This is a genomic window from Nostoc sp. (genome assembly GCF_036917975.1).
GTDB lineage: Bacteria > Cyanobacteriota > Cyanobacteriia > Cyanobacteriales > Nostocaceae > Nostoc.
On record NZ_JBALEJ010000022.1, the window covers coordinates 1 to 115,343 of the forward strand.

Genomic DNA, 115,343 nt, shown 5'->3' on the forward strand with positions numbered 1-115,343 from the left:
TCGAAAAAATTGATAAATTCTTCCTATTCTAATTGCCAAATCTCAAATTAAAATAACCCAATATCATACCACAAAATATTTATGCAAGAGTTCTATTGAGAAGTATTGCAACAGATATAACTCCCAAACGTTCCATTCTGCATCTAGAAGCTCAATATAGACGATATCGGGTGCTTATTACAGAATTATTTAGCGATGAACTACGAATTTATTAAAGTAAAGGTACAGGAGAGGCTTTTTTGTCATGAATTCATTTATTCAGCCAATCAATTTGCAGATATCATCTGATTATTTAAATCAAGGTGAACAGGCTATTCGTCAAGAATTAGCCCTACAGTTATATGCACAAAATATTTTTACTTTTGCTCAAGCGCGTCACTTAGCTAACTTATCTGTCTGGGAATTTCAGCAGATTTTGGGGCAATATAAAATTGAACGTCATTATAATGAAGCAGATTTAGCCCAGGATATTGAAACCATTAATTCAGGTTTTTAGAAATTAGACATCTCCGAAAATGAATGTAGAGACGTAGCAGTGCTACGTCTCTACAAGGATTCTGGATAACGCATATTTAATTTCTGGATATGTCTATTGTGACAGTTGTTTGTAATGCTACACCCTTGATAAATTTTGCAGCTATTAATCGTCTAGATATCTTGAAAGCTACATTTGGTCAAATTGTTATCCCTCAAGCTGTCTGTGATGAAACAACTGTTAAAGGATTTCCGGCCTCGGAATTTGTGTTGCAAGCAATTGCTGCAAACTGGTTGCAAGTTCGCCAAGTTTCAACCATAACATCCAACATACCGCCAGAATTAGATGACGGTGAACGTGAAGCAATTGCTCTTGCACTAGAAACTGGTGAACTGCAAATTTTGTTAGATGAACGTGAAGCACGTCAAGTAGCTCAAAGTTTAGGATTGCAAGTAATTGGGACTCTAAGTATTCTCTTATTGGCAAAAAATAGAGGAATAATTACGCAAGTAAAACCAGTATTAGATGCCATGATTAATTATGCTCAGTATTGGGGAAGTCGTCCTCTTTATGAACAGGTATTACGACAAACGAGAGAATTATTTGAATAAGCAAAATATGTGAGTTGTTCCAGTAGAAAATAACTACTCAGACATCTGCCAAATTTAATAGATATAGGTTGGGTTTTGCTGTCGCTCAATTCAATCTACGTAAACTATAAATTAATGATTATCTTTGTAAATCTTTTAAAATATTCATAACGTATTGATAAGCAGCATTATTATTTTGCGAGTAATAAAGTTTGGCTGCTTGCTGTAAATTTTCAATGGCTTTTTGTTTGTCCTTTTTCTCAGAGTAAAAAAGACCCCGATTGCGATAAGCAAGAGCATACTGAGGATTAATAGCAAAAGCATAACCATCTTTTGGCTTTGTCACCAGACGCGAAATTGCACCCCTACGAAAATCCATGTCTGATGTTCCTTGGGGATAACCTGCGACAGAAATATTTGTACCTAATGCTACTTGGTCAGAATTGCCCTTTTCGGCGACACGGTAATTTTCGTTACTCGTAAACTGAAACACCGCCAAATCAACGCCAGAAAATCGCTTTACTTCACTGTTATTAAATGTATATTTTTTACCATCTGGTGTCTGTACTGTATAGTTACCTTTGAGTTGGACTACGTGCCAGCAAGTCACAACATTATAAACATTACCTTGATGCTCAATAATTACCCTAGAGCCAGTATTTGCACCATCAATGCGGACTGTAATTTGTTTAGCAATTTCACCAACTTCTGAGGGTGTCAACGCTCTGGCTACTGGCTGCACAATCACAATTGCTGTACCCAATAATACTGCCGAAAGTCCACCTGCAAACCTCATGATTTACTCTCAATATCATTTTGCAAAATTTCTTTCCTAATGGGTACAGCCATACTAGAACGTGTAATTAATTCTTGCAAATGTTGTTCAGGCTGGGAACCATCTTGATAAACTTCCGGTGTATCCCAAATTGGGTCTTTGTGCAAACTATTTATACCCACAACTTCACCATGTATATTTAGCAATGGCGCTCCACTCATTCCTTTACGGACATCGTTGGTATACCCAATTTGGTAGCCTTGCTCTAAAGCCTTATCTAGCAATAAAGATACTTTACCAGAGGTAAACACAAACTGATTATTGAAGATTTTTTCTGCTTGGCTAGACAGCTTTTGATTAGTCACATTAGATGTAAATCCACCCACAAACACCTCATCTCCAAGCTGCAAGTTACACGCATCTTTGACATTAGCAACTGTATAAACTATATCAGGGCTATGAAATTGCAACACAGCCAAATCATCCTGCTGTAATTCTGGCATCTGCAAAACAGAAGCTTGATAAATATGTCCATCTGCTGTTTGAACTTGATAGGGAGGTTTAGCTGCTCTCAGAACGTGAGCATTAGTGATTATTGTATAAATTTGCCCTTCTTGCCGCAGTAGAGTACCTGAACCTATTAACTCTTTTGCGGATATTTTGACGGTGATTTTCTTCGCTAATTGTTGCAATTGCTCTAGCGAAAGGGAAGTTGATGTCCGAGAGAGTCTGGTAATCTCACCAGAAATGCTTTGCTGTCTTGGCAATGCTAACGAAATACCACCAAGACAAATCAATAAGCAAACTGTATACCCTAGTCTGCTTCTTAACCATTGCCAATTCATCTTATATAAACTCCCCAAAAAAACTGCAAACTAGAAACGAGATTCTACTGGTTCAGTTTTGGGATTGTTAACACTAGAAGCCGATTGACCACACTCCTGACCGTCTACCAGTTGCTTAACATCAAGATACAAATCACCTTGCTCTTTAGTAAAAACTTGACATCCACTCAAATCCACAGGCTTACCTTCAACACCACGACGGAAATCAAGTATCTGTTTAAGAATCGCACCTGTATCACTTCCTGGTCTGAGGGTGACTAATATATTTTCTGATGTACAAGGTGTGCCCTTGCGATTGGTAATGCACAAAACTGAATAATTGTTAAAATTATTTCGGCTGGTGATGAAAACTGAGCCATTATCGTAATAGCGTTGGAACCTAGCACTAACAATCTTACAACGCTGTGCAGGTGGGAACTTTTTAAAATCTTGAACTACCCAACGGATAAATGTCTCATTTCCCCGTGAGGTGCGTACCTTGGTAACTGGTACATTGCCTTCGCGTGTGCAGAAGAACTTGTTTCCCTCACCATAACTCGGCTGGTTACTTGTGGTGGCAACTGCCAAAGCTAAAGCTGAAATCACAGAACCTGTTGCTACTCTTGGTAATATGTGAGTAAATAACCTCAGTTGCATATATTAAGTATTAACTACTAAAAATACTTGACACTAATAGAGGAAGTTACAACGTAAAGTTGCGGATTTTCGGAATTATGCTCAAACTATATCAGTAAAAATTAAGCTTTTTGATAAAAAATTATCAAGATGACTTATTTGCTGGCGATCGCTCGCAACCTAGTACGATGTAGCGTAAATACACATACCATTTTGAAAAATCGGACTACCAGATTTTAAAATTACGAATTACGCTTTTCCTGCAACCATTCTAAAACCCGATTCCATGCCCACCAAGGATCGGAATCTTTTACTTGACGCTGGCACTCTTTACTGCTCAAATAGCCAACATGGCCGCCGTACTGGGTGAGCAATAAGTCTATTGCGGGATTGCGATCGCAAGCTTCTTGTAATTCCGGTATGATCGCTGGGTCGAAAAGTGGGTCATCAGCAGCATATAAAATCAAAGTTGGTTTTGAGATTTGCGGCAATATTTGTAAAGCACTACTCGCTTGGTAATATGCTTCCACAGAAGAAAAACCTAGTCGGTTAATTACCAATTCATTATCAAAACCCCAAATGCTGTTCGCCCGTTCAATCGCTCCGGGGTCAAGGCTTCCAGGATGGGCATCGTGTATCTTCCATGCCAGTTTTTTTAAATTCTGGGCAATCCCTGCTTCCAAATATCTGCCAAAGGGCTTTGTAACTAGATAAGATAGCGATCGCTGTGAATCCAAACTCGGACAAATCACCATACCACCGCCAATATCTCTATCTTCTAATCCTAAATCTTCATACTCCCTAATTACCTCACCAGCCACCTTCACCGCCCATAGTGCCAATTGCCCTCCTAAAGAAAACCCTGTAAACCAAAATTTCCCCGGACATCCCATTGCCTTTGCGGCAGCAGCAATGCGAACAAAATCTTCCCCCTCATACAAACCATCAGAGGTGAGAGTCGGCGATAACTCGGCTGTTTTGCCGTGGGCACGCCAATCAAATAACACCATCGCGTATCCTTGAGCGTAGGCTTTACGTCCTAGCACTCTCAAAAACCATTCTGTCTCTAACTCTCCAGTGATGCCATAAGTACCGATAATCGTGCTATGAGCATTTTCTGGAATAGCAACCAAGCCAAAAATTGGCACACCTTGGCCGCCAATAAAGATTTTCTCGTGATAAGACGGTTCTGGGTCTTTAGTAGTACTTTGCCAGTTACGTTTTCCCCACAAAGCGGTGTATACAGTCATCATCACACCGTTTTGTAAAAACCAAGACGGATTGTAGAGGGGAGTATAACACATCATAGACTATAAGATTTCGTGTAATTGAGTCTTGATTTCACAGTCATTTAATCTTAATATTTATGTAAGATTTAAAAACTTTTTCATCATTGATTCAAAAATCTTTGTATCTATCAAAGGTTGTTAATTATCCTTAATAAGTAGTAATAATTTTTTAAGAATGCCGAGGATTCTTGTCATAGACGATGACCCAGCGATTTCAGAACTAGTTGCCGTCAACTTAGAAATGGCTGGCTACGATGTTAGTCAAGCTGAAGACGGCATCAAAGGTCAAGCGCTGGCTCTCCAGCTACAACCAGACTTGATCATGCTCGATTTAATGTTGCCCAGGGTAGATGGGTTTACCGTTTGCCAACGGCTGCGCCGCGACGATCGCACCTCTGAGATTCCCGTGTTAATGTTGACGGCTTTGAGCCAAACTCAGGACAAGGTGGAAGGCTTTAATGCTGGCGCAGATGACTACCTCACCAAACCTTTTGAAGTTGAAGAACTGCTGGCGCGGGTGCGGGCACTTTTGCGGCGGACTGACCGCATTCCCCAAGCCGCAAAGCATAGTGAGATTCTCAACTATGGCTCATTAACCCTCGTTCCCGAAAGATTTGAGGCAATATGGTTCAATGAGACGGTGAAATTGACTCACTTGGAATTTGAGTTACTTCACTGCTTACTGCAACGCCACGGTCAAACAGTTTCTCCCAGCGAAATCCTCAGAGAAGTTTGGGGCTACGATCCTGATGATGACATAGAAACGATTCGAGTCCATATTCGGCATTTAAGAACTAAGCTAGAACCAGATCCTCGTCATCCCCGCTATATTAAGACAGTTTATGGTGCTGGATACTGTCTTGAGTTACCCAGTATACCTCCATTAAATGAAGGGGCTTCAGTAACAGTGGTGGAGTGAAAGGGAGTATCAACCATTAGTGTCAAACAATTTTGGATTTTGGATTTGCGATTTTGGATTAACGAACTTTGGGGGTTTAAGTCCCCAGCAATACAGGCAGCCCGTTTTGGGTCGGGGTCTAAATCCCCGTCCCAAAACGTAATTGCGAATTGCGAGTTGTTTTAACCTCGCCCACAAGGGGCGGGGCATGAACCAAAAATTCTTTTAATCCAAAATCTAAAATCTAAAATCTAAAATCGCTAGTCAATAGGGCGCTCATGTTGCCCACCCCACAATATTGGATAATTTATTTCTTGGAGTTCCCTATGGAACCTTTAACGACTGAAGCGATCGCATTTTGCCCCAACTGTATTCTATATCTTCTGAATTCTGACTCCTGACTCCTGAATTCTACGTTTCTATTTCAGATTTATTCAAACCTGTTAACCTAGCTACCTGTTCAATTGTCATCCCAGACTCAAGTAAGTTGCGTGCAGTTTGTAATAACTGTGATTCTGCCTTGTCTGCCCTTTGGCGTTCTTTTTCTGCCCTTTGGCGTTCTTTTTCTTCCGGAGTTGGCAGTAATTCCCCTAACGACATTGCCCAGCGTAACCAAGTAGCATTAATACCTTTATAATTTCCCTGCCAAAGCTGCAATGCTAACCCTAAAGATTGACTCACCAACTGGTTTTGAGCATTTGCGGTGATGGGTTGATAAACTCCTTTTTCATTAGAGAAACCAGCTAAATCATCAGGATTAAAAGGGTCATACCAGAAATATTCTGGTACACGCATTTGATTTTGATAAATCAGCTTTTTTAAGTTTTTGTCTGCTTGGGCTGTACTGTCAGAAAGTAACTCAATAACTACATCTGGGGCTTTTCCCTCTTCCCACACTACCCAACTGCGTCGTTCTCCTTTGGGGACTTCCAACACAGCAAAAAATTCTGGGCCTTTAAAGTCTTTGTTTCGCACCTGGGCCAGACTGTAGTAAACGAACATATTACCGCCAATAAACCCATCCTCTCGTTCTTCCAACCAAGGTATCAGGGCATCTATGAGCAAGTCCATTTGGGCTTTATGTCGTGGGCTTTCCATCGGGATACCGTCATCATAGGGCAATTCTGCTTGGCTGGGTGGGAGTTGAATCTCTGGTGCAGCTAGGATAGTTTCTGACATAGCTTTTCACCTGTTGGCTGGGCGTTGCGGATATTTTTATATTAAGCGATCGCCAAATTAATCCCTCAGATTCTCATGCAATAATCTAGATGTAGAGACGTTGCAATGCAACGTCTCTACTAATAGACATCTCCGAAAAAGAATGTAGAGACGTAGCACTGCTACGTCTCTACAAAGGTTCTGGGTGACGCATATTGAATTTCTGGAGATGTCTAATGATTGAAAACTGCGATATCCTATTTGATTTGCAAACCAGTAAATGTTGTTGGTCAATTTATGATGGGTTAAACCCCTAGCCCTTTTAAGGTGATTCGTAAAATCTCTGTTCTTCTCTCTGCGTTGCGCCAGTTGCTTCAAGTCGGGGAACCCGCCTAACGCACTGGCAACTCTATTGCCTCTGCGGTTTAAAAGTAATTTATTTAACCACAGAGACGCAGAGAACACAGAGTTAAGAGATTAAAGAGATTAAAGAGGAATTTTTTGAGCAAAATATTTTTACTCACCTTGAAAGGGCTAGTCCTAGTCAATTAGAGGGAGAATTGTCTCTCTTCCCGATAATTCAAATCTGTGGCTAAAGCCCCGGTCTTCAGACCGGGGTAAGCTTACGCCATCTTCTATAATTAATAGAACCTGCACACCTAATTTTAGGCATGAGACTGTGACCGAACCAGGAAGTTATAAAGATACTGTAAACCTACCCAAGACTAACTTTGATATGCGGGCAAATGCCATCAAGCGTGAGCCTGAAATCCAAAAATTTTGGGAAGAAAATAAAATTTACGATCGCCTCTTTGAAAATAACCCCGGCGAATTATTTATACTGCACGATGGGCCTCCCTACGCTAATGGCTCACTCCATATTGGTCATGCCTTAAATAAAATTCTCAAAGATATTATTAATCGCTACCAACTACTAAAAGGTCGTAAAGTTCGCTACGTTCCTGGCTGGGATTGTCACGGATTGCCAATTGAGTTGAAAGTTTTGCAGAACATGAAGTCAGCAGAACGGCAAAATTTAACGTCTTTACAACTGCGGCAGAAAGCGAAAGAATTTGCCCTAGCTACGGTAGACGACCAACGCCAAAATTTTAAACGCTACGGTATTTGGGGTGATTGGGATAACCCTTATCTAACTCTGAAGCCGGAATATGAAGCGGCTCAAATTGGCGTATTTGGTCAGATGTTCTTAAAAGGCTACATCTATCGCGGTTTGAAGCCGGTTCACTGGAGTCCTAGTTCTAAAACCGCTTTGGCGGAAGCTGAGTTGGAATATCCAGAAGGTCACGTTTCCCGCAGTATCTATGCAGCTTTCCCAATCACAAGTTTGGCGGAAACTGTAAAACCACTGTTGGCAGAATATCAGTCAGATTTGGGTGTGGCTATCTGGACAACTACACCTTGGACGATTCCGGCGAATTTGGCTGTGGCGGTGAATGCGGATTTGAATTATGCAGTGGTGGAAGTTTCCCGCCCAGAGGTGGAGGCGCAGAGTAATTTCAAATACCTAATTGTTGCTGCTGACTTAGTACAACGTTTATCTTCAACCTTGGGAGTTGAGTTAACTCTAAAAGCCACGTTCAAGGGGAATGATTTAGAACATACTACTTACCGTCATCCGCTATTTGACCGGGAAAGTCCGATTGTTGTGGGTGGTGATTATATCACAACTGAATCGGGTACTGGGTTGGTACATACTGCACCTGGTCACGGTCAAGAAGACTATATTGTTGGTCAGCGCTACGGTTTGCCCATCCTTGCACCAGTGGATGACAATGGCAATTTTACCGAAGAAGCGGGACAATTTGCGGGGTTAAATGTGCTGGGTGATGGAAATCAGGCGGTAATTGATGCCTTAACGGCTGCTGGTTCTTTGTTGAAGGAAGAAGCATATCCCCACAAGTACCCTTATGATTGGCGGACGAAAAAACCAACGATTTTCCGCGCCACTGAACAATGGTTTGCTTCGGTGGAAGGATTTAGAGAAGAAGCACTAAAGGCGATCGCTACGGTAAAATGGATTCCAGCCCAAGGTGAAAATCGCATCACGCCAATGGTGGCAGAACGTTCCGATTGGTGTATCTCTCGTCAACGGGCTTGGGGTGTACCGATTCCCGTTTTCTACGACGAAGCCACTGGGGAAGTATTGCTGAACGAAGAAATTATCAATCACGTTCAAGGAATCATCGCCCAAAAAGGTTCTGATGCTTGGTGGGAATTATCAGTTGAGGAATTATTACCAGAATCTTATCGTCAAAATGGTAAGTCGTACCGCAGAGGTACAGACACAATGGATGTATGGTTTGATTCTGGCTCATCTTGGGCTGCTGTCGTCCAACAGCGTCCAGAGTTACGCTACCCTGCTGATATATATTTGGAAGGTTCCGACCAACATCGTGGTTGGTTTCAATCAAGTTTGCTCACCAGTGTAGCGGTAAATGACATTGCGCCTTACAAAACTGTACTAACTCACGGCTTCGCTTTGGACGAACAAGGGCGAAAGATGAGTAAGTCAGAAGGTAATGTGGTTGACCCCAATACAATCATTGAAGGCGGGAAAAATCAAAAAGTAGAACCAGCCTACGGTGCAGATGTCTTGCGATTATGGGTATCATCGGTAGACTACTCCGGCGATGTCCGCATTGGGAAAAACATCATCAAACAGATGAATGATGTTAGAGGCAAAATTCGCAATACAGCGCGGTTTTTGTTGGGTAGCTTAGATGATTTTGACCCGGAAAAAGATGCAGTCCCCTTTGAGGAATTGCCAGAACTTGACCGTTATATGCTGCACCGCATCACCGAAGTATTTGAGGAAGTAACAGAAGCTTTTGAGAGTTTCCAATTCTTCCGCTTCTTCCAAACAGTGCAGAATTTCTGCGTCGTGGATTTATCCAACTTCTATTTAGATGTTGCCAAAGATAGACTCTACATCAGCGCCCCGAATGCTTTCCGCCGTCGCAGTTGTCAAACGGTGCTGAAGATAGCCTTAGATAATTTAGCTAGAGCGATCGCACCAGTATTATCCCACACTGCCGAAGATATCTGGCAATATCTCCCTTACAAAACACCTTACAAATCAGTGTTTGAAGCCGGTTGGGTACAGGTTGAGGAAAAATGGCGTAATCCTGAGTTAGCGGAATTTTGGACAGAGTTACGGAAAATTCGCGATCAGGTCAACAAAAATCTAGAAAAATATCGATTGCAAAAAACAATCGGATCTTCTTTAGAAGCAAAAGTTGTGGTGCATGTCTTTGATGAGAGATTGCGTCAACGTTTACAAGCTTTCAATCCTAATACTTACGGTTCAGTTGAAAAAAGTAATGGTGTAGATGAGTTACGTTATCTATTTTTAGCTTCTCAAATAGAAGTGCCATCTGAACCCATTTTTGAGGAAGGAGATGATGCTGGCATATATATTCAGGTTTACAAAGCAGATGGTGAAAAGTGCGATCGCTGTTGGAACTACTCTACTCATGTGGGAGAATCAGCAGAACATCCCTTAATTTGCGAACGATGCGTTGCCGCCTTAGCCGGAGAATTCTAGTAAATATACGTTAATTGCCGAACTTCTCCCTATTTTTAACTAAATTTCCAGTCTTTCCCTCTCCCAATCGGAGAGGGAAATTTTTACGTAGTAATATCATGTCCGGTTAAACACTTGTCATTGCGTTCGCTCTTAGCGTTCCCGCAGGGTACGAAGTGAAGCAATCGCAGAGTCCTTGTGATTGATTCACTACTCAATACCCCAGGGAAACGCATCTAATTTATTTTGACAAAATGTAACTTATATTGAATTTTTCTTACCGACTTACTTAATTTCTAATTTCATAAGTCGGAAATCGTGTAGCTCATCAATGATTAAGTAGGCTACAGTTTTTGCAACAACTCTTGAGTTAACTGAAAGAATGCTTTTGAACCTGCTGATTGGGGAGCATTTAAAACAGCTGGCATAAAACTATCAACAGCCTTAGCAACATTGACATCAACTGGTATTTGTACTTTACAAATTTTTTCTACACCAAAATCTTCAACAACGCGGTGCATTACCTGTTTGTAGTATCTACCAGTGAGCAGGTTAGCGCTGGACATACTAAATACAATTCCCAGCATTTTTATACCTATTTTTGTTTCATGTCCATGACTGTCTTTTAATTGGGCAATTCGTCTTTCTAGCAGTTGAATACCCACTACAGATAATGGTTCTGGTTTAGCAGGAAGTATGTAGAAATCACTGGCAGCTAAAGCGCTACGAGTCAATAGATTATAGCCGGGGGCACAATCGAGCAGGATAAAATCATATTCTTGACGTACTGGTTTTAAAATGTTATTAATTAAGACCCTTTCAAAGCGATTCCAAATTGTTTCAAAATCTTGTTCACCCAAAGCAGTTGCTTGCTTATGCAGCATTTCTGAAACCACAAATTCATCATATAAATCAATATCTCCTGGTAACAAATCCAGTCCGGGAAGATTACAAACCTGGGATTGAATGATATCCTGAATTGTGAGTTTTGCTTGTGGGTCTGGATTGATAACTTCGTCTATCAGATACCTAAATGTCTTGCTTTGTTTACGGCGCTTGGCAAAATCTAAAGGCGACATCAAACTGAGTGTGGCGCTAATTTGGCTATCTAAATCAAGGACAAGCACCCGCTTGCCATGATTTTTAGCTAAACAGGTAGCTAAATTGACGGTGAGAGTGGTTTTACCAACGCCACCTTTCATATTTGCAGTAGCAATTACATATCCCATTGATTGAGTCCTCTATTGACGCATTCCCATCTAGGTAGCGTATACCTCTGTTGAATAATTAAAACTTCCACTAAATTTAATATTTTCCGGGACTCAAAAGAGTGGTTGCAGTAAACTTTCTTTGATTGAAGCAATCAGATTATACCAGTGAGTGCCTTACTGGTGCTTAAGAGGCTGTTTGAAAAGCCCTGGCGAATAGAATTCGCGGCTACACAGACGAAACCCACCTCCGTGGGTTAAAGACATTGATTTTGTGTTAGTCCGTGGAGGCGGACAATGCCAGTGTAATAGCGAATTATATTCGCCCAAAACTTTTCAAACATCCTCTAGGATGCTGTAGGTTTTTTAAACCCTCCAGAGGCGCACAGTCAACGCCGAGGGATGCAGAGTTTTGCCGAAGAGAATCCACTATCAATACCGTTCGGTTAAGGTTTTTTGATGAAAATTATAAATCTTAAAGACGCGATAAATCGGCGTCTCTACAAGAGATTGATTATTGTAGAGACGGCGATTCATCGCGTCTCTTGTCTTAACCGAACAGTATTGAATCCACTATGAATTAGACATCTCCGAAAAAGAACGTAGAGACGTAGCACTGCTACGTCTCTACAAGGGTTCTGGGTAGACGCATATTTAATTTCTGGAGATGTCTATTGATGAAATGCTTTATCTAGTGTAGGTTGACGGTAGCTGAATAGTTGTTGCGAATAAGCTTTGTAAGCGATGTTGTTGAGCGCCAATTTGGTAGAGTAAATCGCCTTTGCCCAAGAGATAAGCTGCTGTTGTTTGTTTTCCTCCCAAGACTATAGTTGAGTCTGCTTCACTAGCAGTACGTAGAGCAACTCTTCCTGGAAGATTGGCGCGGATAATTGGGGTGACAACACTGGCTTCTGGACGTTGAGTAGCAATTATGAGATGAATTCCCGCAGCTCGCGCCATCGCCCCCAAACGTTTAATACTTAGTTCTAATGCTTTGCGGATTTCTTTTTCTGCCATAAAGTCGGCATATTCATCAAAAATGCAGACAATGCGAGGTAAAATCTTAGGAGAGCGGAGATTGTAAGTAGTTAAATCAGCACATCCAGCCTTTTCAAACTGCTGGTAACGAGATTCCATCTCTGTAACTAATTCTTCCATAAGTGCGATCGCGCGATCGCTATCTTTGACGACTGGCGAATACAACCAGGGCATTTTCTCAAACTCTGGAAAGGTAACTCGCTTGGGATCTACCAGGGCGATTTTGAGATGTTGCGGGGAATGGCGATATAGTAAACTGAGGAGGAGCGATCGTAGAAACTCACTCTTACCACTACCAGTTGTACCACCAACTAAAAAGTGACAAGTATTCGGATCAGACAAATCAGCCTCTACTAGTTTCCCCTCAATACTCACTCCAATCGCAATTTTGACAGGTACTGTGGGAGGTAAGAATTGGGGTAAAATATACTCTTCAAAGCTAGCAACTTGTCTATCTGGACGGGGCAAATCAATACTGACATACCCAGCTTGTGGAGCAATCAAAGGCGGATTTCCTAACCCCATCTGTACTTGCAAATCAGCCGATAATTTCAAAAGAGCGTTAATTTTCACACCAAGATGGGGTTTAAGTTTTACTCGGATAAAAGCTGGCCCAACAGCAGCACCGTGATAATCTACATTAATACCAAAAGATTGCAAAGTAGTCACCAATTCTTCACCAATAGCATCAGCATTAATAGATTCTCCTTGACTTTTTGTACCGCCATTATTCGAGGAACTAGATAGCTGATTTACAACAGGCGAAGGAAAAAAAGTTTGACACTTTTGCTGCTGGGGGCAAATTTCGCACAGATGAGGCTGGGTTGTAGACGGTGGTGGATTGGAATCAGGCGGTTCCCAAGTCAGCCATTGCTGCATCTGATGTAATTTATAAGGAATCAACTGATGCACTGTATTTTCTAGCTGTTCCCAAGAATATTGATACTCTTTAAACTCTGGCAAAACACAGTAAACTGCTGAATCAACAGCTACTTTTTTCTTTTGCCAAAGCATATAACTATAAAGAGAAACCTGAGCCAATTGTGCTGATGGGTCTACAGGCTGATAGGTTTTAAACTCAATTACACACAGACGCTTAAGCTCAAAGTTATAGACTAAGCAATCAAATTCTCCTCCTACTCTTTGTTGTGTGCCATCAGGTAATTGAAAATAATGCTCAAGTTTCCGTTCTTCTGCAACAAAAGTATTGCCAATAACTGCTTCGGGACTACAATAACGTCGATTTATTACAAGTAATTCTGCAAAGCGTCGGATTAATCCTTGCAATCCTTGCCAAACTTTGTACAGAGGTTGTGCTGTACTAGCATCTTTTTCAACAGATTTTTCTAGATAAGCAGAAAATTTAATTTCATAAAAAAGCTGTTGCAGATGAGAAGAAACTTCATTGATATCTAATTCGTACGTAGCTGTTTTAAATATTTCTTGAAATCTTGGCTCAATTACAGCTAAATTTATAAAACTATCAGCTAATTGATGAAAAATATTACCGATTCCAACTTGATTTTCTGCTGGGGTAAATAAAGTATTTCCGCCAAATAGCTGATGTAAATAAAACAACCGGGGACACTCAAAAGCGACTCTAACCTTAGTAGCAGTTAAAGATGAGTTTACAGATTTTTCTGTTGATTGCTGTGAAGCATTAGGTATCATATTAAAAATATTACTTACGGAATTAGGGGTATAAATTTCTAATAAGCGGCGATGAACAGCAGCCAAATACACTGTATCCATTGCTGCATATTGTAGCTGCTTGTCACTAAGAGGACGCTTTCCCCAGTCACTTCTTCCTTCTTCTATATCTACATTGGAAAAGTGGCAGATTTCTGTTGCTAAAGTTTTGAGTTTTAAATTGGATGTTTGTAATGTTTTTTTGCTAATTTTTCTGGCTAACTTGAGGGTACAGGTAATATTTTGTGCAGAATTACTACCCAAGTACTTTAAATCAAAGCTTGCATTGTGAAATATTTTTTCAATTTGGGAACTGCTCATGATTTGGTTAACAAATAGTGCAACCAAATCAGGTTTATCCAACACATCGATAATATAAGCAAACTCTCCTGTAGAATCTGTGGGTTCTGCCAATACCTGAATTAATGATAGTCTTGGATAATAAGTATTACAATCAGCTACTTCTGTATCTAGCCACAGCACTTTAGCCAAAGCGAATTTTGCAATTTGGGTCTGGATTTCAGCAGATTCTTTCAGGTAGTGCATTAGCTAAACGTCTATCAACAGTTATCTATTAGTGACCAAAGAAATTAATTGGTCTTGTAATTTGGCTTTTGGGTCAATAATTTTTACTTTCTTTTCCTGACACAATAAATCAATTAAGTGTTGAGTATCAGTTTGTTTTACAGAAGGAAATTGACTACCAGCCTCCTTAATTAAAGTTGGCACTCCCATAAAGCCTTGGGTTTTGACTAGATTTAATAAAAACTCTTTTACTGGTCTTAAATCTTGTTTAGCATTTCCATTTTCGTTATTTTTATCAGCCTCTTGTTTAGCAACAATTCCTAAATCTTGCAATAAAGTACATTTGTGCAAAATTTCAGACTCACGGATTAAAGATTGTAGTTTCTGTAAAGTAATAGTTTTACCTGCAACTACTAATTCTTGAGATAGAGCAGAATTCATTAAACTTTGGTATGTCGCCAAATAGTGAACTGAGGAAAGATTTGGTTTGATGTGAATATGCTTAGTACCCGTGAAAATCTGACTGTACATTTGATTACCAGCGAGTTTTGCAGTTCCTACACCTCCAATCCGAATCAAGTATAAAGATTGACAAAGATTTTGCTGAATTACTTTTTGACAGGCATTCATAATATTAAAAAAGCTTGTCATATTTGAATCTTCAGTCCAGACTACACCTATCGGTTCTCGTTTACCAGGCTGTTGATAGCTCAAAGAGTAACTTGCATACTTTCCACTTAATAGTTTGAGCTTAATTCCCTGTATTTGTAAGGCGACTAGAGTTTCTTGTAACATCCGAATTAGGTCAGTGGATGATATCAGAGAAATTTTGCTGTTTTTTTCCTGATTTTTTTTATATTCTCTCTGCCATAACAATTGAAATTCTGCTTGAATTCTCTCATTATCCTCTGTAAGCTGCGTTGAATTAATAATTATCGGAGGTTTTGTACCATCACTTTTTTTTGCTATTGTCACAGTAATTTTGTTTGGATCAACTGTTGGTAACTTTAATGATGAAGTATCAGTTGCCAAATTCGGAGAACCAGCTTTTTTGCTGTTTATTAATGAAATTTTATATTTTTGATACTCATTACGACCTAAAAGCAACGCATTTCTAGGCATAGTTTTACCACCAGGGTAAGATTGCTCTAATACTTGCCGATTCAATGGAAAAATTGGGGAATTAATCTGAGAATCAGCTTGTTGATGTATTGGTTTTAACTGATAATTCCAGAGCGCTTCTGCTTGTTCTAAAGTAATATATTTTAACTGAATTACTCGATAAATTCCAGCTTTATCAGACTGTTGAATCTTATCACTATGACGTTTCCAGGTATTAGTTACAACACTGATAATCACTAAAAAATTTTTTAGACCTTCACCATGAATAGTTGTATTAACATCAAACAAAGGTTGTATATCTAAGAAGCCATCTACTAATTTAGGCAGAGTTTCTAAATTTTCAAAACATAAAATAATTGGTTGAGTGTCAGTAGCAATTTTACCAAAATTTGCCAAAATATTCTTCGCTTTATCTTCTGTATCAATGCAACTAGTTACTTTTAATGCTTGCATTGATTCTTCATTTAAATCATCTCCACGTAACCATTCACAAGCTGAATCATATAATTCTGGATTTATGAGATCGTGCAATACTCCGAAAAAGATATCAGGATTATAGATGCTTGTTTGTTTGTAAGTATTCTTTAGGTGTTTGATAAACTTTTGTCGATCGCTTTGCAATAGCTGCCAAATACCATCATTAAAAATTCGCTTTTTCAGGTTGCTTTTGGTGAAAGCAGATAAACTTTTGAGCCACAGAATTAATTGTGACTCTTGCTCACCTTCTGGAACTTGGATTAAGCTATCAACAGTAGATCGTAAAATATGACGCCAAGTATTACTACTTTCAACCCAATTGCAGAGGATATAGGCAAAAAATGCTTTGGGGTTGAGAGTGCGCTGTAGCCGACCTAATAAATAACTTTTGCCAGAACCAGAATCACCCACAAGTAAAATGGTACGGCTGCGATGGTCTGTAGCTACTAAGTCAAGTAACTCTTCAATCTCAATTATTGCTTCTTGATGAATTGACTCAACTGTGAGTGTAGCGTCTTGCTTCTCACTCCAAAAATTCATGGGTTTCAAATTTATGAGATCAAAAGGATTGACCTCGCGTTTAATAATTTCGTCAATCGATACCATACTCTAACTTTAATGAAGTTCAAACCTATTTTGGACTAAATTTTATCTGGAAATTTAAGTATTAAGGCTGACAAAAAACAGCACACCACCAATGTTTTGGATAATCCCAGCAGCAATCTGTTCTGGAATGTAAGGTGTAGGATCTACCAAAGAACTCAACTCTATATTGTCGTTTTTTTGCAAACGATATAAAGCCTGATCTAATTCATCTCGTGACAATGGCGGTTGTAACTTTTGCCGTATATGGAAAATTGGTAAATAATTCTCTGTACCCAATTCTTTGTCTAATTTCTCAATAATTTGTAAAATTTCTTCATCACTGATTTCTTGATCGGTGATATTGACGGTAGGTAGTGAAGTAGAAACTTGCTCTGGCTTTACTCGCAGAGTTTTCCGTAAAAAACGCAGGTAATTACCTAGCAACTCCAAGCTGATGACGGGGTTAGTGCCTTTGTTAGGACTATAATCATCCCGTAAATACTCGATTCCTCGTTCAGTCAGCCAAACCTCAGCTTTTGCCCTTTTAATGCTCTTTTCGGCTTCAATCAAACCCCTTTGGCTCAACCCTTCTAATATCGCATCTCGTTCAGCAGCTTTTGGTGAGGTGATTTTGCTGGGGGCGATTTTGCCAGAAGCTTTACTAATCTTCTCCAGTACCTTCAGTTCTTTGTCTGCGATGGGTACTTCACCTGGATCTTTCAGCAGGGCTTGACCAGGCGGTAAAATTTTAACTGCGATAATCTCGCGGCTATAGTCTACCAGTTCGCGATCGCCCAATGCTTTGCAAATTTTATTTTTCTCAGTTTTAAAAACATCGAAGGCACTAAGACTAAGACCTGCTCGATAATCGGTAAATCCCAATAACTTTAAGAGGAACTTTAACTCATTCGTTTCCATACGGTTAGACTTGCCTGTATATTACTTAGCAGTACTCTAGCCCAAAAAATCACACATTTTCTTCATCGTAACTATAATTAGTGCCAATGAGTACGGCACACGGATATGTAGCGATCGCAATTGTCCAAATTTTTGCGTCCTTCTAGATAAAATCTTCGGCGCAACCTGAAATCTTCAGCAGTTCTATAACCACGCCCTTTGATCCTTATCTTTGTGCTTGCCAATTTGCCAAAATAGAGCTGTAGGCTAGAATAACCACGCTTTAAGATAGCTTGATTGCCTACATTCACGAGCAAGGGTCGGCCGGTTAATAAGTTAAGAGGAAGGGAGTATGGACAACAACAACTGGTTACAACAGCTAATGATGGTCGGTCTTGGCACAACGTCTATAGTCGCAGAAAAACTACGGCAAGTCAGCGATGATTTAGTTAAAGACGGTAAGCTCAATCCTGAGCAAGCCAAGGCGGTAATAGATGATATTGCCCAGCAGTTAAAGTCGGAACAGGGAAACTGGGATGTCCAAATGCAACGGCAAATGCGAAATATGATGCAGGATTTGGGGGTGGCTCGTCAGTCGGAAGTGGACGAACTCAGGGGTAGAATTGACCGTTTAGAGCGTCAATTGCGCGATTTAGAAAATAAGCTTTGGCGTTAAAATGCCCTTTCTGATTTAAACTAATTGTGTCCTGTTGGTAATGTTTTGCCAGGATACTTAAGTAAGGAGAACTGATTTTGAAACCAATTTTCCTCAGCGTGGCGTTCATGCTGGTGTGTGTTGTGCTTTTGGTTGTGGGACAAGTAGGCAGTAAACAGAGTACTGCCATTGCTGCTGAGTTAACCCAAACGCCGCCAGTATCCACAGCTGTAACTGAAAACAATATCTTAATTGCGAGTAATACTATGTCTGATGCTAATGTCGTAACTACCCCTTCTGGATTAAAGTATGTCGATTTAAAAGAGGGGACTGGGGCGACTCCTAAACCTGGACAAACAGTTGAAGTTCACTATGTCGGTACTCTAGAAGATGGTACTCAGTTTGATAGTTCACGCGATCGCGGCCAACCCTTCAGCTTTAAAATTGGCGTTGGACAGGTAATCAAAGGTTGGGACGAAGGAGTTAGCACAATTAAAGTCGGCGGTCGTCGTAAGTTAATCATCCCATCTGAGTTAGGCTATGGCGCTCGTGGTGCTGGTGGCGTGATTCCACCCAATGCAACTCTAATTTTTGATGTGGAATTGCTGGGAGTTAAATAGGGACTAGGGACTGGGGATTGGGTACTGGGGACAAGGAGGAATTATTAAAATAAGTTTCTATTCTCTCTGTTCTCAATGCCCAGTGTCCTATCAAATAAATCAAGTATTTCAGAGTATAGAAAATAGCTATTTGGTAAAAATACATCATTAATGAGTAAATCAGGCTCATTCATTGCTCAAATAATTATTTGGTATAGCTAAATTTTTAAATTTTGAAACTTTGTAAACTGTGGATTAAACAAAAGTTTCGCTGTCCCTGTAGGCCCGTTGCGGTGTTTAGCTATAATAACTTCTGCAATGCCGCGATCGGGAGTATCGGGAGAGTAGTATTCATCGCGGTACAACATGATTACTAAATCGGCATCTTGTTCGATCGAACCTGATTCTCTCAAATCAGATAACATAGGACGCTTGTTAGTACGCGCTTCCACCCCGCGACTCAACTGAGATAAGGCAATAACTGGTACAGATAATTCACGGGCTAAACCTTTGAGTTGACGCGTAATTTTTGATAATTCTTGTACGCGATTATCACCTGCTCCTTCCATCAATTGCAAGTAATCTATTACAATTAATCCTAATTCAGTTCCAATTTCAGCTTGTAGTCTTCTTGACTGACTACGCATTTGTGTGACTGTAATATTCGGCGTGTCGTCAATATAAATTGGCATCTCCGAAAGGATACCAATAGCACGGCTTAAAGGTTCCCACTGTGTTTGACTGAGGCGGCCAGTTCGCAAATAACTACTTTCAATTTGCGCTTCGCTAGCTAATAGACGTTGCGTCAGTTGCTCTTTGGACATTTCCAAGCTGAAAAAAGCAACTGGTAATTTATAAGAAGCGGCGATATTATGAGCAAGGTTTAAGCAAAATGCGGTTTTCCCCATTGATGGTCTGCCAGCGATAATAATCAAATCTGAACGCTGAAAGCCGCTAGTCATAGCATCTAAATCGTAAAATCCGCAGGGAATTCCAGGTAAGGCGATGCCTTGATTTCTATCTTCAATATCCTGAAAATTATTAATTAGAGTATCAGAAATGTGAACTAAACCCGATTGGGGACGCTCTTGAGTAACGCTGAAGACTTTCTGTTCTGCCTGATCTAAAACCTGTGGTAATTCGGTTTCTGTCTCGTAACCAAGATGTACAATTTCATTGCCAGCTTTAATTAACTGTCGCCGCAGGTATTTTTCCATCACCAACCCTGCTAAGGCGTCGATGTTAACGGCTGACACTGTGCGGTCTACCAGAGTTGCTAATTTATTTCTGCCACCAATGCGGGCTAGCATTTCATTGTCGGTTAGCCAACTTGTAACTGAGAGTAAGTCTGTGGGTTTACCTTGGGTGTGGAGCCTCACAGCTGCTTGATAAATATCTTTGTGAGCGCTAATGTAAAAAGCTTCGGGAAGAAGGCGATCGCTAACTCGACTAATCGCTTCTGGATCTAGCAAAATACCCCCCAAAATCGCTTCTTCCGCTTCTATATTTTGTGGTGGCAGGCGTAGTTTACCGCCGTAGGCATCGCTACCATCGCCTTGAAAACTCCGTTCTTCAGCCATAAACGATTTTAGTTTTGATATTTTGCTAGAGACGCGATTAATCGCGTCTGTACAGGAGTTAGGAGTTATTATCCACTTTTACTTCCCTTGCTCCCTCATCGCTCTCCTGAGTTAGCTAGCCACAACTTGAATATTGACTTGCGCCGCTACTTCAGAATGCAGTTTAATTTCGGCTTGATAAGTACCAAGGTGATTAATATCGGGGATAGTAATACCACGCCGATCGATTTCTTGACCGGTAGCTGCCTTAATTGCATCTACAACATCTTGGGTGGTGATAGTACCGAAAATTGCTTCGTTTTCACCAACTGGCTTGGCAATTGTCAAGCTGCCAATTTTTTCTAAAGATTCTTTTTGCTCAAGAGCTTGCTGTCTGAGTTCTAATTGCCGTTGACGCTCTTGCTCACGACGGCGTTCTACTTGCTTGAGAATACCAGGAGTGGCATTGGTTGCCAATTTCTGAGGAATCAGATAGTTACGAGCGTAGCCAGGAGCTACTTCTACTAAGTCGCCAGATTTGCCCAGCTTGCTGATATCCTGATTTAAAACTAACTGCACACGTTTCGCCATCGTTTTTCGTTTTTCCTGTAAAATCTGATTAATTTGGGTTTGGGCAGCATAGCTCACAATCTCAGTGCTGTATTCCAAGCTTTTTGGCCTAATACCCTAAAGCTTACAGATCGTAGCGAAAGAAAGGGTGCGATCGCAACTATTCGCCCTAGAAAGTTGGAGGATTAGGGACTGGGGACTGGGGTTAATCAGTGCTGAGTTATGTTAGCGGTAGCGGGGCGTTTAGCCCGTGCTGAGTGCTGAGTAAGGGATGAGGGAGATGAGGGAGTGAGGGAGATGAGGGGACAAGGAGGTAAACAAAACTCCTAACTCTTAACTTCTTAACTCCTAACTCCTAACTCTTAACTCCTAACTCCTAACTCCTAACTCCTAACTCCTAACTCCTAACTCCTAACTCCTAACTCAGCACTCAGCACTCAGCACTCAGCACTCAGCACTCCTAACGCCCAATGACTAATAGTTATTTTTCATTTCCCGTATACGTGCAAAGGTTTCCACTCCATCGCCACTCTTAACGGTTGATTGTAATGATGGCTGATCCCAACGTAAAAAGGGATTGGTTCGCTTCTCGACTCCCAGCAGTGAGGGTATGGTGGCTTCTCCTCGACTACGGTAAGCCTTGACTTCATTGAAGCGTCTTTGTAAGTCGGCGTTGTCGCCATCCACAGTTAGGGCAAATTGCAGATTGTTTAAGGTGTATTCGTGGGCACACCAGATGTGTGTATCATCGGGTAGAGAACGCAGTTTGCTTAAAGAGTCCACCATTTGGGTCGGTGTTCCTTCAAACAAGCGACCACAACCACCAGAAAATAAGGTATCGCCGCAAAATAAATCACCTGTATCACCAGCTTTTTCGGGGGGAAAGTAGTAAGCGATATGAGCGCGGGTATGTCCGGGGACGAAGATAACTTCAGCCTTGCGGTCTGCAAACTGGACGCGATCGCTTTGTTGCAAAAACACCTGCTGTCCGGGAATTCTCCCACGATCTTCGGCTCCTCCGTAAACTATCAGTTGGGGAAATTCTTCTATTAATTGCTTATTACCACCCACATGATCGTTATGATGGTGGGTGTTAAAAATTGCTACCAACTCAGCTTTTAATTCTGCCAGTTTCTTTAATACTGGTTGAGATTCTGCTGGATCGACAACAGCAGCAATATTTTGTTTGCGATCGTGTAGCAAGAATATGTAGTTGTCTGAGAGTGCTTCCAGACGGATTACCTGCATTACCTCTGCCTCCCTCACAACATATATTAGTATCCAGTAACAATTTTAAGACTCATCGAGTAACAAGCCTACTTGCACAAGCTACATCAAGTATTTATACTTTATTCAGTATAACCGAAATCTCTGATCCCCCATAATAATCTCTTGCTTATAATTATACAGTAAATACACTTAAAATCAACAAACAAAATTTGATTTTATCAGTGAATTTTCTCTGGTAATAACCGCAAAGACAAAGTTACATTTATTCTATTATTTTTTTAATGATACCAACAAAATTAATTTTATTTTTTAAATGGAATGGGGATTAAAAAATGCATTTTTTAGATAAAATATTCCTTAAAAAGATATTCTTTAAAGTTTTAAGTCTCAGTCGAATAGAAAGTTATAAATATCCATATATTTTTGAGAAAACTAAATCAAACTTTGGCAAGTTATTAGGAGATAGTTCGCCAGTTAAACCATACGATCTGGTTTTTGTAATTAATGATGCTAAAGGCTGGATACTCGAAGGTATATGCCAGGAAATTGCTACATATTTTCCCGGCGATTACTTTTTTTCGTATTCACTGACCGATCTCCCTCAAGCTAAAGCATACTTTTTTGCTCACTACTCTTTTCTACCCATAGCTTTGAAGCAAAATCCAATCCTTTGGCAAAGCAACTTACTCGTTTGGTATACCCATCCGAAAGATATTAGCAGAAGTAGTGAAGAACTTGTTTATACACTCAATCAAGCTACGAAAGTTATATGTACTTGTTCCCAATTTGTAGAATTACTTAATAGTCAAGGATTAAACAGGCAAAAAACGACTTTTATTTTAGGTGGTGCAGATCCGAAGATTTTTCAACCCCATCAACGATCAAATGGTAGTGTTGGCTTTTGTACAGCATACTATCCGAGAAAATCTCCAGATATGATATTCAATATTATCAAATCAATGGCCCATAGAAAGTTTATTCATCTGGGGAGAAATTGGGATAAATACGAAAGATTTGAAGAACTACTTGCTTTACCAAACCTATCTTACATTGAAGCTATCTATTCGGATTACCCCAAGTACTATGCTCAGATAGATGTTTTTGTTTCACCGGCAAAATTAGAAGGTGGCCCAATACCTTTAATTGAAGCGATGATGTGTAATATTGTACCAGTAGCTAGTAGAACAGGGTTTGCTCCTGATATTATCACTCACGGCAAGAATGGCTTTATATTTGATATTGATAGCCCCTATGAAGTAGTTTGTGAATTAATCGAGCAAGCATTTAATATTCAAGCTGATATCAGTAAAACTGTTGATAATTTAACTTGGGAAAATTTTTCTTTACAAGTACAAAAACTTTTAGATTAACTAGATTAACTTTTTATGTGAGCAATTTTATGAATTCAACAAGAGGATTTATTACGATTTTAACCGGACTTTACTCTTTTCAAGATTGTATTCATTTTTTAGCGGCTATTAGGAGATTTCATCAAGAGCCAATAATTATTTTAATTGACCAAGTTCCGGTAGTTCTGTATCCGTTATTAAAGGCTTTCAAAAATGTAATTTTAAAGCCGGCCCCTACAAATGAAAATACTGTTTTAGCATCTAGGCAAGCCAAACTAGCTTTATATGCAGCCTCGGAGTTTGATAAAACGATTTACCTCGATTCAGATATTTGCTTACTTTCTGATATCAACGATGTATTTAAGTATTTAAATGAATATGATTTTCTGTTAACTGAAGATGTGCAACCTTCTATTCTAAAAGCTACAAATTTACTGCGTGGAAATCAAGAAGAACTTTTACCAAATGTTTTGCAAATTCTGCAATCTGTAGGTTTACCATTACAAGCAGATAGTGTCCAGTATAATGGCGGTTTTATGGCTTTTCGTAAAACAGAAGTAACCAAGATATTCTTTGAAGAATTTCAACGTTATTTTGAGATTGTCAAAAACAATCAAGATAAATTGCTTCTAAAAGATCAAGGGGCTTTTGCATCTGCGATCGCATCTGTACAACCTCATAAAAAAATACTACCACCCACCTATAATTATCTTAGTAAGTGGGAAGAGGATTATGATATTCAAGATAAAATTAAAGTTCTTCACTGTACCTATCCTTATCGACCCCAATATGCTAAAGATATTACTCGTTCCTTATATACAAGGACTTTTGACAGATTCGCTCAAGTTTTTTTACCAAATCAAGTTACAAATCCTTGGCGTAAGAAATAATGCATTCATAAGTAGGAAAATTAGCATTTATGAAAAAGCGATTAAAGGTATCGTTGCTTGTTTGGAATTTATCTACTAATGATGGTTTCATTCGTGCCTCGTTGTTAAAAGCAGCGTTGACTCAGTTGGGATACGAAGTAAAAATTTTGGGCTTCTTATTTGGTAATGAGTTGTACGGAGCGATTCCCTTAGAAGCTGAAGTATACGCTGTAGAAGGTATTAATTATCCAAATTTTCTTAAATCTGTAGGTAAAATTTTAAAACATATTGATGGAGATATTATTTATGCAATTAAACCTCAACCAGCTAGTTTTGGAGTAGCACTACTAAAGAAACTATACACTCGCCGACCAGTAATTTTAGACATCGATGATTGGGAACTTAGCTGGTATGGAGGCGATGAATGGAAATATCGTCCCACACTCAAACAACTAGCGAAAGACTTCCTTAAAAAGGACGGTGTTTTGAGATTACCTAATCATCCTTTGTACTTGAAATGGATGGAAGGCTTAGTCAATCAAGCTAATGTAGTGACAGTACATACTGAATTTTTGCACCAACGTTTTGGCGGTATATTTGTTCCCAATGGCAAGGATACCTCTTTATTTGACCCCACTCAATATGATGCTGAGTCTAGTAGAAGTCGTTATGGTTTATCTGAATATCGTATTTTAATGTTTCCTGGTGCGCCAAGACCCTACAAAGGTCTAGAAGATGTTCTCATGGCACTGGATAAAATTAATCAACCAGACTTAAGACTAGTGATTGTAGGTGGTAGTCCCTATGATGATTACGATCAACAACTCCAACAAAAGTGGGGACGCTGGATTATCAAATTACCAAAGTATCCAGCTGATGTTATGCCTGATTTAGTAGCAGCGGCTCATATTGTAGTTGTTCCCCAACGAAATACTCCAGAAACTCGCGCTCAATTTCCCCTGAAGTTGACAGATGGAATGGCAATGGCTAAACCTGTATTATCAACGCGTGTTGGAGATATTCCCAAAATTTTAGGTGATACTGGTTATTTAGTCGAACCGGCTTCTCCTGAACAACTTGCTGAACAAATTAAATTAATTTTTCAGAATTTAGAGTCAGCAAACCAGCAAGGTATCAAGGCAAGAGAAAGGTGTGTAGAACACTATAGCATAGAAGCGATGGCTTCCACCCTCAAGTTAGTAATTTCTCAGTTGTGAATCTTGATTAGGGATTAGGAACCCAACCAAATCTTAATCATATTTTTTTCTAGTACCCAGTACCCAGTACCCAGTCCCGTATTTATTTGATCATTAGCTTTATTTGGCAAGTAATTTTGTGAATAATATTAATAAGTAAAAGTGTCATAAAAATATCCAATGTCTACCAGGAAACTACTATTAAGATTCGCTAAACCATATCCAGGGTTGATTTTACTAACAATATTGTTAGGATTTTCTGGAGCTTTATTTAATGGGATCAGCACAGCTTTAATTGTGCCAGTGGTTTTAAAAATTGTGGGGCAACAAATAGATTTAAGTACGGCTCCCCCCATCTTAAAAAAGATTATGTCTCCCTTTGATAATACTCCAGAGCCTTACCAAGTAGGAGTAATGGCTGGAGCGATTATTTTCACAATTATTTTAAAGAACTTAGCTACTTATGGCAGTTCCTTAGCATCAAGCTCTTTAAGCCGAAAGCTGACATCAGATATGCGCGAAAATGGCTTAAGGCTATTATTAGATGTTGATATAGATTATTATGCCAAGACAAAGGTTGGTGATTTAATCAACCGTCTTGGTGGAGAAGTTGGCCGGGCTGCTGGTGCTATCAGTAGTACGGTCAAGCTAGTTATTGTGGGAATCACAATTTTAGTTTTTGTTGGTTTATTGCTGTCAATATCTTGGCAGTTGACAATTATTGCGACACTTTTGCTATCGTTAGTGACGTTAATAAATCAATATGCGATTTCTCGGTCTAAAACTTTTGGGAAGCAGCTGAGTGAGATGTCTAGAGCATACTCAATCTCTATACTAGAAACCCTCAATGGAATTCGACTGGTAAAGGCAACGGGAAATGAAGAAAAAGAATATCAACGGATTAAAAAATTAATTCGCGATCGCGAATCAGCAGATTTCCAATCTCAGGTCAATTCGGAAGCGATTACACCCCTGAGTGAGGTGATGGGTATTACAGCTATACTGCTGATTGTACTTTTGAGTAAAACCTTCTTTGCTAACCAAGTTTCTTCTCTTTCTACCGTACTTCTGACATATTTATTAGTGCTGCTGCGAGTACTACCATTGATTTCTCAGTTAAATACGATTCGCAGCAACTTTGCCAGTAGTGCCGCTAGTGTGGATGCTGCCAATGAGTTTTTAAGCCTGCACGATAAGCCGTTCATGGGCAAAGGGAAGCTTCCCTATACAAAATTAAAAGAGGGAGTATCTTTTAATTCTCTTTGCTTTGCCTACCCTGGTCATGAGAAGTTGGTACTCAAAGATGTGAGTTTATATTTACCGCATGGCACGACCTTAGCATTAGTAGGTGGTTCGGGTGCTGGTAAATCGACTTTGGCCGACCTTTTGCCCAGATTCTACGATCCGATCGCTGGCAGTATTAGCATTGACGGCATCGATTTGCGGGAATTCGATCTTGTATCCCTGCGAAAGCGGATGGGAATTGTTAGTCAAGATACCTTTCTTTTTAATGACTCGGTGCGAAATAACATCGCTTATGGGCGAGCAGAGGCTAGTGATGATGAAGTTCTGACGGCAGCCAAGCGGGCAAATGCTTATGAGTTTATTAGCAAATTGCCTCAGGAATTTGAAACCTTAATTGGCGATCGCGGCGTCATGTTATCTGGTGGACAAAGGCAAAGATTAGCGATCGCCCGCGCCCTCCTGCAAAATCCCGAAATTCTGATTTTAGATGAAGCTACCAGCGCTTTAGATACGGTTTCCGAACGCTTAGTACAGGCTGCACTCGACGATCTAAGTCGCGATCGCACCACCCTAGTAATTGCTCACCGCCTTTCCACAGTCCAAAAAGCTCATCAAATAGCCGTATTAGATCAAGGACAGGTAGTAGAAATCGGAACCCATGAAGAACTTTTACAAAAGGGTGGCTACTACTCACGTTTGTACTCAATGCAATTTGCAGAACGTCCTGAAACTGCTGCCAAACACAATCAAAGCTTGCTCCGGATCTCTCACGAAATTCGGACGCAGATGAACTCGATGATTGGATTCCTACGTTTATTACTTGATGATTTAGTAGACGATTCCCAGGAACGGCACGAATTAATTGAAGACTCTTATAAATCAGCCTTGAGAATTCTCAATACCATTGATGTTTTTGAGGATGTTATTAACTTGCAAATCCGGGGGCAAATGTTCTCAATCTCTGACCAAAATCAAAATGTTATCAGTAAACATTATCAAGTTTTTAATCAAATGTCCGTTGAGTTTCGGACTTATCTTAACCTCATCCTTAGTTCTCTCCGCTCTCTAGCTGATAATTTGACATACACCACAGAAGAACAAAATGAATTAATTACTGAAAGTTATGAATCTGCTATATATCTGCTCGATGGTTTAGGAAAGTTTGAGGATAATATTAATGTTTAAAACTCTGAAAAATCCTAATTTTAAAAAACACTATATTTTTTTCATCAGTGAAGAGTTACCGCAGCCAGAGGCTCATCTAGTACAGTCTACAAATGCAGCTAACGCCGCCGCCAACTTGGGATACTCAACAGTTTTGGTGTACCCAGATAAAGGATCAAAAGCAATTAATCTAGTTAATCTAGTTAATCTAGTTCGTCCTTTTCAACCGAGACAAACACCCACAGAACTTATTAAGTATTACAATCTCCATGACAAATTAAAAGTTGCTCCCTTACCGATGCCTTGGCCCATTGACCATTTTCGGAGCAAATTTACTGACTCTAACACCATTGCCAGCAAGTATTATTTACCGTTTCACATACTTCCAACTACTAAACTTGTCCATAGTCGCAACTGGAATTTTGTCAAAGCTGCCATTAAAAATGGCGTTCCTGCAATTTACGAACATCACCACCACGAAGACAAGCCATTTGAGCCAGAAATTGTTGCAAATCCGCTATTACAAATTGCTGTCACCGTTGTAGACACCATCCGCGAAAGTATGATTAAAAATGGGATGCCACCAGAAAAAGTGATTAAGCTACACAATGGTTTTAATCGCTTATTTATGGAGAGACAACCAGAAAAAGCAGCAGAATGGCGTCAAAAACTCTTGCAAAACGACAGCCAAAAGTTGGTAGTTTATGCGGGAGCGCTACAGCAATTTAAAGGGATTGATGTACTAATTGATGTAGCTCAAGAAATGCCTAACGTGCAATTTGCCTGTGCAGGTGGTAAGCCAACAGAAGTTGAATATTATCAGCAATTGGTAAAAGAAAAGCAGGTTAATAATATTAAATTTTTGGGATATATTTTGCATCATGAGTTAGCATCTTTGCTACAAGCAGCCGATGTTTTAGCTCATCCCCATTGTTCGGGAAAAGCGGCAAGTTTTACATCTCCTTTAAAGCTGTTTGACTACTTCGCTTCTGGAACTCCCATTGTCTCGACGGAGATTCCATCATTAGTTGAGTTTCAAGATACCCAAGCGATCGCTGCTTGGTGTGAACCAGATAACCCCAGCAAATTTACCGAAAATCTGAAGCGGGTTTTAGAAACTCATCCTAGAAAAATAGAGGGTTATCCAGACAGTATCGAGTTTGTCAAGCAGTTTTCTTGGGAAAATCGAGCGGCAAAAATCCTTAGTTATGTTGATAAATCTCTACTTCCTCCAATTCTTGCATAAGTAAGAATGAGGGAGGTTAAGTAAAATAACTAATGACAAATGACTAATGACAAATAACTAATGACAAATGACAAATGACAAATGACTAATGACTAATGACTAATGACTAATAACTAAAATGACTATTACAACTGTCGGAATGATTAGCAGCTATCGAGGTTTAGAAACTAGAGCCGATTGGCTATGGCAACAAACCCCGCATCAATTTGGAACTTGGGGCAATATACAAATGCAAGCACTAGCAGCAAAACCAGATTTTCTGCTAATGTATCAATTTGATTTTCCCCAAGCATTGCCACAAAAATCTTGGTTAGATAGTTTTCGCAAACGCCAGCAAAAACCAGTAGTTAATATTGATTCTTTACTGCGCGGCTTGAATAAAGAGCGGATTATTTATTTACTACGAGAACCGCCTTTAGATGAAATTGTAGAAATAACTAATTATAATTATCAGCAATCACAGAAGTATTGCGGCTACATTTCTGGCCCCGATGATTTTGCTCCCACCCCAGACTATATGCCTGCTATTTGGTATCACTCAAATTCATTTCAAGATTTGAATGAAATGCCACCTCCCCAAAAGGTTGCTCCATGTAGTTGGATTACTTCAGGAATTAGCCGCACTGCTAAACATCGTGAGCGTTTAGATTTTTTGCAGTCACTACAATCTAGTGGTATTAAGTTTGATTTGTATGGGCGTAACTTACCAGGATGGGCGAATAAATCGGGAGAGCTAGGTAACAAATGGTATGGCATGGCACCATACTATTACAATCTGGCAATTGAAAACTATGCTGATAATAATTGGTATGTAAGTGAGAAACTTTGGGATAGTTTGCTTGCTTGGTGTTTGCCAATTTATTATGGCGGACCGGCAGCTAATAAATTATTGCCACCGGGTAGTTTTTTAAGATTGCCCAGTTTAGATGAAAAAGGCATTGCTTACATCAAAGAAGTGACAGCTACACCTGATGCTTGGTATGCTGCCAAAGATGCGATCGCAGAAGCACGTCAAATTATCTTACATAAACTAAACCTGCTTAACTGGTTGTCAAACTTTGTCGATCAACACTCATAAATTATGAATGGTATTTGTACCCTTGGCAATGATTATGTTTTCGATCAGCTGGTAGCTTTGCTCAACAGTATTGATGTTATTTTGGGGACGGAAACTCCCGTTTGTATCTATCCTTTCGACGATCGGACACAGCAAATTGCTGATGAAATAGCTAAACGCCCTAATGTATTTCTTTACGATAATCAAGAATCAATCAACCGTTGGGATCAATTTATGCTCTCAGCAGCACCAGAACGATTGAATCGGAGTAAATCACGGTTGTATGGCGCTCATCGTCGTTTTTGTGCCTTTGATGGGCCATTCGATAAGTTTATTTATTTGGATGCAGACACCTTGGTGATGAACTCACTAGCAACAGTGTTTGAAAAGCTAGATACTTATGATTTTGTTGTCTACGATTTCCAATTTAAAGACGTTAGCAAAATATATAATGTTAATTCTCCAAAATTACTAGAAACTTTTGAGCAAAAACGCATCGATTCCGAAATATTTTGCTCAGGTTTCTATGGCGCAAAACGCGGAATATTTAACTCACAACAAAGAGATTTACTAATATCCTATTTAAAAAATGGAGAGGCAGAAATTTTGTATGGTGGTGCTGGTGAACAACCACTGCTCAACTACATGGTAATGAGGTCTAATCTTGCTATTTATAATTTTGCTCGCCAACTACCAGATCATGAAAAGACGGGATGTTCTGCCACATCTAAGCACTTTGAAGAACGAGAACACCTTCTTTATGACAAAGGTAATCGACTAACCTACCTTCATTACATTGGTATTCCTCCTAATATTAATCAAGCAGTGTGCGCTGGAGAAAATATTGATTTTCCCTATCGAGATTTATTTCTCTATTATCGTTACCTGCATGAGCCAGAGAAGCGTCCAGTATTTATAAATCCTCCTAGAAGTTATAATGACGCTCCAGTAACAAATTTACTTACAAGAGCTTTGCGAAAACTTAAGTTAATTAACCAAGGATAATTTATGAGTAGGGGCATTTATATAGTTGCCAATGATCGGGTTATCGATAATGCTATTGCTTTACTTAATAGCATTCGTTACTATGACCAAGAAGTTACCGTTTATCTCATACCTTTTAATGACAATTATCACAAGGTAGCAGAACAGCTTGCTACCTTACACAACGTCCAAGTTTTTCCAGATTTAGAACTTATTGATACATTTACCAAACGCATCGGAGAAATTTTTGATCGCGATTTCCTCGCCTTACCCAACAAAATGCGTAAATTGGTAGCGTGGTTTGGGCCATTAGATGAATTTATTTATATTGATACGGATATTGTCGTTTTTGAAAAAATCGCCGACAATTTAGACAAACTTTCAGAAGTCGATTTCTTCTGTTGTGATTACCATCATGCCAATGACAAGCTGCGAAATATCTTTTCCCCATTTGTGAAAGAGCAGCAAATTTTTTCCGATGCCCAACTTCAAGATGTTTTCAATAGCGGTTTTTGGGCTTCGAGAAAAGGAATTATTACTGAACAACAGATGGATGAAACTTTGCGCGAGTGTGCAACGCATCGCGAATATTTCGATTTTTCTGAAGGAGTTACAGACCAACCAATTTTAAATTATCTTGTTCTCAAATTAATTGCCAAGCGTGGAAATCTCGTCAAAATTCCTGGGGGAGGCCCTGGTAGTTGGGCTGGTTCGCAAAATTTCCAACAGCGAGAATATGCCCTTTATGACCGAGGACAGAGACTAAAATATCTCCACTGGGCTGGTACACGGATGAAAACTGGAAGTCCTTATTGGCAATTATGGGAACACTATCGCTATCTCCATGAGGGTAAATTCGCTTTTATCCCCAAACTGACTCGCCGTTTATTTCCCTTTGTTGTTGCCCGCACTTAATATTTAGGAGTCTCCCAATGATTGATGGCATTTACATCCTAGCGAATGATGTTGTTTATGATCAATTAATTGCCTTGCTCAATAGTATAGAAGCTAATGCTGGTAGAAAAATTCCTGTTTGTGTAATTCCATATAATGAGCAGTTAGACAAGGTAAAGGCAGAGATTGCATCTAGAGATAATGTCACCTTATTTGAAGACTCTGATTCCATAGCTTACTGGGATAACTTTGCAACCCAGGTCTGGCAAAATTATCCTAGAGCGCAAAAAACTTGGCGAAAATGGGGCTTTCCAGAACTCTATGAGTTACCAATGCACCGGAAATTTTGTGCTGTGGATGGTCCCTTTGATAGATTTATTTATTTTGATGCAGATACCTTGTTAATGGGGCCGGTAGATTATGTATATGAAAAATTAGATAATTACGATTGGGTAGTCAATGATTTTCAGTATAAGTCTGATTTGAAATTTATTTTTGATGGTTCACCAGAGCTTATGCAGCAAGTTTTTAAATCAGATAATTTGCAATCTAAAGTATTTTGTGCTGGTTGGTTTGCCACTAAGAAAAATATTTTTTCTCCAACTGTCATAGCCGAATTAATTGAAAAGTTAACAGCGGGTGAAGCTGATGTCATGGCTTTTTTAGCGCCTGATCAATCTTTATTTAACTACATGGTATTGAGAAGTGGAATTTCTTATTATAACTTTGCTTTTTATGACTGCGAACAGGCAACTGGTAATCACTGGAGTTCTCAATTTGATGTGGTAGATAATATCCTCTACGACCAAGGACGGCGGCTGACTTATATACACTATATGAGTGTATCTTCTTCAGCTTTTGTGCGGCTTTGTGGAGGGGAAGATGTAGATATTCCTTACCGCGATGTTTTCTTATATTATCGCTATTTAAAATCACCTGATAAACGTCCTCAAAGTTTTATCCGCCCAACCCAGATAACGCTTTTTCAAAAGTCTACTAGTAGTTTTATTCAGCAAAGGGTGAACAATATTAAATTAAAGTATCGTAACTTCAAGGATAGAATTAATGGTTACTAGTAACGTAGCAAAAATATGCCAATTACTCCATTAGATGTTGCTGAACTTGGGAAACTAATTCATTTGTCCAGTGGTTGGCAAGGTCTGCATTGGCAGCTTCAACCATAACTCTGATTACTGGTTCTGTGCCAGAGGCGCGAACTAAAATCCTACCAGAATCACCCATCGCAGCTTCGGCAAGGGCGATCGCTTTTTGTATGGGTTGGCAATCTTTCCATCCTAAACGGCGATCGCGGTCTCCTACTGGTACATTCCGCAATAATTGTGGATAGGTTTGAAAGCTTTGATCTACTAATTCTGCTAAAGAAACACCCGCTTTTTTTACCAATGCTGCTATATGTAGGGCTGTTAACAAGCCATCGCCAGTAATACTGTAATGATGGCAAAGAATATGACCTGATTGTTCGCCACCTAACATTCCTCCAGTCCGCAACATTTCTGCTTGTATGTACTGATCGCCGACTGCGGTGCGAATTAAGTTTCCGCCTTGTTGTTTCCATGCCTTCTCAAAACCTAAGTTGGCCATGACAGTGGACACAATGAGGTTATCTGGCAATTGTTGCTGTTGTTGTAAATGGCTTCCCCACAAGTAGAGAATATGATCGCCATTGACTTGTCTGCCACTATTGTCTACAGCTAAAACGCGATCGGCATCGCCATCAAAGGCAAAGCCTAAGTCGGCGTTGTGTTCAATAACCGCCGCTTGCAGAATATCTAGGTGAGTAGAACCGCAGTTAACATTAATGCGATCGCCATCTGCTTTGTTATGTAGGCAAATCACCTCTGCCCCCATTTCTATAAATACTGTTGGTGCTATACCAACAGCTGCTCCCCAGGCTAAATCCAAAACAATCTTCATTCCTTGAAGATTGTCAGCATCATTTAAGGGTTTTTGCAACGCCTTACCATAATGGCTGACTAACTCCACACGTGAGTAATGCCGTCCGTAATTACTCACACTAGTAGTAGGTGAAATATTGCCATGCAGTCGTGCTTCAATTTCTGCTTGCAATACATGAGATAACTTTGCACCATTCGCAGCAAAAATTTTAATGCCGTTATCCTCTGGTGGGTTGTGGCTGGCAGAAATCATTACTCCGCCGACAGCATCGCAGATGCTGGTGAGATAGGCAACACAAGGAGTAGGACATAACCCCAAATACCAAACCTCTAATCCTGCTGCTGTTAGCCCTGCACTTAAGGACATGGCTAGCATATCACTGGAGTTTCTGGAGTCCTGTCCCATAATGACAGGCCCTACTTGATTCGCATGGCTACGCAAAACAATACCCGCCCAAAATCCGATTTGCAGTGCTAAGGGCGCACTCAGGAATTCTCCCATTCGTCCGCGAATCCCATCTGTGCCAAACAAAGGAGTTGTTGGTAAAGGGATTAAATTCAGTGCAAAACTACTATCAATACCTTTACCCAATCCATTAGCATCAGAAGCAGAATCTCCAGTAATACCAGAAGTTCGAGTTATAGGTGAAACCATAAGTTTAAACACTTCACACAGTCACACTTTCAATTCTGCCATTTCCTTATTCTGTACAGTTTAGAGCTTTTCTTCCTGCCATTCGATTCTGTACTTTATTGCTCTATAAAAATGCATTATGGCTTTGCTAAATTTAAAGACAATTTTCTCTAGAATAGAGCGTTTAGGATGTGCAATTCTTTTGTGTTCTTCAAAATACGTCAACATTTCATCCATGTTTGACTGTCCCTTTTGAATTTTAATCAGTTCGGTTTTGTTATTAAAAAAGGAAATACCTGACATCTCGCTCCATCTAACTGGCAGCCCTGCTTTATAGGCAGCTAGACCTATGGCATTACCTTCGCCTTCATAAACTCCATTTCGCTCAAAATATTTGGCAAGGATTGACCATGTTTCTAAAAAATCAACTTCTTTTCCTGTTGACTTAGTGACAGAAAACAAATATTCATGGACGAACGTAACATTTTCACATTCTGGATCTAAATTTAAAAATTGTGCAGCTTTTTTAATTACTTCAATTTCTCTCAAAAAATTCTTGTCAGTTTTTGTTAAAGCTTTGGCAAATTTTTTCGGCATTTCCATACAAGCCCTAGCACTTATCCCTGGCTCTAAAAGCCATTCCATATCTTCTGGCACTGGTGCTAAGATTCGCATATCTGAATCAATGAATATACATGAATTAAATAGAGATAATGCCTTAGCAATGGCAAATTTTTTGTCGTGGTAACACTTAACACCCTGCTGCTGATGCTGAAATGCTAAAACTTGAGGATATTTGCTAAACTCTTGAGGCTGATCGGTGAGAATTATAAAAGCAGTATTAGGTGAATAGAGTTCTAGGTCTTTTGCTAATAAACCAGCTAGTGCCCGATACACTTTGCCTAATGCTAAAGTACAAAAGCAGAATTGTTGTTGACTCATATTTGGACGATTTTATAGTAAAGCCTTGAAAAGGTGAAAGAATTCAATTAAACCGCTTAGTTTTCCTACTCCCCACTCCCTACTCCCTTTCAAAAAAAAGGAGAAGTAAGGGGTAAAGGTAAATTCAAACCCTTTTTATTCGGGAGCATCCCAAATGTGCAAGTTATATCAAATTCAGGTTACAAATTGTCATTGCGAGCGCAACGTAGTGGAGTGAAGCAATCCCATATCTTGCGATTGCTTAACTACGCTGTCGCTTCATTCGCAATGACAAACATGTTTTTGCAAAATTGGGATGCTCCCTTTTTATTCTTGACCGGAGTCTGATTTGAAAAAAACCTCATAAGGCAAGAAAAACCTCCAGAGGAAACCAGGGGGAAGTACGGCACTCGATTCAGCATCTATAGGTAAATATTGAGAACGGTAAATTTCAATAGCCTGCTTTTTCTTAGATTGCACTTGATGAATTGCAACTCGATGAGCGCCTAGCAATTCATCAAACTTTAGGCTGCTAAATAATAAAGACTTCCAAAGCAACCAGATAGCATATTGCCACAGTTCTACTGTCACTTCTGCTTTAGCAATAGCAGCTTTAACCAATTGATAAGTAATTTCATGATCTGGGCTGCGATCCTGTTTGTGAGTAACGTACACCTCTTGTGGTTGAAAACTACCTAATAATTGGGCCATTTCTTCAATGGTTCGCTGTTGTTCGGTTTCTGTCATTTTGGATAATGCGCCATCACATTTATCAAGAAAGTGAATATCTGTTGATTCCACTCCTAAAATTTTCAAAGCTGCTAGCGCTTCTTCTCTACGAATTTGAACAATTTCTGAACGTGAAATCTTGGTATGACCTCGGTGAGAACCTCCTCCATCTGTAACAAAAACAACTTTAATTGGTATCCCTTGTTCTCGCTTGAGTGCAATCATACCCCCACAACCTAGTGCTTCATCATCTTGGTGAGGAGAAAATACAATTACCGATTTCTGGTTAATATTTAGTTGTTGACTCCCTTGATACAGGAGCCAATAGAACTGTAGTTTAATCAGTAGTTCTCGAAATTTATAATTCAACAACCACCACTTGTTACGCAGACCTAACTTTAAGCGGTGAAGAAGATATCTTATTTTCATAGCATCAGATATGATTGTCAAATATGAACTGTTCCGGTATATAATCGTTTTGATTTGGGGTCATACTTGAAACTGCTGTAATTCTTGTGCAATATAGATTTTGGCAGTTTTTGACCCCTGTTTCTTCAAGCTTTCTAAGAAATTCGGGGTTTAGAGACAGCAGAATTATGCAGCTTCCTCCGATTTAAATCAAACACTATATTCACATATACAATGCGGAAACTGACTACTGTAATAGTACTTATTTTTAGCTAATTACTAAATTTATACAATCTCTAAAATATGTTAATATGCGAATAATTGCATCTCTACAAAGCCTTAAGGAATGCTTACACAAAAGTATAAATGCTCACCATAGCTGGTGAGCATTTGGGTCTATTCGTATATTACTGAAGTATCCTAAACTCTCAAGACAGTTCAGTTAATAATAACTTAAACATATTGTTATCAATCTAAGAAAAAGAATCTAAATCTAAAGATTGCATACCTTCACGTTCTATAAAGGTCATCATACTTCCTAACTGCAACCAAACTAATAAACAAGTAAAGAGACTAATTGGTAGACCGACTCCTAAAGCTAAAGAGGAGGGAAAGCCAAATATCTCTAAGCCTGAAGAGAGAAATAGGCAAGTACCGCCAGTTATGCCGATAAATGGTACAAGTAGTTGTTTCAGTGAGGAACGCGGTTTAGTATTTTCTGTACGCTGGCTTGGCCATTTCTGCACAATTAATTTTAAAGTGCCAGATAATGCTAAACCAGATGTTAATGCTGTCAGAAAACCAACCAGTAAGAGAAAATAAGGCGGTTGCTCAGGGAAATAGTACATGAAAACTCCTAATTTATATTAAAGATTTTTTAGTTTTTATTTGTTGACTGGTTTTCAGAAAAAGATCCAAGTAATGTCGCTTTTGGGAGGATAGCAGCGGCACCTTCTCTGGATAACTCTGTTAAAATACCGATCGCTACATTGAATAAACGATCTGGTTTTAAGTCATCTTTAACCAGGTTCCACAGGCGTTGGACATCTTCGGTGTGGAGGCGGTCATCTTCGGTGAGAGCAAGAACCAGCTGACGCCGGAGAAACTTGCCTTCTTCCGACATTAAATATTGGAACCCCATTTGGGCTGTGGGCAATACATCAAAGTTGTTATCTGTACGTGCGATCGCAATTAAATTCTCTAATCGCTGCCACTGAAATTTACCATCTTTGAACAATACATTCAATAACCGCCGCCGTAATTCTGGTGATTCGCCTGTCAGCAACCGCCGCGCTATGTAGGGATAACCCACTTCCACTATTTTGAAATCTGGGTTGAGGCTCAGGGCAATACCTTCTTGAGTTACCAGGGAACGAATAATCAAAGCAAACTTCGCCGGGACTCGGAAAGGATATTCGTACATCAGTTCCGAAAATTCATCGGTAATAGTTTTGAAGTTAAAATCCTTGACATTTTTACCAATAGCGTTTCCTAGCACCGCTTCTAATGCTGGCACTATCGGACAAATATTCGTGTCTGGAGTCAGAAACCCTAATTTTACAAAGTCTTCGGCTAAGTCGGTGTAGTCTTTATTCACCAAATGCACTAGCGCATCCACCAGTGTTTCTTTGGTGTCTTCTTCCAACTGATCCATCATACCGAAGTCAATGTAAGCCATACGACCATCAGGCACGGCAAGCAAATTGCCAGGATGAGGGTCAGCATGGAAGAAGCCATATTCTAAAAGCTGTTGCAATCCTGATGTAACGCCAATTTGGATAATTGCCTCTGGGTCTAACCCTATTTCGCGGATGTGTTGAGTATCCGTCAGCTTAAAGCCATCAATCCATTCCAGGGTTAAAACATGAGTACTGGTGTAACGCCAGTAAATGCCTGGAACTTTTACTTGCAGGTCGTTGCGAAAGTTACTGGCAAATTTCTCGGCGTTGCGGCCTTCATTAATATAGTCAATTTCTTCAAATAACTTTATGCCAAACTCGTCCACAATTAAAGTCAGGTCATGGCCGAGATTTAAAGGCAACCAAGGAGCTAGCCAGCTTGCCGCCCAACGCATCAGATATAGGTCGCGTGTGATTACTGGGTGTAAGTTGGGGCGTTGCACCTTTACGGCGACTTCTTCGCCGCTAACTAGACGACCCCGGTATACTTGACCCAAGCTAGCAGCCGCCACTGGATTAGGTGAGAGTTCGCTAAAGCTTTCGTGAATGGGGCGGTCTAGTTCAGTTTCAATTATCTGGTAAGCGATCGCATTATCGAAAGGTGGTAACTGATCTTGTAACTTGATCAGTTCTTCTAAGAAATCTTTGCGTATGAGGTCTGGTCTGGTAGAGAGGGCTTGACCAACTTTAATAAAAGTCGGGCCGAGGTTGGTGAGCAGTTCTCGCAATTGGATAGCTCGTTTACCCTTGTTCTGCTCAACTCGATCTTGCCATTCGTCCCACTTCAGATTGAATATAAATCCTGCAAAAGAGGAGATAATTCTCAGCAGTCGCCCCCAGGCTAACCAGGGACGGTAACTATAGTAGCGAGCGATCGCATCTGGATTATAGAGTTTTAGCTGAGTAGGTTGATACTGACCCACGCCTTTTTTTGCCTCTTCAACTGAAAAATTTACAATGATTGTTTTTTTCTTGACTCACAAGTTAGTTGCAAGTTCAGGATAGCGGTAGTTTTTTATCTAAAACAACTAGAACTCTACCTTTTGGGATAGTGTTCGAGGCAATTTTACTATCTATATACTGCCTAGATTTGTTTATCTTTTTCTTAATTATACTTTATAAAACTACAACTAATTATCCAGCCTCTAGACGATTTTATCTTTTCTTAACTATCCTTTATATAAATATAGATATTTGCTTATGTATGCAAATTGAAGGAAGAGATGAGAACTCAGTAACCGCTTACAACATTAAGATCCCCGACTTCTCACAGAAGTCGGGGATCTTGGTATTATGTTTATTTATACCCTGCGATTTAAGTGGAAAATACAATATTCAGTGTGTCCACAAGAAAAATTACAACGTTAAGTAAAAATTTAGTAATTGGTAGTGGTTTCGCCCCAATTACCAATTACCAATTAGCTACTTTTAATTATCATGTAGTGCTATTTAGATTTGGCCTCCAAGTTTTCTAAACGGCTTCTTAATTCCTGGTTTTGTTGTTTGAGTTGGTCGAAATCTTCACGCAATTGACGCAGGGTTTTTTCTGAACCAATATTCTTTTGCACCTTGGAAATTTCTTCTTCAGCAGAACGACGTACACGCCCATCGGCTGTTTGTTCAGCTAGCGATCGCAAAATACCCACTGCTTTGGGTGTTTCCATTTGTCCTAATGCTGCGGCTACGGCTATTTGGGTTAAAAAGAAGGTTTCTTTGGCTAGTTCTGTTAATTTTTCTAAAATACGTTCCAAATTAGCCGGACTTTGACCTATAGAAATCTTGCCCAAAGCGCGAATTGTCGCTAAACGTAGGGGTTGTGGTACACCGAGTTTGGTGTATTCGATGAGTAGATTTAAAGCTGCTTCTGAGGTTTTGAATTCAGCTAAACCGGCGATCGCCCCACTCCGCACAACTTCATTCCAACCTGCTTTTTCTTCTAAAACTGATTTCAGCAGCTTTAATACCTTGTCTTCCTTGGGTTTGTCTTCCAAGTTTGCCGATGCGATCGCCCCAATTACACGAGAAGCAGCAGCTTCCACATAATAGCTAGGATCGCCCTTTTGCAAGATTCCTCTCAAAAGTTTATAGCTTTCAGCAGTTTTGATTTGATTAAGTGCTTCCACTACAGATCGTCGCACGTAAGCATTTTTATCTTTTAACCCAGCGACTAAGGCATCAAAAGCTTGATCTAAATTGATTTTGGCTAGTTGCTTCGCCACTTCCACACGCACACCCCACAATGGGTCATTTTTGAGCGACTTAGACAGTGCAATGATTGCTTCCAAGCCGCCTTTTTTCGCCAAAGCTGTTGCTGCATAAATACGTGAAATTGGGTCAGGATCAAATTCTAACTGTGCTTTTAACTCCGCGATTGGATATTCTAAAGCTACTGTTTTTAGGTAATTATTTCCAACATCAAAGCTGATAAATTGGGGCTTATTTTCTAGGGGAAAATAGAAGCTTTGTTCGCGTTCATTCACGCGCACTGTGAAAGTAGTGAGTGCTGAAAATGAAGTGCTGGCTTTGGCAGATGAATCTTGCTGTACATAGCCAAAACCAATAGGTATTTTTAAATCAAACAAATCCTTACTGCCATTTTTACCGTCAGCAGCTTGGGTTTGAGTTACTGTTATTTTTGCCAAATTGGCATCCCCATCCCAAGAGTAAGCTACTTTAAAATCGGGATGACCACCACGATAAACGTATTGGTCAAAGAGGAACGAAAGATTACGTCCGGTAGCTTTTTCAATCGCTCTGAGTAAGTCTATTGTCTCTACGGTTTTGTGGGCATTATCTTGGACAAATGTTTGAATTGCCTGCCAAAATAATTCATCTCCCAATTGGCCCCGAATCATGTGATAAACACAAGACCCTTTTTCATAGATGTGGCGATCGTAAAGTTCAATAGCTTCTCGATAAACGTGCGTTACCATTGGCCGGCGATAACGGCTGCTATCTTCACTTAAGTAACGACGAGCTTCCAATAAACGATAGTAAGCGGCTTCTGGGAGACTATATTCCTGTTCTGTCCACATTACTTCAGAATAAGAAGCCATCCCTTCTTTAATCCAAGCATGAGACCAATGCTTAATCACCACCAAATCACCAAACCATTGGTGGGCGAGTTCGTGGACGACTAAAGCTTCGGTGTTGCGGTTATCTAAGGCGGCGCGTTCATCCAGCAAACATCTATCTGTTAACAGGGTTGTGGAGGTGTTTTCCATGCCGCCAAAGATGAAGTCATCGACGCAAACTTGGGCGTATTTCGGGAAAGGGTAGGGATAACCATACTTTTGACTCAAAAATTCGATCATCCGGGGAGTTTTTTCCATGCTGCGTTTAGCATCTTCCTCCCGTCCCTTTTCTACATAGTAGGTCACTGGTTTACCCTTCCACTCATCCCGAATTTCAGCAAAATCACCTACTGCTAAAGTCATCAAGTAGGTAGGATGAACTTGTTGCTGTGACCAATGATAGATTTTGTAATCACCATCTTCTGTGGTGTCAATTAATTCGCCGTTGGAAATCGCCACGAGAGGGTTGGGAACGCGGACACGAATTTCCGAAGTAGACAGTTGTCCTGGATAGTCAAAACAGGGAAACCAAAAGCGAGAGTCTTCGTCTTCTCCCTGAGTCCAAACTTGAGTAGGCTTGTTTGGGTAGTGCTTGTCTGGTTGGATAAAGTAAATACCGCGTTGCGGTTTTGCTACGGAGTAAGCGATCGCAATCAGCAAGCGTTTACCAACCTGGGTCGCCTCAGAAAGTTGAATAGAAAGCTGTTCCCCGTCATAGTCAAAATTTTGTGGCACTTCGTCCACCTGCACAGACTCGATATTCAGGTTGACGGCATCCAAAGTTAAACGATCAATGCCATTACGGATTGGTAAGAGGCGAATGCTACAGCTGCCCTGATAGCTTTGCTTAGGAATATTCAAACTGAGATCGAGAAATATATGCTCTACCTGTCCGGGGCGATCGGGGTTGTAGTGTGGTCTTGCTCCCGGTAACTCAAAAGGTTTGTGTCCGTTATTATCTGTATCAAAATAAGACTTCGACATTGATCCTTACTGACCTTGTAATCCTGAAAAGTCTGGCTTGGTTGGATGTTGTTAAGCTAAATAGCGGTGTCTATATTTCCCAAATCAATAGGGCATTATGGAGGTGAGAATTCACCTTGGGGATTGGGGGATTGAAATGAATCTCACCCGAACTTCCGAAGATCGGCTAGCGATCCTGGGAATTTTTCCATATCCCTACCGCATTTATTTTTCCTGATATTCTGCACTTTTTTGTCATTGAGTCAAGAGTCTCTTGCACCTCGATAAATTCTCATTAAGTACAAATACTCCTAATTATTCTTATAACTTAGGATAGCTTGCTGCTACTAATCAGGCTATTTTGTTTGAGAGGAACGGCATCTCATTTGCGGATTTGCTCATCATCTCTTGGAATTATTTTTGAGAGTAATTCTTAGACTGCTAACTTATAGGACTACTAATTTTATCAGTAAATACCGATCAATGTGCGGAAAATATTAATAAATCCGAAAACTCTACAATGACACTTGTATAAATCTCGGTGACAATCTGAGCAAAAGAGGATAATAAAATGCCTGAAAGTAAATCAAAATTTCTCATTCCTGCTGTTGGTGCTGCTGTAGTTGTAGTAGGAAGTATATTAGCTTATACGTATTTTAAAGGCGGCCCATCGGGAGGTAGTTCAGATGCTCTAGGTAGTGCTAAGGTAGTACCTTCAACAGCATTGATAGCAACTTATATTACTACTGACCCTGAAGCTTGGGCCAAATTACAGCAGTTTGGCACTCCAGAAGCACAAAAATTAGTGGCGAAAGGTCTGGAAGATTTCAATAAGAAAATGTTCAGTGATAGTAACGTTTCTTATGAAAAAGACATCAAGCCTTGGGCTGGTGGTGTGATGATTGCTGTACTGCCACCAAATCCTGTAAAACCGGCACAGTTAAATGTGCCCTCTGGGGCACCTAATGTACCAGCAAATTTACAGCAGGAAGCAAATATCCTGATAGTGGTGGGAATCAAGGACAAACTCAGCGCGTTGAATTTTGCTAACAAATTGAAGTCACAAAAAGGGGTGAAATTACAAGAATCTGACTATCAAGGTGAAAAAATTGTCGAAACTACCCAAAATGGCAAGCCGACGTATAGCGTAGTTTTAAATAATAGTCAGCTGGTATTAGCCCCCGAAAAGCAAGCTATAGAAAAAGCAATTGATACCTTTAAAGGACAGTCTTCTTTCGCGAGTAAAGAAGGTGCTAGCAGCATTCTTAAAGGAGTGGATGTCAAAAACAGCCTTGCCCAAATTTATGTACCAGACTATGCTGGGATGGTACAGCAATTAGTAGCTGCAAATCCGCAGGCAAAGCAATTACCCCCACAAACCTTGACGCAACTAAAGCAGATAAAATCTGTGGTAGCAGGTATTGGTGTTGATGATGCGGGAGTGCGGGTAAAAGCGATCGCTAATTTAGACCCGCAATTAAATAAATTTCAGTATCAATCAAGTCCTGGGAATATAATCGGGCAATTTCCGACTAATACCTTTGCTCTGATTAGCGGTAATGGCATCAGCCGTAGCTGGGAAACGCTAGTAGAACAGTCAAAAGATTATCCAGAAATGAAGCAAGCTCTGGAACAAGCGCGAGGACAACTGAAACTCGTGAATATTGACCTGGATAAGGATATTTTTGGCTGGATGAATGGGGAATTCGCTCTTGGTGCGATTCCGTCAAATCAAGGGGTGTTAGCGAGTGTTGGTTTTGGCGGTGCTTTAGTATTTGATACTAGCGATCGCAAAACTGCCGAAGCCACCTTGACAAAATTGGATACTCTTGCCAAAACTCAACAAATCAACGTCGCCAATAGAAATATCGGTGGTAAAGACGTAACTGAATGGCAAATCCCCCGACAAGGAGCTTTATTGGCACATGGTTGGCTAGATCAAAATACTGTATTTGTAGCTCTTGGTGGGCCAATTGCTGACGCAGTTAGCGATCGTAAAAATCCATCCCTTGATACTAGCGACACCTTCAAGGCCGTTACTGGTTCTTTGCAAAAGCCCAACGGCGGCTATTTCTACCTGGATATGGATAAAACTAAAACTGTGCCCCTGATCAATAGTTTTGTATCATCTAGCGCCGATACCGTCACCATCCTGAGTTCTATTCGTGGCCTTGGTTTTACCGCCAATAGCCCCGATAAATCTACCAGTCAATTAGAGATGTTGTTAGCTCTCAAGCCTACGGCAAAATAGGGTATTGGGCAATTCAATTTTGGATTTTAAATTTTAGATTTTGGATTAAATTTCAATCTAAAATCCAAAATCTAAAATCTAAAATTCTTGCTCCCCCAGTCCCCAATCCCCAGAATGTTTTTCAATTTGCATCTAGACTGGCCTCCAGCAACTATGTCATAAGTAGAAAAGGCTCTTAAATGCAAACTGATTTATGACTGCTGCTGTAAACACTAATCCTGGTTTAGCTTCCCGCTTGGTAAATGGCATACTGGCAATCCAGCCTTTAGCTAACCTAGCCAAGCATCAAGCTAGACAAATGATGATTAAACGTGCCGAAAGAATTGGTGTGCCTTGGACGCAAGAAGTCAAAACACTACAGGCGCTTGATTGGAAGAACGATCTCGCTCAAGTAGAAAATCCTCAGCTTTCCTACCCCGATTACTACGTCACCTCATTTCATGCCTACGAAACCGGAAATCTCAGTTGGCAAGCCGCTTTTGAGGTAGAACCTGCTGCTTACGCTGTCCACGCGAAGATTTGGCAGGATGCTGAAGAAGCCCAAGGCGATCCTATGCTGCGCCAGAGTTACCACAATATCCTGAAAAATCAGATTCCCAATGAGCCGCAAGATATCTTAGATGTCGGGTGTAGTGTTGGCTTGAGTAGTTTTGCCTTACAAGCAGTTTATCCTCATGCCAAAATTACAGGCTTGGATTTATCTCCTTACTTCTTAGCCGTTGCCAATTACCGCGCTGGGCAACGTCAAGCTAAAATTAACTGGCTTCACGCCCAAGCGGAATCTACTGGGCTACCTGATGCCTCTTTTGATTTAGTTTCCATTTTCCTGATGTGCCACGAATTACCCCAATCGCCAACCCGACAAATTTTAGCTGAAATGCGGCGCTTGCTGCGTCCAGGTGGCTACTTGGCAATCATGGATATGAATCCCAAATCTGAAGTTTACAAGAAAATGCCAGCCTACATTTTGACTTTGCTCAAAAGTACTGAACCGTATTTAGATGAATATTTCGCTTTGGATATTGAGCAGGCTATTGTTGAGGCGGGTTTCCAAACTCCCACTATCACCAACAACACCCACCGTCACCGTACAGTGATTGCTCAGGTGAGTGGTTGATTTATCTCTAGTGTTGTGGGCAGTAATACCACCCTTGCTGCTGCTAGGCTACTACTACTATCGGGTGCCATTTGCCCCACCTCTGTTAAAGTTACTGATGTTCTTTATCATCGGGGCAATATCTGGGATCTTAGCCCTTAGCCTCGAATGGGTTTTTGAAACTGTAGCGAACTATTTTGGAGACTGGCAACAGCTCAAACGTTGGCTTCCTGGTATAGCCTTGCGGCAGCTTGTGGAAGTAGGCACAATTGAAGAAGGCTGCAAGTTAGCTGCGGTTGTTATCCCAACCTACTATCTGCAACGCAAATATCGATTACTTCACTCGACGGTTTTCCTCTTCACCATCGCCGTTGCCCTTGGATTTACTGCCGAAGAGAACTGGATTTACCTTTTCCACGATACCGCATCAATTCTTGACCGGACTATTGGCACGCCAGTCCATGCCATGTTCTCTGCTCCTTGGGGATATGCTTTAGGAATTTATATTTCCTCTAATACTCGGTTAAATCGAGACAAGAAGTTTATTTTTAGGGCTTGGCTAAATTCTGTAATCTGCCATGCCCTAGTTAATGTCTTATCTAGTGCTTGGCGTTACTCACTACCCCTACATTTCCTGAGTTATGGTTTATTTCCGTTTCTGTTGTGGATGTTTTGGCGACTAGAACAATTACTGCGAAAAGCGCAAGGTAAACCTGTAATTACCCTGATTTCAGACCGTATACCTCAGCGCCGTTACTGGCAGAGAAGTTTAGTCTTGTTTGCTCTCGTGCTTGGTGGAAATGCTATTTTTGGTCTGTTTCTCTTAGCCAGGACTGTTAGCCCTTTGAGTCCGTCAAAGCTTTTTGACAGTGATATTTTGTGGTTTATAGTTAGTCGCTTTTTACTAAATCTCTTTTTTGGAGTTTTAGCTTGGGGCATTTATCGCTATTTGCGACATTCCGCCCGCCGTCGGTATTTTTAAAATATGATTTAAGAAAATGCTAGGGGGTTTCTATGCAAACAACTCCAGTGCGTTGGACGACTGCTGACCTAGAGCTATTTGCTAGCGATCGCAAAAATCGCTATGAGATTATTGATGGAGAGCTATTTGTGACTAAATCACCTAGCTGGGATCATCAATCTAGTTGTGGCAATATTGTTACAGTTCTTAACAATTGGTCAGATGAAACTGGTTTAGGTAAAGCTGCGATCGCACCTGGAATTATTTTCTCAGATTCGGACAATGTGATCCCTGATGTGGTATGGGCAAGTCATGAACGGTTAAAAAACTTGCTAGATGAAGCTGGACACCTTACGGGCGCACCAGAGTTAGTTGTAGAAGTTCTCTCACCTGGCGAAAAAAACGAGAAACGTGACAGGGAAACAAAGCTAAAGCTGTACTCGGTGCAAGGGGTTCAAGAATATTGGATTTGCGATTCTATACAGAAGAAAGTTGAGGTTTATCGACGTGAACAGGCTGCATTAAAGTTAGCAGCTACTTTATTTAGTCAAGATGAATTGACAAGTCCTTTATTACCTGGTTTTAACTGCTTAGTTAGTAAACTTTTTTAGCTGGGCATTTGGAGTGCGGGAGTTGGGAAAATGATTAATAACCAATGCCCAATGCCCAATGCCCAATGCCCAATGCCTGATTTTCAATTAGCTAAACTCTTGCTAGTGTTGGCTGATTCACGGCTGGGCTGACTGACTCTGATTCTGACTCAGTGCAGTAGATTTCGCAGGAGTTATTAGGGCTTTCAATCAGTTTTACTTTGTAAAGTTTAGCTCCCAATTCTTCAATCGGCGATCGCAGTAAATTACTAATGTAAAGTGCGATATTCTCAGCAGTGGGCACAACTTCGGCAAAGTAAGGAATGTCTTTGTTTAAAAAAGTGTGATCGAATGGCTCTATCACATAATCTTCCACCACTTGATTCAGGGCACCTAAATCAATAATCATGCCGGTACGTGGGTCAATTTTCCCTTTGACAGTGACTTCTAGATGATAGTTGTGCCCGTGGCCGTGGGGACGAGCGCACTTACCATAAACAAGCGTGTTTTCTTCGTTACTGAGATTAGGATGAGCTAGCCGATGGGCGGCGCTAAAGTGAGTACTGATGGTGAGGTAGGCTTCCATTGCGTTTCCCATATAATCTGCCCAAAGTTCAGGATGTTCAAATAACTGCACACGGACTAAAGGCAAGTGTGGTGCTAGTCGTTGCCAGATAATCCGTGCAATATTCTCAGTGGTGGGCAGAGTTTGTTGAAATTCTGCCCACGCATCGTTGAGATAAGAGAAGTCCAATTGATTGGTAACTTCCTGTTTAATTACGTGTTTCACATCAGACAAGTTCAGCACCATGCCATATTCATCCAATTCCCCAGCTAGGGAGATGAACAAGACATAGTTATGTCCGTGTCCCGGAAATCTAGAGCCAGCACCAAATTTCTCAATATTCTCGGCTTCACTCAGTTCTGGCAACCAATAGCGATGACTTGCTGAAAACTGGGCGCGGCGATTAACAATACATGGCATGAGTACACTATGAGCAGAATTTAAAATTTCTTAACCTTTTTCTGTTTCCAGCATAAACTAATTTCTTAGTCATTAGTCATTGGTCATTCGTCATTAGGAACGTGGATTAAATAAGATCCAAAACTTCATCCTGTCTCTAGCTTCCCTCTACTTTATAAGGAGAGGGATTGAGGGTGAGGTAAGTTAGGGACATAAATTGTATGTTATTTAATTCTTATTCCTTAGTCATCCAGCGAAATTGCCCCATGCCCAATGCCCCATGCCCAATGCCCCATAATTATGTAACAGACGCTTGTGCTTCACAGTGTAATCCCGTAGCTATGCGGAATAGTTCTTGACCTGTGTGTAAATAACGCTCATCGTAATTCAAAGGAAAGTAACCTAATTCATCGAGTCCATCTGCTACTTGATTGAGGCTGTAGTAAAGATGAGCCGCCGTTCTTGCTAAACTAGGCGGATTCGGCAGGGAGCGAAAAGTAATTTGTGCCTGCTTGAGGTCATCTCGACAGGCTTGTAAGTATTCCTGAAATTCATCTAACAACTCATCATCAAAGGGATCAGCCGCTAATTGATCCATTTGTTCTTCTAACGAATAGAGAATGTTACAAAGTAAGCGATTTACTGGTTGGTAAACTTGGCGCAGCCATACTTCAACTTGCTCATCAACATCCCGTCCAGTTTTTCGTCTTGTCTGGTAATGTTTTTGCGCTGATGCTGTACGCTGTTGGCGATCGCTATTTAATTTTTGAGGGTCATCTTGCAGTTCTTGGTCATAAATGCGGCGGTTTTGGTTATCGCCTAAGACCTCATAAGCTGCATTGATGCGGATAATTTCCTCGCGATCGGCTGTATCCTGATTACTGTCAGGATGAAATAACTTAACCAAGCGGCGATAAGCTTGCTTAATCTCCGCTTGGCTTGCACTTGGACTAACTTTGAGAGTTTCGTAATGGTTAGAAACGTGCTTAGAATTGACCATTAATTCAATGTAGCGTTAACTAACGCTAGCGGCTAACCTTGTATCCAGGTCTTGGAACAACGGTGTACTTAAATACCTCTCACCAAAACTGGGCTGAATCATCACAATTAAACGCCCTTTGTTTTCTTGACGTTGGCCAACGCGAATTGCTGCACATAAAGCGGCTCCACTGGAAATGCCAGATAGTAGCCCTTCTTCTTTTGCCAAACGCCGACTGTAGGCGATCGCTTCTTCATCGCTGACGGTAATCACTTCATCAATCAATTTTATCTTTAACACTTGAGGAATAAACCCAGCGCCAATCCCCTGAATTTTGTGGGGGCCAGGTCGTCCCCCAGATAAAACTGGGCTATTGGCTGGTTCAACTGCGATCGCTTTAGAACTAGGCTTGCGTGCTTTAATCACTTCTGCGACACCACTGATCGTACCACCTGTGCCCACTCCCGCCACGATTATATCTACCTGTCCATCAGTATCTTCCCAGATTTCCTCTGCGGTAGTTTCCCGATGCACTTTTGCATTGGCTGGATTGCGGAACTGCTGCAACATATAAGTATTTGGCGTAGTATTAACCATTTGCTCCGCCCTCTGAATTGCTCCACTCATGCCCTCCATTCCTGGCGTTAGTTCTAGTTCTGCTCCATAAGCCCGCAACATTGCTCGTCGTTCCGCACTCATCGTTTCTGGCATTGTCAAAATTAATCGATAACCCTTAGCTGCTGCTGCCATTGCTAGGGCAATTCCTGTGTTTCCAGAGGTGGGTTCTACCAATATTGTCTTCCCAGGAGTAATTAGTCCGTCTTCCTCTGCGGCGTTAATCATACTCACCCCAATCCGGTCTTTGACTGATGCTGAGGGGTTCATACTTTCCAACTTCACCACAATTTCCGCAACACATCCTTCTGTTTGGGGAATGCGGTTCAACTGCACTAGAGGTGTACGACCAACCAGTTCTGTAATGTTACGAGCTATTCTCATAATTTAGTCCTTAGTTATTAGTTATTAAGTAAGTGGGTATTAATAATGAAAGGTTTGTAATCAGCGACTACAGCCCATTTTCAGGGGAAAAGTCGCTTACTACGAGCTAATTTAATTATATTTACATCGTGTAACATAGTTTGATTTATTCCTACCCACTTACTTTGTTATTAGTCATTAGTAATTAGTCATTAACAAATGACCAATGACTAAATGTAGTACATGATATCCAACTGCCGCCGCGAATCTCGTTTTTCACAAAGATCCTGGAGTGTATATTTTTGCAACACTGAATTTGCCGCTTGACTTGCTTCTTGCCAAATTTCTTCTATAACCGAACTGTCTAGCGTTTTGGGATTAATATTTTCTTGACCAGTACCCGCCTCCAAACCTTCTAAACATTCTAAAATCTCAAAAACAATGATTTTCCGTGGTTCTCGAGTTAACAGATAGCCACCTTTTGATCCGCGCTGACTCTTGACTATACCGCCACGCCTCAAGGTTGCTAGTAGCTGTTCTAGATAGCGATCGGGTATGTTTTGTTGTGCTGCAATTTGTCGAATTTGCAGAGGTTCGCCGCTTTCGTAATGAGCGGCCATTTCTAATAAGGCGAGAATTGCGTATTCCGATTTACAGGATAGTTCCACAAGCAGCAATAAGTTAAGGGTTAGGAATTAAGAGTTAGGAGTTATTCATTTAGATTTTAGATTTTTCCTTCAATCTAAAATCCAAAATCTCAAATTGCTAAAGTTAGGATATTACACAATATGTAACTTTATACACCCAAGTTCTATTAGAAAAGCTCACTCCGAAAAAGTGAAATCAGCGTTTATAAACCAATACAGTTCAGAATGAGCAACAAAACACTTGTAGAGACGGCGATTTATCGCGTCTCGAAAACCCAAAATTGTTGCCAGTAGCCCTTAACCCAAGCGTATTGGTTCATAAACCACGTCTACACAGGTAAAACCCTCCTGTAGCCCAAGGTGGACAAGATGCCATTGGTGTCAATTTAACTTGAAAGCAAGCCTAGAACCAGCTTTTAGATATTGTCTCGTTCCCAGTCTCCGACTGGGAATGCCGTCCTAGAGGCTCCGCCTCCCTTGCTGGCGGCAGAGATGCATTGAACTGCATTTCTAGCCAGAGGCTGTAAACTAGATTTGAAAAGGGTTTCAGCTTAAGTTGACACCAATGGCAAGATGCCCACTCCACAAGATTGGATAATTTAGTTGTTGGAAGTCCCTAATGCTCTGATCTATTCATAATAAAACCCGCCATAACTCCTAACTTTTTCTAGTATACTCCGGTTAACTACTGGGGATTATCCATTGCTGCACTGAAAATAAAAAGCCCCACCTCATGGCGGGGACAAGTAGAGTTAAAAATTGCTAGTGGATAGTCAACACTTTAGAAGGAGAAAGTTGTTCTGAGTGTACCGATAATTGCATCGTCGTTATTGCTGTTTTGACCAGGAGAAGTCAACCAGATTACACCAGGAGTAATGGAGATATTATCCGACACACGATACTTGTAGAAGCCTTCAAAGTGGTAGGGTATATCATTATTACCACCAAAACCTGGTCGGTTAAAGGAATAGGGTTCTGCACCAGCGAAGATACCTAAAACGTTACCTTTTTTACCAAAATCAGGTAAGGCTACTCCAAGACCATAGCTCCAAGCGTTATAATCATCATTTTGACCGAAGCCAGTGACCTGGTGGTAAGAGACGAAGCCACTAACTGATAGCTTGTTACTGGGTCTAAAGGCAGCCTCGACACCGTAGGAATTGCTAGAACCTGCATCTATTAAAGTGTTAGCTTGATTAGTACCTACTACTGGTCCAATTCCGTTTCCGTTTACCGTAGTTGAGTTGAACAACGAACCACCACCAGCATTATACCCGTGGACGTAAGTAGCAGCTAAAGCCACGCGATCGCCAACACTAAAGTTCAACTGTCCTAAAGCAGCATAACTCCCGTTCGTCAGACCTTGATCTTGACCGTTTACAAGACCAGGATTATTAGCATTCGATGCCAAGTAACCCGCAGTGATTGAGCTATTTCCCAGAATGCCGCCACCTTTACCAAGGGGTACATTCAGCGCTATACCTGCACCGCCACCAATCCGATAGATGGGACTTTCAGAAGCAAATGTAGATAAAGCACCGTTACCGCCGTCAGTGTTGTCAAAAAAGTAAGGGTTGTTGACAGCAGCATACTGGCTATGCTGTCCACCACTAGCTGCAATGTAGACGTTGGCTGGGCCAATGGGAACTTCATAAGTCAAGCGGTCTATACTGACACTGTTGTTACCATTGCCATTACCAACTTGAAATGTTTGTGTGCCTTCAGCACCAACACCAACGTTATTACCAGCTAATGCAAAAGCTTGTGCATTACCGGCTGCTAGACGGGTATGTAAAACGTCTCTACCCGTAAAGCTGGTTTGCAAGTCTAAACGTACCCGATCTTGGAAGACAGCATTGTTATTGTTACCATTCGTACCACCAAAGGCATCAGTAACGCCAAAAATGGCTTCACCGACTAATTTTGTAGTAGTGGAGAACTGATGAGCTTCCAATTCAGCAGTCCGCGCTTCTAGGGAATCTACGCGACCACGTAGGGTTGCCAATTCTGCGGAAAACTCTTCTTGTAACCGCTGCAAGGTAGCTAAGTCTTGCTTAGTCACCAAGTCAGCTGTAGCTGTAGCAATTAATTCGTTAACCCGATCCAAACAGGCATTTAAACCAGCGGCAAATTCATAACGGGTTAAAGCACGATTACCGCGATAAGTAGCATTTGGATAACCTGCAATACAACCATAGCGCTCAACCAACGACTGTAATGCTTGGAATGCCCAGTCGGTAGGTTGTACGTCAGAAAATTGCGAAACTGATGTTACTTGAGACTGAGAGTTATTTTGGTTGCCTTCGTTACTGTAGCGATTAACTTGATCTATCGTTGTTTGAGCCAATACTTCTGGCTGTTGAGCAACTTCAGATACACCTAGTTGTTTAGCTGGTGATACTTTAGTGGTTGTGCTTGGAGCCGCCATTGCTGTTGTCGAAACTAACAATGTTGCTCCCAAGACTGCTGGGCTAACCACTAAGGATTTCCACAAAAGATTAGACATCTTTACTTTACTCCTCACACCTTGTTTGATAATTGGTTTCGTTGCACCTAATTCTCAAAAATGCAACATCTCATTGAAACCTGTGGATGAGGCATAGTTGCCACTACTACAATTTTAGTTTTTGCAAAGCTAATAAACGATTAACTTGGGGTTAAAAACTTATCTGATTAACTTATGCAAAAACATATGTTCATATCATAACATTATAAAACATCTGATCTAGATGGCAAGATTAGAGCGATCGCCTTAATAACTGTCACACCTACCGATCTAAATATCTAAGCAGGGAGTAGTATTTAGGTCACTCGCTCCCTAATGCTGATTACGCAATGTAAATTTAATTGGCTCGTAATAAGCGGCTCCAGCCATGAGAATAAGGTTAGAGCCGCTTACTACGAGCCTTTAATTATTCACGCTTACCAACTTAGTCTGTGTTGCTGTAACTTCTAGTCGCTTGGTGCAACATATCAAAAGAAATCACTTAGTACAGCTTTGCGTAAAATCGTAGCGTTTTTAAACGCAGAGGGACACAAAGAGGTTAGCGCAGAGTGACACAGAGGTTTGCCAAATTTCTTCGCTACAAATTAATGAAATGCCGTACTTAGTTGATTTGGGAAATCGCCCGCGCTACATCAAAGTCTGGCTGCGTCAACCCACCTGCATCATGTGTTGTGAGTATAATCTTCACTTTGTTGTAAGAAATCTCTATGTCTGGATGATGTCCGGCTGACTCAGCTGGCTCTACTAGTTTATTGACAAACTCAATTGCTTCAATAAAATCTTTGAATGTGCGGGTAATCTGCAATTTGGAGTCTTCAACAGTCCAATCTGCCAGAACCTTAGCCTGTTTTTGAATTTCCGCTTCGGTGAGTAGTTGTGCCATATCAAAAAATTCCTAATTAATTTGTTACATTTTGCATTTAACTCATCCCCCGGCTTGAAGCTGGGGGGAAATCGAAGTCATTAGTTATTAGTCATTAGTCATTGGTGCTAATGACTAATAACTAATGACTAAATCGGCGGGCGGCTATCCCGGACACCCTTCTTTTTGGGATGGGAATCCCGCCGATTTTTGTTGAGAAAGGCAAACTTCTTTTATTTTCCATACAAAAAATATAGGAGGATAGATTAGGACATAATATGTGTGTGCATATTTAAATCAGACTTGGTAGATAGACGCTATTACTCAAATCCGATCAGTCCCCAAAGTTTGATGTAAGATATTCGTCTTTAAAAAAACTTAAATGTGTTGGCTTTACCAGCACTCTAAGAGAGGCTGTGCCAACGATAAAGCTTAATGACTACCACAGCCATCTCCATCTAAGTTTTCAAAAGCAACTAGTAAAAGTCACCCATAAAAAAACTATCCGCCCTGATTTAGATCGGATGGTCTAACTCAGAGCGGTCTAGCGGGTCTTCAGGTTGCAACCAGACTGCCGGAAGGAACTCCGAGCTTGCCTAGCTACTTGAGCTAACTTAGTATCTCAAAGATAACTAAGGCTAACTTTTAGAGAACAGCCCCGGCACACAGCCGGCTAACTGCAACCTGATGACCCATGCATTTACTACTTTCTATCATGGGCATCACCTCCTTATTGCCTAAGCGGTCTTAGTTTTCAAAGGGCAGAGTATTTACTCTGGGTTTATAACCTTCACCTAACATAACACATAAATTTAGAGATATTAACCATATACAAAAAAAATCTCCCACCTTTTGGTGAGAGATAATTAGAGAATGGCGAATATTGACACTTTCTTGGTTTATTACAAGGAGATTATTTCATCTGGGTGATGTCAATTTTTATCCACCACAATCCTAATTCAGGACATAGCCGGATTTTAATTCTTAGAGAGCATTACCGCGAGGTAGAACTTCCTCAGGGAATACAAATTGTTCGTGGGGTTGATCTTGAGGAGCCATCCAAGCGCGGATACCCTCATTCAGCAAAATGTTTTTGGTATAGAAGGTTTCAAACTCAGGGTCTTCCGCCGCCCGTAATTCTTGGGAGACGAAATCATAAGCCCGCAGGTTGAGTGCTAAACCGACAATGCCAACGGCACTCATCCACAAACCGGTGACTGGCACGAACAACATAAAGAAGTGCAACCAGCGCTTGTTTGAGAAAGCAATACCGAAAATCTGTGACCAGAAACGGTTTGCCGTCACCATTGAGTAGGTTTCTTCCGACTGGGTGGGATTGAAGGCGCGGAAGGTGTTAGCACCATCGCCGTCTTCAAACAAGGTGTTCTCTACTGTTGCACCATGAATGGCGCACAATAGCGCACCACCCAATACACCCGCAACACCCATCATGTGGAAGGGGTTGAGTGTCCAGTTATGGAAGCCTTGCAGGAATAGTAGGAACCGGAAGATAGCAGCCACGCCAAAGCTGGGAGCAAAGAACCAGCTTGATTGTCCCAAGGGGTAGATCAGAAATACGCTGACGAATACCGCGATGGGAGCAGAGAAGGCGAGGGCGTTGTAAGGACGGATACCTACTAGGCGCGCAATTTCAAATTGCCGCAACATGAAGCCAATCAAACCAAAGGCTCCGTGTAGGGCAACGAATGGCCACAAACCACCCAATTGAAACCAACGGGTGAGGTTGCCTTGGGCTTCTGGCCCCCACAACAGCAGTAGGGAATGTCCCATGCTGTCGGCGGGGGTGGATACTGCCACTGTCAGGAAGTTCGCACCTTCTAGGTAGGAGGAGGCTAATCCGTGGGTGTACCAAGAGGTGACGAAGGTGGTGCCGGTCAGCCAACCGCCTAGTGCTAGGAAGGCGCAGGGGAATAATAATATCCCTGACCAACCTACGAATACGAAGCGATCGCGCTTGAGCCAGTCGTCGAGAACGTCAAACCACCCTCTACTGGGGGCGCGTCCAACTGCGATGGTCATTAGAGCAAATCTCCAAATGTTTATAAGTACAGGTTGTATCTGTATTATAGATGGCTATATAAAAGCCTTCTATAAGCAGAAAGTTAACCGGGTTGTTAACCAAGTTTACAATTTTTTACACACCTTTAATCATATTAGGTGTAAATCGCTAATTTTTCTAGAGGTTTTGTAATAAAAATTAATTTTTGATTCAGATGAAGTGGGAGTTAGGAGTTAGGAGGTGGGAGTTAGGAGTTAGGAGAAGAGTTTTCCCCCTACCCCCCGCACCCTGCCCCTCTGCCTCTTCTCCATGCCCAATTCCCAATCCCCAGTCCCCAGTCCCCAACCCCCATTTCCCTAGAATCACTCAGCTGACGCTAAAATGAGTCCACAGTTAAATTTGATTATTGCTAAATGTTTACCATCGATTTAAGCATCAGAAACACTGCTTTCCCTATTTCAGTACAACGTAAGTCAGCAGAGGATGCTGAGGCTGTCTATCAGCTAATTTTGGCAGCAATCCGTTCTGGGAACCCTGACATTGTAGAACTCAAGTGCGAGGGCAAGACAGAGAAAAAAATTGCTGTCCGCGCTAGTGAAATTTCTGGGGTGCAGATTGTTCAGAAAGATGGTACAACCCCTGGTGGTGGCAGACCACCTGGCTTTTTCGCTGTAGCTGCTGAGTAACTAAGGTTGACAAATGTCTCAAGTTGGCATTGAAGTCAAGGATTTAAATTTCAGTTGGCCTAATGGAGAGAAAGTGATCAAATCTTGCTCTTTAGAAGTACCCAAGGGTGAGTTTTGGATGCTCTTGGGTACAAATGGCAGCGGAAAATCAACGTTACTGAGACTGCTGGCGGGGTTATTAGCTCCTGAATCTGGCGAAATTCGGGTTTTGCACCCCGTTGGTTTTGTCTTCCAAAATCCGGATCATCAACTGGTGATGCCAACGGTTGGTGCTGATGTGGCTTTTGGATTGGTGGAAGAAAAGTTGCCACCTGCTGCTACCAGAGCCAGGGTTGAGGAGGCGCTGGGAGCGGTGAATTTGCTTACCCTGCAACGACGCCCTATCTATGCACTCTCTGGGGGACAGAAACAGCGAGTCGCGATCGCCGGTGCGATCGCCCGTCGCTGTGAAGTTCTATTATTAGATGAACCCACTGCCTTACTAGATCCAGATAGCCAGTTAGATTTAGTTGCTGGTGTCCGCCGCCTTGTCAAAAGTCGAGGTATTACAGCCCTCTGGGTGACACATCGATTAGACGAGTTAAATTACTGTGACGGCGCTTTTTTGCTAGAAAAAGGCTCTCTGGTAGATAGGGGTGAACCCCAACGCCTCAAACAACGTCTAATGGAGGTAGACAGCGAAGCTTCCTAATTGAGTGCTGAGTAATGAGTGCTGAGTTAGGAGTTAGGAGTGATGAGTAATGAGTAATGAGTGCTGTTAGCGGTAGCGGGGCGTTTAGGCCGTGTTGAGTAAATAAGTAAAATTCATTGCACTGGCTCAACCCTAGCTATTCCTTAACTGCACTCTTGAATACTACTAAAAAAGAACTTTAACGCGCCTTTGTTTAAAAGGCGCGTTTTAAGTTGGTGCGTCTATCTTAGGCTTGAGTTTTGTGAGGCTGCCGTATTTTTTATTCTATGTAGCATAGTGTTACACACAATTGATCAATTATTATAAAACTTATGAATGAATTTTGTTAACTCTAGAAAATTGTGATTAAAAACCATGCCCCGTTCCTTACTCCAAGCCGTTTTGTTAGTGGACGGCTACAATATCATAGGTGCTTGGCCTTGCCTTAAAAAAACGCGTGATAGCGTTGGATTAGAGGCCGCACGGGGCGAACTTGTGGAAGCGATGACTGGTTATAGTGCGTTTCAAGGTTACACAACTCAGATAGTTTTTGATGCCCAATATCAAAATTGCTCTAGTAATAAAGAAATAATTACTGAGCTTTTATCTGTTTATTACACTGATTTTGGGCAAACAGCAGATACTTATATTGAAAAATCCTGTGCTTCTTTTCGGCAGCAAATAGCTCAATCTTTAATTTCTCGTGTGATTGTTGCTACATCAGATCGGGCACAACAGTTAATGATCCAAGGGTATGGGGCTGAATGGTTGTCTGCACAACAACTTTGCGGGGAAGTGGAAGCCACTGTTTGCCGGATGCGACAAAAGTATCATACGCGCAAACAATCTAAGAGTAGGTTTTTAGCTAATGCAATTGATGCGAAGGCGCGGCAACGTCTGGCTGAATTACGAATGGGATTGTAGTATTTAACACTCTCTGCTTAAGTTCCTGAATGGGTTTTGGCTGCAAAATTTCTATAAATTAAGCATCTAAAAAAAATATTATCGAAAGTACTTGCCAAATTCTATTTTTAGTCCTAAGATTATAAATCGTGAGTGATCCTCAGTAGCTCAGTGGTAGAGCGATCGACTGTTAATCGATTGGTCGCTGGTTCGAATCCAGCCTGGGGAGTTTAGAGATTTTGGATTTTGGATTTTAGATTATCGATCAGAGATTTATGGTCGCTTAACTCGGGTGTGACGTTTCTGAATCATGGGTATTTTGGTGCTTGTCCTAAACAAGTGTGGGAATTTTAAGAAAGACTGCGATCGCATCAAGGGTTTGTTCTGCACTTGTAGCAGTGAACATTGACCTATTTGCCAAATAAATATTTTTCTCAGATACTTGTTGTGCTTGAGCGAGGCGATGAGTATTTTCGGGAATTATGGAAGAGTTTAGCAGATAGCGATGTCTACGACGGGCTACGCCTACGCTCTCTCCTGTGCCGGATAATCCACGGGGAAACTCCCACGCAGCAAGACAAAGGCGTTGTCCGCAAACTAACGCGAAAATAAATTTTGACTCCAGAAGGCAATGCTTTTCAAGTGCCTTTAGTGCAAAAATATATAGAACAGTTGCTAGAAGAAGAATAAGCCAACTAATGCATCGACTTACAAAAATTAAATAGAGACGTAGCACTGCTACGTCTCTACATTTGTTATTAAAATCGCTTTTTCAATTCAACTTAAGTGTGAAATATCACAGTCAGTAGAGGTAGGAACGCCAACAGAAAGCCATGCCAGGATTGCAATTGAGCTTCTGGGGTTGGTTCTGGTGGTGCTAATAAAGCTTCTACTCTTTGTTCTAAGCGATCTGCACCAGAGGAACCTAATGCAGCACAGCAAATTTCTGATAAAACTGGGCTGCTACTAACTACTAATAAAAGTGATTCCGCTAGCACCAGAGGATCTACCTGCAATGCTGCATAACCGTCGGCACGAAGTTCGCGCAAAGCTAAAAGTTCTTCCCACAAAGGCTCTGTATTCGGCAACCATGCAGTGCAGGAACGCACCCAACCCAGCCAAAAAAACCAGAATGTATCCCTGTAATGGTGATGCCCTTGCTCATGGGCTAAGACACTTTCTAAATGAGCAGGTGAGAGAGTTTGCACTAATCCTTGGCTAACTACTAGTTCTGGTTGCCAAAAACCGATTTGACCTGCAAACAACGCGCCCGTTTGCAGCAGTCTGGCTCGTCTATCGCCAACATTCACTAGGGGACAGTTACGGGCAGATTCTACTGACTGCCAACCCTTGAAGGCAAGTTTAATGCATGAAATGGCAAAAAATGCCAAATAAATTAATGCTAGTAAATAGCTAATTGAGCCTGTATACATTCCGCCCATTTGTCCTTGAGGCCCCATGAACAGCACAGCGATCGCAGTCATGAAAATTAGCAAGGGCGGGAAGAGGAATAGAAACAGCGATCGCTGCCACCGCAAATTCCAATTGCCTTGGGGTTGATTCCAAACGGATCTTAACCACCAGCCGACTGCCAAAGCATTCAAAATCATCATCAGATGCATCATTGTTCCTCCCTGGCTTGGCGTGCAGATTGAATGCGTTTGGCGATCGCTGCTATTTGCTCACTAGCTGCTTCATCTAAACTATCAGCAAAGGCAGCAATAACATCGGGATTCCCTACCGCTAAAAATCGCTGTAACTGCTCGTGAGCTTTGATGACATCTGATTGCTGCTTACTCAGCATTGGCCGCCAATAGAATGCGCGCTCTTTCTTGTCGCAGGCTAACCAACCTTTATCAGTGAGGCGACGTAAAACGGTGGTGACAGAAGTATAGGCTAATTCGCGGTTGGGATCGGCGAGGATGCGATCGTGTACATCCTTGACTGTGGCTGAACCAAGTTCCCAAATGATATTTAAAATTTCCGCTTCCAACGGGCCTAAAGATAGTTGTTTAGGGCGGTAGTCGGGTAAAGGTGCCATAGCAATTTCGATGGGGAGTGGGGAGTGGGGAGTGGGGAATTGGGAATGAGTGAATATTCGTCCCTTTGGGTTGTAACCTTAAAGCTGTAAATTTTTCCCCTTTTAGAAGGTCTGTTCTAGTTTTAGATTACAAGATAGTGCAGCAGTCTGAAAGTCTAAAACCATATCAATGGACTTTTTGAATATTTATTAGGTATTAGGGACTCTTAAGATTTAGTTAAAACCCCAGCCCTTAGTAAGCAGTTTTCTTCCCCACTCCCATTTATGTATTGAATAACATACATTTTGTATTTTGATGGTAAAAAATGCTCCATAACTAATTGAAATTATAGTTAATGACCCCAACTAGGTAGAATATTATTTGCGGCAGTAGTATTAAAACAGGTGTATCCAGCCCGTGAAGTTATTCGTATACCACACTCCTGAATTGACTCCAACGGATAAAGCGCCAGAATGTGCGATCGCAGTTGATGTCTTGCGAGCCACTAGCACAATTGCGACAGTTTTGGCATCTGGAGGTGAAGCGGTACAAGTATTCAGCGATTTAGATCAGTTAATTGAAGTTAGCGAAAAATGGCCCCCTGAAAAACGTCTGCGGGCTGGAGAACGCGGCGGCGCAAAAGTTGCTGGCTTTGAGTTGGGTAACTCTCCCCTCGACTGCACACCAGAATTGGTAGAAGGGCGGCGTTTGTTTATCAGTACCACAAATGGCACTCGTGCCTTACAACGGGTACAAGATTCGCCAAATGTCTTAGCAGCAGCCTTGATTAACCGGGCGGCGGTGGTGCAATTTCTCCAAGATTTGCAACCAGAAACAGTGTGGATTGTCGGTTCTGGTTGGGAAGGTAGTTTTTCCTTAGAGGATACAGTTTGTGCAGGTGCGATCGCTCATAGTATTTTGCAACAAACCAAGTTGTCACCAGAAGAACTCGCTGGAAATGATGAAGTAATTAGTGCGATCGCTCTTTACTCTCAATGGCAAGATAACTTATTAGGATTACTTCACCTAGCTAGTCACGGTCAAAGATTGTTACGCCTTGACTGTCTAGATGATTTAAAATATTGTTCCCAAACTGATATTTTGGATGTTTTGCCCATACAACGAGAGACAGGAGTATTAAAAAGGGGATAGGGACTGGGGACTAGGGACTAGGGACTAGGGACTGGGGATTAAGGAAGAGTTTTCCCAATCCCCAATCCCCAGTCCCCAGTACCCAATACCCAATCTTGAAGCATTTGTCGGAGTCTTTGCCGCCAATGAGGGGGATAAGTCCCTAGAAGTGCGGAAATTTTTCCACAAGCAAGGACGGAATAAGCAGGGCGACGGGCTGGTGTGGGATATTCGGCGGTTGTAATGGGAACAATGCTTTCAACTTTCAAAGGGAAGCCTAGCTGTTGGGCTTCTTCAAAAATGGCAACGGCAAAATCATACCAGCTAGCAACACCGCTATTAGTGTAGTGATAAGTGCCGCTAATTTCTGGAGTTAACTGGGGAATTATCTGGGCGATAACTGCGGCTATATCTTGCGCCCAGGTAGGGCTACCAATTTGATCGGCTACAACACGGAGTTCTTGACGTTCTGCACCTAGTCGCAGCATGGTTTTGACAAAGTTACTTTTGCCAAAGTTTCCATAAACCCAAGCAGTACGGAGTATAAGGTGATGGGCACAAGTTTCCCGAATAGCTTCTTCTCCAGCGAGTTTGGTTTTACCGTAGACACTCAAAGGATTAGTCGCATCAGTTTCCTGATAAGGGCTACAGCCATTACCATCAAAAACGTAATCGGTCGAAATATGAATTAGAAAAGCTCCTAATTTTTGGCTTTCTTGGGCAAGAATTAGGGGTGCAATAGCATTAATAGCGGTAGCAAGTTCGGTTTCGCTTTCAGCTTTGTCTACAGCAGTGTAAGCAGCGGCGTTAATGATGATTTGCGGCTGCTTTGATCTGATAACTTTGCGGAGAGTATCGGGTTGGGCAAGGTCTACTGTTGGGCGTGCTACTGAGATAACATTGCTATGGGATGTGAGGATCTGTTGCAGTTCCTTACCCACTTGACCATTGCTACCAATCAGCAGAATTGATTTACTCATAGTCATTAGTTATTAGTCATTAGTCCAAGAGAAGCTACGCCCACTCTTTAACGTGGTTTGAATTATTCCGATGAAAGACAAAGTTTTTCCCTTCACCATAAAAGTAAGCTTAGGGTATTACAAGAGGAGGGGTCTGTAACAAAATCCAATGACCAATGACCAATGACTACTTAATCAAATATTTCAGCAGTTTTAAGAGGTTTGCCGGCTTGGTCTTTGGCTGATAAAATGGGTGATGCAGTGAGGGGCCAATCTATCGCTAAATCTGGATCGTTCCATAAGATTGTGCGATCGCTTTGGGGCGCGTAATAATCTGTAGTTTTGTAGAGAACTTCGGCTATTTCTGAAAGCACGAGGAAGCCGTGAGCAAAGCCTAGTGGTATCCACAGGAGGCGTTTGTTCTCAGCACTGAGTTCATAACCCACCCATTTACCGAAGGTAGGAGAGCTTTTTCTAATGTCAACGGCTACATCGAAAATAGTCCCGACAACAGCACGAATGAGTTTACCTTGGGGTTGTTGGATTTGGTAGTGCAGCCCACGCAGAACGTTTTGTTTAGAATAAGAGTGGTTATCTTGCACAAAGTTCGTAATAATACCTGTTTTTCGAGCAAAACTTTGGTGGTTGTAGGCTTCAAAAAAGAAACCGCGATCGTCTGCAAATACTTGGGGTTCAATTTGTAGAACTTCAGAAATTTTGGTATGTAAAATGCTCATTAATATTATTTATAGGATGTGCCGCAGTGTTCTGATTGTTAAATGAATTTAGCATCTATATTTTACAGGCACTCTGCTCAACCTTTGACTATGGCTTGTCCTCTTTTTAAGGAGTAAATTACGTTAGTTCAATTTGACAGTCATCGCCAATTAGAAATCGCAAAGCTTTGGGGCGACGGGCTGCAAGAGTCAATTGCGCCCGTTGTCCAATGACACTATCAATAATACGCTGATGGATTCCGGCAATTTTAGCGCCTTCTAAAATCACACTGTGTTCTAAATCAGTATCAATAAGTGTGACATTGTTTGCAATACTACTATAAGGGCCAATAAAGCAGTTTTCTAAATGACAATTGCTACCAATTACTACTGGCCCCCGAATTGTGCAGTTAATTACTTTAGATTTTGCACCAATTTGGACTCGTCCAGTAATCTGACTTTGGGGATCAACTTCGCCGACAACTGATGCCGTTAAATAGGTGTCGAGAATTAGTCGATTAGCTTCTAATAAGTCATCTTTCTTACCAGTATCTAACCACCAACCTTGGAGATTATGGGCTACAACTTGCTTTTTCTGATTAATTAGGTATTGAATAGCATCAGTAATTTCTAGTTCGCCTCTGGTGGAAGGTTGGATATTTGCGATCGCATCATAGATAAGGTGAGAAAAGAAATAAACTCCTACCAATGCCAAGTTTGAAGGAGGAACTTTGGGTTTCTCAATTAATTGTAATACCCGTCCTGTTTCATCCACCTGAGCCACACCAAAGGCGCTAGGGTTGACAACCGAACGCAAGAGAATCAGAGCATCTGGCTGTTGTTGACTAAATTGTTGCAGAAAGTAACGTAACTCACCTAGTTGAATGAGGTTATCGCCCAAGTACATAACAAAGGGAGAATCACCTAAAAATGGACGGGCGATTTGAACGGCGTGAGCAAGTCCAAGTGGCTGGTCTTGTACTATATAGGTGATCTTTGCTCCAAAGTATTCTCCATTTCCAGTTTTCCCTTGGACTTCTGCGCCGGTTTCTGGACTGATGATGATGCCAATATCAGTAATACCAGCAGCTACCATTTCTTCAATTCCATACCATAAAACAGGTTTATTAGCAACTGGTACAAGTTGTTTGGCTCCGCTGTAGGTGAGGGGACGTAGACGTGTACCTTTACCGCCAGAGAGAATTAGTGCTTTCATAAAGATTTCGGATTAATTCACAGTCATTAGTCAAGATAATCTGAAACTTGGACAAAATCCCAAATCTTGGTATCCAATTCTGGTGTTAGTGTATCTTTTATAAGTAACGGGATAAAACTTCGGCAGTTGCTTTTCCTGTTTTTTCCCAACTGAATTGTTGAGAGTGAGTGATACCTTGGCTAGAAAGGCACGATCGCAATTCTGAATCAGTTGCGATCGCCTGCATCGCCTCTGTAATTTCTGCTTTGTTGTAGGGATTGATCAGAATCGCCGCATCGCCAGCAACTTCTGGTAGGGAAGAGAGATTGGAGGTAATGACGGGAGTACCACAAGCCATTGCTTCCAGAACAGGTAAACCAAAACCTTCCCAGAGACTGGGGAAAACTAGTGCGATCGCTTGATTGATGATTTTTGGTAATTCGCTGTAAGGAATGTAGTCTAAGAACTTCACCTGATGAGTTATACCTAGTTTCTCAACTTGCGCTTTTAAAACTGGGGTATAACGGCGATCGCTTGGCCCTGCTAACCAAAGTTCGTAATCTTTGCAGTTAGGTAGTGTGGCAAAGGCCGTAATTAAGCGTTCAAGATTTTTGTGGGGATTATGCCGTCCTAAATAAAGGAAATAATTTTGCGTTGGTAAATCCAAAAAATGAAACTTTTCGCTGTTGTATGCTAGTGGAATCACAGTTATTTTGTCTTCACTAACTTCCAAAAATTTCCTTAAATCTTCAGCAGTTGCCATTGAATCACAAATAACGTGCTTTGATTGTCTTATTACAGCACGAATATAATAGCTGCAATAAAGCCGCTGCGTTACAGAAAACCATTGTGGAAATCTTAAAGGAATTAAATCATGAACAGTAACGACATAAGAACAGTAAGAAAATAGAGGAGCCTCTGGGATAGGAGAAAAGAGTAATGTAGACTTCATCTGCCGATACAGATTTGGCAATTTAAATTGCGTCCATAACAGACGCTTTAAATGCCCTTTAATACCAAAATCTGTTGTTATAGCTGGCGGCGACTGATGACATTTAATACCAGGAATTTCAATTGGACTTAATACGTCAATATCTAAGTTTTTTAGCTCTTTTAGTAAATTAAGACTATAACTTAACCAACCTGTAGGTTGAGTAGGAGCAAAGGATAAATTTGCTAGAATAGGCATAATAAAACGATAGTATTATTAATTAGATAAAGATGCTTTGACAGAAGATTTTTTTAAGGTAAATAACAAAATCAGAATTTTTAGACTGTTACGATTATTTGTAGTTACAAATTCGCCAAAGAATTTATAAAAAAGATATATACGTAATAAAGTTTGTTCCCACCAAGGACGATGCTTTTGATAATAATAAATCTGGCTACGTCTATATTCTATACTCATTATATTGGCAGCCTTTTGAATGGAATATCCTTTCAAATGAATCAAAGAGACATAAGGCGTGTAGATAATTTTATATCCTTGACACTGCGCTCTTTGACATAAATCTGATTCTTCAAAATACATGAAAAAGTTTTCATCAAATCCACTTAACTTATGAAATAAACTTGAGCGTATAAAAAAAGCCGCCCCGACAACAATATCTACTTCTTGAATTTGCTGGAATTTTTGCTCAATCAAACTTTTCTTAGTGATATTTTGATAATCTCGATGCATCTGAAGAGCTTTATATTCACCTTTAATTCCTAATGCTGGCGAAACAGAAATTTGTAAACTACCATCAGAATTCAGTAATTTCGGCCCAATAATTCCTACTTGTTGGTCTGCTTCCATCAACTCAATTAAATGTGGTAGAATATTACTATTAAGTACGGTATCAGTATTTAATAAAAGTAAGAATTCTCCACTAGCAAGTTTTGCACCTGCATTATTCCCAGTTCCAAAGCCGCTATTTTTAGCTTGTTTAATTAGACTAACTTCGGGAAATTGTTCTGCAATTAATTCAACACTACCATCACTAGAGGCATTATCTACAACGATAATTTCATAGTTAGGTATATCAATAAATTTTTCTATGGAATTTAAGCAATCTGCTAAAATTTCTGCTCCATTATAGTTAACTAGAATAATCGACACAGAAATAGGTTGCTGCTGGTTCATTTGTTTTGGATATTGCTTTTAGGCGCTTTAAATATGGACAACGCCTTGAGGAGATAATTTTGAACTCGTCGAATATCAAATAAAATTTTAAAAATCAAAATTCGTAGTGCTATGCCTTCAGAACGATATCCTGTTTTTATACTTTGGTAACAAAGCTTAAGAATAGATAAACCAAAATCTAATCGCTGATCGTCAAAGGGATTATACCAGCTTGAATCTAATTGTTGGTAAAATCTAGTCTGAAATGCTTTACTCAAGCTACTATGAATAAAATAGCTTTTACCTCTAATTCGATATTTTTTCCTGAACCACAACATCAGTTCAGGGTAAAAATTACCAGCATTTTGCATTGCTCCCACTACATTAGAAGTATGCAGCCTATATCCGACTAAAGGTTGCCGAATATGTACAATTTTACCTTTTTGAATTGCAACCAATGCGACCCACCAATCATGATGCCAACCAATATCATTTTGTTGCGGAAAAGGTAAAATATAGGGAAATAGAGATGTACAAAATAACAACGAGCATCCCGTCACGACATTGCGAAGTAGCAACAACTCCACTGTAGCTTTCTCAGGGTTTCTTCCTTCAAAATTCCAAGTCGAAGGATGGATAATTTGGTCGTGACTGTTGATAAGTTCTAGATCAGAATGAACTAAAAGTGCCTTTTCTGAGCGAAGTTTTGCTATCAGTACTTCTAGTTTTTCCGCTTGCCAAATATCATCTTGATCGGCGAAACTAACTGCTGTTATTGTAAAGTCATTATCACAATATTGCAAGCCTCGTTCAAAATTATAATAATGTTTAATATTATGGTTGTGAAAACAACAAATAAATCGTGAATCATTCCTAACAAGTTCTTGGATTGCAGTTTGATATTCAGGCTCAGAGCAGTCATCAACAATATAACAAACCCAGTTTTGCCAAGTCTGATTCTGAATTGACTTTATCTGTTTCTGCAAATATTCAGGCTGAGGATTATAGGTTGCTAAAACAATACCAATTTTTTCTTCTTTTTGCATTTTAATCTAATTTATGAATTTTACTTTGCATATAAATCTAATAATATACTTGTAAATTTTTTAGCCACTGCCAAGTTTCTTGAATACCAGTTTCTATCTGAACAGTAGGTTGCCATTGAAGAATATTTTTCGCCTTTGTAATATCAAGAACATTTGTAGGAATATCAACTTTTCTTCCCTGTATATACTCGACTTTAAAATCGTCTTGAATCACCTGACGAATTTTTTCAAGTAACTCATTGAGAGATATTCCTTGTCCGCTACCAATGTTAAATAATCTTTCAGTTAAATTAGGATTTTGAACATAATAAAGAGCTTGAACAACATCTAAGATATATAAATAATCTCTAACTATTTCTCCATTTCCCCAAATTTGAATTGGGAGACGCTGAAGTATGCGATTAAGAAATACAGTTACTGCACCAAGCTTACCTGTAGGATTTTGCCTGGGGCCATAGGGGTTAGCAATACGTAGAATACTATAGTCAAGACCATATAAATAGTTATATAAATAGAGATATTTTTCAATAGTTATTTTAGTAATCCCATAAGAGCAAATCGGCTCAGTAGGATGTGTTTCTAAAATAGGAAGCTGTTGCGGTAATCCATATACTGTACCGCCAGAGGAAGGGAAGATAATTTTTTGTACGGAGGAGTGAACACAATTTTCTAAAAATTTGAGTGTATTAATTACATTTAAATTGACATCTCCAATTGGATTATCATTTGATGTACTAGGAATAGTGTAACTAACCAATTGGTAAACAATATCAACATTTTTCAAAGCTATTTTTAACAAATCTTGATCCCCGAAATCACCATAAATATACTCCACTTCATCCAAAGGTTTTAGATAAGGGTTAAGTGAATGATTATAAACTCGTACTGACTGGTTTTTTGCAACTAATAAGTTAGTCAGATGTGAACCAATAAAACCATTTCCTCCAATAATTAGAGTACGCATAAATTAATTTAAAAGTTTACTATGTGGTTCAATAAAACTTAATTTTTTTGGCTGCGTATAAACACATTTTTAACAGCAATAAACCTTCTTGAAAGTGTTTAATATTAGATTGTCCATAAGTTCTAGGGTAATAACGGACAGGAATATCAGAAATATGGAGATTCAGTTTAGATGCTCCAAACAATAAGTCAAAGTCTCCGAAAGGATCGAAATCGCCAAAATATTTGCGATTGTCAGCAATTTTTTGATAGTTAATTTTAGATATAGCTTTTGTTCCGCATAAGGAATCCTTGATCCGGTTATCAATCAGATAAGAAAGTAAAAACGCAAAAAACCGATTTGCCGAAAGATTTAATAATGGCATAGCCTCCTTGGAACAAGGATAGATCAAACGACACCCATTAGCAAATTCGCATCGATTTGAGGCTAGGGCTTCAAAAAAATGTGGTAGGTCTTCTGGCCGTACAGTCAGATCAGAATCTAGAATTATTAAGATATCCCCAGTAGCGATCGCAAATCCTTCTCTAACAGCATTCCCTTTTCCTCTTTTTGTTTGTTGAAGGATTTTAATATCAATTTTTTCGCCATACTTAGCTTGTACTTTTTGAATTTCATCCCAAGTATTATCCTGAGAGTGACCTTCAATAAAGATAATTTCTGTATGTTCACCCATTTGAGGAAGGCGAGTAACACAGCTTTCTATATTTCCTGCTTCATTACGTGCTGGAATGATGACAGAACAAGTTTTGAGTTGATTTTGATATTTAATTCTGGACTCATAAGGACTTAATCGAGCCACAATAAAGTTCACTAAACCGAGTTGGTTAAATCCAGGCGAGGGACTAATAAAACGATTCAAAAATGGTGCTATTATCGGAAAATTTTTAGGTAAAAGTACCTTAGAACCATGCTGAATTACCTCAAAACCGGATAATTCTAATAAGTTACTTGTATCCTCATAACTTAACCAGTTAAGAGGAACAGTTGGCATTTTTTGCTTTAGAAAAAGGGCAAGTTGGAGAATAGGATTCCACACAGGGTTATGAAAGCTAATAATTAAGCGTGTTGAATCCGTACAAACTGAGCGAATTTGGTTAAAAGCTTTTTGAATATCCTCAAAATAGCTAATAGTATCTGACAAGATTACATAGTCAAAAGTTTCCTCTATTTCTATTTCCTCTATATCAGCTGTTTTGAAGTATAGATGAGGAAACATCTCTTGGGCAGACTGACACACTTCAGGGGCAATCTCAATACCTACCCCATAATTGGGTTTAACTGCGTTTAACAATGAACCCGTACCTGCACCAATCTCTAAAACTCGTTGTCCTTCTGGGACTAAAAATCGATATAGAGACTCGATATTATCATAGTAGTAACGATTTTTTCTGTGCCAATATTCAAGATTGTAATTGCTTTTTTGAAATGATTTTTTGACTAAACTTTTGTGAGAAATTGAAGATAAAAAGTTCATTGATAGTCAATTGTTAATTTTTTTGATTGATTCGGATTAGCGTTGAGCATAAATTTGGAGAGAGCCTCCAATTTCTTTAATCACTGGAATATTTCCGAGAAAATGACTAAATTTTTGAAAGAATGGAATCCAACTGTCAGGAATACCCGGATGTAGAAAATCAAAAGGTTTGACCCATATTTGACTAAAACCATTGCGTTTGAGAATAGAATAAATTTGCCCTCGAAAAAACGCTGTTTCATCAGGCGAATTTTGCAAGGCACGCCCAATGAATTTAATATTTTTCTCTATGGCAATTTGAGGATTGAGCATATTGGGTTCGGTAAAAAAGAAAGACCCTCCAGGCTTCAGCACTCGCAGTATTTCTGGGAGTGCAGTTATTAAATCAAAATGATGGAGAACAGCATTTCCTATAATCGCATCAAATGTCCCATCAGGAAAGTCGAGCTTGTTAATATCCCCCACTACGACTTTAGCCTTGGGAAAGTCAACTAAGCGTTGGTTAGCGATCGCCACTTGATTAGGCGAAATCTCAACCCCAACGATGGTAGCACCAGAGGTAGCCAAACGTTTTGTAAACTCAGCATTACCAGCACCAGGCTCAAGTACAAGTTTACCAGGGCTTAAACCACTGTACCGGATAGCTAGGTTGGCTCGTTCGTCTAGACGAAGCTGTCCCGCTTTCGTAATTGATCCCCACCAAACACTGCCCAAATCTGTCGCTAAAGCATTAAAATGTTCTCTTTCGCGATCGCTCCGACTATTCACGCTCATAATTTAGTCTTTCCTAACCATTGTGAAAACCATATAAGCCCACCTATGAGGGGGGGTTATTTTACTAAACAAACTAATCATCTGTGTGAGGAAACCACAAATTAGCTGATTCTCAGCCAGCTTTGGTAAACCGAAATTATGATGTAGTATAAACCGAAAGAAGTTCCAAGGTTCGACAAATTTAGGTGCAAGGTCAGAAGTTTCTAAATTGTCTATTTGTTTAATTAACCTGGCAATGCGCTTGGGAGTGGACTTTATCACATATTTTTCAGCTTTAACCAACTTGCCAAAAACACAAACGACAAAATTTAGACCGTTTGATTCAATAACAACAACCTGTCCCCCTACCTTGGTGAGCCTATTCATCTCCCGAATCAGTTTAACTTGCTCAGATGGATTAATATGATGAATTACATCTCGACAAAAAACCAAATCAAAAGATTCATCAGGAAGCTGAACATGAGTTGCATCATCTACCATAAAATGAGCATCAAGAAAATTTTTTTTAGCTAGTTTAATTTCCTCATAATTAATATCAATACCAGTAAAGGCAAAAGTTTTACCAATAGCTTTCAGGTTAAATAAATTACTACCAGTGCCGCATCCCAGTTCTAAAACTTTAGAACCCGGTACAATGGGCAGATAGTTCAACAGTTCTCGTTCTGCCTTGGAAATAAATGGGTTTTCAGTTTGCCATCTAAACCGTTGCTTGCAAGACTGAGCAAAATAATCGTCTTGATCTCTTGTAAAAAACTTAGACATAGTTAATTTGTTCTATATTTAGTCTAGCTATTGGCTTTGATTCATATCGAGGTTAAGCAGTAAACGGTTTTTGTTCCAATCACTTGGGCCATGATCAGTAACTAATAATGTAGACGGTGGTAAATAGATGCCCAAACCAATAGCTTTTGCACCATTAAGTTTACTAGTTTTAATTTTCACTATGTCATGCCATAGTGTACCTTTATTGACCACCCGCTTGGCACTATCTTGCTCATAGTCTGCCTGAGCTATGATATTTTTTGACGCGTCAAGAATATGAACAAAATTCAAATATTTCAGAGGCTGATCCTTTAGGCTTTGCCAAACAAGTTCAATTGTTAAGCCATCTTCTGTATGGTTAGTGAAAACCCCCAACAGAGTGAACTGCTTACCAAAACGAATATCTCGAAAGACAGGATAGCTTTTAGCTATTAGCGCCTTCGCTGTTTCAACATCTATCCATTTGACTGGGTTAGCATCAAGGAAAACCTTTCTCCATTTATATCTGCTTCTTAATTGATTCAGAGCATTTTCAAGTTTTACTTTGTCAATAATTTTTAACAACCTCAACGATGTCTCAGATTCAACTGCTAAACCAGCATCATCATAATTCATAGTGCTTAACCAAGCATGAAAAAGATTAGTTTCAGAAGCGAAGTCTGACACTTCTATATTTTTAAAGATATTAATTGCCTTAAGTTCGTTTTTAATTGGTTTGTCTATCAGTAAATAATCGTTAGAAAGTATCTCAGAGAATCTAAAAGTAGATTCAGTAATCCAATTTAGCGGATATTGAAAATCAAAAGAATTTAGATTGGGGTGCAATAGTTTTTCGTATAAACCAACACCTCCAAACACACCAGTGATATAACCTGTGCCTAAAGAGTAGATGGTTAAATCACGCTTCCTTTTATTAGCATCTTCTATCACTGATTTAGCTTGCTTTATCTCATTTGTAAAAGAACCAGATGTCAGGTTTACACCCAAAATATGCTGGAAATGAATTGATGGATTATGAGTAAGCAAAAGAAAAGACAAAAGTAACATTGGAAACACTAGTATAGTCGTGATAACCTTTAAATACCTATCAGCAAATTTACTACACGAGTGTCTTATTCTTGGGAATAATAAGATAATACAAATTAGAGCAAATGGGAAAAAATAACGAATCTGTGAATAATCAGTTGCTACAATCCAAAACCATAAGCCGATTAAAAAAACACCCAACGCACTGATTAAATCGACCGACAATATTTTGGCAGAATTGATATTAGCCTGATTGCTCACATTCAAAAAGCTAAATAGCCCAGTCAAAAAAATGAATATTAACCAATGCCAGCCCAAAGACATATGTATTTTGGCAATTAAAATTTGCAAAGAATCTTTATTGAAAACCGATTCTTGCTTTAATATCCTCACGGCAGTTTTGCCATATACCATGTTTCCAATAGAGAAATAATTAGACGTTAAAGCGAAAAATAAGCCAATTCCATAGACTAAAATAAATATAACTATACTGAAAGTTAAATACTTACGAATATTAATATTGTGTTGCAATCTATATCGGACAATTCCATGTATTGACCAAACCAATAAAATGGCAACCATAACCAAACCACCTGATGGCTTGATAAATAAACAGAATGTACTGGTAATGATTCCAGAAAATGTTAAACGTATAGAGGCTTCTTGAACACCACGTATAACTAAGGCAGTTGCTAGGGAAGCTACAGAGGCAATAAAGTTATCTACGAGTCCCCAGTATGTAGGCGAAGCAAATCTGCTGTTTATACTGGGTTCAAAATGATAAAATAAGGGAAGTGTAGCAAATGCCAAACATAAAGCAACTAATAACCATTGGTCTTTTAAAGTTACACAATAAGGTTTGGCAATTATCCATATTGCTGCTACAAATAAAATAATTGGTAAAAAAATTGAGCGGAAGAAAAATTTATTTGGCTTATCCGAGAAACCAAATGGATAGGACATTAGAATTGTTCCAGGAGGTCTTGTTGTCGGTTCAATATTTAGAGGAGAAACCCAAGTCTGAGGTTCAAGAAATTGGAATTTTTGAACTGTATCCCAAAAGTTTTTAGCCTTCTGTGCATAAGTAAATGAGTCCCAGATAGGGGTTTGCTCTGTTAAGGAAATACGGTGAAATAGTAAAATTCCTAGCGTTGCTAAAGCTATAATTAAGATTTGTAAAGGTAAATCTTCTTTTTTAATTTTTAAATACATGGTTAAAGAAGGATAAACGGGTCTTATGTAATTTGAGTTTTCTTTGTAGCTAAGTCCACTATGCATTCTATACCGTCGGTGGAATTCAAAATACTGATAGATATCCGAACAACCCGATACGAAGATAGCAGCAAGTAATTTTTCCCCTTATAAGTTCTTTAAGTCACTATAAGTACTTTCTAAATCATCTACATACTGCTCTATAGATTTAGGAGGTGACAATCTTTGAGCTAACTTATTCAACAAAGTTCTATCTTCATATAAAATACGAATTGATTTCGCCAATTCAGATGCATTCCCTCTCTCAAATAAAAGACCATCAATTTGATGTTGGATAATTTCAGAAATGCCTCCTACATCACTACCAATTACAGGACAACCCGCAGCTTGAGCCGAGTATATAACTAACGGCGTATTTTCATACCAAATAGATGGCACAATTAGAACATCTAAATCGGAAAAAACTTTGCTAATCTCGTGATTAGGGAAAGTACCGCAGAAAGAAATTCTTGGATCATCTTTTGCTATTTCATGAAGTTGATTAACATATTCAGGAAAATCATGTAAATTTCCATAGATTTTCAGTTCAATTGCAGCATCTGGTAAGTATTTACAAATAGCTTCTAGGAGTAAATGCACTCCTTTGTGTTCATATAATGTACCAATAAAACCAACACGTAGTTGATTTAAATGTCCTTTCTTAGTTTCCCGTTGAATATTCTTTGTATCTAATCCATAAGGAACAAATGAAATACGTTTAGGGTTTAACCCATTGTTTTTTAATATATTTTGCATTAAACGAGTTGGGACTAATACTCTATCAATTTTGTTCATGCGATTTTGCATGAATTTCGGGCGGTTGGTTAATGCAAGCACATAGTAACCGTAATACCAGTTTGCAGACAATATATTAGTTTTAAAACCCAAGATTATAAGTACTATTAACCAGTCTGGTAAAGTTTTGACTTTCTTCTTAATCTCAGGTGTCTGGGATGATTCAACGAGATGCCTCAAACAATTAACGGCACTAAAATTAGGCCCAGCGCATAAGCTATTATCAGCTAGTCGCAACTGATTAGTAGGACAAATTAACCAAAAATCTGTGGTTGTCATGACTGTGGGAATTTGAAGTTCGGCACAAACATCTATTGCAGATGCTGAGAGCCTACCTAAATGAAAAAAATGTACAATATCCGGCTTCCAATCAATCAAGTATTGCCGAAAGTAATTGGCAAGAAACAGGTTATTATACTCAGCTTCAACTATATTTTGCCCACCAAGTGAAATATTAGAATTGTGAAACCTAATGATTTTTATATCTTCATAAATGTAGCTGTCAAACCTAGCTGATTCTTCCATTTCTGCTTGAGCAGGATATCCAGTAAATACTGACACGTCATACCCACGAGATAGCAATTCCTTAGCAGTTTTATACGTCAGAATTTCTGTTCCTGATGAATAATCAGGTAAGAATTGATGTACTGTTAGCAATATTTTCATTTGTCAGACTCCACTCATTTTTTTACCACGTTTCAACTTTTCATCCTGGGCACCGCGATACTGCCCCAAAAAACTTGCTACAGTAAGTGCTGGTATGCGGAATAGAAGTTTTAGCTTTTTTTGTAGATTTGGCTCGTGCTTAACTACATAAAGGAATTCCGAGATAATTAGTTGTATGAGTGAAGGGTATCCAAACTTCAGGGATGGAACGCATTCTAACTCGAAAAGTTCATATAATTTTCTGTGGCACATATAAGTTCTTTTGTATTCATATATAACCGAGCGATCGTGAGAATGAATTACAATTGCTTGAGACTGATAAGTAATTTTCCATCCCATTTTCAAGGTACGCAGACACCAGTCAATATCTTCTCCGAAATCATTTTTTGTAAAAGCCACTTTTTCCCATGCTGTTTTCCGAATAGCGGAACAAACGTTATCGAAATTACAAAATAGATATTTTTCCAAAGGCGGTAATTTTTCGTAGATATCTGGGTTTGTCATCTGACGCACTTCTGGTTCTGCTCTACCGGTTAACCAATTTTCCAGATTTCTTTTAGTTAAAATATCTGCCTCTGGACGAGCTAACTGTCTGGCATAAGCTCCGCCAACAGCCTCATCAGTAAAATTTGCTACCAAGTGATGAATGAGTTTGTTATTGGCTGGTAATGCGTCTTGTGTCATCAAAATTACAATTTCCGCTGTTGCCAAGCTGATACCATAATTACGAGTTAACCCATGATTAAACTCTTGAGCAGGAATTACAACTACTTTTGCTCCAAATTCCTTGGCAAATTCTACAGTTTTATCTGATGAACTAGAATCAACGACTAATATCTCAAAATTTCCTTGATATTCTTGTTGCCGAAGTTTTGCTAAAACATCTCGGAATAATTCGCCGCCATTTCTAGTTGGAATGACAATCGATACATCAGGAGCTGATTTATGATACATACCTTAAATCTTCTTCTCCAATTATTCTTATTTTTGTTCTATCAGAAGTACTGGCACTATTTTTTAGTAAGTCCCATCATTTCAGTTAAGTAATTATTTCAAATTTTTAATACTGGTATCTACTAAGTTTTGTGCAAGCTATTAAATCATACACTATAGTCACGCATCAATACTCATCTTCTCCATCTAAAAATTTTTTCAGTTTCAACTATTATGTGTCGATCTGCAAAAATTTACTATGTATAATAGCAAGAATAGTTTTAATTTTTGCCAATTCAGCTTGAGTTTGTTGCAACTGTAAATGCGATCGCTCTAGCTCATTTGCAGATATGGTCAATCTATAGAGAAAATCTGATATCTTGCTTTTGTCAAGTTCAAGTTTATCCGTATCCCAAATAGGATACATCGCATCTAATATATCGATAAATTGTTTTGTTAAATCTGAGTTTGCGTTATCAAGAAAATTTTGTAGCCCATCTGTCACATAATCTCTGAGTGGTGGTGGAAACAGACCTTCTTCAGAATTACAATCTTGTAAACATTGTTGTAAAACTTTTGGTGTGTGGTAAAGTTCATAATGTCTTCTAGAATAAGCAGCTTGTTCTGTCAAAACTTCAGGAGTCAATCCCTGCAAATAACTATACAATTCTTCAGGTTTTTGCCAAAAATAAGCTTCTGGATAAACGATATCAATCCCACTTAGTACACGAGAATTATAGTTTTGATGACCAATAAATGGCGTACCCGATCCCATGACTTCAATAGATGCTCTCCCACCACCTAAAGGGAAAGAATTAAGGTATACATCTATTTTTTGCTCACCTATTGTCCACCATAAACTTTTTACCCAAGGAATATAAATAAATGATTCTTGGGTAATACCTCTTTCTTCTAAGCCCTGCCTAATTCTTTCTAAACTGTAATGCGATAGCTCGCCAATGTGTACATGCACTCCTTGTGTCACATCCAGAATTTTTGGGACTTCTTCAATATAACTGTAAGGATAGATTTGCTCAAACTTATTACCACTCCCTGAAGAGCAAGTTCTCAGTTTGCCATTTGCTATAAATGGTAATTCAGGTGAACGTGTACCTAAGTCTTCAACCACCAAAGGGATATATCTAGTATTAGCAACACCCAAATTATGGCGGCAGTTGTAAAAACCAAAAGTGTGTGGATCAATATGTTTTGCATGAGATAAATATAAGCCTAAACACAGTTGATGATCGCAGTGATGGTAAAAAAATAATTGTTGGGCGAGATGAGGTTGTACAGCTGCAATAGCTACAGCATCTTGCCAGTGATTAAACAAAAATACCTGACTTAATTGTTTCTCTATTAACTGAGATTGCAACCAAAAAAGTTTATCTAGTAAAGTACTTTGGGGTGCCCACTCGATTTTTACATTGAGATATGCAAACCTACTTAAAATAATTTCACGATTAACTGTATTAAATATATCTGTAATTAAAATTATGTGTTTTCTATGCGGTTGCGCTTTAATCAAATCTTCTAATAGTGCAGTATGTCCACCTGTTTTATAAAGTTCAGTAGCAATATATATAATATTTCCGTTTTCATGATTAGAGGATGAGTCGATTGCCAATAATGGCTCTTGATGTTCTAAAGCTTTAGCGCCGATCTGCTGGCAGAGTTTATCTAAAGTTGCAGAACCAAATACTTTAGCTGTGGCTCGATTATCTCTAATAATTTTTTCGACAAAGTTAACAAGTAAATGCAAAGGATTTTCTAAATCCCCCGATCTCATATATTCAGCTATTTGAGATTCTACATTCAAAATATAATTATTATACATAACTACTACAAAATGGCTAAAACCAATTGACTGCTAAATCTAATACAAATATCATCCCCAATAAAAGGATTTTGAAAAATAAAATAAGGATCGTAACCACATACCATCCAAGTCTCTTGATTTTTAAAATCTATATGTATCTGATGACGATTAATTGAGTTATCCTCTGGATTGCAGTTTATTTTTTCCACTGCTTCTATTTCTTGAATACGGATAATTTCAAAGTTAGGATTTTTATGGAATGAAAATAAAAAGCCAGGGTCTATCCGTAAGTATTGTGGTGATTTTGATAAATTAATTTTGATGTCAATAGGCTCACCAAATCCAGCAATAGTTGAAACTAACAAGCTGTGAGATTCTTGAAAATCTAATGTATCTGCATAGAATAATTGCAAAGTAAATTGAACGCTGTTCCGCTGTTTTTGAGATAAAATATTAGTAACTAATGATGACGAGTAAAGATTCACTTTAAAAATCCTTGTTGAAATAATTTACAATTATTGATATTTGCTCCTCTGTGATATGGGGATGTAAGGGTAAACTCAGGACTTCCTTAGCTAGTTGTTCCGCGATCGCAAAACTTCCTTCATGCCATCCGCTACCGATATAAGCACCTGACAGATGTGGAGGAATTGGATAGTGAATCAGTGTACCAATCCCAGCTTGGCGCAAATCTTGCTCTAGGCTGTGCCTTTTGGGGTGACGTACAACAAATAAATGCCACACTGACTCAGCCCAGTTAGGTACAAAAGGCAAAGTTACGTTAGTAGTTTTGACTAGTCCTTGCAAGTATTGTTCCGCTATGTGAGCGCGGCGAGAATTCCATTCATCTAGTTTAGTTAGTTTCACTCTTAAAAATGCCGCTTGTAATTCATCCAGTCGGCTATTGTAACCCTGAATTTCATTTTCATACTTTATACGGGAACCATAGTTACGCAGTAAGCGAACTTTATCGGCTAAGTCTACATCGTTAGTTGTTACCGCTCCTCCATCACCGATAGCTCCAAGGTTTTTAGTGGGATAAAAACTGAAACCTGCTGCATTCCCTAAACTACCTGCACGACGCTCCTTAAATCGTGCGCCATGAGCTTGAGCAGCATCTTCAATCACTTTGAGATTATATCGCTTTGCAATTACATTGATAGCATCCATGTCCGCTGGTTGACCATAAAGATGCACTGCCAAAATCGCTTTTGTGCGTTCCGTAATTGCAGCTTCAAGAAGTTGAGGATTTATATTATACGTTCTCTCATCTGGTTCCACTGGTACAGGTATTCCTCCAGTGTAGGAAATTGCCAGCCAGGTAGCAATATAAGTGTTAGCTGGCACAATTACTTCATCACCAGTACTGATGTTCATTGCTCTCAAGATGAGATGCAAAGCATCTAAGCCATTACCCACGCTAATGCAATATTTCGTTTCGCAGTAAGCAGCAAACTCTGCTTCAAAAGCTTCGACTTCCTTACCGAGAATATACCAGCTACTATCCATTACTCTTCGATATGCTGCATCAAGTTCTTCCTTTAATTCAACATAGGAAGCCTCAAAATTGAGAAACGGAACTTTCATTATTTGACACCCCGAACAGATGTTAAAAACCCTTGATAATCTCTGTGATAATCAGTTTCATCATAAATGGTGGAAGCTAAAACCAGGCATACAGAACCAGAAGAAAAGTTATTAAGTTCTCGCCATATCATAGGGCAAACATAAAGACCATAATAAGAACGATTTAAGTGGAAGCTTTTTTGCTGAGTTCCATCATCTAAGACAACATCAAAGCTACCAGACATGGCGATAAACAATTGTTGTAATTTCTTATGAGCATGACCTGCTCGCTCTGCACCTCCAGGTACATCGTATAAGTAATAAACTCTCTGAATTTCAAAAGGAATATGTCTCCCACCTTCAATAAAAGTAAGGTTGCCACGAGGATCGGTAATTTTGGGAAGAGTAATCAGTTTACAGTTCTCAACGCCCATTTATACATCATCCTCCTAAATTCATTTCGTAAAACTCATGCACTACACCACTAGAACCAAATTCTGACTTAAATTGATAAAGACTAGTATTCAGATATTTACCTTCATTTTCAGTACTGATACCGAAACTAAAATAACGCTTGCCCAAATCCTTCGCTTTGTCAATACATTTTTGAAAGATTGCATCTAGTAAACCTAATTGATAACCTTTGGGACTTGAAGCGATGTATTGGGCATGTACTACTTGTGGAGATACAAATAATACAACACCTCCCAGTACTTGAGTTTCATACAAGCCAACAACAAATTCAATATTATTTGGAAATAATGAATATAAATGAATGATTTCTTTGGCTGAGTGAACAGGTTTTACCCCATATTTATTAGCTAAATTATCTTCTATAACTGACCAAAGATGCCCAGCAAATTCAAAGCCAAAATCTACTTTAACTTCGTTTTTTAGAGCTTTCTTTAGTCCTCGCTTTCGTCGCAGGCTTGGCTCTAGTCGATTAGTAAGGTCAATAGCACAGGAAAGATCGCAACGATAGCGTACCGCTTCCATACAAAAAAGTGCATACAAATCATCAGCAACTGGTACTTGATGGTAAATGTTTGGTACTACCTTATATCGAAGTGATTCAAATCTATGATTAGCATAATAATGCCGCAGTGCTTTAAAAGCCTCAAGCATCTTTGCGCCACGCAAATTACCTGTATGCAACAATCCGCCGTAAGTAATGCCCGGATGACTAACTACTCTTTTACTATTAGATGGATCTACCGCTGCTGGAAATAAACCGACTAGTCGATTTTTCTCATCCTTAATAATTAAGGATACATCCTGAAATCGATCAGCATGGTAGGAAAGATAACGACGAGTTTGGAGAAATGTAGCCATTGGTGCCCTAGCTAAAAATTCATCCCAGATCGCAGCATTTTCTTCAGAGTAGGGAATAATTTTTAGAGAATTATTTTCTTCAACAGACTCTTCATCTGTATCTATAGGATTTTTACTTTTATTACTGTAAGATTGCAACTCCAAATCCTGTTTCTCCGTAGTTATTTCCGTTGTAAAACATATAAATGCCGTATTTGGTTTTTTGGATGCACGCCATACTAATCATTTGTGAATCCCAACCACTATCAGACACATCAATACCAACCTGCTGATCTTTACGCAGCCAGGTTTTACCATCTTGAGATTCTGCATATCCTAATCTATAGCTTTTGCTGATAGAGCGTATGGAATACCACATTTTGTATAAACCATCTTCTTGAAGTACAAATGGTCTACCGAATCCATACTCATCTTCATTAGCTAAATCCAGGCAGACAACACCTTGTTTTTCCCAGTCGTTTCTATTTCTAGATTCTAGGTAGCGCATATTGTAGCTAGGGACTTGTTTACCATTAACATCAATCCATTTGCTACCAGCGATATACCACATTTTCCACTGGTCATTCTCAAAATGAACATGGGCTGCTGTACGTACAAAAAGCTCGCGATCGCTTCTCTCCAAAATTGGTACTTGGGAATATCTTTGAAAACTTTCACCATTATCTTTGCTAATTGCTAAACCCATCAACAAGAAGTAGCGAACCTTTACACCTAACTGCCAACCTACATAATATAAATACAAATTATCTTGATATTTTAATAAGCAAATAGGTGTGACACCATTATCATCAAAGGTTCCTGGTTGGCCAATATTTAACACAGGTTGATCAGAAACTTTTAATATCTGAAGTGGATTTTTTGCTTCCAGATCAACAAATCCAATGCGCCCAACTTTGTGACTATCTAAAAATGCTACATAAACTCTGATCCGTTCCTCATCTAGCATCATGGAAGTAGGAATATAAGCATGGGAAATAGCCCAATCCTTTTGCCCATTAGCTACATAGACTAATCCCAGCTTTTTCCAAATCATTAACCTAGTCCGATAGTTTGAAGAAGCGATAAGTGGTTAGCTTTGCAGGTTCTATATGTGGTATACGGTAAATCTCTCCTACTTTTGTATCCTTACTTATAGTCACATTAGGCCCAATCCAGCAATCTCTCTCAATTTTGAGATTGTTGCTAATAGTTGAATTCACACCGAAAAAACAATTTTTTTCCACCTCAACAAAACCAGAAATCACGACATGGGATGAAAAAAAACAATTATCTTGAATAATTGAATGATGACCAATATGATTTCCACTCCATAGAATAACATTATTTCCTAACTGCACGAATGCCTGAACAACATTGTTTTCAAATATAAAACAATGCTCTCCTAATTTGACATTTCTCCAGACAAAAGCTTTACTACTGATGTAGCTTGCTAGTCTATATCCTTTATCTTTAGCTTGATTACATAGCCTAGTTCTTAAACGATTTAACTGGGTATAGACAATGGCTACAAATATCTCATGTTCACGGGGATTATAAATTTCTTCTAGTGATTCAAAGGTAACTACAGGTATTCCAAATAAACTACTTTTATTGAGATAATCTTTTTCTACACTAAATGCTACTACTTCGTATTCTGAATCATAAGTAAAATACTCATAAGCAACTTCAGCAAAAGCACTATCACCCACAATTACTAACTTGCGATTTTTATTCATAGCTTGCATCAAGGTTTTCTAATGAGAATATCTTCCCGCCTATTTGCCATTGGTAAATCTGATCTCTGAGGTAACACATAGGCATCAAAGCCTTGATTTCTCGCTCTAGTAACTAAAGATAAAACTACGGAATCGTCAATCAGGTGGTGTTCAATATTATTGAAGGATACTTCTGGTAATTCTTCTTTGCCTGTAAAATTTTGGTGAAATTTAATTCCATTTTTACTACTAAAGAAACGCTTTCTTTTAGAGATATTAGGGATATCTCCCACCAGCATTTCTCCACCATCAGACATTAATTCCAGGGAGCTATCCAAAAAATTCCATATATTTGATTCAACAAATATATAATGTATTACACTATAAGTTAATATGACATCCACTTTACCTGTATACTTATTAAATAAATCATTACAATCAGGGTAATAACCAATAATTTTTTTAATAAATGGTTCATTTGGTAAATGAGATAGCATTTCCTCTGAATCAATTAGAATCAGATTATGTTCATTTTTTCGACATAAATCAATCAGCATGAGAGGTAATTCACTACAACCAGACCCAATATCAAGAACCACTTTATTCTGTGTATATAACAAGGGCAATTTGCTAATAATATCCTCAAATATAAAATGCTCTTTACCTTGTCGGTAAGAGTTAGGAAAACCTATTTTTTCATAGCAGCTTAACGAATCATCTTTTGCCATTTTCCGAAAATCATCAAATGACAAATTAGCAAATCTATTGTAATCATTCATGTTTGAGTAATTTAATATTATGAATTTATCATGAGTGAGTGTAATTCAAAGGATTGGTTATTTTTAAAAAATCAAAATCTACATTTGCATAAACCATACTTGGAAAACGATCGCGTGGATCTTTTGCGTAATTAGATCGAAAAACAACGGCATTTTCTAGGATATCTAGAAAAATATGTTGTTCATTGATTACAACAGGTAATTCTGCGCCAATTGTAATAGTATAAATTCCGTAATTTAAAATATTTGTACCTTTTATTTCTATAACGTAAACTTCTCCTGCTTTGACTGAAGGTATTTCTATTCTTTTAGCGCTGCTCACATAAGCAATCAGCATTTGTCCCTTTAAATCTCTAAATGAATACCCAATACAAAATGAGGGTAGGTCTTGTTTAAAGAGAATAGAAACCTGAATAGTAAAATCTTCTTTAAAATCAAGTTGGTCAGTAGGACGATGCTGGCTGTTTAGCAGCTTAATATCCAATATTTTTGCACTATCATCGCCGTAGCGGTGAGCGCCTTCAGCAAACTTAGCTTCCTTAATAGTAGAAACAAATATTTTTGATATAGTAGATTGCCCATGTAAATTATTATCTTGTGTTACTTTTTCATGTTGACTAATAGTTGGGATATTTTCATTTATTAGTTCAACTTGTTGCTTCAACTCCTGATTCATTTCACTGTTAACAATACTTATATAAGTATCTACCACCTCTGAAGCTTTACCAATTTTCAGCAGTTTTCCTTTTTCGAGGAAAGCACATCGCTGACAAAGACTTTTAACTGAACTCGTATCATGGCTGACAAACAGGACTGTTACACCTGTTTCCATCATTTGCCGCATTCGTGCCATGCACTTAGCCTGAAAAAACATATCCCCTACAGCCAAAGCCTCATCCACAATTAGGATATCTGGGTCAACGTGAATCGCTGAGGCAAAAGCCAACCGGACATACATACCACTGGAATAAGTTTTAACAGCCTGGTCAATAAAATCTCCAATATCGGCAAAAGCAGCAATCTGATGGAAGCGCTTATCCACCTCTTGTCTGGAAAGCCCCATGATTGCCCCATTCATATACACGTTTTCTCGCCCCGTGAATTCTGGGTTGAACCCAGCGCCCAATTCCAGCAGGGCGGCAACACGTCCATTCACTTGAACTACACCACTGGTCGGGGTCAAAGTACCGCAAATCATTTGCAGAAGAGTGGATTTACCTGCACCATTACGCCCAATGATGCCTATAGTTTCACCCTTCATCACTTGGAAAGAAACATCTTGCAATGCCCAAAATTCTTGAGCATAGGTTTTTTCTGGTAATAAAATCTCTTTTAGCCGATCGGCTGGTTGAGTATATCGCTTGTAGCATTTCGAGACATTTTTGAGGGAAATTGCAATTTCTTCTCCCATAGTGTTACTATTAATCCTCAAAACTTCTAGTTATTAAAGTACCAAATGTTTCACAATACATCAGCAAATGCTGTTCGCAAACGTTTATACACATAAAACCCGCAACAAAACATCACAAATGCAATTATTGAGGATATTCCCCATTCACCCCAATGTTCAACCTTTCCAACTAAAATTAAATCGCGATAAACTTCAACGATAGCTGTCATAGGATTTAACCAAAATACTACACTTCGCCATTCCTCTGGAATTGCTGATGCCGGATAAATAATCGGTGTCAAATACATCCAAATATTTAAAACCACTGCTAAAGTCTGGGGAATATCTCGCAAAAAAACTGTTAGTCCTGAAACTAAATAGCCTAAACCTGTTGTTAATAATAACTGTGTTAGCCAGACTAAGGGTAATAATGCTAAGGTAGGATGTAAAGTATGAGTATTAACTGCTACAAAAAGAATCAACATTATTAAACCAAAAGAACTTTCAATAAAGGTTGATAAAATCGGTACTAGTGGTAGCAATTCTAAAGGAAATACGACCTTTTTGACTAAATTTTTCTGTGCTACTACTGAGTTAGCAGACTGCATTAATCCCCCTGAAAAAGCAAGCCAAGGAAGTAAACCCGCAAACAGCCATAGCCCAAAGGTGAAGTTATTTTCTGGTAAGCTTTTGAGACTTAACTTCACCTTCAGCACGACCGAAAATACATAAGTGTAAATTAATAATTGTGAGAGCTGATTTAGCAAAGGCCACAAGTTTCCTAAAATAGAACCCTTGTATCGCGCTTCTAAATCTCGCTTAACCAAAGTTCTCAGCAAGTCAAACTTTGCCCACCACTTTGCATTGACTGGCAGTATGCGCCTCAGTCTCGCTGCTTTACGTACAAATCCTTGCATTGTTTGTAATCAATCCTGCTTCCTTGTTCACTACTGATACACCCAATTTCTCTTTATAAGGCTTTATAACCATAAGAGTAACCTTGTCTTCTTTGGAGAATACATCATTAACTATAAAATCGTACCTAAATTAGGTTGGCAATACTGCTTTCTTTTTTTGCTTAACTCAAGTTATCTGGATCAACTCCCAGCGATCGCAAATATTCTGCCAGTTTATCAGCCCGTTGGCGTTCTTGGTTTGCACGTTGGCGTTCTTGTTGTAATTGTTCAGCCAGTTCAGTCGGTGTGAGTAATTTCTCCCCGGTATCTAGACGATAAAATCCCAATAATTCTCCCTCCACTGCCAGTCTTAATCCTAACGGTTGAGATATACCATCGGTAATTAACTGGTAAGTCTCATCCTCCAACCTATATCCCCTTAACTTTTCTTCAATCCATTCCCCCTTGGGGTCAAATAACCAATATTCTAAAATCCCTAATTGTTCATAGAGATTTTTCTTTTGCTCTTGGTCTTGTTTTTGAGTTCCTTGGGAAGTCATTTCAAATATCACCTGGGGAACTTGACCTTCCTCCCAAACTTTATAACTATCCCGACCCCCAGGCGGCACATCAAAAATTACCATTACATCTGGTGCAACTCTTAATTTAGGAAAACCTTGAGCATAGTAGAGAAATTGGTCTGCTAAAACTGTGGCTTGCCTGCCTGCTAGGTATTGTTTAATTACTTCTAGGGTGGTGAGAATTGCGTAGAGATGTAGGTATGATTCTGCCAATGGTTCACCGTCGGAACTAGGATATTCGATGTTGGGATTGACTATTTTTATGCTTGTAGTCATGGCTACCTTTTACTAGGGTAGGTTGTTTGGATCAATTCCTTGCGATCGCAAATACTCTGCTAGTCTATCAGCCCGTTGACGTTCCTGTTCAGCCCGTTGGCGTTCCTGTTCAGCCCGTTGGCGTTCCTGTTCTGCTTGTTCTCTTCGCGTCGGCACCCAACCAACTGCATTATACCAACGCAACCACAAACCTGTTGTCTGCTGGTAAGAACCTTGCCAAAGACCCAATCCTAGCTCTAACTCTGCCAAAAAGAAGCGGTTTTCTGGTAACGAGATTGCTTCATAACGAGTGCCCATAAGTTTAAAGGCACGCAAATGATTTTCATAGCGGTCATAGATAACGTAGTAGGGAACCCGTAAAATCTGTTCATATACTTCCCACTTCGTTGGGGGTCGGTTTACTTCCCGCAGTGTTTTTCCTAAGTCTTCTTGTTCTGTACCAGGTGAAAGTAATTCAACTACTAAAAATGGATCAATTCCTTCTTGCCAAATGACGTAACTTAAGCGTAGGTCTTGCTGTTGGCTAGCACTAGGTAATCCTAAAACCATGTACCAATCAGGACGCTTATACCACAAAGGATGGCGGGGATCGTAGTAAAGATTTAAGTCGCTAGCAAGCAAAATTTCCTCAGATGGATAAGCAAGAGGCTGACAAGTCTCACTGAGCAAATCTGCCTGAATGCGGTGAAATTCATCTGGCAAACCTGATTCTCCTACTAATTCACTGGGTAAATCATACATCGTAGGCATGGTTTCTTGTGGCGGACGGGGTGGAATTGGTTGATACATGACTACTACCTGTGTTGCTGAACTCAAGCTATCTTAAACAACTCTCTCCGATTTTTGACGACAACCAGCTTTGCGTCTAGACGAATTTTCCGCTAGCGATCGCTATTGTTCTTGTTATAACCACCATTGAACCTCAGAAGTCATTAGTCATTTACTATTCTCCTTCATCTTCCTCATCTCTACTGAATTTGTGAGAGCAGAGTCACGGATTCCGCTACACTGAGACGAAGGTTTATCTGAATTGTAATCAGGCATGGAAATCGGACAAAAGGTTAAAGTCTATCGTTTGCGCGATCGCGTTTCTCCCCCAATTGTGAAAAAACTCGGACAAGTGGGTATCATCCAAGGCTACAAAGTCATTGATGGTGGAATCGGTGTAGTGGTGCTGTTTGACGATAATACTTCCACTTGGTTTTTTGAAGATGAAATCAAAGCTGTGTAGTTGTAAAGAACTCAGATTCAGGTTTTTCTTGCCATCTGAAATTGAAAGCACAGGTTGAGAGTCTTTGTTGAGTGCTAAGTTGGAGTTGAAAAGATCGGCGGTGAAAATAGGAATCAACTAATGGCTCTAATATTGACATTTTTGGGCAAAGGCGGCACCGCTCGTACCAAAATTGCGATCGCCGCCGCCAAATTATTGGCAAGTCAAGGCAAGCGCGTACTCCTAGCAGCACAAGCAGAACCAACATTGCAAATTCTGCTGGGGACTCCCATTGCTGCCGATCCCCAGGAAATAGCTCCCAATTTGCAAGTAGTCCAGTTTCAAGCATCTGTACTACTAGAACGCAACTGGGACGAAGTGAAAAAGCTTGAGGCGCAATATCTCCGCACGCCCATATTCAAAGACGTTTTTGGTCAAGAACTGGTAGTATTGCCGGGGATGGACAACGCCTTGGCATTGAATGCTATCCGCGAATATGATGCCAGTGGCAAATATGATGCGATCGTCTACGATGGCACGGGCGACTCTTTAACGTTACGAATGTTGGGTTTGCCAGAATCTCTGAGTTGGTATGTCAGGCGATTTCGGCAATTATTTGTCAACTCCGATTTGGGGAAGACGATTACTGAATCACCCTTAATTCAACCCCTGATTAGCAGTTTTTTCAATATCAACTGGACAGCAGATAATTTTGCAGGCCCCACTAACCAAGTCAATAATCTCTTAGAAAAGGGGAGAGCCGCTCTAGCCGATCCTAAGCGTCTCGCTGCTTTCTTAGTGACTACAGGAGACCCCATTGAGGTAGCAAATGCTCGTTATTTATGGGGTAGCGCTCAACAAATAGGTTTAACTGTTGGTGGTGTTCTGCTTGTGTCTACGGAGACAACTGGGAACCTCTCAGAGGAATTTATACCCCTACCTGTGAGCGTCATTCCCGACTCACCTACAGGTGATTGGCAACCACTAATAGACGCTCTACCCAACTTTGAAGCCCAAGCTTTACAGGCTCCCAAACCAATTGAAATAGACACCCACAATCGTCAAGTACGCTTATTCTTGCCAGGATTTGACAAAAAACAGGTCAAACTTACCCAATATGGCCCAGAAGTTACGGTAGAAGCCGGAGATCAGCGACGCAATATTCCCTTACCACCGGCTCTGAGTGGTAGACCCGTTGCTGGAGCAAAATTTCAGAATAATTATTTGATAATTTCGTTTTAAGTTATGGGAATGGGGACTGGGGACTGGGGGCTGGGGACTGGGGACTGGAGAATAGGGAAGAAAGTTAATCACCAATGCCCAATGCTCAATGCCCAATACCCCATACTTCGGCTTCGCTCAGTACAAGTGCCCAATACCCAATGCCCTATTAATCAGTAAATCTTATGTCAGAATCAACTCCCATTACCCCAGACCCTAACCAACCTGAAGCAATAGACTTGGTTGCAAATAATCCCAGCGAACAAGTAATAGCAACGAGCGATCGCAGTGCGAAAACTAGGCAGCTGTTGGGGATGAAAGGTGCATCTGCTGGAGAAACTTCAATCTGGAAAATTCGTTTGCAGCTAATGAAGCCCATCACCTGGATTCCCCTAATTTGGGGCGTAGTCTGTGGTGCGGCTTCTTCTGGTAACTATACTTGGACGCTGGAAAATGTGCTGAAAGTCGCAGCCTGTATGTTACTGGCTGGGCCGTTGATGACAGGTTACACCCAAATCCTCAATGATTACTACGATCGCGAAATCGATGCCATCAATGAACCCTATCGCCCCATACCCTCTGGGGCAATTCCCCTACCCCAAGTAATTATTCAGATTTGGGTATTACTGATTGCTGGTATTGGTTTGGCATTTGTGTTAGATGTGTGGTCTGGTCATGAATTCCCGACAATTACAGCGATCGCGATTATCGGTTCTTTCATCGCCTACATTTATTCTGCACCTCCCCTGAAACTCAAACAAAACGGCTGGCTAGGTAGCTACGCCTTGGGTGCAAGCTATATCACCCTACCTTGGTCTACAGGACACGCTTTGTTTGGTGAACTGAATTCTACAATTGTGATTTTGACAATGTTCTACAGCTTGGCTGGATTGGGCATTGCTATTGTTAATGATTTTAAGAGTGTAGAAGGCGATCGCCAGTTAGGATTAAATTCACTACCCGTAATGTTTGGCATCACCACTGCATCTTGGATTTGTGTAGTAACGATTGATGTCTTTCAGGGATTGATTGCAGCCTATCTCGTCAGCATCCATGAGAATTTGTATGCAGCAATACTTGTATTGTTAATCATCCCGCAAATCACCTTGCAGGATATGTATTTCTTGCGCGATCCTGTGAAGAATGATGTTAAGTATCAAGCCAGCGCCCAACCGTTCCTTGTTCTAGGAATGCTCGTCACTGGTTTAGCACTAGGTCATGCTGGCGTTTAACTTATACTTCTGATAAGTGAGAAGTTAGGAATTAGGAGCTAATATACTGTTAACTCCTAATTTGTATCAGGACATACCGTGTTTAAACTGATATTTTTCCTCATTAATGGGATTCAACCTTTGTTAGTCCCAATTTGCTTTATCGTTGCTTGGACTGTAATTATTCTCGTTGTTTTAAGTCTCTGGTCGGCAGCGCGAGATAGTCTGACTACAGCCAAGCAAATGCATCAAATCCCCTGTACTGGGTGCCAATTTTTTACCGATAACTACCGTCTTAAATGTACTGTCCGCCCATCTATTGCCAACACCGAAGAAGCGATCGATTGTTCTGACTATCAACCGAAGACAAATCCTTATCTGTATTAGGGACTGGGGAGAAATCAATTCAAAATTCAAAATTCAAAATTCAAAATTAAAGAACTTCTGCCTTCTGCCTCCTCTTTCCCAATGACCAATGACCAATGACCAATGACCAATGACCAATGACCATTAACCAATCTCTAACAATATCTTCAAAACACCGCGACTCTGAGCGTGTTCAAAAGCCGCAAGCCCTTCAATGAGGGGGTAGGTGGCATGAATTAGGGGTTGTACATCAACTTGTCCTGTAGCTAGTAGCTGGAGGGCTGGGGCAAAGGGGCCACAACGGGAGCCGATGAGGGTGATTTCATCCACTACTAAAGAAGAGACATCTAGACTGAGATTGCCAGCATAAGTACTTTTGAGTACAAGTGTACCACGGGGACGTAGGGCGCGACGAGCGATCGCAAATCCTTCTGGGTTGCCAGTACATTCTACTGAGATATCGAAATATCCATCTGTAACAGCGTCGGCTAGACTCGTTTTTATCCCTCGTGCTTCTAAGTTAGCCAGTTTTTCTCGATGACGCCCTACAGCTAAAAGTTCACAGCCAGTTAAAGCTAGTGTTTGGGCTACTAACTGCCCTAGTTTGCCATCTCCAACCACTAACACCCGATCATTTGGACGCAATTGCACTTGCTGCTGAATTTCTAAAGCTGCTGCTATAGGTTCTGTAAATGTTGCTACTTCTGTTGGCACATTATCAGGTACTGGATGCAGATTCTCTATCGGCAAACAGAGATATTCACCAAAAGCGCCGTTGCGGTTGACAATACCCAGTACTGTACGATTTTCGCAGTGAGTTGGTTGTCCGCTAAGACAAAACCGACAATGCCCACACACAGCATTGATTTCTCCAACTACGCGTTGATTAACTAAGTGTTCTGGCCCTTGTTCGACAACGCCGACAAATTCATGCCCCAAAATACCAGTGTAGGGATAGTAGCCTCTGAGTAGTTCCAGGTCAGTGTTACAAATACCCGCACGTAAGACGCGTACCAAGGCTTCTCCCGGTGGTGCTTCAGGAATAGGAATATCTGTCCGTAGTTGCAACTGGTTATTTTCAAGCCAAAGTCCTTTCATTTTTCTTCACATCCTTTGCCTAATTATCAATTTTGAATTTTGAATTGTTAAGTCTCTGTAGTCGGTATTTCTTTAATTTTGGTTACATCAATTTTGCTTAACCAAGTAACCAAGTCTTCTGAGTCAAGTGCGATCTCGCTTCCTAAGGTTTTGATATAAAGAAGTCCGTCGCTAATAATTAAATCTCGGACTGGATACCACGAATCTCGTGTTCTAATCAGCAGTTCTAACGGAATTCCTGGTCTGTAAGCATACTTACGATATTTCCACCAAGCTCGCCATAGAAGCACAGATTTAGTACAGTGCATCTGATAACCTTTGGGAAGTTGGGAGTATTGATACTGATAGAAACCCCGACTATCTACTTCTCCTTTGAGGAGATAACTATATTCTGCTAATGCCTGATTGATCAATTCCCACTGGGATGATTTTGGAGAAATGGAGAATTCAAGTAGGGTGTTGGATAGTTGGGCGATCGCAATTACGCCTTCAGATTTCGCTGTCAGTTGGTTCGTTTTATAAACTGTTTGCGCTGTCAAAGCAGGATTTGACAACAAAACGTCTTTTTTCTGAATGGAGTTTTGCACAAACTCTCGAATTAAATCTAGATTAGACAACATAAAAATTTTTTATACTAAATTAACCAGTGTGATGAAAGACACAACACTACTTAAATTAATAACTACACTGGTTTTGCACTTAAATCAGGATTATTACCAGCTTTATTTATACTAGACTCTTTGTTTGATTAGGGTCTTGTTAACTTTAATATCGAGATGCCACAGTCCACTAGGCTGGTTGACAAAATTACTACTATTTACAGGTTTGTAAGCAGCGAATTAAATTTTTACGCCTTCGAGAAAAGGTTGAAATACTGGAACTAATTCGGGACGACTGACAACAAGGGTGGGAAAAGAGCGATCGCTATAATCTTCTCCTGGTGACAATGGAAACGGTTCTGACTTCAGCGATAACCAAACGCCACCAGCCGCCTGGACAATTACCCAAGCCCCCGCTATATCCCAAACTTTTGGTGTCGCCTCAATTCCACCGAGAGTAGCCCCAGTGGCAACTGTCAAAAAGTTATAGCTAGCTACACCCAACATCCGAATTTTGCAGGGAAAACCGTTTTGGATAACTGCGGTACTACGGGAACAGAGGTTAAAAAAGTGATTATTGCTAGGACTATCTATACTAGTGTGGATGGGGTGGTGATTGAGAAATGCTCCTGTTGGTGTTGCTAAACCAGATGAACCTGCCCAGAAACCATGAAAAGCTTGATTCAGAGTTGGTGCGTAAACATAACCAAAAATGGGTGTACCTCGATACAGTAAACCCAGAGATATTGTCCAGATGGGAATGCCGCGTGTAAAGTTGGTTGTACCATCTAGAGGGTCAATTACCCAGCACCACTCAGTACCAGGAAATGACTGATCGCTCTCTTCGCTCAAAATGCCGTAACCAGAGAAATTAGAAGCGATACCTTCGGTAAGCTTCGCTAACGCATCCCGAATTTCCTGATCTGCCCATTTATCTGCTTGCGTCACCAAACTACCATCAGCTTTTTGTGAAGCCTGTACTTGCCCAAAATCTTGCATTAGCTGCTTACCCACTCTGGTAGTGGTAGTTTGAGCAAAATCAAGAATTGTTGTCCAAAAATCATTCATTGGTTATTAGTTATTAGTCATTTGTCATTTGTCATTTGTCATTGGTTATTAGTCATTTGCTCCATGCCCCATGCCCCATACAGTTTAATCTAAATCGCTTTCTAAAACAGATGCGATCGCCAGCTTTGCGCTTGTTTGAAATTCTGTGACGTTCACCCGATTCAGAAACCAAATCGATACCACCATTCCCACGGCTTCTAAAGCAAAGACCAGTCCATAAGCTAAAACTAAATTGGGTAATAGCTTACGACCTATATCCAATAAAGTACCACCTAAAACTACTGCCACACCTCTAGAGACAGACTGGGCTAACCCCCAAGCCCCAATAAATGTACCTGCGGCGGCGGCGGCTGTGAGATCCAACATTAAGCTAACTGCTGCTGTAGTTAAGACACCAGTGGCTAAACCGAACAAAATTAAACTTAGCTTGAGGAAGGCTGGATTAGCTGTGAAGCCTGATATCCCAAGTAATGCTGTACAAAATGCCACCAATATACAGCCTAGTCTTGCAGTTCTTTGCTTACCTAAACGTGGCACAATCAAAAAACCACTCACACCGTAGGCAATTAGTACACCTGTTCCATAAAAAACGTTCAGTTTAGTACTTTCAGCCAAAGGCATTTTAAATACCTGACCTGCATAAGGTTCCAAAACTGGGTCTTGCATAAATAAGCAGAGAGTCATCACCAGTAAAAAGGTGAAGAATATACCTGTTTGTGGGCTAGCTGTTAATATTTCCCAAGCTTTGCCCAGAGTTATGCTGTCTTCTCGGTTCACTAATGTGGAACGGCTTAAATATTGGGAGTATTTTTTTTCCACGCCCAATGTTGCTGCGATCGCCAACCCAAATACAATTATTGGGACGACGAGAAACAGCCTATTGATCGCCGCCTGCAAGGTTGCTGTTGTTGCTTCTGGCGTTAATTGCTTCAGCAAGCTAGCACTGATAATTGCCCCGACAATAATCCCCACCATTAGCATCGACCAAACTACACCGACCACTTTGGAACGATTATCTTCTTCAGATATATCCACTAATAAAGCAGCAAAGGCAGTACCGCTAGCCGAAATTCCGAGACCGTATATAGCGAATATCAGGGACAGAAGCGCTGTCCAGCCGATTGTTTGAGTTGTCCATACCCAACCACCTGCACTATTTGCAGCAGTATTGAGTTGCCACATCACTTGTATAGCTAAAAAGGCTGCGATCGCAAATATTGCCGCGCCCACCCAAACATAAGCTGTGCGGTGGTATCCCCATAACGGCTTGGCATCGGAAATCTGGCCGAACCAGACACGCGAAGGAGCAACAAATAAGGGCAGTGCTAAAACTACTGATACCAGCGTCGCCGGAATTGCTATTTCTTGAATCATGACTCTGTTGAGTACGCCCAGAGTCAAAATAGACATCATGCTCAACCCCATCTGAAATAAACCCAGCCGAAACATGGTCAGAAGGTTTACCCTTGGCACAGATAGGGATTTTGTTTTGGTATCAAATACTTCACCGCTTGCCATAGCTACTTTTTCGTATGGTTTATAGGATTCAATCTCTCTCTCTTTAAATAAAGATAAACCCTACTCACTCCAAATCAGCGAACGAAAAGTTGAAGTTGCGATTTGGCAAGCCATTATACACCTCAATTAGGGTATGCTTCAGCCAAGTTAGGATTAATTTTTAGGACTTGGTTGTAATCTGCGATGTCTACGACGGGCTACGCCTACGCATAACCAGAGAATTTTAGGATGAAATAGTGAAACGAGATTCCATTTACTATCAAATTTTTAAACGTTTTCCTGGGTTACTCTTTGAACTAGTTGATAATCCCCCTCTGCAAGGGCAAAACTATCGATTTGAATCAGTTGAAGTCAAAGAAACCGCTTTTCGCGTCGATGGTGTGTTTTTACCTCCAGAGGATGCAACATCGCGGGTGATCTTTTTTGCTGAAGTTCAATTCCAAAAAGATGAAGCCCTTTACCATCGGTTCTTTACTGAGTCGCTGATGTACCTGAACCGGAATCGTTCTCAGTATGATGATTGGTTCTGTGTGGTAATTTTTTCATCCCGTTCTTTGGAACCAAGGGATCAAAAAACTCATCGAATATTTCTCAATAGCGACCAAGTGCAGCGAATCTATTTAGATGAGTTAGGCGCGACTAATCAGCAGCCAATAGGCATCAACTTGATGCAGTTGACTCTAGCATCGGATGAAGTGATGGCACAGCAAGCAAAGCAATTGATTGAGCGGGTAAAATTAGAGTCAACAGACATGCTGCCGAAAAACGAAATACTAGACATCATCACCACAATCGTCGTTTATAAGTTTTCGACCTTAAGTAGAGAGGAAGTTGAAGCTATGTTGGGATTGACTTTAGAGCAAACAAGGGTTTATCAAGAAGCGAAAGCCGAGGGTCGAGAAGAGGGTCGAGAAGAAGGTCGAGAAGAGGGTCGAGAAGAGGGTCGAGAAGAACGGGAAGCTGAAATATTGAAACTTACCGTGCCTCTGTTACTACAAACAGGTATGAGTATGGAGCAGATTGCTCAACATCTCAATGTTGATATAGAAGCTGTCCAGCTTGCCGCACAACAAAATACATAGAATGGGTATTTTATGTCTGTTGTCATATTTTTGCAAAATGAGGAGAGCTTGATTAAAATCCTCAATTGCCCTTTTATGGTATCTAGAGCGATCGCGCCAAAATATGACAGATTAAAATGCTCATGATTTCATCGGAGTTGGGACTTGGTAGGATGGGACTCCAGTCTTTAAAGTTTGCATAGCCCTTCTACACTCACTCCCCCCCGAAAAATTGTTATGCTGCGTCCTGGACAACTAAATTTTCACTTGAGTTGGGGAATACTAAAACTATGTATTACTTTTTATATTTTCTATATGCGTCCAACTTTATGTGACACTTTCAGAAGCCGTGCCTTGTGGACATGGGATATGCTTGATAAAGGACGTTCTATCAATTGTCAAATTGGAGAAGAAACTTTAACAGATTTAAATATTCTTGAGCTAAAAATTAGGCACTCGACTGAAATTTGCAGCATAACATTTAATAAAATAGACGAAGGAACAAACGGCGCTGATTGGGAATGGTGGTTTACTAATTCCAGTGCAAACAAATGGATAGGATTTCGAGTACAGGCTAAAGTTATAGATATTAAAAAGCAATGTTTCGAGCATCTTTATTATAAAAACTCAAAAAATTCATTACATCAATGCGACATTCTCATAAATGATTCTTTAGCCAAAACACATCCCCGGATTCCTTTGTACTGCCTTTATTCAAACTGGAGTAATTCAACTGAACTACCTTTAGAATATGAAAACTACTACAGCTTAAGGGAGATTTATGGCTGTTCCATACTTCCTGCACTTGCAGTTCGTTATTTACGCTGCAAGAATAAAAAGCCAAAACATCTCAAACATTTGTTTCAATATATGCGGACTTGGCATTATTTAGTATCTTATGGCAAAGATAAATCAAGTGAATTACCGCAGAGAGTTTATGATTATTGGGTGAATTTTATCCGTCCAATAGAGAATTTTGTTATTGAAGAACTTGATGATAATATTCTTCTGGAATTAAATGAATGGCGAAATAAATATTTAGAAAAATATAATAAAATATGCTTAGTAGATAAACCACCCCAAGAAGTAATTCAGCTAATGAATAACGAACTAGTAGATCGACCTGACCCAAATTTGCGAACGCTTACTGTTTTTAAGGAACGGGACAGAGTATGTGAGCAACTAGACGAGTTCATAAGTAACCTTTAGAAATCAATTAATTCTAACCTTTAGTATTCAGCAAAATTAAGCAACAAATTTAAAACACTTGATTAACGTACTGTTCTACATCAGCACGCTTAACTCGCCAACTTTTACCTATGAGTTTGGCTTTTCAATCACCTGCCGTAATCGCATATCTGAGAAATTATTCCCTTTCCAGAAGACAATTAACACAACAATTACCGAAACATGGATGCAATAATTACTGCTGATTGATTTAAAGACTGCTGAGTATTCCAAGCAGCTTGATTTAACCTATCCATTGGGGTTGATGTAGGGTAAAATATATTTGGTGAATAACCAAGTTGCATATATACACCTAACAAAAAATCTGGATCAATTATTGGTAATCCATTCGTTTGAATATTAGTATTTCTTGTAATGACTAACACTATTTGATTTTGATAAGAAACAACAGGTGGTTTGCCACAGTAAGGATTATAAGGACTATGCCCTCCATGAATACCTCCGTATAAACCATGCGGGTTACGAATACTACAGGTGTCATGCAAACTGCCATAAATCCCATAAAGATTGCTAATGGAGTTCGTATCATGTTGGTCACTTGATAGCAATCCTAAAAATTGTCCGTCAGCAGAAGACCATAACTGAGCTATGCCATTAGCAGCAGCAAGAAATTGTGGAATAGACATAATTTTTTGTGATCCAAGCTTCAAACACTTTTCTAGCTTCACTAACTATTACTGCTAACCGCATCAGTAGCAATAATGATATTTATTCAAAATTTTGTGAAGAAAGAAGGGCGACACTCCATCAAGTAGCTGTGTAATATCTTGCTGGTCTTGATGGCGATTATCGTCATCCTGATCGGTTTTGATAGATTAAAAGTCAAAAAGCTTGAAGAAAAACTTATCACAACATTGACCAGGAACTAGTAATATGCGACGTAAATACATATACCATTTTTAAGCCTTGCAGTTTGCCGAATTTTCGTAGCTTTTAATGGTCTGCTTACTTCCGCCAAGCTGTACTAGCTAAAAAATAGCGATCGCACTCCAGCAACTACAATGAGAGTACAACTAGTGTTGTACCTCCAGAGGCTGAAAAAATGAAACGCACACTATATATTCCTGATGAGTTGTGGACACAACTTGACCAATACTTAAAAGATCACCCAGAGCAAAACCCATCAAGTGTTGTACAGGAAGCACTGGCGGAAAAGTTACGCCCCAAAAATGGTTCAAGGCTACTATCGCTAGCAGGAATCGTGGAAAATGCTCCTACAGACGCTTCAGTTAATGAAGATTATTTGATACAAGGATGAAGCGTCTCGTTTTGGATGCAGGACCCCTGATTGCCTTGGTTTCTGTCCAAGATGACTACCATCAGGAATGCAAAGCGGGTTTTAGTAAGTTACCAGCGTTGTTTGGTGAGGTTCTAACCCCTCTACCTGTGCTGTTTGAAGTTTACAAGTTTGTGCTACGAGAACAATCGAGCCGTGCTGCAATGACTGCACTAAGTGTCATTAGTGAGAACACAGTGACTGTACCAGTGAACATGGAAATGTTTCAGGAAATTTACAGCATGGTTCGCCAAATACTAGACTGGAAAGGAACTTTAGAAGATGCTTCTGTTGTAGCGGTAGCTCAACTTTATGACGCTAGTGTTTGGACTTTAGATTACAGAGATTTGAGTTGGTTTAAGAGTCTAGAATTGTGGTCTCCCTGATCATTACACAGGTCAGTTGAAACATTGTGAAAATGTGGTTTTAACTACGCTATTCCATTGAATTAGTAAGATAAACTTGCCGTATGTATGTCATCAAAGTACTTAGCTTCATCCAGTAACCAAAAAGGCATAAGCAATGAGTAAAGAACCAGTCAAAGTAATATTATGGGAAGAAAATCAAAAAGATTTTCTAAAAAAGTTCTATGATCTCCAATTTACTCCCAGAGTAGGAGAGGAAGTTTACCTAAAAAAGGAAAGATGGAAAGTAACTAGAGTTGAGCATGATGTAGAAATTAGTGAGATTAATGTCTACATGGAATTGATCAAAAAAGCCAAACAGGATAAATCATCTAATTCTTAAATACAAGAAATACACTCAACTATAGCAATCCTATTTGATTTGTGAGAATTGCAACCCGCAGATCCCCGACTTCTTCGAGAAGTCGGGGATCTTGTTTATGCGCGTTTGATTCAGGTTGTGAACTACCCCGCCGTAAGACGGACGGGGCTTCCCAATTCATCGGGAATAGCCTCCAGAACTTTGTAGTTCTAGTTGGTCTGACATTCCCTCCAAGGGCAGGAGTCCTGGTTCCCAAGACCCAAATCTTTCTCTTGCGACATATACCTATTAGCTTGGTTTTCGCTTATGGCATTGATGGTCAAGACCAAATAACTCTATCAGAAAATCTTGGGGATTCGTCATGCATAAGCGTATTTGTTTTTGCTGACGCAAAAACAAATATACGCCTATGCCCTACTCACCCCCCGCTCCCTATCCCCACGTTATGAGTATATTGAAGGTGGGGACTTCCGCGACACGTTAAACCTTTATGCAAACCGCGTCTCTACGAGGGGCGTAGCTGCGACACCACAAGATTTGCAGCCAAGTGGTGGCGATCGCACCCAATCTTGTCTGTAACGATACACTATAAAAGTAAAGAAATGTAAATAAATCAAATTTTGCAACCGTGGAAAACATCACATTGGGGCAAAATGGCCCATCTGTTACGCCCTTGTGCATCGGCACTTGGGCTTGGGGTGATAAACTATTTTGGAACTATGGCGATCGCTACGGCCCAGAACAGTTACAAGAAGCCTTTACCGCAGCCTTAGACGCTGGTATTACCTTCTTTGATACTGCCGAAGTCTACGGAATGGGACTATCAGAGAAATTTTTGGGACAATTTCTGCAACAGACACAACAACCTGTACAAATCGCCACAAAATTTGGCCCCCTACCGTGGCGATTTACAGCCCAATCCGTCTCGGATGCTTTAACAGCCAGCCTCAAACGCTTGCAATTAGAGCAAATCGCCCTGTATCAAGTGCATTGGCCTTTTGCCTTCTTTTTAAGTCAAAAAAGCTTGATGAATGCCCTAGCGGATGAAGTGAAGCGGGGCAGAATTGCCGCAGTTGGTGTAAGTAATTACTCAGCAGAGCAAATGCGAGACGCGCATCAAATATTGGCAGCCCGTGGAGTACTTTTGGCTGTCAACCAAGTACGCTATTCTTTACTCAGTCGCCAAGTTGAAAGCAAAGGTATTATCACAACTGCCCGTGAGTTGGGTGTCACTATCTTGGCATATAGTCCTTTAGCACAAGGATTGCTCACTGGCAAGTACAGTATTGATAGTGCTGAAATCCCCACTGGTGCGAGAAAAATAGACCCGCGATTTAAGAAAGAAGGCCTGCAAAAAATTGCCCCAGTTATATCTTTGCTACGCAATTTCGGGGAAAAATACGATCGCACTCCTGCCCAAGTTGCTCTCAACTGGTTAATTGCTCAGGGGAATGTTATTCCTATTGCTGGGGTGAAGACAGCCGAACAGGTACGGCAAAATGCTGGTGCTTTGGGCTGGAAATTGAGCGACGATGAAATTGGAGAATTAGAACTAGTTAGTCGTCTTTGGTTGTAGAGACGTTGCAATGCAACGTCTCTACTCAAACACAGGAGGCCAAATTTCTGACACTACTAGCTCCCAACCTGGTAGTAAATCTGGTAGTGTCAGTTTGTCGTTGTCCTGCAAAACTATTGGTTCTTGGTTGAGTCGATAAATTGTGAGCGTCAATTTGTCAGGATCGATCAGGATACCAACTGTACATCCAAGTTGTAAGAATAGCTGAATCTTTTCTACCAGTGGTTTGATCCGGTCTGACTTAGATTTTATCTCTACCATCAAATCAGGCACCAGTTCCACAAAGTCGCGCTTGCTTGTTTTAAGTCTATCAGCCCGAACAAAAGATACATCAGGAGCGCGGAGATTTCGTTTTTCGTTATCAGCTTCTTTCCCGTTTTCAGTTTCTAATGTAGGCAAAATAAAACCAGCGCTAGAACCCGTTACCCGTCCTAGCCTCTGTGGGCGCACCCAGTTGCCCAGTAACCTAGCTAACTCAGCACCTATTTCTTCTGACTCATAATCTGATGGCCCCATAACAACTATATTTCCATCTACTAGCTCCATCTGCCATTCTGGATGCTCTGCTTGTAGTTGCTCTAAGTCTGGAATAGTGAACATAAGACCACGAAGAATGCATCTTTAAATTTATCTTCCCATATAGGAATCCGGTTTGATTTCTGAAAAAATTAAGTATTTGTAGGGTGCGTTATGACTTTAGTCTAACGCACCAAACCCTTGAAAATGGTGCCGTACTCTCGGCGATAACACACCCTACGTGTTGTTCAAAAATCAAATAGTAATCCTATAATTGGTTAGAAAAAATCACCCAAAAAGCCAAAAAGTCAAGAGCCAAAGTCAAAATCTTGACTCCTAACTCTCAACTCTGCCAATTTTAGATTTGGGTCGCACCTTTGGTGCGCTGGAAGCGCAACTTGGATTTTGGATTGAAGAAAAAATCTAAAATCTAAAATCTAAAATCCAAAATTGATTAACTGTTGACTAAGAAGCTGATTCCCTAGCTGTCGGTGAACCTATTTTTTTACTAGGGGATGCAGAAGACTCGTGCCCACTTGTCCGCAGTTTTGGTTTGGGAGAAGAATGTCTTTCGTCTCCATTGCTGCTATCTGATTTCCATGCAGAACGGGGACGATCGCTAGAAGAAGATTCACGACGCTTACCGAGTCTTGGTTTGGGAGCGGAAGATTCTTCTTGGGGAATTTCCACGTCTGAACTCAACCAAGCGGGACGAGTTTGATCGTAAGCGATTTGTAGTGCAGCTGCGGCGATCGCTTGAGCATCGTATTCTTCAATCAATTCGCTGACAATTGGCAAGAATGAAGCCAAACGCTCACCTGTCAAAGCTTCCCGCACCAGTTCTTGCAATTTCAGAATGTGTTTTGCTTCAATCTGGGCGCGTGTAGGAATCGTCAGCACTTGCCAACTTTGGCGGTTATGACGTTCAAATGTTTGCTGCTTGCGCCGCTCAAATGGCTGTACTAAAGAAATTGCTGTTCCTTCTTTACCAGCACGACCAGTACGACCAATACGGTGGACGTAAGTTTCTACGCTATCGGGTAAGTCGTAGTTGATCACGTGGGAGAGTTGATCGACATCTAACCCTCGTGCTGCAATATCAGTTGCTACCACCCAGCGAACTTGACGGTTACGGAATCTGATTAATAAGCGTTCCCGCGCTTGTTGGGACAAGTCACCGTGGTATTCATCAACACTGTGACCAGCGCCTTGTAACTGACTGGTGAGTTCGGCGGCGGTGCGTCTGGTGCGGACAAAGATTAAAGCGGTTTCTGGATCTTCCATTTCCAGAATTGGCTGTAAAGCTTTGGCTTTTGTCCAGTGGCGGGGAATTAGGTAAGCTACCTGATTAATCTTGTTGGGAGCGGCTTTTGGCTGCTCAACGGTGACAGTTGCAGGCGATCGCAAGAACTTGTTCACCAACATCCGAATCGATGGTGGCATTGTTGCCGAGAATAAGGCTGTTTGGCGATCTACTGGCGCTTGGGAGAGGATTTTGATCACATCGTCGATAAAGCCCATGCTCAACATTTCATCGGCTTCATCCAACACAAACCACTTTACTTGATCGAGCTTTAAACAGCCGCGATCGAGCAAATCGATCACCCGTCCGGGAGTACCCACAACCATGTGAACCCCACGTTTGAGTTGTAACATTTGGCGGTCAATTGATTGACCACCGTAGATTGCTAACACCCGTAATCCTTCATTACCGATGAATTGGGCGATCGCATCGTGAACTTGCATCGCTAATTCACGAGTTGGTGTTAAAACTATGGCTTGTACGGCTCTTTGATTAATATCTAGCCGCTCTAGAATTGGCAGTGAAAATGCTGCCGTTTTGCCTGTTCCAGTTTGAGATTGACCGACTACATCACGACCGGCTAGCAATTGGGGAATTGCTTGCACTTGAATGTTAGTTGGTTCGGTAAAACCGATTTTTTCCAGTTGTTCGACACGTTCTTGGGAAATACCTAATTCTTGAAATGAAAGAGTCATTAATTCGTCCTAAATTTTATGTAAGGATTTTTGGATTAGTCATTTAGTCATTAGTTATTAGTCATTAGTCATTAGTCATTAGTCATTAGTTATTGGCTAGTTAGTCAGCCAAGGGCAATAGCAAAGCCTCAAACTCTTGGAGAAGCTATGCCCACGAGTGAGTCCCCGAACTTCAGGTAAACCCTCATGAAAACTGCCATTAATGCAGCGTCGATATTGGAATAAGGGTAAATCTGTAAGGGTCATTTAACAAAAGACAAAGGACAAAAGACAAAGGACAATTTAGTTATTGACTACCTGACCATAGAGGTCGTATGTATCAGCGTGGTGAATCGCTATTGGCACGATGGTTCCTAATTTTGCCTGGCCTTTGACATATACCAGACCATCAACCTCTGGGGAAAATCTACCTGAACGACCTATTAATTCACCACTTTCAGGATTTTCTTGCTCAATCAGGACATCAACGATTTTGCCTACTTCCTGTTGATTTTTCTTTTGGGAAATCGGTTGCTGGATTTCCATAAGTTGGTATCGCCGCTCGTCCATCACTTTTTGGGGCAAGTGATTTGGGAGTTTGTAAGCTGGGGTTCCTTCCTCAGAGGAAAAGGTGAAGACACCAACATGATCAAATTCATGCCTTTGAACAAACTCTAGTAGATGCTCAAAATGCTCGCTTGTTTCTCCTGGGAAACCAACAATAAATGTTGTCCGCAATACGGCTGTTGGTAGCGCCGTTTTGATGCGATCTATAATCCCATCATTTACGCGTCCTTGCCAAGGACGATTCATAGAGCGGAGAACATCTGGATGAGAATGCTGCAAGGGCAAATCCAGATAAGGCAAGACGTTGGGTGTTTCTTGAATCGCCGCGATCACATCTGGGGTCAGTCCCGTGGGATAAGCATAATGCATTCTGATCCACGGTATATCTACTTTCCCCAAAGCGCGAAGTAATTCGGCTAATTTTGGCTGACCGTAAATATCTAGACCGTAGTTAGTGGTGATTTGGGAAATTAGAATAATTTCCTTTACCCCTTGACTAACTAACTGCTCCGCTTCGGCGACTATAGATTCTATAGTACGCGATCGCTGGTTCCCTCGAAGATGAGGAATTATACAAAATGCACAACGATAATCACAACCTTCCGCAACTCGGAGGTAAGCAACGCCCTCTGTTGTAGTGCGATAGCGCGGTGTAGTCTCATCGGCAATGTAGGTTGGCTCAATACTAACCTGTTTAACCCGCTCGCCAAGTTCAACACGCTCAATTACATTAACAATTTTGTGATAATCGCCGGTACCCACCACCGCTACTGCTTCCGGTAACTCTTCTAAAAGCTGCTCTTGGAAGTGTTGCGCCATACACCCAGTGATGACGATTTTTTTGTTTGCCTCTGCCAGTTCTACCAAAGTTCTGACAGATTCTTGCCGGGCTGCTTCAATAAAACTACAAGTATTAACAATAACGTAATCTGCTAACTCTTCGTTTGTATCTACACCGTAGCCTGCTTCTACGAGCAGTCCTAGCATGTGTTCTGTATCAATTCGGTTTTTCTCGCAGCCCAGGTGAGAAATGGCAATTGTTGGCTTGTCACCCATATTTTGAAAATATCTTCATTTTTTTCTTGTAGTCAAACATTTCAGCGCTAATTTCGCTTTTTTTCGATCGCTATCCCTCTAATAACAGCACGTTGGCAGATTCTCACTGTCAGTAACTGTCCGTAGAGTTATGACCCTATCAATAATAAGATAGAGGTCATGTTATGATATTTTTATCAATCTGTTCCCCAGGGTAAATTGAAGTGTCTTTGGGTACATTTGACACTTGTAATGTTTTTTAACGATTCGCCTATTGGTATTTTACATTACCGCAGCGTGTGCGTTGTTAACCTACCCATCGGGAAGCCGCCCAAAGGGCTTGTTGTGAGAAGTCGCTACCCTCAGGGAAATCGACGAAAGCGACTACGCCTATAAAGCAGTAATGCTAGCCTGGCGATTGGCAAGTCCTACGACTGTGCGCGGACAATACGCCTAAACCACGGAAAGCTGCCTTGCGTCTAGTGAGTGGCAAACTCCTCTTGTAGCCAAGTTTTATCTTAACATATCTTATGGGAGGTTTCACGCCAATTTCCATCTCAGGAAAGAAGCAGTAAGCCGACTATCATAAAACACATTTGACTATTTAATGGAAAGTCAAGAGTCAAGGGTCAAACAATTTTGGATTTTGGATTTTGGATTTTGGATTTGCGATAGCGCCGGCGGCAAGCGAGTCCGCGTACTCTTACAGAGAAGCAAGCTACGCGCAGCGTCTCGTAGAGAGCGTCTTTTGGATTAACCTCGCCCACAAGGGGACAAGGCTTGAAAGCGTTGCGTTAGCGAGTCTTGTCTGCGACATGCTACGCGAACGAGCGTCAGATTTGGGATTTGGGATTTTAGATTTATTCCGCTTGACTTCGGGCGGGGCATGAACCAAAAATTCTTTTAATCCAAAATCTAAAATCTAAAATCTAAAATCGCTAGTCAAAAGGAGCCAGTCACATGCGGGGTTTCCCCCGTTAAAGAGCCACACCCATAGAGAAGTTATCTCTATTCAGGCGAGTGGCGTTGAACTGGCGTTCAATAGTCAAAAAATTCTGGACTCTGGACTCCGCGAGACGGATTAAAGACGTGGACTTATATCAGATATTTAAAACTCGTTCCCCAATTATTGGCGTGGTTCACCTGCTACCACTGCCTACCTCACCCCGTTGGGGAGGTAGTTTAAAAGCGGTGATTGATCGTGCCGAACAAGAAGCCGCAGCCCTAGCAAGTGGAGGGGTTGATGGTCTGATTGTCGAGAATTTTTTCGACGCGCCGTTTACCAAAAACCAAGTCGATCCAGTGGTTGTGAGTGCCATGACCATTGTGGTGCAGCGGATACAGAATTTGGTGACTTTGCCGATAGGCTTAAATGTTTTGCGAAACGATGCCAAAAGTGCAATGGCGATCGCTAGCTCTGTACAGGCGCAATTTATCCGCGTCAACGTCCTTACAGGGGTGATGGCAACCGACCAAGGATTAATTGAGGGAGAAGCCCATCAATTACTCCGCTATCGACGGGAGTTAGGCTGTGATGTTAAAATCCTGGCCGATGTGTTGGTGAAACACGCCCGTCCTTTGAGTTCTCCAAATCTCACAGTCGCCGTGAAAGACACCATTGAAAGGGGTTTAGCAGACGGAGTAATTTTATCTGGTTGGGCTACTGGTAGTCCTCCTAACTTAGAAGATTTGGAACTAGCTTGTGGTGCAGCAAATGGCACGCCAGTATTTATCGGTAGTGGAGCAAATTGGGAAAATATTGATACATTGATGCAAGCAGCAGATGGTGTCATAGTTTCTAGTTCCCTAAAACGTCATGGACGGATAGAGCAACCAATTGACCCAATTCGCGTCAGTCAATTCGTGGAAGTTGCTCGTCGCAATTGGAACTCTAAAAGTGAAAGCAAATCAGCTGAACAAGTGAAGTTACATTCTTAGAAAGTGGGGAAAGAGAGTTAGGAGTTAGAAGTTAGGAGTTATGAGTTTTAAATTAATTGTTCCTAACTCCTCATTCTTAACTCCTCACTCCTCACTCTTAACTCCTAACTTTTACCAATCCCCATTCCCCAATATTTATGATTCGCCGCCGTTCTACTCCTTGGATTCATAAATGGTCACGTCCATTGATTGCCGCGATCGCTGGATGTGGTGCTTTGATCACAGGTTATCTGACTATAGAAAAGTTAACAGGAGGCAGTGCTGCTTGTGTGGCGCAGGCTGGTGTAAAGGGCTGTAATGATGTGCTTTCCAGCCCTTGGGCAACGGTTTTTGGTCAGCCATTAGCTTTGTTTGGGTTTTTGGCGTACATCAGTATGGTGATATTTGCTTTGGTCCCCTTGGTATTGAACTCAGGGGAAAATAATAACCGCAAACAATTGGAAAATTGGACGTGGTGGTTGCTGCTAGCGGGTGCGATCGCTATGTCTGTTTTTAGCGGCTACTTAATGTACGTGCTGGCATCTCAAATCAAAGCTATTTGTCCTTACTGTATTGGTTCAGCTTTGTTCTCTTTGAGTCTTTTGGTACTGACGATTATCGGTCGGACTTGGGAAGATATTGGACAAATTTTCTTTACCATCATTATTGTCGGGATGGTAACGCTGATTGGTACTTTAGGCGTCTATGCGGGTGTAAATAAATCAGAAGTTACATCTGGAACTCCTGGACAACCCACAAAAATTATCTTTAATTCCAAAGGAGACCCTAACCCAGCATTCGGTTGGGAAGTTACCACTACTTCTGGTGAGGCAGAAATAGCCTTAGCACAGCATCTGGCAAAGGTAGGCGCGAAGGAATATACTGCTTACTGGTGTCCTCACTGCCATGAACAAAAGCTGCTTTTTGGTAAAGAAGCCGAGGAAATAATCAACAATGGTGTTAGGGTAGAATGCGCTCCCGATGGACTCAAAGCTCAAACAGAACTGTGTAAAGCCGCGAAAATTGAAGGCTTCCCTACTTGGATCATCAATAGTAAAAGTTATAGCGGAGTCCAAAACTTAGAAGAACTAGCAAAAGTTTCTGGTTACACAGGGCCTCGTAACTTCAAGTATTTCAAGTAATTGCGTTGGAGAAGCGTCAGCCGCAGTTCTCAATTGGGAAGTCGAAGATTGGGAACCAGACAATATCTAAGCGTCCTGCTTGAATTTTGAATTCTGTCTTAAAGAACCTTGCTGAGTTAAAAAAAACTCTTAGAAACTCTATTTAGCTCCCACTTGAGCTATGTTAGTCCGATAGTTAATAGCTAGCTATAGGAAATAGAGAATATTCCTCTCTATTAGGTAATGGGAATGAATCAGCAGCTAGGCAAGCGTTTTGTAAAGTTCATCTTTGAACTAAAACAATCGCTTAGTCGAGGACACAGAGAATTGATTACTGCTGCCAGCGTTGCAATCTGCGTCTTGCTTTTGCACTTTATTGGATTATTGCAATCTTTAGAGTTACCAGCTTTTGATCAATTTTTTCGCTTACGTCCAAACGAACCGCCAGAAAATCGTATTACGATTGTAGTGATTGATGAAACCTATTTAAACGAAGTAGGTTCATGGCCGATTCCCGATGCGAAGATTGCTCTGTTGTTGCAAAAATTAAATGTCCACAAACCCCGTGCTATTGGCTTAGATATCTACAGAAATTTGCCAGTAGAGCCTGGTAATCAAGAACTGCGTAATGCTTATCAGGTAATGCCCAACTTGATTGGTATTGAACTCCTAGCAAATGACAAAAACTTTAGTGTTTTGCCTCCACTGGGGCTGAATCAAGATCGAGTGGGCTTTAATAACGTGCTGTACGATCTTGATGGCAAAGTACGTCGCAGTTTGTTGTATTGGCACGTTAAAAATCAGGTACATGAAAGTTTTGCCCTGAAGTTGGCTTTATTGTATTTAAAGTCAAAGGGAATTACTCCTGCCAAAGCAAAAAGCAACCCTGAGTATTTGCAATTGGGTAAGGCAGTATTTAATCGTTTTGAGGCTAATGATGGTTCTTATGTAGGAGCTGACGACAGAGGCTACCAACTTTTAACCAATTTTCCTAAACCTAAATGTCAAAGTTCATCTGGAGAATTTTGTAGTTTTCGTCAGGTATTGATGAGAGATGTACTGGCAGATAATGTCAAAGAAAACTTAATCAAAGATCGGATTGTACTTATTGGTTCGACTGCACCCAGTCTTCAGGATTTTGTATTCATTCCCTACTCCAGCAGCCTCATGGGTACGGCAAAGCCTCTACCTGGTATTCAACTGCAAGCTTATTTTATTAGTGAGTTAATCTCTGCTGCTCTTGATGGACGACCATTAATCAAAGTCTGGCCTGACTTGGTAGAAGACTTGTGGATTTTTATCTGGTCTTATCTGGGAGCCGTAACGATATGGCGAATACAAAACGCAACTAAGAGCCTACTTTGTATCCTAGTTTCTTGCTTGATATTGATCCTGAGTGCATACCTTGCTTTCTTGCAGGGTTGGTGGATACCGGTCATTCCCTCACTGTTGAGCTTTAGCTGTTCAGCGATTTGGACGATCAGTCATATTGCCCATATCCAGGAAGAGTGGAAACGTTCTAAGGAATTTTTGCATCACGTCATCAACACGATTCCCGATCCCATTTTTGTAAAAAATGAACAACACCAGTGGATTGTTTTAAATGAGGCGTATTGTCGATTTATCGGTTATCCGAATAAGTTGTTAATTGAAAAGTCAGACTATGACTTTTTCCCTAAACATGAAGCTGATGTGTTTCGCCAACAGGACAATCTGGTTTTTCGGACTCAACAACCCCAGGAACATGAAGAAGAATTTACCAATGCTGATGGTGAGACTTATCAAATTGCCACTAAGCGATCGCTCCATAAAGACTCAGCTGGCAATTTCTTTTTAGTTGGGGTAATCCGAGATATTACTCAGCGCAAGCTAATGGAAGAACAGCTAAAGCGTACTGCTGCTGAACTATTCCGCTCTAACAATGAATTAAAACTCAAAGAAAACCACTTACGTTATTTAGCCTATCACGACCCCCTGACCGGTTTATCTAATCGCAAATTTTTTGCCGAACAACTTTACGAGTCGTTACATTGGGCGCAACATAACAACTTGTTGCTGGGACTGCTGTTTATCGATCTAGATGGCTTTAAGCAAGTCAATGATAATCTGGGGCACGAGACGGGCGATCGCTTACTAATGACTGTCGCTGGAAGACTCAGCAACTCTTTACGCGCTAGTGATACAGTTTCTCGTTTAGGTGGCGATGAATTTACTATAATTTTACGGGCAATTCCTAATGTCCAAATAGCTGCTAAAGTCGCCGAAAAAATTTTAAGCAGTATTACCAAGCCAATTGTTTTGGACGGCTATACAATCCGAATCTCTGCCAGTATTGGCATTAGTGTTTACCCATACAACAGTCAAGACAGTGAAACTTTGATGAAACAAGCAGATGCAGCAATGTACCGTGCCAAGCGCCTGGGTAAAAATCGCTACGAGTTTGCTTAATGAGTCAAGGTCAAGCCTCCAGATTTTTTTCCACTTTAGTTAAAATTTTTACCTTCAAATTTATAAATTTTGACTGGAGATACCTCTAAGCCACTGTTTTGAAAAGCATAGCTTATATGCTTTGTTGGTAAGATGTAGACTTGGCAAGGCTTTTACATGAATACTAAAGCTGATAACTCATGTAAGAAAGGAATTAGTCATCAGATTTAATTATAAAATAAATATTTTATGTAAAAATTGACACCTTAAAAAAATATACTTGTACTTCCTCGTTTTATTACGTGTTGCATAGTGCTGTATTTTTTAAAATCCTTATAATATATCAATTATATTGTTCTGTCTTAATATATATTTACTCTAATTAAATATTAACTATACAATCAAATAAGTATTATTTGGTATTTTTCTGAACTGATTATTTATTGAACATAGTGTTTATACTGATAAATATGAAGCTATCATTAAGAAATGGTTAATTAGGCAGTATGCTCACAGCGCTCCATCAATATATCTAACTTTAGACTGATGTAGAAACGGCTAATTAAGAATAATAATTAAGTATAAATACTATTTAATACCAGCAGATTAAGGTTAATATCTAAGCTAAAACCACAGCAAATTATACATTACAACAGTAATTTAATAAAGTTAAAATATTTTTTTCAAAAAATTCAGTAAATATACTGTGAGAAACAAAAAAGACATTTTGAGATGAGAAATTAGTAAATTTACTGAAAGCTATGAAAACTAACTTGCGAATTACAAAGTTGATGATATTCTGTATAGGTGCTTACATACTAATACCAAAAATTGCCGCTTGTACAGGTATGTTCAGTGCTGCGAATACTAGTGCTTTTGGTGCTACTAGCAGTGATACCTTAATAGCGCGCAAAGCCAATTCTGAAAATATCAAAGATATATATATTCCACCAAACTATGGCGGCCCAGATAGTCATAATGGTAGTGGTACTCGCTGATGCAATTTTGGATTTTAGATTGTGCTGAAGCAGAAGGATAAGGCAGCTATGGTCTTGGACAGAATATCCTTTACTTAGCGGCTCATTGCAGAATATTGTGCTTTATACCTGCTGAAAACTATCAGGTTTTTTAAAGCATTTTATTCAAGACAATAGTGGAGATTTCCACCAATTATGTGTTTGTACAAGTGTGTGAACTTGCCAATTTGGGTCTGGTTGAGGATAATCTAAACGGTAGTGTCCGCCTCGGCTTTCGGTTCTAAAAGCAGCACTTTTGAGAATTAAATCAGCCACATCTAATAAATTGCGGGTTTCTGCCCAAAGTCCCAATTGCCGTTCAACATCTGGTAGGTCAAAACTAGCTGGTTGGGCTGGACGTAAAGTCAGCAAAAATTGACTTAAAGGCAAAGCAGCGAAATCTTCTTGCCAAGATTCAATAGTAGCGATCGCAGTTTCCATCCTTGATTGTTCTCGACAAATACCAGCATTTTCCCACACTAGACGCGGTAACTTCTCTCTGAGTGCTTCTAGCTGTGCTTGCTGGATGTGCCACTCACTAGCATCAGGACTAAATTTTCGTAATGGCAGCGCTGGTGTTTCTGATGGCAGCCCAATATTTTCTAACTCAATTTCGCCCATCTGGGCCCCAAACACAATACATTCCAACAGGGAATTACTAGCAAGGCGATTTGCCCCATGCACCCCGGTACTAGCGGTTTCACCCACTGCGTACAAACCGGGGATATTGGTGCGATTCATCAGATCCGCGACAATTCCACCCATCCAATAATGGGCGGCTGGCGCTACAGGAATTGGTTCATGGAAGACATCAACGCCCCAATGCTGACAAACTTTGATGATGTTGGGAAAACGGTGACGAATCTTGTCGGCGGGGATGGGGCGCATATCCAACCATACATGGGCTGTAGCCAAATCAACGGCGGTACGTTGTAAATGGCTGAAAATTGCTCTACTGACTACATCTCTGGGTGCGAGTTCACCGGCAGGGTGGTAGTCAAAGGCAAAACGTCGCCCTTCATTATCAATCAGGTGTGCCCCCTCGCCGCGTACAGCTTCGCTGATCAAGAAGCGATCGGCACCAGGTTTCGTGAGGGCTGTGGGGTGAAATTGGACAAATTCTAAATCGCGGAGGATCGCCCCAGCACGAGATGCGATCGCTACTCCATCACCCGTACTCACAGCCGGGTTAGTGGTTTGGGCAAATACCTGACCGCCGCCGCCAGTTGCCAGTACCACAGCACCAGCTCTTATCCAGGTGATTTTACCTTGATAAAACAGGCTAATTCCCTGACAGCGACCAGTTTCGGGTTCAATCCACAAACTCAAAGCCAAAGCTTGTTGAATAACTTGAATATTTTGGCGGCGTAATACTTGGGCGGTGAGGGTGGTAGTAACTTCCCTCCCTGTGGTGTCCGCAGCGTGGAGAACACGACGGCGAGAATGGGCGGCTTCCAAAGTTAAAGCTAGGGCTTGACCCTGACGGTCAAAAGCTACCCCCAAGTTAACTAGGGATTGAATGCAGCTAGGGGCATGTTGGGCGAGAAATTCGACGGCAGCGCGATCGCACAAACCGGCACCCGCCTGGATCGTATCTTCAATGTGCAGCTTGGGAGAATCTTCTGGGTCTACTGCTGCCGCAATGCCACCTTGCGCCCAATCACTGGCAGACAACGCAACAGTTTCTTTGGTAATCAAGCCGACTCGTAAGGATTCTGGCAGACACAGCGCTGTGTATAGTCCAGCAGCACCAGCACCGACTACTAAGACATCAAATTGGCTAGGAATATCTATCTGAGACAAGGTAGTGGGTATGGGGGAGTTAGGAGTTAGAAGTGAGGAGTTAGAAGTGAGGAGTTAGAAGTGAGGAGTTAGAAGTGAGGAGTTAGGAGTTTTGAATTTTTAACTCATAACTCATCACTCATCACTCCTAACTCATATCATGCCCTACTCCCTAGAATCAGGAGTGGGCTGCTATTTGCTACATTAACAACTGCACGTGCAGTTATCTGTAGATACCGTTGTTAAAGCGATCGTCTCCTTCATTGAAGGCAGGCTCTAATTCTGTGACGGTGAATTTATCCAGGTTGGCTTGCAGGGTTTGTTTTTGGCGATCGCTCAAATCTGGAAGATCCAATACTTCCTCTACCTTTTTGTAGGGGGCATTGGTGATGATTTTCTTAGCCAGTGTGGGATAAAGCCCTGGAAACTGTTGAAAAGCCCGGACGTTGGTATTATTCAAATCAATTTTTTTACCAAATTCCGTTCCTAGTTTAGCGTCTGCCCGATTCTGCCGCTCAATTGCTAGAACTGGGACTTGTGGAAAAGCAAAACTATTGAAACTAGCAGCTTGGGCTATTTGAGTTGTTCCCAACCATCCCCAGCAACTAAGTAACAAACTAAACACTGTTAATAAACGCGCCAATCCTTTCACGATTTTCTACCTCTTTCCATCAAACAGAAATAAAAGTTTAAAGATAACAGCAGTCATTAGTCATTAGTCATTAGTCATTAGTCATACCCTACGGGAAGCCGCTAATGCATCTACGTGAGAATGCCAAGGAGAAAGGACAAACAACAAAGGACAAAAGCTGATACCTTAATCAACACACAGCAGTCATCAGAAACTAATATACAGCGTATTAATATCCACAATATTTACCATTACTGGGTTTGAATGTACTTTTGCCAAAAATTATTATTGTGTGAAGAGTACCTGCATCGCTGCAATAGTGTTGTATCCACGATTCTGTCAGCATTTCCAGCTAGGCGAAATCTTTTCAGAGTGGCTGATTCTACCTCCGAAGTAGATACGAAACTGTGCGATGTCTAATACCAAAAATTCAACAAAAAAAACTTGATGGTGATGGATTGTTATGTAATATTTCTTAACTAATTAATCATCTACAGCATCATTTTTGATGTGCCGTAGATTGGGCTGGGAAAAGTCTACTTTTGCCCTGGCGAATGGAATTCGCGGCTACACAGGCAAAGTCCGCTTCCGCGGACTAAAGTCAAATTAACGGTTTGAAACCCAGGATCGGTAGCTTTTGTTTGTATAGACGCGGTTTCTAACCGCCCGTTTCACGTTAAGTTGACACCAATGCCTCCTGCCTCCTGCCTCCTACCTTCTGCCTCCTTCACGCTGCGATCGCTGCTAACAAAAATAGACTATCTACCAAAATCGTGCTTAAAACTGCGCCACCAAAGGCATACCAGTGTCTCTGCTTTCGACCTAAAGGTAAAATACCAACTGTTAACAGCACTAGAGCAAGAATGATTGCCCAACTTTGTCCCCAAGGTGTTTGTACTTGTATGAGGGCATTTTGTAAGATTTGTGGTGCTAACTCTGCATCGACTCTCATGATTTGCCGCCAATAGGGCATCAAGTCTACTATATAAAAATATACATCTGTTAAAACTGTACCGAGTAAAGAACCTAAATAAAACCAGTTACCCACCTTGCCCCAATTCTTGAAGAGACACCAGCAAGCAAAGGGTAAACCTATAGATTCTACTGGTAGATGCCATGCAGGTTCCCAACGTAACCAACCCCAGTAAATCGCTCCTGCTAACCAACTCCAGCTAAACCCTAAGAGCAAATCCCCCCAGACATAAGTTGCAGGACGTGACATTAAGGTAAAACTGAGCCACA

The 115,343-nt window shown here is 40.5% G+C and carries 102 protein-coding genes and 1 tRNA gene (1 of these 103 running past the window's edge); 39 read left to right on the top strand and 64 right to left on the bottom strand.

Annotated features, from left to right (window positions below; all coding sequences use genetic code 11):
- Positions 1 to 244 precede the first annotated feature (244 nt).
- Together V7K76_RS06930 and V7K76_RS06935 are read left to right on the top strand one after the other, a co-directional pair.
- Positions 245 to 496 (top strand): UPF0175 family protein, encoded by a 252-nt coding sequence (locus tag V7K76_RS06930; RefSeq protein ID WP_334778328.1) that lies wholly within the window; start codon positions 245 to 247, stop codon positions 494 to 496.
- Positions 497 to 585: 89 nt separating this feature from the next.
- Positions 586 to 1,086: a DUF3368 domain-containing protein gene (locus V7K76_RS06935; RefSeq protein ID WP_334778329.1), complete on the top strand. Its 501-nt coding sequence runs from the start codon at positions 586 to 588 to the stop codon at positions 1,084 to 1,086.
- Between the two features lie 118 nt (positions 1,087 to 1,204).
- Here V7K76_RS06935 and V7K76_RS06940 read toward each other — a convergent pair whose 3' ends face one another.
- The 4 genes from V7K76_RS06940 to V7K76_RS06955 all read right to left on the bottom strand — a co-directional run bounded on the left by V7K76_RS06940 (position 1,205) and on the right by V7K76_RS06955 (position 4,607).
- The gene (locus tag V7K76_RS06940) at positions 1,205 to 1,861 is read right to left on the bottom strand and encodes a trypsin-like peptidase domain-containing protein (protein WP_334778330.1); all 657 of its coding nucleotides are present in this window, start codon (positions 1,859 to 1,861) and stop codon (positions 1,205 to 1,207) included.
- Complete coding sequence (locus V7K76_RS06945; RefSeq protein ID WP_334778331.1) at positions 1,858 to 2,685, bottom strand: S1 family peptidase; 828 nt, start codon at positions 2,683 to 2,685, stop codon at positions 1,858 to 1,860. Before V7K76_RS06945 ends, V7K76_RS06940 begins: the two co-directional genes overlap by 4 nt.
- 30 nt (positions 2,686 to 2,715) lie before the next feature.
- Positions 2,716 to 3,321, bottom strand: a complete 606-nt coding sequence (locus V7K76_RS06950; protein WP_334778332.1) for a COP23 domain-containing protein — start codon at positions 3,319 to 3,321, stop codon at positions 2,716 to 2,718.
- A gap of 221 nt (positions 3,322 to 3,542) precedes the next feature.
- Positions 3,543 to 4,607, bottom strand: a complete 1,065-nt coding sequence (locus V7K76_RS06955) for a YheT family hydrolase (protein WP_334778333.1) — start codon at positions 4,605 to 4,607, stop codon at positions 3,543 to 3,545.
- A gap of 157 nt (positions 4,608 to 4,764) precedes the next feature.
- Between V7K76_RS06955 and V7K76_RS06960 the strand changes: the two genes are divergently transcribed.
- The gene (locus V7K76_RS06960; protein WP_334778334.1) at positions 4,765 to 5,508 is read left to right on the top strand and encodes a response regulator transcription factor; all 744 of its coding nucleotides are present in this window, start codon (positions 4,765 to 4,767) and stop codon (positions 5,506 to 5,508) included.
- 390 nt (positions 5,509 to 5,898) lie between these two features.
- Here the strand turns inward: V7K76_RS06960 and V7K76_RS06965 are convergent, their stop codons facing one another.
- Positions 5,899 to 6,666: a Uma2 family endonuclease gene (locus V7K76_RS06965; protein ID WP_334778336.1), complete on the bottom strand. Its 768-nt coding sequence runs from the start codon at positions 6,664 to 6,666 to the stop codon at positions 5,899 to 5,901.
- 658 nt (positions 6,667 to 7,324) lie between these two features.
- Here V7K76_RS06965 and ileS point away from each other — a divergent pair.
- Positions 7,325 to 10,210, top strand: a complete 2,886-nt coding sequence (gene ileS, locus V7K76_RS06970; RefSeq protein ID WP_334951363.1) for an isoleucine--tRNA ligase — start codon at positions 7,325 to 7,327, stop codon at positions 10,208 to 10,210.
- 323 nt (positions 10,211 to 10,533) lie between these two features.
- Here ileS and V7K76_RS06975 read toward each other — a convergent pair whose 3' ends face one another.
- From V7K76_RS06975 to V7K76_RS06990, 4 genes are all read right to left on the bottom strand, one after another.
- A complete protein-coding gene (locus tag V7K76_RS06975; RefSeq protein WP_334778338.1) occupies positions 10,534 to 11,418 on the bottom strand; it encodes a ParA family protein in 885 nt (294 codons plus the stop codon).
- Between the two features lie 666 nt (positions 11,419 to 12,084).
- Positions 12,085 to 14,670, bottom strand: a complete 2,586-nt coding sequence (locus V7K76_RS06980; protein ID WP_334778339.1) for a DNA translocase FtsK — start codon at positions 14,668 to 14,670, stop codon at positions 12,085 to 12,087.
- Between the two features lie 21 nt (positions 14,671 to 14,691).
- Positions 14,692 to 16,854, bottom strand: coding sequence for an ATP-binding protein (locus V7K76_RS06985; protein WP_334778340.1), 2,163 nt, complete (start codon positions 16,852 to 16,854; stop codon positions 14,692 to 14,694).
- 54 nt (positions 16,855 to 16,908) lie between these two features.
- Complete coding sequence (locus V7K76_RS06990; protein ID WP_334778341.1) at positions 16,909 to 17,751, bottom strand: transcription factor RcaD; 843 nt, start codon at positions 17,749 to 17,751, stop codon at positions 16,909 to 16,911.
- Positions 17,752 to 18,082: 331 nt separating this feature from the next.
- Here V7K76_RS06990 and V7K76_RS06995 point away from each other — a divergent pair, with 331 nt between their 5' ends.
- The gene (locus tag V7K76_RS06995; protein WP_334778342.1) at positions 18,083 to 18,406 is read left to right on the top strand and encodes a phasin family protein; all 324 of its coding nucleotides are present in this window, start codon (positions 18,083 to 18,085) and stop codon (positions 18,404 to 18,406) included.
- A gap of 77 nt (positions 18,407 to 18,483) precedes the next feature.
- On the top strand, positions 18,484 to 19,005 hold the full coding sequence (locus V7K76_RS07000; protein ID WP_334709498.1) for an FKBP-type peptidyl-prolyl cis-trans isomerase: 522 nt from the start codon (positions 18,484 to 18,486) through the stop codon (positions 19,003 to 19,005).
- A 197-nt stretch (positions 19,006 to 19,202) separates the two neighbouring features.
- Here V7K76_RS07000 and dnaB read toward each other — a convergent pair whose 3' ends face one another.
- The 3 genes from dnaB to gloB all read right to left on the bottom strand — a co-directional run bounded on the left by dnaB (position 19,203) and on the right by gloB (position 22,361).
- Entirely contained in the window at positions 19,203 to 20,564 is a 1,362-nt protein-coding gene (gene dnaB, locus V7K76_RS07005; RefSeq protein ID WP_334778343.1) for a replicative DNA helicase, read from the bottom strand.
- Between the two features lie 111 nt (positions 20,565 to 20,675).
- Positions 20,676 to 21,134 (bottom strand): 50S ribosomal protein L9, encoded by a 459-nt coding sequence (gene rplI, locus V7K76_RS07010; RefSeq protein ID WP_179069204.1) that lies wholly within the window; start codon positions 21,132 to 21,134, stop codon positions 20,676 to 20,678.
- 453 nt (positions 21,135 to 21,587) lie between these two features.
- Positions 21,588 to 22,361 (bottom strand): hydroxyacylglutathione hydrolase, encoded by a 774-nt coding sequence (gene gloB / locus V7K76_RS07015; protein WP_334778344.1) that lies wholly within the window; start codon positions 22,359 to 22,361, stop codon positions 21,588 to 21,590.
- 314 nt (positions 22,362 to 22,675) lie between these two features.
- On the opposite strand from gloB, the gene V7K76_RS07020 reads away from it, so the two are divergent.
- From V7K76_RS07020 to V7K76_RS07060, 9 genes are all read left to right on the top strand, one after another.
- Entirely contained in the window at positions 22,676 to 23,713 is a 1,038-nt protein-coding gene (locus tag V7K76_RS07020) for a glycosyltransferase family 4 protein (RefSeq protein ID WP_334778345.1), read from the top strand.
- Positions 23,714 to 23,742: 29 nt separating this feature from the next.
- On the top strand, positions 23,743 to 24,582 hold the full coding sequence (locus V7K76_RS07025) for a putative nucleotide-diphospho-sugar transferase (RefSeq protein WP_334778346.1): 840 nt from the start codon (positions 23,743 to 23,745) through the stop codon (positions 24,580 to 24,582).
- Positions 24,583 to 24,611: 29 nt separating this feature from the next.
- Complete coding sequence (locus tag V7K76_RS07030; RefSeq protein WP_334778347.1) at positions 24,612 to 25,778, top strand: glycosyltransferase family 4 protein; 1,167 nt, start codon at positions 24,612 to 24,614, stop codon at positions 25,776 to 25,778.
- A gap of 159 nt (positions 25,779 to 25,937) precedes the next feature.
- A complete protein-coding gene (locus V7K76_RS07035; protein WP_334778348.1) occupies positions 25,938 to 28,187 on the top strand; it encodes an ABC transporter ATP-binding protein in 2,250 nt (749 codons plus the stop codon).
- Positions 28,180 to 29,412, top strand: a complete 1,233-nt coding sequence (locus tag V7K76_RS07040) for a glycosyltransferase (RefSeq protein ID WP_334778349.1) — start codon at positions 28,180 to 28,182, stop codon at positions 29,410 to 29,412. The genes V7K76_RS07035 and V7K76_RS07040 overlap by 8 nt, the downstream gene beginning before the upstream one ends.
- Before the next feature lie 118 nt (positions 29,413 to 29,530).
- Complete coding sequence (locus V7K76_RS07045) at positions 29,531 to 30,490, top strand: glycosyltransferase family 10 domain-containing protein (protein ID WP_334778350.1); 960 nt, start codon at positions 29,531 to 29,533, stop codon at positions 30,488 to 30,490.
- Between the two features lie 3 nt (positions 30,491 to 30,493).
- The gene (locus V7K76_RS07050) at positions 30,494 to 31,474 is read left to right on the top strand and encodes an Npun_R2821/Npun_R2822 family protein (RefSeq protein WP_334778351.1); all 981 of its coding nucleotides are present in this window, start codon (positions 30,494 to 30,496) and stop codon (positions 31,472 to 31,474) included.
- Between the two features lie 3 nt (positions 31,475 to 31,477).
- Positions 31,478 to 32,368 carry an Npun_R2821/Npun_R2822 family protein gene (locus V7K76_RS07055; RefSeq protein ID WP_334778352.1) on the top strand — a complete coding sequence of 297 codons (891 nt, stop codon included), beginning with the start codon at positions 31,478 to 31,480 and terminating at the stop codon, positions 32,366 to 32,368.
- Between the two features lie 17 nt (positions 32,369 to 32,385).
- Positions 32,386 to 33,423, top strand: coding sequence for an Npun_R2821/Npun_R2822 family protein (locus tag V7K76_RS07060; protein ID WP_334778353.1), 1,038 nt, complete (start codon positions 32,386 to 32,388; stop codon positions 33,421 to 33,423).
- Between the two features lie 22 nt (positions 33,424 to 33,445).
- On the opposite strand, the gene glmM is transcribed toward V7K76_RS07060, so the two are convergent.
- The 6 genes from glmM to V7K76_RS07090 form a co-directional block, all read right to left on the bottom strand.
- Entirely contained in the window at positions 33,446 to 34,918 is a 1,473-nt protein-coding gene (gene glmM / locus V7K76_RS07065) for a phosphoglucosamine mutase (protein WP_334778354.1), read from the bottom strand.
- A gap of 60 nt (positions 34,919 to 34,978) precedes the next feature.
- Complete coding sequence (locus V7K76_RS07070) at positions 34,979 to 35,839, bottom strand: hypothetical protein (RefSeq protein ID WP_335029735.1); 861 nt, start codon at positions 35,837 to 35,839, stop codon at positions 34,979 to 34,981.
- 306 nt (positions 35,840 to 36,145) lie between these two features.
- Positions 36,146 to 36,976 (bottom strand): PIG-L deacetylase family protein, encoded by an 831-nt coding sequence (locus tag V7K76_RS07075; RefSeq protein WP_334778356.1) that lies wholly within the window; start codon positions 36,974 to 36,976, stop codon positions 36,146 to 36,148.
- Between the two features lie 452 nt (positions 36,977 to 37,428).
- Positions 37,429 to 37,803, bottom strand: coding sequence for a hypothetical protein (locus V7K76_RS07080; RefSeq protein ID WP_334694888.1), 375 nt, complete (start codon positions 37,801 to 37,803; stop codon positions 37,429 to 37,431).
- A gap of 29 nt (positions 37,804 to 37,832) precedes the next feature.
- The gene (locus tag V7K76_RS07085) at positions 37,833 to 39,557 is read right to left on the bottom strand and encodes an ABC1 kinase family protein (RefSeq protein WP_334778357.1); all 1,725 of its coding nucleotides are present in this window, start codon (positions 39,555 to 39,557) and stop codon (positions 37,833 to 37,835) included.
- A 522-nt stretch (positions 39,558 to 40,079) separates the two neighbouring features.
- Positions 40,080 to 42,692: a M1 family metallopeptidase gene (locus tag V7K76_RS07090; RefSeq protein ID WP_334778358.1), complete on the bottom strand. Its 2,613-nt coding sequence runs from the start codon at positions 42,690 to 42,692 to the stop codon at positions 40,080 to 40,082.
- A gap of 550 nt (positions 42,693 to 43,242) precedes the next feature.
- Here V7K76_RS07090 and V7K76_RS07095 point away from each other — a divergent pair.
- The 4 genes from V7K76_RS07095 to V7K76_RS07110 all read left to right on the top strand — a co-directional run bounded on the left by V7K76_RS07095 (position 43,243) and on the right by V7K76_RS07110 (position 47,590).
- Positions 43,243 to 44,922, top strand: a complete 1,680-nt coding sequence (locus V7K76_RS07095; protein WP_334778359.1) for a DUF3352 domain-containing protein — start codon at positions 43,243 to 43,245, stop codon at positions 44,920 to 44,922.
- Between the two features lie 193 nt (positions 44,923 to 45,115).
- Positions 45,116 to 46,039, top strand: a complete 924-nt coding sequence (locus V7K76_RS07100) for a class I SAM-dependent methyltransferase (protein ID WP_334778360.1) — start codon at positions 45,116 to 45,118, stop codon at positions 46,037 to 46,039.
- Positions 46,032 to 47,000, top strand: a complete 969-nt coding sequence (locus tag V7K76_RS07105) for a PrsW family intramembrane metalloprotease (RefSeq protein WP_334778361.1) — start codon at positions 46,032 to 46,034, stop codon at positions 46,998 to 47,000. Before V7K76_RS07100 ends, V7K76_RS07105 begins: the two co-directional genes overlap by 8 nt.
- A 32-nt stretch (positions 47,001 to 47,032) precedes the next feature.
- Positions 47,033 to 47,590, top strand: coding sequence for a Uma2 family endonuclease (locus tag V7K76_RS07110; protein ID WP_334778362.1), 558 nt, complete (start codon positions 47,033 to 47,035; stop codon positions 47,588 to 47,590).
- Positions 47,591 to 47,681: 91 nt separating this feature from the next.
- Here the strand turns inward: V7K76_RS07110 and V7K76_RS07115 are convergent, their stop codons facing one another.
- The 7 genes from V7K76_RS07115 to psbD all read right to left on the bottom strand — a co-directional run bounded on the left by V7K76_RS07115 (position 47,682) and on the right by psbD (position 56,545).
- Complete coding sequence (locus V7K76_RS07115) at positions 47,682 to 48,554, bottom strand: 6-carboxytetrahydropterin synthase (RefSeq protein ID WP_334778363.1); 873 nt, start codon at positions 48,552 to 48,554, stop codon at positions 47,682 to 47,684.
- Positions 48,555 to 48,831: 277 nt separating this feature from the next.
- A complete protein-coding gene (locus V7K76_RS07120) occupies positions 48,832 to 49,533 on the bottom strand; it encodes a J domain-containing protein (RefSeq protein ID WP_334778364.1) in 702 nt (233 codons plus the stop codon).
- 15 nt (positions 49,534 to 49,548) lie between these two features.
- Positions 49,549 to 50,511, bottom strand: coding sequence for a cysteine synthase A (gene cysK, locus V7K76_RS07125; protein WP_334778365.1), 963 nt, complete (start codon positions 50,509 to 50,511; stop codon positions 49,549 to 49,551).
- Between the two features lie 209 nt (positions 50,512 to 50,720).
- Positions 50,721 to 51,158, bottom strand: a complete 438-nt coding sequence (locus V7K76_RS07130) for an RrF2 family transcriptional regulator (protein WP_334778366.1) — start codon at positions 51,156 to 51,158, stop codon at positions 50,721 to 50,723.
- Between the two features lie 760 nt (positions 51,159 to 51,918).
- A complete protein-coding gene (locus V7K76_RS07135) occupies positions 51,919 to 53,643 on the bottom strand; it encodes an iron uptake porin (protein ID WP_334778367.1) in 1,725 nt (574 codons plus the stop codon).
- 601 nt (positions 53,644 to 54,244) lie between these two features.
- Positions 54,245 to 54,526 (bottom strand): 4a-hydroxytetrahydrobiopterin dehydratase, encoded by a 282-nt coding sequence (locus V7K76_RS07140; protein WP_334778368.1) that lies wholly within the window; start codon positions 54,524 to 54,526, stop codon positions 54,245 to 54,247.
- A 963-nt stretch (positions 54,527 to 55,489) separates the two neighbouring features.
- Entirely contained in the window at positions 55,490 to 56,545 is a 1,056-nt protein-coding gene (psbD, locus tag V7K76_RS07145) for a photosystem II D2 protein (photosystem q(a) protein) (RefSeq protein ID WP_292844628.1), read from the bottom strand.
- Between the two features lie 393 nt (positions 56,546 to 56,938).
- Between psbD and V7K76_RS07150 the strand changes: the two genes are divergently transcribed.
- From V7K76_RS07150 to V7K76_RS07165, 4 genes are all read left to right on the top strand, one after another.
- A complete protein-coding gene (locus V7K76_RS07150; RefSeq protein WP_012410874.1) occupies positions 56,939 to 57,211 on the top strand; it encodes a hypothetical protein in 273 nt (90 codons plus the stop codon).
- 13 nt (positions 57,212 to 57,224) lie between these two features.
- Positions 57,225 to 57,902: an ABC transporter ATP-binding protein gene (locus V7K76_RS07155; RefSeq protein ID WP_179066788.1), complete on the top strand. Its 678-nt coding sequence runs from the start codon at positions 57,225 to 57,227 to the stop codon at positions 57,900 to 57,902.
- Positions 57,903 to 58,256: 354 nt separating this feature from the next.
- Positions 58,257 to 58,805 (top strand): NYN domain-containing protein, encoded by a 549-nt coding sequence (locus tag V7K76_RS07160; protein ID WP_334706186.1) that lies wholly within the window; start codon positions 58,257 to 58,259, stop codon positions 58,803 to 58,805.
- Positions 58,806 to 58,941: 136 nt separating this feature from the next.
- Positions 58,942 to 59,013: transfer RNA gene (locus V7K76_RS07165), tRNA-Asn, on the top strand.
- A 102-nt stretch (positions 59,014 to 59,115) separates the two neighbouring features.
- Here V7K76_RS07165 and V7K76_RS07170 read toward each other — a convergent pair.
- The 3 genes from V7K76_RS07170 to V7K76_RS07180 are packed head-to-tail and all read right to left on the bottom strand — an operon-like array spanning position 59,116 to position 60,825.
- Entirely contained in the window at positions 59,116 to 59,520 is a 405-nt protein-coding gene (locus V7K76_RS07170) for a hypothetical protein (RefSeq protein ID WP_334778369.1), read from the bottom strand.
- A 46-nt stretch (positions 59,521 to 59,566) separates the two neighbouring features.
- The gene (locus V7K76_RS07175; protein WP_334951411.1) at positions 59,567 to 60,406 is read right to left on the bottom strand and encodes a M56 family metallopeptidase; all 840 of its coding nucleotides are present in this window, start codon (positions 60,404 to 60,406) and stop codon (positions 59,567 to 59,569) included.
- On the bottom strand, positions 60,406 to 60,825 hold the full coding sequence (locus tag V7K76_RS07180; RefSeq protein ID WP_069069046.1) for a BlaI/MecI/CopY family transcriptional regulator: 420 nt from the start codon (positions 60,823 to 60,825) through the stop codon (positions 60,406 to 60,408). Before V7K76_RS07180 ends, V7K76_RS07175 begins: the two co-directional genes overlap by 1 nt.
- A 397-nt stretch (positions 60,826 to 61,222) precedes the next feature.
- Here V7K76_RS07180 and V7K76_RS07185 point away from each other — a divergent pair, with 397 nt between their 5' ends.
- Complete coding sequence (locus V7K76_RS07185) at positions 61,223 to 61,957, top strand: 2-phosphosulfolactate phosphatase family protein (protein WP_334778370.1); 735 nt, start codon at positions 61,223 to 61,225, stop codon at positions 61,955 to 61,957.
- Positions 61,958 to 61,995: 38 nt separating this feature from the next.
- Here V7K76_RS07185 and rfbD read toward each other — a convergent pair whose 3' ends face one another.
- From rfbD to V7K76_RS07310, 25 genes are all read right to left on the bottom strand, one after another.
- Positions 61,996 to 62,916, bottom strand: a complete 921-nt coding sequence (gene rfbD, locus V7K76_RS07190) for a dTDP-4-dehydrorhamnose reductase (RefSeq protein WP_334778495.1) — start codon at positions 62,914 to 62,916, stop codon at positions 61,996 to 61,998.
- A 170-nt stretch (positions 62,917 to 63,086) separates the two neighbouring features.
- A complete protein-coding gene (gene rfbC, locus V7K76_RS07195; protein ID WP_334778371.1) occupies positions 63,087 to 63,632 on the bottom strand; it encodes a dTDP-4-dehydrorhamnose 3,5-epimerase in 546 nt (181 codons plus the stop codon).
- A 118-nt stretch (positions 63,633 to 63,750) separates the two neighbouring features.
- The gene (locus tag V7K76_RS07200; RefSeq protein WP_334778372.1) at positions 63,751 to 64,827 is read right to left on the bottom strand and encodes a glucose-1-phosphate thymidylyltransferase; all 1,077 of its coding nucleotides are present in this window, start codon (positions 64,825 to 64,827) and stop codon (positions 63,751 to 63,753) included.
- Between the two features lie 97 nt (positions 64,828 to 64,924).
- Entirely contained in the window at positions 64,925 to 65,995 is a 1,071-nt protein-coding gene (locus V7K76_RS07205; RefSeq protein WP_334778373.1) for a glycosyltransferase family 4 protein, read from the bottom strand.
- 18 nt (positions 65,996 to 66,013) lie between these two features.
- Entirely contained in the window at positions 66,014 to 66,931 is a 918-nt protein-coding gene (locus V7K76_RS07210; protein WP_334778374.1) for a glycosyltransferase family 2 protein, read from the bottom strand.
- The gene (locus V7K76_RS07215) at positions 66,928 to 67,956 is read right to left on the bottom strand and encodes a glycosyltransferase family 2 protein (RefSeq protein ID WP_334778375.1); all 1,029 of its coding nucleotides are present in this window, start codon (positions 67,954 to 67,956) and stop codon (positions 66,928 to 66,930) included. Before V7K76_RS07215 ends, V7K76_RS07210 begins: the two co-directional genes overlap by 4 nt.
- A gap of 37 nt (positions 67,957 to 67,993) precedes the next feature.
- Positions 67,994 to 68,920: an NAD-dependent epimerase/dehydratase family protein gene (locus V7K76_RS07220; RefSeq protein ID WP_334778376.1), complete on the bottom strand. Its 927-nt coding sequence runs from the start codon at positions 68,918 to 68,920 to the stop codon at positions 67,994 to 67,996.
- A gap of 28 nt (positions 68,921 to 68,948) precedes the next feature.
- Complete coding sequence (locus V7K76_RS07225; RefSeq protein WP_334778377.1) at positions 68,949 to 70,394, bottom strand: glycosyltransferase; 1,446 nt, start codon at positions 70,392 to 70,394, stop codon at positions 68,949 to 68,951.
- A 36-nt stretch (positions 70,395 to 70,430) separates the two neighbouring features.
- A complete protein-coding gene (locus V7K76_RS07230; RefSeq protein WP_334778378.1) occupies positions 70,431 to 71,168 on the bottom strand; it encodes a class I SAM-dependent methyltransferase in 738 nt (245 codons plus the stop codon).
- Positions 71,169 to 71,171: 3 nt separating this feature from the next.
- Positions 71,172 to 71,930, bottom strand: coding sequence for a class I SAM-dependent methyltransferase (locus V7K76_RS07235; protein ID WP_334778379.1), 759 nt, complete (start codon positions 71,928 to 71,930; stop codon positions 71,172 to 71,174).
- Positions 71,931 to 71,957: 27 nt separating this feature from the next.
- A complete protein-coding gene (locus V7K76_RS07240) occupies positions 71,958 to 74,168 on the bottom strand; it encodes a hypothetical protein (RefSeq protein ID WP_334778380.1) in 2,211 nt (736 codons plus the stop codon).
- Positions 74,169 to 74,315: 147 nt separating this feature from the next.
- Entirely contained in the window at positions 74,316 to 75,668 is a 1,353-nt protein-coding gene (locus V7K76_RS07245) for a glycosyltransferase family 4 protein (RefSeq protein ID WP_334778381.1), read from the bottom strand.
- 3 nt (positions 75,669 to 75,671) lie between these two features.
- Positions 75,672 to 76,622 carry a glycosyltransferase family 2 protein gene (locus tag V7K76_RS07250; protein ID WP_334778382.1) on the bottom strand — a complete coding sequence of 317 codons (951 nt, stop codon included), beginning with the start codon at positions 76,620 to 76,622 and terminating at the stop codon, positions 75,672 to 75,674.
- Between the two features lie 211 nt (positions 76,623 to 76,833).
- On the bottom strand, positions 76,834 to 78,438 hold the full coding sequence (locus V7K76_RS07255; protein WP_334778383.1) for a hypothetical protein: 1,605 nt from the start codon (positions 78,436 to 78,438) through the stop codon (positions 76,834 to 76,836).
- A 5-nt stretch (positions 78,439 to 78,443) separates the two neighbouring features.
- Positions 78,444 to 78,905 (bottom strand): hypothetical protein, encoded by a 462-nt coding sequence (locus V7K76_RS07260; RefSeq protein WP_334778384.1) that lies wholly within the window; start codon positions 78,903 to 78,905, stop codon positions 78,444 to 78,446.
- A gap of 1 nt (position 78,906) precedes the next feature.
- Complete coding sequence (locus tag V7K76_RS07265; protein WP_334778385.1) at positions 78,907 to 80,007, bottom strand: DegT/DnrJ/EryC1/StrS family aminotransferase; 1,101 nt, start codon at positions 80,005 to 80,007, stop codon at positions 78,907 to 78,909.
- Positions 80,007 to 80,420 carry a sugar 3,4-ketoisomerase gene (locus V7K76_RS07270; protein WP_334778386.1) on the bottom strand — a complete coding sequence of 138 codons (414 nt, stop codon included), beginning with the start codon at positions 80,418 to 80,420 and terminating at the stop codon, positions 80,007 to 80,009. The genes V7K76_RS07265 and V7K76_RS07270 overlap by 1 nt, the downstream gene beginning before the upstream one ends.
- A 7-nt stretch (positions 80,421 to 80,427) precedes the next feature.
- Positions 80,428 to 81,462 (bottom strand): GNAT family N-acetyltransferase, encoded by a 1,035-nt coding sequence (locus tag V7K76_RS07275; protein ID WP_334778387.1) that lies wholly within the window; start codon positions 81,460 to 81,462, stop codon positions 80,428 to 80,430.
- Entirely contained in the window at positions 81,440 to 82,351 is a 912-nt protein-coding gene (locus V7K76_RS07280; RefSeq protein WP_334778389.1) for a hypothetical protein, read from the bottom strand. The genes V7K76_RS07275 and V7K76_RS07280 overlap by 23 nt, the downstream gene beginning before the upstream one ends.
- A 4-nt stretch (positions 82,352 to 82,355) precedes the next feature.
- Positions 82,356 to 83,042, bottom strand: a complete 687-nt coding sequence (locus tag V7K76_RS07285; RefSeq protein WP_334778390.1) for an acetyltransferase — start codon at positions 83,040 to 83,042, stop codon at positions 82,356 to 82,358.
- On the bottom strand, positions 83,042 to 83,791 hold the full coding sequence (locus V7K76_RS07290; protein WP_334778391.1) for a hypothetical protein: 750 nt from the start codon (positions 83,789 to 83,791) through the stop codon (positions 83,042 to 83,044). Before V7K76_RS07290 ends, V7K76_RS07285 begins: the two co-directional genes overlap by 1 nt.
- Positions 83,792 to 83,819: 28 nt before the next feature.
- Positions 83,820 to 85,202, bottom strand: coding sequence for an ABC transporter ATP-binding protein (locus V7K76_RS07295; protein WP_334778392.1), 1,383 nt, complete (start codon positions 85,200 to 85,202; stop codon positions 83,820 to 83,822).
- 50 nt (positions 85,203 to 85,252) lie between these two features.
- On the bottom strand, positions 85,253 to 86,098 hold the full coding sequence (locus V7K76_RS07300; protein WP_334778393.1) for an ABC transporter permease: 846 nt from the start codon (positions 86,096 to 86,098) through the stop codon (positions 85,253 to 85,255).
- 161 nt (positions 86,099 to 86,259) lie between these two features.
- Positions 86,260 to 86,934 (bottom strand): Uma2 family endonuclease, encoded by a 675-nt coding sequence (locus V7K76_RS07305; RefSeq protein WP_334778394.1) that lies wholly within the window; start codon positions 86,932 to 86,934, stop codon positions 86,260 to 86,262.
- Positions 86,935 to 86,946: 12 nt separating this feature from the next.
- Positions 86,947 to 87,723, bottom strand: a complete 777-nt coding sequence (locus tag V7K76_RS07310) for a Uma2 family endonuclease (RefSeq protein ID WP_334778395.1) — start codon at positions 87,721 to 87,723, stop codon at positions 86,947 to 86,949.
- Between the two features lie 253 nt (positions 87,724 to 87,976).
- Between V7K76_RS07310 and petP the strand changes: the two genes are divergently transcribed.
- The 4 genes from petP (at position 87,977) to V7K76_RS07330 (ending at position 90,963) form a co-directional block, all read left to right on the top strand.
- Entirely contained in the window at positions 87,977 to 88,165 is a 189-nt protein-coding gene (gene petP / locus V7K76_RS07315) for a cytochrome b6f subunit PetP (RefSeq protein ID WP_334778396.1), read from the top strand.
- Between the two features lie 120 nt (positions 88,166 to 88,285).
- The gene (locus V7K76_RS07320) at positions 88,286 to 89,386 is read left to right on the top strand and encodes a Get3/ArsA fold putative tail anchor-mediating ATPase NosAFP (RefSeq protein WP_334778397.1); all 1,101 of its coding nucleotides are present in this window, start codon (positions 88,286 to 88,288) and stop codon (positions 89,384 to 89,386) included.
- 164 nt (positions 89,387 to 89,550) lie between these two features.
- On the top strand, positions 89,551 to 90,597 hold the full coding sequence (chlG, locus tag V7K76_RS07325) for a chlorophyll synthase ChlG (RefSeq protein WP_334953698.1): 1,047 nt from the start codon (positions 89,551 to 89,553) through the stop codon (positions 90,595 to 90,597).
- A 78-nt stretch (positions 90,598 to 90,675) separates the two neighbouring features.
- A complete protein-coding gene (locus V7K76_RS07330; RefSeq protein WP_334778399.1) occupies positions 90,676 to 90,963 on the top strand; it encodes a hypothetical protein in 288 nt (95 codons plus the stop codon).
- Positions 90,964 to 91,086: 123 nt separating this feature from the next.
- On the opposite strand, the gene V7K76_RS07335 is transcribed toward V7K76_RS07330, so the two are convergent.
- From V7K76_RS07335 to V7K76_RS07350, 4 genes are all read right to left on the bottom strand, one after another.
- Positions 91,087 to 92,040 carry an MDR/zinc-dependent alcohol dehydrogenase-like family protein gene (locus V7K76_RS07335; protein WP_334778400.1) on the bottom strand — a complete coding sequence of 318 codons (954 nt, stop codon included), beginning with the start codon at positions 92,038 to 92,040 and terminating at the stop codon, positions 91,087 to 91,089.
- Between the two features lie 47 nt (positions 92,041 to 92,087).
- On the bottom strand, positions 92,088 to 92,660 hold the full coding sequence (locus V7K76_RS07340) for a hypothetical protein (protein WP_334778401.1): 573 nt from the start codon (positions 92,658 to 92,660) through the stop codon (positions 92,088 to 92,090).
- A 219-nt stretch (positions 92,661 to 92,879) separates the two neighbouring features.
- Positions 92,880 to 93,707 (bottom strand): inositol monophosphatase family protein, encoded by an 828-nt coding sequence (locus tag V7K76_RS07345; protein WP_334778402.1) that lies wholly within the window; start codon positions 93,705 to 93,707, stop codon positions 92,880 to 92,882.
- An 84-nt stretch (positions 93,708 to 93,791) separates the two neighbouring features.
- Positions 93,792 to 95,225, bottom strand: coding sequence for a BCD family MFS transporter (locus V7K76_RS07350; protein WP_334706164.1), 1,434 nt, complete (start codon positions 95,223 to 95,225; stop codon positions 93,792 to 93,794).
- Between the two features lie 236 nt (positions 95,226 to 95,461).
- Between V7K76_RS07350 and V7K76_RS07355 the strand changes: the two genes are divergently transcribed.
- Both V7K76_RS07355 and V7K76_RS07360 read left to right on the top strand, forming a co-directional pair.
- Positions 95,462 to 96,307, top strand: a complete 846-nt coding sequence (locus tag V7K76_RS07355) for an Rpn family recombination-promoting nuclease/putative transposase (protein WP_334778403.1) — start codon at positions 95,462 to 95,464, stop codon at positions 96,305 to 96,307.
- Between the two features lie 216 nt (positions 96,308 to 96,523).
- Positions 96,524 to 97,495, top strand: coding sequence for a DUF6615 family protein (locus V7K76_RS07360; RefSeq protein ID WP_334778405.1), 972 nt, complete (start codon positions 96,524 to 96,526; stop codon positions 97,493 to 97,495).
- Between the two features lie 191 nt (positions 97,496 to 97,686).
- Here the strand turns inward: V7K76_RS07360 and V7K76_RS07365 are convergent, their stop codons facing one another.
- Positions 97,687 to 98,160, bottom strand: coding sequence for a hypothetical protein (locus V7K76_RS07365; protein ID WP_292752477.1), 474 nt, complete (start codon positions 98,158 to 98,160; stop codon positions 97,687 to 97,689).
- A gap of 416 nt (positions 98,161 to 98,576) precedes the next feature.
- Between V7K76_RS07365 and V7K76_RS07370 the strand changes: the two genes are divergently transcribed.
- From V7K76_RS07370 to V7K76_RS07390, 5 genes are all read left to right on the top strand, one after another.
- The gene (locus V7K76_RS07370) at positions 98,577 to 98,792 is read left to right on the top strand and encodes a hypothetical protein (protein WP_292752474.1); all 216 of its coding nucleotides are present in this window, start codon (positions 98,577 to 98,579) and stop codon (positions 98,790 to 98,792) included.
- A complete protein-coding gene (locus tag V7K76_RS07375) occupies positions 98,789 to 99,196 on the top strand; it encodes a type II toxin-antitoxin system VapC family toxin (RefSeq protein WP_334778406.1) in 408 nt (135 codons plus the stop codon). Before V7K76_RS07370 ends, V7K76_RS07375 begins: the two co-directional genes overlap by 4 nt.
- A 136-nt stretch (positions 99,197 to 99,332) precedes the next feature.
- Complete coding sequence (locus tag V7K76_RS07380; protein WP_292736759.1) at positions 99,333 to 99,557, top strand: hypothetical protein; 225 nt, start codon at positions 99,333 to 99,335, stop codon at positions 99,555 to 99,557.
- 360 nt (positions 99,558 to 99,917) lie between these two features.
- Positions 99,918 to 100,115: a hypothetical protein gene (locus tag V7K76_RS07385; protein WP_334778407.1), complete on the top strand. Its 198-nt coding sequence runs from the start codon at positions 99,918 to 99,920 to the stop codon at positions 100,113 to 100,115.
- A gap of 49 nt (positions 100,116 to 100,164) precedes the next feature.
- Positions 100,165 to 101,112 carry an aldo/keto reductase gene (locus V7K76_RS07390; protein ID WP_334778408.1) on the top strand — a complete coding sequence of 316 codons (948 nt, stop codon included), beginning with the start codon at positions 100,165 to 100,167 and terminating at the stop codon, positions 101,110 to 101,112.
- 21 nt (positions 101,113 to 101,133) lie between these two features.
- Here the strand turns inward: V7K76_RS07390 and V7K76_RS07395 are convergent, their stop codons facing one another.
- From V7K76_RS07395 to rimO, 3 genes are all read right to left on the bottom strand, one after another.
- The gene (locus tag V7K76_RS07395) at positions 101,134 to 101,712 is read right to left on the bottom strand and encodes a Uma2 family endonuclease (protein ID WP_334778409.1); all 579 of its coding nucleotides are present in this window, start codon (positions 101,710 to 101,712) and stop codon (positions 101,134 to 101,136) included.
- A 381-nt stretch (positions 101,713 to 102,093) separates the two neighbouring features.
- On the bottom strand, positions 102,094 to 103,626 hold the full coding sequence (locus V7K76_RS07400; protein WP_334778410.1) for a DEAD/DEAH box helicase: 1,533 nt from the start codon (positions 103,624 to 103,626) through the stop codon (positions 102,094 to 102,096).
- Positions 103,627 to 103,908: 282 nt separating this feature from the next.
- Complete coding sequence (gene rimO / locus V7K76_RS07405; RefSeq protein WP_334778411.1) at positions 103,909 to 105,228, bottom strand: 30S ribosomal protein S12 methylthiotransferase RimO; 1,320 nt, start codon at positions 105,226 to 105,228, stop codon at positions 103,909 to 103,911.
- A gap of 1,068 nt (positions 105,229 to 106,296) precedes the next feature.
- Between rimO and btpA the strand changes: the two genes are divergently transcribed.
- The 4 genes from btpA (at position 106,297) to V7K76_RS07425 (ending at position 111,670) form a co-directional block, all read left to right on the top strand.
- Positions 106,297 to 107,145, top strand: a complete 849-nt coding sequence (gene btpA / locus V7K76_RS07410) for a photosystem I biogenesis protein BtpA (RefSeq protein ID WP_334778412.1) — start codon at positions 106,297 to 106,299, stop codon at positions 107,143 to 107,145.
- Positions 107,146 to 107,282: 137 nt separating this feature from the next.
- Entirely contained in the window at positions 107,283 to 108,266 is a 984-nt protein-coding gene (locus tag V7K76_RS07415; RefSeq protein WP_334953705.1) for a vitamin K epoxide reductase family protein, read from the top strand.
- Positions 108,267 to 108,494: 228 nt separating this feature from the next.
- Positions 108,495 to 110,693, top strand: a complete 2,199-nt coding sequence (locus V7K76_RS07420; RefSeq protein WP_334778414.1) for a CHASE2 domain-containing protein — start codon at positions 108,495 to 108,497, stop codon at positions 110,691 to 110,693.
- A 740-nt stretch (positions 110,694 to 111,433) separates the two neighbouring features.
- A complete protein-coding gene (locus V7K76_RS07425; protein WP_334778415.1) occupies positions 111,434 to 111,670 on the top strand; it encodes a hypothetical protein in 237 nt (78 codons plus the stop codon).
- Positions 111,671 to 111,814: 144 nt separating this feature from the next.
- Here V7K76_RS07425 and nadB read toward each other — a convergent pair whose 3' ends face one another.
- The 3 genes from nadB to V7K76_RS07440 form a co-directional block, all read right to left on the bottom strand.
- On the bottom strand, positions 111,815 to 113,491 hold the full coding sequence (gene nadB, locus V7K76_RS07430; RefSeq protein ID WP_334778416.1) for an L-aspartate oxidase: 1,677 nt from the start codon (positions 113,489 to 113,491) through the stop codon (positions 111,815 to 111,817).
- A gap of 202 nt (positions 113,492 to 113,693) precedes the next feature.
- Positions 113,694 to 114,122 carry a photosystem II complex extrinsic protein PsbU gene (gene psbU / locus V7K76_RS07435; RefSeq protein ID WP_334778417.1) on the bottom strand — a complete coding sequence of 143 codons (429 nt, stop codon included), beginning with the start codon at positions 114,120 to 114,122 and terminating at the stop codon, positions 113,694 to 113,696.
- Between the two features lie 706 nt (positions 114,123 to 114,828).
- Positions 114,829 to 115,343, bottom strand: the 3' portion of a protein-coding gene (locus V7K76_RS07440; RefSeq protein WP_334778418.1) for a DUF3120 domain-containing protein. Its footprint extends 265 nt past the window's final position; only the last 515 of its 780 coding nucleotides appear in the window; the start codon falls outside the window, past its right edge; its stop codon occupies positions 114,829 to 114,831.

Coding starts and splice junctions, on each gene's coding strand:
- V7K76_RS07420 (WP_334778414.1), top strand. CDS start 108,495: ATGAATCAGCAGCTAGGCAAGCGTTTTGTAAAGTTCATCTTTGAACTA.
- V7K76_RS07095 (WP_334778359.1), top strand. CDS start 43,243: ATGCCTGAAAGTAAATCAAAATTTCTCATTCCTGCTGTTGGTGCTGCT.
- V7K76_RS06930 (WP_334778328.1), top strand. CDS start 245: ATGAATTCATTTATTCAGCCAATCAATTTGCAGATATCATCTGATTAT.
- V7K76_RS06950 (WP_334778332.1), bottom strand. CDS start 3,321: ATGCAACTGAGGTTATTTACTCACATATTACCAAGAGTAGCAACAGGT.
- V7K76_RS07295 (WP_334778392.1), bottom strand. CDS start 85,202: ATGGGAGAAGAAATTGCAATTTCCCTCAAAAATGTCTCGAAATGCTAC.
- V7K76_RS06985 (WP_334778340.1), bottom strand. CDS start 16,854: ATGGTATCGATTGACGAAATTATTAAACGCGAGGTCAATCCTTTTGAT.
- V7K76_RS07305 (WP_334778394.1), bottom strand. CDS start 86,934: ATGACTACAAGCATAAAAATAGTCAATCCCAACATCGAATATCCTAGT.
- V7K76_RS07180 (WP_069069046.1), bottom strand. CDS start 60,825: ATGGCACCTTTACCCGACTACCGCCCTAAACAACTATCTTTAGGCCCG.
- V7K76_RS07395 (WP_334778409.1), bottom strand. CDS start 101,712: ATGTTCACTATTCCAGACTTAGAGCAACTACAAGCAGAGCATCCAGAA.
- V7K76_RS07255 (WP_334778383.1), bottom strand. CDS start 78,438: ATGTATAATAATTATATTTTGAATGTAGAATCTCAAATAGCTGAATAT.
- V7K76_RS06980 (WP_334778339.1), bottom strand. CDS start 14,670: ATGCACTACCTGAAAGAATCTGCTGAAATCCAGACCCAAATTGCAAAA.
- chlG (WP_334953698.1), top strand. CDS start 89,551: ATGTCAGAATCAACTCCCATTACCCCAGACCCTAACCAACCTGAAGCA.
- V7K76_RS07210 (WP_334778374.1), bottom strand. CDS start 66,931: ATGAACCAGCAGCAACCTATTTCTGTGTCGATTATTCTAGTTAACTAT.
- V7K76_RS07340 (WP_334778401.1), bottom strand. CDS start 92,660: ATGTTGTCTAATCTAGATTTAATTCGAGAGTTTGTGCAAAACTCCATT.
- V7K76_RS07380 (WP_292736759.1), top strand. CDS start 99,333: ATGAGTAAAGAACCAGTCAAAGTAATATTATGGGAAGAAAATCAAAAA.
- V7K76_RS07235 (WP_334778379.1), bottom strand. CDS start 71,930: ATGTCTAAGTTTTTTACAAGAGATCAAGACGATTATTTTGCTCAGTCT.
- V7K76_RS07115 (WP_334778363.1), bottom strand. CDS start 48,554: ATGCCATGTATTGTTAATCGCCGCGCCCAGTTTTCAGCAAGTCATCGC.
- petP (WP_334778396.1), top strand. CDS start 87,977: ATGGAAATCGGACAAAAGGTTAAAGTCTATCGTTTGCGCGATCGCGTT.
- gloB (WP_334778344.1), bottom strand. CDS start 22,361: ATGCAGGTAATCCGTCTGGAAGCACTCTCAGACAACTACATATTCTTG.
- V7K76_RS07050 (WP_334778351.1), top strand. CDS start 30,494: ATGAATGGTATTTGTACCCTTGGCAATGATTATGTTTTCGATCAGCTG.
- V7K76_RS06995 (WP_334778342.1), top strand. CDS start 18,083: ATGGACAACAACAACTGGTTACAACAGCTAATGATGGTCGGTCTTGGC.
- V7K76_RS07075 (WP_334778356.1), bottom strand. CDS start 36,976: ATGAAAATAAGATATCTTCTTCACCGCTTAAAGTTAGGTCTGCGTAAC.
- V7K76_RS07225 (WP_334778377.1), bottom strand. CDS start 70,394: ATGAACTTTTTATCTTCAATTTCTCACAAAAGTTTAGTCAAAAAATCA.
- V7K76_RS07415 (WP_334953705.1), top strand. CDS start 107,283: ATGATTCGCCGCCGTTCTACTCCTTGGATTCATAAATGGTCACGTCCA.
- V7K76_RS07335 (WP_334778400.1), bottom strand. CDS start 92,040: ATGAAAGGACTTTGGCTTGAAAATAACCAGTTGCAACTACGGACAGAT.
- V7K76_RS07425 (WP_334778415.1), top strand. CDS start 111,434: ATGAAAACTAACTTGCGAATTACAAAGTTGATGATATTCTGTATAGGT.
- V7K76_RS07175 (WP_334951411.1), bottom strand. CDS start 60,406: ATGCATCTGATGATGATTTTGAATGCTTTGGCAGTCGGCTGGTGGTTA.
- V7K76_RS07090 (WP_334778358.1), bottom strand. CDS start 42,692: ATGTCGAAGTCTTATTTTGATACAGATAATAACGGACACAAACCTTTT.
- V7K76_RS07270 (WP_334778386.1), bottom strand. CDS start 80,420: ATGGGCGTTGAGAACTGTAAACTGATTACTCTTCCCAAAATTACCGAT.
- V7K76_RS07020 (WP_334778345.1), top strand. CDS start 22,676: ATGCATTTTTTAGATAAAATATTCCTTAAAAAGATATTCTTTAAAGTT.
- V7K76_RS07360 (WP_334778405.1), top strand. CDS start 96,524: ATGCTGCGTCCTGGACAACTAAATTTTCACTTGAGTTGGGGAATACTA.
- V7K76_RS06960 (WP_334778334.1), top strand. CDS start 4,765: ATGCCGAGGATTCTTGTCATAGACGATGACCCAGCGATTTCAGAACTA.
- V7K76_RS06990 (WP_334778341.1), bottom strand. CDS start 17,751: ATGGAAACGAATGAGTTAAAGTTCCTCTTAAAGTTATTGGGATTTACC.
- V7K76_RS07400 (WP_334778410.1), bottom strand. CDS start 103,626: ATGACTCTTTCATTTCAAGAATTAGGTATTTCCCAAGAACGTGTCGAA.
- V7K76_RS06965 (WP_334778336.1), bottom strand. CDS start 6,666: ATGTCAGAAACTATCCTAGCTGCACCAGAGATTCAACTCCCACCCAGC.
- V7K76_RS07310 (WP_334778395.1), bottom strand. CDS start 87,723: ATGTATCAACCAATTCCACCCCGTCCGCCACAAGAAACCATGCCTACG.
- rimO (WP_334778411.1), bottom strand. CDS start 105,228: ATGGGTGACAAGCCAACAATTGCCATTTCTCACCTGGGCTGCGAGAAA.
- V7K76_RS07240 (WP_334778380.1), bottom strand. CDS start 74,168: ATGTATTTAAAAATTAAAAAAGAAGATTTACCTTTACAAATCTTAATT.
- V7K76_RS07230 (WP_334778378.1), bottom strand. CDS start 71,168: ATGAGCGTGAATAGTCGGAGCGATCGCGAAAGAGAACATTTTAATGCT.
- V7K76_RS07060 (WP_334778353.1), top strand. CDS start 32,386: ATGATTGATGGCATTTACATCCTAGCGAATGATGTTGTTTATGATCAA.
- glmM (WP_334778354.1), bottom strand. CDS start 34,918: ATGGTTTCACCTATAACTCGAACTTCTGGTATTACTGGAGATTCTGCT.
- V7K76_RS07215 (WP_334778375.1), bottom strand. CDS start 67,956: ATGCAAAAAGAAGAAAAAATTGGTATTGTTTTAGCAACCTATAATCCT.
- V7K76_RS07370 (WP_292752474.1), top strand. CDS start 98,577: ATGAAACGCACACTATATATTCCTGATGAGTTGTGGACACAACTTGAC.
- V7K76_RS07025 (WP_334778346.1), top strand. CDS start 23,743: ATGAATTCAACAAGAGGATTTATTACGATTTTAACCGGACTTTACTCT.
- V7K76_RS07110 (WP_334778362.1), top strand. CDS start 47,033: ATGCAAACAACTCCAGTGCGTTGGACGACTGCTGACCTAGAGCTATTT.
- V7K76_RS07265 (WP_334778385.1), bottom strand. CDS start 80,007: ATGAAAGTTCCGTTTCTCAATTTTGAGGCTTCCTATGTTGAATTAAAG.
- V7K76_RS07040 (WP_334778349.1), top strand. CDS start 28,180: ATGTTTAAAACTCTGAAAAATCCTAATTTTAAAAAACACTATATTTTT.
- V7K76_RS07055 (WP_334778352.1), top strand. CDS start 31,478: ATGAGTAGGGGCATTTATATAGTTGCCAATGATCGGGTTATCGATAAT.
- V7K76_RS07045 (WP_334778350.1), top strand. CDS start 29,531: ATGACTATTACAACTGTCGGAATGATTAGCAGCTATCGAGGTTTAGAA.
- V7K76_RS07140 (WP_334778368.1), bottom strand. CDS start 54,526: ATGGCACAACTACTCACCGAAGCGGAAATTCAAAAACAGGCTAAGGTT.
- V7K76_RS06935 (WP_334778329.1), top strand. CDS start 586: ATGTCTATTGTGACAGTTGTTTGTAATGCTACACCCTTGATAAATTTT.
- V7K76_RS07120 (WP_334778364.1), bottom strand. CDS start 49,533: ATGGTCAATTCTAAGCACGTTTCTAACCATTACGAAACTCTCAAAGTT.
- V7K76_RS07365 (WP_292752477.1), bottom strand. CDS start 98,160: ATGTCTATTCCACAATTTCTTGCTGCTGCTAATGGCATAGCTCAGTTA.
- rplI (WP_179069204.1), bottom strand. CDS start 21,134: ATGGCGAAACGTGTGCAGTTAGTTTTAAATCAGGATATCAGCAAGCTG.
- V7K76_RS07345 (WP_334778402.1), bottom strand. CDS start 93,707: ATGAATGATTTTTGGACAACAATTCTTGATTTTGCTCAAACTACCACT.
- V7K76_RS07080 (WP_334694888.1), bottom strand. CDS start 37,803: ATGTACTATTTCCCTGAGCAACCGCCTTATTTTCTCTTACTGGTTGGT.
- V7K76_RS07375 (WP_334778406.1), top strand. CDS start 98,789: ATGAAGCGTCTCGTTTTGGATGCAGGACCCCTGATTGCCTTGGTTTCT.
- cysK (WP_334778365.1), bottom strand. CDS start 50,511: ATGAGAATAGCTCGTAACATTACAGAACTGGTTGGTCGTACACCTCTA.
- V7K76_RS07100 (WP_334778360.1), top strand. CDS start 45,116: ATGACTGCTGCTGTAAACACTAATCCTGGTTTAGCTTCCCGCTTGGTA.
- V7K76_RS07200 (WP_334778372.1), bottom strand. CDS start 64,827: ATGAAAGCACTAATTCTCTCTGGCGGTAAAGGTACACGTCTACGTCCC.
- V7K76_RS07250 (WP_334778382.1), bottom strand. CDS start 76,622: ATGTATCATAAATCAGCTCCTGATGTATCGATTGTCATTCCAACTAGA.
- V7K76_RS07035 (WP_334778348.1), top strand. CDS start 25,938: ATGTCTACCAGGAAACTACTATTAAGATTCGCTAAACCATATCCAGGG.
- V7K76_RS06955 (WP_334778333.1), bottom strand. CDS start 4,607: ATGATGTGTTATACTCCCCTCTACAATCCGTCTTGGTTTTTACAAAAC.
- V7K76_RS07285 (WP_334778390.1), bottom strand. CDS start 83,042: ATGCAAGCTATGAATAAAAATCGCAAGTTAGTAATTGTGGGTGATAGT.
- V7K76_RS07155 (WP_179066788.1), top strand. CDS start 57,225: ATGTCTCAAGTTGGCATTGAAGTCAAGGATTTAAATTTCAGTTGGCCT.
- V7K76_RS07220 (WP_334778376.1), bottom strand. CDS start 68,920: ATGCGTACTCTAATTATTGGAGGAAATGGTTTTATTGGTTCACATCTG.
- V7K76_RS06940 (WP_334778330.1), bottom strand. CDS start 1,861: ATGAGGTTTGCAGGTGGACTTTCGGCAGTATTATTGGGTACAGCAATT.
- V7K76_RS07030 (WP_334778347.1), top strand. CDS start 24,612: ATGAAAAAGCGATTAAAGGTATCGTTGCTTGTTTGGAATTTATCTACT.
- V7K76_RS06975 (WP_334778338.1), bottom strand. CDS start 11,418: ATGGGATATGTAATTGCTACTGCAAATATGAAAGGTGGCGTTGGTAAA.
- V7K76_RS07280 (WP_334778389.1), bottom strand. CDS start 82,351: ATGATTTGGAAAAAGCTGGGATTAGTCTATGTAGCTAATGGGCAAAAG.
- dnaB (WP_334778343.1), bottom strand. CDS start 20,564: ATGGCTGAAGAACGGAGTTTTCAAGGCGATGGTAGCGATGCCTACGGC.
- V7K76_RS07245 (WP_334778381.1), bottom strand. CDS start 75,668: ATGAAAATATTGCTAACAGTACATCAATTCTTACCTGATTATTCATCA.
- V7K76_RS07320 (WP_334778397.1), top strand. CDS start 88,286: ATGGCTCTAATATTGACATTTTTGGGCAAAGGCGGCACCGCTCGTACC.
- V7K76_RS07160 (WP_334706186.1), top strand. CDS start 58,257: ATGCCCCGTTCCTTACTCCAAGCCGTTTTGTTAGTGGACGGCTACAAT.
- V7K76_RS07135 (WP_334778367.1), bottom strand. CDS start 53,643: ATGTCTAATCTTTTGTGGAAATCCTTAGTGGTTAGCCCAGCAGTCTTG.
- rfbC (WP_334778371.1), bottom strand. CDS start 63,632: ATGAGCATTTTACATACCAAAATTTCTGAAGTTCTACAAATTGAACCC.
- V7K76_RS07070 (WP_335029735.1), bottom strand. CDS start 35,839: ATGAGTCAACAACAATTCTGCTTTTGTACTTTAGCATTAGGCAAAGTG.
- V7K76_RS07150 (WP_012410874.1), top strand. CDS start 56,939: ATGTTTACCATCGATTTAAGCATCAGAAACACTGCTTTCCCTATTTCA.
- V7K76_RS07350 (WP_334706164.1), bottom strand. CDS start 95,225: ATGGCAAGCGGTGAAGTATTTGATACCAAAACAAAATCCCTATCTGTG.
- V7K76_RS06945 (WP_334778331.1), bottom strand. CDS start 2,685: ATGAATTGGCAATGGTTAAGAAGCAGACTAGGGTATACAGTTTGCTTA.
- V7K76_RS07205 (WP_334778373.1), bottom strand. CDS start 65,995: ATGCCTATTCTAGCAAATTTATCCTTTGCTCCTACTCAACCTACAGGT.
- rfbD (WP_334778495.1), bottom strand. CDS start 62,916: ATGAGTAAATCAATTCTGCTGATTGGTAGCAATGGTCAAGTGGGTAAG.
- psbD (WP_292844628.1), bottom strand. CDS start 56,545: ATGACCATCGCAGTTGGACGCGCCCCCAGTAGAGGGTGGTTTGACGTT.
- V7K76_RS07290 (WP_334778391.1), bottom strand. CDS start 83,791: ATGAATGATTACAATAGATTTGCTAATTTGTCATTTGATGATTTTCGG.
- V7K76_RS07300 (WP_334778393.1), bottom strand. CDS start 86,098: ATGCAAGGATTTGTACGTAAAGCAGCGAGACTGAGGCGCATACTGCCA.